The organism is Pseudomonas sp. 008 (assembly GCF_016861935.1).
GTDB lineage: Bacteria > Pseudomonadota > Gammaproteobacteria > Pseudomonadales > Pseudomonadaceae > Aquipseudomonas.
The window spans coordinates 402,263-515,295 of the sequence record NZ_BOMA01000002.1; the positions used below are offsets into that span (position 1 = coordinate 402,263).

Annotated in this window: 113 protein-coding genes, 2 tRNA genes and 1 pseudogene (2 of these 116 running past the window's edge); 62 read left to right on the plus strand and 54 right to left on the minus strand. The window is 59.2% G+C overall.

What is annotated here, in order from left to right; all coding sequences use genetic code 11:
* Together JUI81_RS06360 and JUI81_RS06365 are read right to left on the minus strand one after the other, a co-directional pair.
* Positions 1-508 carry the 5' end (the start) of a DUF2339 domain-containing protein gene (locus tag JUI81_RS06360; protein WP_204123946.1) on the minus strand. 3,080 nt of this gene lie to the left of the window's left edge, so the window shows 508 of its 3,588 coding nt (coding positions 1-508); its start codon is at positions 506-508; its stop codon lies off the left edge, out of view.
* A 143-nt stretch (positions 509-651) separates the two neighbouring features.
* Positions 652-3,102, minus strand: a complete 2,451-nt coding sequence (locus tag JUI81_RS06365; protein ID WP_019581812.1) for a glycogen/starch/alpha-glucan phosphorylase — start codon at positions 3,100-3,102, stop codon at positions 652-654.
* Between the two features lie 258 nt (positions 3,103-3,360).
* On the opposite strand from JUI81_RS06365, the gene JUI81_RS06370 reads away from it, so the two are divergent.
* Positions 3,361-3,801: a YkgJ family cysteine cluster protein gene (locus tag JUI81_RS06370; protein ID WP_026286653.1), complete on the plus strand. Its 441-nt coding sequence runs from the start codon at positions 3,361-3,363 to the stop codon at positions 3,799-3,801.
* A 227-nt stretch (positions 3,802-4,028) separates the two neighbouring features.
* Here JUI81_RS06370 and typA read toward each other — a convergent pair whose 3' ends face one another.
* Both typA and thiI read right to left on the minus strand, forming a co-directional pair.
* The gene (gene typA, locus JUI81_RS06375; protein ID WP_008028025.1) at positions 4,029-5,849 is read right to left on the minus strand and encodes a translational GTPase TypA; all 1,821 of its coding nucleotides are present in this window, start codon (positions 5,847-5,849) and stop codon (positions 4,029-4,031) included.
* A gap of 139 nt (positions 5,850-5,988) precedes the next feature.
* Positions 5,989-7,443 carry a tRNA uracil 4-sulfurtransferase ThiI gene (gene thiI / locus JUI81_RS06380; protein WP_204123947.1) on the minus strand — a complete coding sequence of 485 codons (1,455 nt, stop codon included), beginning with the start codon at positions 7,441-7,443 and terminating at the stop codon, positions 5,989-5,991.
* A 328-nt stretch (positions 7,444-7,771) separates the two neighbouring features.
* Between thiI and glnA the strand changes: the two genes are divergently transcribed.
* The 6 genes from glnA (at position 7,772) to ntrC (ending at position 14,109) form a co-directional block, all read left to right on the plus strand.
* A complete protein-coding gene (gene glnA, locus JUI81_RS06385; RefSeq protein ID WP_019581810.1) occupies positions 7,772-9,178 on the plus strand; it encodes a glutamate--ammonia ligase in 1,407 nt (468 codons plus the stop codon).
* 134 nt (positions 9,179-9,312) lie between these two features.
* Complete coding sequence (locus JUI81_RS06390; protein ID WP_019581809.1) at positions 9,313-9,861, plus strand: chorismate mutase; 549 nt, start codon at positions 9,313-9,315, stop codon at positions 9,859-9,861.
* A gap of 101 nt (positions 9,862-9,962) precedes the next feature.
* Positions 9,963-10,478, plus strand: coding sequence for a DUF4124 domain-containing protein (locus JUI81_RS06395; protein WP_096481390.1), 516 nt, complete (start codon positions 9,963-9,965; stop codon positions 10,476-10,478).
* Positions 10,475-11,095 carry a DUF4124 domain-containing protein gene (locus tag JUI81_RS06400; RefSeq protein ID WP_032830985.1) on the plus strand — a complete coding sequence of 207 codons (621 nt, stop codon included), beginning with the start codon at positions 10,475-10,477 and terminating at the stop codon, positions 11,093-11,095. The genes JUI81_RS06395 and JUI81_RS06400 overlap by 4 nt, the downstream gene beginning before the upstream one ends.
* A gap of 495 nt (positions 11,096-11,590) precedes the next feature.
* On the plus strand, positions 11,591-12,676 hold the full coding sequence (gene glnL, locus JUI81_RS06405) for a nitrogen regulation protein NR(II) (RefSeq protein ID WP_018929201.1): 1,086 nt from the start codon (positions 11,591-11,593) through the stop codon (positions 12,674-12,676).
* The gene (gene ntrC / locus JUI81_RS06410) at positions 12,673-14,109 is read left to right on the plus strand and encodes a nitrogen regulation protein NR(I) (RefSeq protein WP_018929202.1); all 1,437 of its coding nucleotides are present in this window, start codon (positions 12,673-12,675) and stop codon (positions 14,107-14,109) included. Before glnL ends, ntrC begins: the two co-directional genes overlap by 4 nt.
* Before the next feature lie 626 nt (positions 14,110-14,735).
* On the opposite strand, the gene JUI81_RS06415 is transcribed toward ntrC, so the two are convergent.
* A complete protein-coding gene (locus JUI81_RS06415) occupies positions 14,736-15,176 on the minus strand; it encodes a hypothetical protein (RefSeq protein ID WP_018929203.1) in 441 nt (146 codons plus the stop codon).
* Between JUI81_RS06415 and trmL the strand changes: the two genes are divergently transcribed.
* Positions 15,175-15,630 carry a tRNA (uridine(34)/cytosine(34)/5-carboxymethylaminomethyluridine(34)-2'-O)-methyltransferase TrmL gene (gene trmL, locus JUI81_RS06420; protein WP_007939438.1) on the plus strand — a complete coding sequence of 152 codons (456 nt, stop codon included), beginning with the start codon at positions 15,175-15,177 and terminating at the stop codon, positions 15,628-15,630. The genes JUI81_RS06415 and trmL overlap by 2 nt on opposite strands.
* A gap of 86 nt (positions 15,631-15,716) precedes the next feature.
* On the opposite strand, the gene secB is transcribed toward trmL, so the two are convergent.
* From secB to JUI81_RS06435, 3 genes are read right to left on the minus strand one after another with little or no spacing between them, the layout of a single operon-like run.
* On the minus strand, positions 15,717-16,202 hold the full coding sequence (gene secB / locus JUI81_RS06425) for a protein-export chaperone SecB (RefSeq protein WP_007939439.1): 486 nt from the start codon (positions 16,200-16,202) through the stop codon (positions 15,717-15,719).
* Positions 16,203-16,258: 56 nt separating this feature from the next.
* Positions 16,259-16,513 carry a glutaredoxin 3 gene (gene grxC, locus JUI81_RS06430; RefSeq protein ID WP_018929204.1) on the minus strand — a complete coding sequence of 85 codons (255 nt, stop codon included), beginning with the start codon at positions 16,511-16,513 and terminating at the stop codon, positions 16,259-16,261.
* Position 16,514: 1 nt separating this feature from the next.
* Positions 16,515-16,928, minus strand: coding sequence for a rhodanese-like domain-containing protein (locus tag JUI81_RS06435; protein ID WP_018929205.1), 414 nt, complete (start codon positions 16,926-16,928; stop codon positions 16,515-16,517).
* 153 nt (positions 16,929-17,081) lie between these two features.
* Between JUI81_RS06435 and gpmI the strand changes: the two genes are divergently transcribed.
* The 4 genes from gpmI (at position 17,082) to JUI81_RS06455 (ending at position 22,211) form a co-directional block, all read left to right on the plus strand.
* On the plus strand, positions 17,082-18,611 hold the full coding sequence (gene gpmI, locus JUI81_RS06440; protein ID WP_204123948.1) for a 2,3-bisphosphoglycerate-independent phosphoglycerate mutase: 1,530 nt from the start codon (positions 17,082-17,084) through the stop codon (positions 18,609-18,611).
* A gap of 169 nt (positions 18,612-18,780) precedes the next feature.
* Positions 18,781-20,073, plus strand: a complete 1,293-nt coding sequence (locus JUI81_RS06445) for a murein hydrolase activator EnvC (RefSeq protein WP_019581805.1) — start codon at positions 18,781-18,783, stop codon at positions 20,071-20,073.
* A gap of 34 nt (positions 20,074-20,107) precedes the next feature.
* Positions 20,108-21,427: a S41 family peptidase gene (locus tag JUI81_RS06450; RefSeq protein WP_028939599.1), complete on the plus strand. Its 1,320-nt coding sequence runs from the start codon at positions 20,108-20,110 to the stop codon at positions 21,425-21,427.
* Between the two features lies 1 nt (position 21,428).
* A complete protein-coding gene (locus JUI81_RS06455) occupies positions 21,429-22,211 on the plus strand; it encodes a divergent polysaccharide deacetylase family protein (RefSeq protein WP_019581803.1) in 783 nt (260 codons plus the stop codon).
* A gap of 54 nt (positions 22,212-22,265) precedes the next feature.
* Here JUI81_RS06455 and JUI81_RS06460 read toward each other — a convergent pair whose 3' ends face one another.
* Positions 22,266-23,021, minus strand: coding sequence for an ABC transporter substrate-binding protein (locus JUI81_RS06460; protein WP_019581802.1), 756 nt, complete (start codon positions 23,019-23,021; stop codon positions 22,266-22,268).
* 213 nt (positions 23,022-23,234) lie between these two features.
* Between JUI81_RS06460 and JUI81_RS06465 the strand changes: the two genes are divergently transcribed.
* Positions 23,235-24,764: a serine protease gene (locus JUI81_RS06465; protein ID WP_204123949.1), complete on the plus strand. Its 1,530-nt coding sequence runs from the start codon at positions 23,235-23,237 to the stop codon at positions 24,762-24,764.
* Between the two features lie 36 nt (positions 24,765-24,800).
* Here JUI81_RS06465 and hisF read toward each other — a convergent pair whose 3' ends face one another.
* The 6 genes from hisF to JUI81_RS06495 form a co-directional block, all read right to left on the minus strand.
* A complete protein-coding gene (gene hisF, locus JUI81_RS06470; protein ID WP_018929212.1) occupies positions 24,801-25,571 on the minus strand; it encodes an imidazole glycerol phosphate synthase subunit HisF in 771 nt (256 codons plus the stop codon).
* Between the two features lie 9 nt (positions 25,572-25,580).
* Positions 25,581-26,318, minus strand: a complete 738-nt coding sequence (hisA, locus tag JUI81_RS06475; protein WP_204123950.1) for a 1-(5-phosphoribosyl)-5-[(5-phosphoribosylamino)methylideneamino]imidazole-4-carboxamide isomerase — start codon at positions 26,316-26,318, stop codon at positions 25,581-25,583.
* A gap of 42 nt (positions 26,319-26,360) precedes the next feature.
* Positions 26,361-26,618, minus strand: a complete 258-nt coding sequence (locus tag JUI81_RS06480) for a DUF2164 domain-containing protein (RefSeq protein ID WP_018929213.1) — start codon at positions 26,616-26,618, stop codon at positions 26,361-26,363.
* Positions 26,619-27,257 (minus strand): imidazole glycerol phosphate synthase subunit HisH, encoded by a 639-nt coding sequence (gene hisH, locus JUI81_RS06485; RefSeq protein WP_018929214.1) that lies wholly within the window; start codon positions 27,255-27,257, stop codon positions 26,619-26,621.
* Entirely contained in the window at positions 27,257-27,850 is a 594-nt protein-coding gene (gene hisB, locus JUI81_RS06490) for an imidazoleglycerol-phosphate dehydratase HisB (RefSeq protein ID WP_007939452.1), read from the minus strand. The genes hisH and hisB overlap by 1 nt, the downstream gene beginning before the upstream one ends.
* A 204-nt stretch (positions 27,851-28,054) precedes the next feature.
* The gene (locus JUI81_RS06495) at positions 28,055-29,716 is read right to left on the minus strand and encodes an OFA family MFS transporter (RefSeq protein WP_018929215.1); all 1,662 of its coding nucleotides are present in this window, start codon (positions 29,714-29,716) and stop codon (positions 28,055-28,057) included.
* Positions 29,717-29,980: 264 nt separating this feature from the next.
* Between JUI81_RS06495 and JUI81_RS06500 the strand changes: the two genes are divergently transcribed.
* From JUI81_RS06500 to JUI81_RS06520, 5 genes are all read left to right on the plus strand, one after another.
* Positions 29,981-30,385 carry an acetyl-CoA sensor PanZ family protein gene (locus JUI81_RS06500; RefSeq protein WP_019581799.1) on the plus strand — a complete coding sequence of 135 codons (405 nt, stop codon included), beginning with the start codon at positions 29,981-29,983 and terminating at the stop codon, positions 30,383-30,385.
* A 77-nt stretch (positions 30,386-30,462) separates the two neighbouring features.
* Positions 30,463-32,697, plus strand: a complete 2,235-nt coding sequence (locus JUI81_RS06505) for an AsmA family protein (protein WP_028939596.1) — start codon at positions 30,463-30,465, stop codon at positions 32,695-32,697.
* Positions 32,694-33,761, plus strand: a complete 1,068-nt coding sequence (gene mutY / locus JUI81_RS06510) for an A/G-specific adenine glycosylase (RefSeq protein WP_204123951.1) — start codon at positions 32,694-32,696, stop codon at positions 33,759-33,761. The genes JUI81_RS06505 and mutY overlap by 4 nt, the downstream gene beginning before the upstream one ends.
* Entirely contained in the window at positions 33,758-34,030 is a 273-nt protein-coding gene (locus JUI81_RS06515; protein WP_018929219.1) for an oxidative damage protection protein, read from the plus strand. The genes mutY and JUI81_RS06515 overlap by 4 nt, the downstream gene beginning before the upstream one ends.
* Positions 34,031-34,133: 103 nt before the next feature.
* Positions 34,134-34,209: transfer RNA gene (locus tag JUI81_RS06520), tRNA-Phe, on the plus strand.
* Positions 34,210-34,293: 84 nt separating this feature from the next.
* On the opposite strand, the gene JUI81_RS06525 is transcribed toward JUI81_RS06520, so the two are convergent.
* Complete coding sequence (locus JUI81_RS06525; RefSeq protein WP_019581795.1) at positions 34,294-34,743, minus strand: hypothetical protein; 450 nt, start codon at positions 34,741-34,743, stop codon at positions 34,294-34,296.
* Positions 34,744-35,006: 263 nt separating this feature from the next.
* Here JUI81_RS06525 and JUI81_RS06530 point away from each other — a divergent pair, with 263 nt between their 5' ends.
* From JUI81_RS06530 to JUI81_RS06545, 4 genes are all read left to right on the plus strand, one after another.
* Positions 35,007-36,062, plus strand: a complete 1,056-nt coding sequence (locus JUI81_RS06530) for a YhcG family protein (RefSeq protein WP_028939595.1) — start codon at positions 35,007-35,009, stop codon at positions 36,060-36,062.
* A 69-nt stretch (positions 36,063-36,131) separates the two neighbouring features.
* The gene (locus tag JUI81_RS06535; protein ID WP_204123952.1) at positions 36,132-37,106 is read left to right on the plus strand and encodes an alpha/beta fold hydrolase; all 975 of its coding nucleotides are present in this window, start codon (positions 36,132-36,134) and stop codon (positions 37,104-37,106) included.
* Positions 37,107-37,144: 38 nt separating this feature from the next.
* The gene (locus tag JUI81_RS06540; protein ID WP_019581792.1) at positions 37,145-37,561 is read left to right on the plus strand and encodes a hypothetical protein; all 417 of its coding nucleotides are present in this window, start codon (positions 37,145-37,147) and stop codon (positions 37,559-37,561) included.
* Between the two features lie 6 nt (positions 37,562-37,567).
* Positions 37,568-38,020 carry a hypothetical protein gene (locus JUI81_RS06545; protein ID WP_064615876.1) on the plus strand — a complete coding sequence of 151 codons (453 nt, stop codon included), beginning with the start codon at positions 37,568-37,570 and terminating at the stop codon, positions 38,018-38,020.
* Between the two features lie 76 nt (positions 38,021-38,096).
* Here JUI81_RS06545 and gabP read toward each other — a convergent pair whose 3' ends face one another.
* Both gabP and JUI81_RS06555 read right to left on the minus strand, forming a co-directional pair.
* Positions 38,097-39,488 (minus strand): GABA permease, encoded by a 1,392-nt coding sequence (gene gabP / locus JUI81_RS06550; RefSeq protein ID WP_096481426.1) that lies wholly within the window; start codon positions 39,486-39,488, stop codon positions 38,097-38,099.
* Positions 39,489-39,703: 215 nt separating this feature from the next.
* Entirely contained in the window at positions 39,704-39,925 is a 222-nt protein-coding gene (locus tag JUI81_RS06555) for a hypothetical protein (protein WP_155954631.1), read from the minus strand.
* Between the two features lie 116 nt (positions 39,926-40,041).
* Between JUI81_RS06555 and JUI81_RS06560 the strand changes: the two genes are divergently transcribed.
* From JUI81_RS06560 to JUI81_RS06590, 7 genes and pseudogenes are all read left to right on the plus strand, one after another.
* Positions 40,042-40,815, plus strand: a complete 774-nt coding sequence (locus JUI81_RS06560) for an ABC transporter ATP-binding protein (protein WP_204123953.1) — start codon at positions 40,042-40,044, stop codon at positions 40,813-40,815.
* Between the two features lie 13 nt (positions 40,816-40,828).
* On the plus strand, positions 40,829-41,575 hold the full coding sequence (locus JUI81_RS06565; protein ID WP_019581788.1) for an ABC transporter substrate-binding protein: 747 nt from the start codon (positions 40,829-40,831) through the stop codon (positions 41,573-41,575).
* Positions 41,576-41,653: 78 nt separating this feature from the next.
* On the plus strand, positions 41,654-42,349 hold the full coding sequence (locus tag JUI81_RS06570) for an ABC transporter permease (protein WP_204123954.1): 696 nt from the start codon (positions 41,654-41,656) through the stop codon (positions 42,347-42,349).
* Positions 42,346-43,035, plus strand: coding sequence for an ABC transporter permease (locus JUI81_RS06575; protein ID WP_007897471.1), 690 nt, complete (start codon positions 42,346-42,348; stop codon positions 43,033-43,035). The genes JUI81_RS06570 and JUI81_RS06575 overlap by 4 nt, the downstream gene beginning before the upstream one ends.
* The gene (locus JUI81_RS06580) at positions 43,016-44,245 is read left to right on the plus strand and encodes a methyltransferase (RefSeq protein ID WP_204123955.1); all 1,230 of its coding nucleotides are present in this window, start codon (positions 43,016-43,018) and stop codon (positions 44,243-44,245) included. The genes JUI81_RS06575 and JUI81_RS06580 overlap by 20 nt, the downstream gene beginning before the upstream one ends.
* Before the next feature lie 337 nt (positions 44,246-44,582).
* Positions 44,583-44,747, plus strand: a pseudogene (locus JUI81_RS06585) (FkbM family methyltransferase); the annotation flags it as partial.
* 78 nt (positions 44,748-44,825) lie between these two features.
* Positions 44,826-44,901 (plus strand) — tRNA-Thr (locus tag JUI81_RS06590).
* Between the two features lie 139 nt (positions 44,902-45,040).
* Here JUI81_RS06590 and JUI81_RS06595 read toward each other — a convergent pair.
* From JUI81_RS06595 to JUI81_RS06635, 8 genes are all read right to left on the minus strand, one after another.
* Positions 45,041-45,790, minus strand: coding sequence for a hydroxypyruvate isomerase family protein (locus tag JUI81_RS06595; protein WP_204123956.1), 750 nt, complete (start codon positions 45,788-45,790; stop codon positions 45,041-45,043).
* Positions 45,791-45,965: 175 nt separating this feature from the next.
* Positions 45,966-46,322 carry a hypothetical protein gene (locus JUI81_RS06605; RefSeq protein WP_239077663.1) on the minus strand — a complete coding sequence of 119 codons (357 nt, stop codon included), beginning with the start codon at positions 46,320-46,322 and terminating at the stop codon, positions 45,966-45,968.
* The gene (locus JUI81_RS06610) at positions 46,288-46,686 is read right to left on the minus strand and encodes a carboxymuconolactone decarboxylase family protein (protein WP_007939479.1); all 399 of its coding nucleotides are present in this window, start codon (positions 46,684-46,686) and stop codon (positions 46,288-46,290) included. Before JUI81_RS06610 ends, JUI81_RS06605 begins: the two co-directional genes overlap by 35 nt.
* A gap of 315 nt (positions 46,687-47,001) precedes the next feature.
* Positions 47,002-47,712 (minus strand): SDR family NAD(P)-dependent oxidoreductase, encoded by a 711-nt coding sequence (locus JUI81_RS06615; RefSeq protein WP_204123957.1) that lies wholly within the window; start codon positions 47,710-47,712, stop codon positions 47,002-47,004.
* A gap of 43 nt (positions 47,713-47,755) precedes the next feature.
* Entirely contained in the window at positions 47,756-48,412 is a 657-nt protein-coding gene (locus JUI81_RS06620; protein WP_007939482.1) for a DsbA family oxidoreductase, read from the minus strand.
* Complete coding sequence (locus tag JUI81_RS06625) at positions 48,409-48,630, minus strand: 4-oxalocrotonate tautomerase family protein (RefSeq protein WP_007939483.1); 222 nt, start codon at positions 48,628-48,630, stop codon at positions 48,409-48,411. The genes JUI81_RS06620 and JUI81_RS06625 overlap by 4 nt, the downstream gene beginning before the upstream one ends.
* A gap of 362 nt (positions 48,631-48,992) precedes the next feature.
* The gene (locus JUI81_RS06630) at positions 48,993-49,670 is read right to left on the minus strand and encodes an RES family NAD+ phosphorylase (RefSeq protein WP_111453953.1); all 678 of its coding nucleotides are present in this window, start codon (positions 49,668-49,670) and stop codon (positions 48,993-48,995) included.
* On the minus strand, positions 49,670-50,080 hold the full coding sequence (locus JUI81_RS06635; RefSeq protein ID WP_007939490.1) for an MbcA/ParS/Xre antitoxin family protein: 411 nt from the start codon (positions 50,078-50,080) through the stop codon (positions 49,670-49,672). Before JUI81_RS06635 ends, JUI81_RS06630 begins: the two co-directional genes overlap by 1 nt.
* Before the next feature lie 633 nt (positions 50,081-50,713).
* Here JUI81_RS06635 and JUI81_RS06640 point away from each other — a divergent pair.
* On the plus strand, positions 50,714-51,640 hold the full coding sequence (locus JUI81_RS06640; RefSeq protein ID WP_026331893.1) for a LysR family transcriptional regulator: 927 nt from the start codon (positions 50,714-50,716) through the stop codon (positions 51,638-51,640).
* On the opposite strand, the gene JUI81_RS06645 is transcribed toward JUI81_RS06640, so the two are convergent.
* The 11 genes from JUI81_RS06645 to JUI81_RS06695 form a co-directional block, all read right to left on the minus strand.
* Positions 51,557-51,874, minus strand: a complete 318-nt coding sequence (locus JUI81_RS06645) for an AzlD domain-containing protein (protein WP_007939492.1) — start codon at positions 51,872-51,874, stop codon at positions 51,557-51,559. The genes JUI81_RS06640 and JUI81_RS06645 overlap by 84 nt on opposite strands.
* Positions 51,853-52,569, minus strand: a complete 717-nt coding sequence (locus tag JUI81_RS06650) for an AzlC family ABC transporter permease (RefSeq protein WP_018929283.1) — start codon at positions 52,567-52,569, stop codon at positions 51,853-51,855. Before JUI81_RS06650 ends, JUI81_RS06645 begins: the two co-directional genes overlap by 22 nt.
* Positions 52,566-52,979: a GNAT family N-acetyltransferase gene (locus tag JUI81_RS06655; protein ID WP_172901253.1), complete on the minus strand. Its 414-nt coding sequence runs from the start codon at positions 52,977-52,979 to the stop codon at positions 52,566-52,568. The genes JUI81_RS06650 and JUI81_RS06655 overlap by 4 nt, the downstream gene beginning before the upstream one ends.
* A gap of 46 nt (positions 52,980-53,025) precedes the next feature.
* Positions 53,026-53,772 carry a 2OG-Fe dioxygenase family protein gene (locus tag JUI81_RS06660; RefSeq protein ID WP_019581770.1) on the minus strand — a complete coding sequence of 249 codons (747 nt, stop codon included), beginning with the start codon at positions 53,770-53,772 and terminating at the stop codon, positions 53,026-53,028.
* Between the two features lie 231 nt (positions 53,773-54,003).
* A complete protein-coding gene (locus JUI81_RS06665) occupies positions 54,004-55,308 on the minus strand; it encodes an OprD family porin (protein ID WP_204123958.1) in 1,305 nt (434 codons plus the stop codon).
* Between the two features lie 237 nt (positions 55,309-55,545).
* Positions 55,546-55,941, minus strand: a complete 396-nt coding sequence (locus JUI81_RS06670) for a nuclear transport factor 2 family protein (protein ID WP_019581768.1) — start codon at positions 55,939-55,941, stop codon at positions 55,546-55,548.
* A 17-nt stretch (positions 55,942-55,958) separates the two neighbouring features.
* The gene (locus tag JUI81_RS06675) at positions 55,959-56,630 is read right to left on the minus strand and encodes a DsbA family protein (protein WP_204123959.1); all 672 of its coding nucleotides are present in this window, start codon (positions 56,628-56,630) and stop codon (positions 55,959-55,961) included.
* Positions 56,631-56,832: 202 nt separating this feature from the next.
* Positions 56,833-57,045 (minus strand): hypothetical protein, encoded by a 213-nt coding sequence (locus JUI81_RS06680; protein ID WP_018929289.1) that lies wholly within the window; start codon positions 57,043-57,045, stop codon positions 56,833-56,835.
* A 245-nt stretch (positions 57,046-57,290) separates the two neighbouring features.
* Positions 57,291-58,397 (minus strand): agmatine deiminase, encoded by a 1,107-nt coding sequence (gene aguA / locus JUI81_RS06685; RefSeq protein ID WP_096481440.1) that lies wholly within the window; start codon positions 58,395-58,397, stop codon positions 57,291-57,293.
* A 4-nt stretch (positions 58,398-58,401) separates the two neighbouring features.
* Positions 58,402-59,280, minus strand: coding sequence for an N-carbamoylputrescine amidase (gene aguB / locus JUI81_RS06690; RefSeq protein ID WP_019581765.1), 879 nt, complete (start codon positions 59,278-59,280; stop codon positions 58,402-58,404).
* A gap of 208 nt (positions 59,281-59,488) precedes the next feature.
* The gene (locus JUI81_RS06695) at positions 59,489-62,401 is read right to left on the minus strand and encodes an aminotransferase (RefSeq protein WP_204123960.1); all 2,913 of its coding nucleotides are present in this window, start codon (positions 62,399-62,401) and stop codon (positions 59,489-59,491) included.
* Between the two features lie 181 nt (positions 62,402-62,582).
* On the opposite strand from JUI81_RS06695, the gene rfbC reads away from it, so the two are divergent.
* The 4 genes from rfbC (at position 62,583) to JUI81_RS06715 (ending at position 66,930) form a co-directional block, all read left to right on the plus strand.
* Positions 62,583-63,128, plus strand: coding sequence for a dTDP-4-dehydrorhamnose 3,5-epimerase (rfbC, locus tag JUI81_RS06700; RefSeq protein ID WP_204123961.1), 546 nt, complete (start codon positions 62,583-62,585; stop codon positions 63,126-63,128).
* Between the two features lie 106 nt (positions 63,129-63,234).
* Positions 63,235-65,043 carry an ATP-binding protein gene (locus JUI81_RS06705; protein WP_204123962.1) on the plus strand — a complete coding sequence of 603 codons (1,809 nt, stop codon included), beginning with the start codon at positions 63,235-63,237 and terminating at the stop codon, positions 65,041-65,043.
* The gene (locus tag JUI81_RS06710) at positions 65,040-66,434 is read left to right on the plus strand and encodes a sigma-54 dependent transcriptional regulator (protein ID WP_019581761.1); all 1,395 of its coding nucleotides are present in this window, start codon (positions 65,040-65,042) and stop codon (positions 66,432-66,434) included. The genes JUI81_RS06705 and JUI81_RS06710 overlap by 4 nt, the downstream gene beginning before the upstream one ends.
* Positions 66,435-66,474: 40 nt before the next feature.
* Positions 66,475-66,930 (plus strand): thioesterase domain-containing protein, encoded by a 456-nt coding sequence (locus JUI81_RS06715; RefSeq protein ID WP_019581760.1) that lies wholly within the window; start codon positions 66,475-66,477, stop codon positions 66,928-66,930.
* A gap of 109 nt (positions 66,931-67,039) precedes the next feature.
* Here the strand turns inward: JUI81_RS06715 and cysQ are convergent, their stop codons facing one another.
* Positions 67,040-67,873, minus strand: coding sequence for a 3'(2'),5'-bisphosphate nucleotidase CysQ (gene cysQ / locus JUI81_RS06720; RefSeq protein WP_019651490.1), 834 nt, complete (start codon positions 67,871-67,873; stop codon positions 67,040-67,042).
* Positions 67,870-68,436, minus strand: coding sequence for an ADP compounds hydrolase NudE (gene nudE / locus JUI81_RS06725; RefSeq protein ID WP_018929298.1), 567 nt, complete (start codon positions 68,434-68,436; stop codon positions 67,870-67,872). Before nudE ends, cysQ begins: the two co-directional genes overlap by 4 nt.
* 90 nt (positions 68,437-68,526) lie before the next feature.
* Between nudE and yrfG the strand changes: the two genes are divergently transcribed.
* Positions 68,527-69,189 (plus strand): GMP/IMP nucleotidase, encoded by a 663-nt coding sequence (gene yrfG / locus JUI81_RS06730; RefSeq protein WP_007939517.1) that lies wholly within the window; start codon positions 68,527-68,529, stop codon positions 69,187-69,189.
* Positions 69,190-69,244: 55 nt separating this feature from the next.
* Here the strand turns inward: yrfG and lysM are convergent, their stop codons facing one another.
* The gene (gene lysM, locus JUI81_RS06735; RefSeq protein ID WP_018929300.1) at positions 69,245-69,685 is read right to left on the minus strand and encodes a peptidoglycan-binding protein LysM; all 441 of its coding nucleotides are present in this window, start codon (positions 69,683-69,685) and stop codon (positions 69,245-69,247) included.
* A 137-nt stretch (positions 69,686-69,822) separates the two neighbouring features.
* Between lysM and JUI81_RS06740 the strand changes: the two genes are divergently transcribed.
* The 4 genes from JUI81_RS06740 (at position 69,823) to JUI81_RS06755 (ending at position 74,716) form a co-directional block, all read left to right on the plus strand.
* Positions 69,823-70,710 (plus strand): LysR family transcriptional regulator, encoded by an 888-nt coding sequence (locus tag JUI81_RS06740; protein ID WP_019581758.1) that lies wholly within the window; start codon positions 69,823-69,825, stop codon positions 70,708-70,710.
* A gap of 94 nt (positions 70,711-70,804) precedes the next feature.
* On the plus strand, positions 70,805-71,644 hold the full coding sequence (gene fdhD, locus JUI81_RS06745; protein WP_028939581.1) for a formate dehydrogenase accessory sulfurtransferase FdhD: 840 nt from the start codon (positions 70,805-70,807) through the stop codon (positions 71,642-71,644).
* On the plus strand, positions 71,641-73,989 hold the full coding sequence (locus tag JUI81_RS06750; RefSeq protein WP_204123963.1) for an FdhF/YdeP family oxidoreductase: 2,349 nt from the start codon (positions 71,641-71,643) through the stop codon (positions 73,987-73,989). The genes fdhD and JUI81_RS06750 overlap by 4 nt, the downstream gene beginning before the upstream one ends.
* A gap of 235 nt (positions 73,990-74,224) precedes the next feature.
* On the plus strand, positions 74,225-74,716 hold the full coding sequence (locus tag JUI81_RS06755; RefSeq protein WP_019581756.1) for a glycine zipper domain-containing protein: 492 nt from the start codon (positions 74,225-74,227) through the stop codon (positions 74,714-74,716).
* Between the two features lie 67 nt (positions 74,717-74,783).
* Here JUI81_RS06755 and JUI81_RS06760 read toward each other — a convergent pair whose 3' ends face one another.
* The 4 genes from JUI81_RS06760 to JUI81_RS06775 all read right to left on the minus strand — a co-directional run bounded on the left by JUI81_RS06760 (position 74,784) and on the right by JUI81_RS06775 (position 79,524).
* Complete coding sequence (locus JUI81_RS06760; protein WP_204123964.1) at positions 74,784-75,215, minus strand: thioesterase family protein; 432 nt, start codon at positions 75,213-75,215, stop codon at positions 74,784-74,786.
* A gap of 103 nt (positions 75,216-75,318) precedes the next feature.
* Positions 75,319-76,545 (minus strand): 3-hydroxyacyl-CoA dehydrogenase, encoded by a 1,227-nt coding sequence (locus tag JUI81_RS06765; protein ID WP_204123965.1) that lies wholly within the window; start codon positions 76,543-76,545, stop codon positions 75,319-75,321.
* Between the two features lie 123 nt (positions 76,546-76,668).
* Complete coding sequence (locus JUI81_RS06770) at positions 76,669-78,597, minus strand: ATP-dependent DNA helicase RecQ (protein ID WP_204123966.1); 1,929 nt, start codon at positions 78,595-78,597, stop codon at positions 76,669-76,671.
* 423 nt (positions 78,598-79,020) lie between these two features.
* Entirely contained in the window at positions 79,021-79,524 is a 504-nt protein-coding gene (locus JUI81_RS06775) for a polysaccharide deacetylase (protein ID WP_204123967.1), read from the minus strand.
* A 305-nt stretch (positions 79,525-79,829) separates the two neighbouring features.
* Here JUI81_RS06775 and JUI81_RS06780 point away from each other — a divergent pair, with 305 nt between their 5' ends.
* The 5 genes from JUI81_RS06780 (at position 79,830) to JUI81_RS06800 (ending at position 82,678) form a co-directional block, all read left to right on the plus strand.
* Entirely contained in the window at positions 79,830-80,114 is a 285-nt protein-coding gene (locus JUI81_RS06780; RefSeq protein WP_019581750.1) for a hypothetical protein, read from the plus strand.
* A 96-nt stretch (positions 80,115-80,210) separates the two neighbouring features.
* The gene (locus JUI81_RS06785; RefSeq protein ID WP_019581749.1) at positions 80,211-81,338 is read left to right on the plus strand and encodes a hypothetical protein; all 1,128 of its coding nucleotides are present in this window, start codon (positions 80,211-80,213) and stop codon (positions 81,336-81,338) included.
* A 346-nt stretch (positions 81,339-81,684) separates the two neighbouring features.
* Positions 81,685-81,981: a hypothetical protein gene (locus JUI81_RS06790; RefSeq protein ID WP_019581748.1), complete on the plus strand. Its 297-nt coding sequence runs from the start codon at positions 81,685-81,687 to the stop codon at positions 81,979-81,981.
* Positions 81,982-82,094: 113 nt separating this feature from the next.
* The gene (locus JUI81_RS06795; RefSeq protein WP_019581747.1) at positions 82,095-82,328 is read left to right on the plus strand and encodes a hypothetical protein; all 234 of its coding nucleotides are present in this window, start codon (positions 82,095-82,097) and stop codon (positions 82,326-82,328) included.
* Positions 82,325-82,678, plus strand: a complete 354-nt coding sequence (locus JUI81_RS06800) for a DUF1493 family protein (protein WP_204123968.1) — start codon at positions 82,325-82,327, stop codon at positions 82,676-82,678. Before JUI81_RS06795 ends, JUI81_RS06800 begins: the two co-directional genes overlap by 4 nt.
* Positions 82,679-82,825: 147 nt before the next feature.
* Here JUI81_RS06800 and JUI81_RS06805 read toward each other — a convergent pair whose 3' ends face one another.
* The 3 genes from JUI81_RS06805 to JUI81_RS06815 form a co-directional block, all read right to left on the minus strand.
* A complete protein-coding gene (locus JUI81_RS06805) occupies positions 82,826-84,367 on the minus strand; it encodes a phosphoenolpyruvate carboxykinase (RefSeq protein ID WP_019581745.1) in 1,542 nt (513 codons plus the stop codon).
* 179 nt (positions 84,368-84,546) lie between these two features.
* A complete protein-coding gene (gene hslO, locus JUI81_RS06810) occupies positions 84,547-85,449 on the minus strand; it encodes an Hsp33 family molecular chaperone HslO (protein WP_018929315.1) in 903 nt (300 codons plus the stop codon).
* A gap of 241 nt (positions 85,450-85,690) precedes the next feature.
* A complete protein-coding gene (locus JUI81_RS06815) occupies positions 85,691-86,098 on the minus strand; it encodes an RNA-binding S4 domain-containing protein (protein ID WP_204123969.1) in 408 nt (135 codons plus the stop codon).
* 231 nt (positions 86,099-86,329) lie between these two features.
* On the opposite strand from JUI81_RS06815, the gene JUI81_RS06820 reads away from it, so the two are divergent.
* Together JUI81_RS06820 and rimK are read left to right on the plus strand one after the other, a co-directional pair.
* Positions 86,330-86,791 carry an ATP-dependent zinc protease gene (locus JUI81_RS06820; protein WP_172901254.1) on the plus strand — a complete coding sequence of 154 codons (462 nt, stop codon included), beginning with the start codon at positions 86,330-86,332 and terminating at the stop codon, positions 86,789-86,791.
* Positions 86,788-87,693, plus strand: a complete 906-nt coding sequence (gene rimK, locus JUI81_RS06825; RefSeq protein ID WP_018929318.1) for a 30S ribosomal protein S6--L-glutamate ligase — start codon at positions 86,788-86,790, stop codon at positions 87,691-87,693. The genes JUI81_RS06820 and rimK overlap by 4 nt, the downstream gene beginning before the upstream one ends.
* A 180-nt stretch (positions 87,694-87,873) precedes the next feature.
* Here rimK and JUI81_RS06830 read toward each other — a convergent pair whose 3' ends face one another.
* Together JUI81_RS06830 and ompR are read right to left on the minus strand one after the other, a co-directional pair.
* Positions 87,874-89,187, minus strand: a complete 1,314-nt coding sequence (locus JUI81_RS06830) for an ATP-binding protein (RefSeq protein WP_028939574.1) — start codon at positions 89,185-89,187, stop codon at positions 87,874-87,876.
* A gap of 115 nt (positions 89,188-89,302) precedes the next feature.
* Entirely contained in the window at positions 89,303-90,043 is a 741-nt protein-coding gene (gene ompR, locus JUI81_RS06835; RefSeq protein WP_007939544.1) for a two-component system response regulator OmpR, read from the minus strand.
* Between the two features lie 361 nt (positions 90,044-90,404).
* Between ompR and JUI81_RS06840 the strand changes: the two genes are divergently transcribed.
* From JUI81_RS06840 to tauD, 7 genes are all read left to right on the plus strand, one after another.
* Positions 90,405-92,729 (plus strand): Tex family protein, encoded by a 2,325-nt coding sequence (locus JUI81_RS06840; RefSeq protein WP_204123970.1) that lies wholly within the window; start codon positions 90,405-90,407, stop codon positions 92,727-92,729.
* A complete protein-coding gene (locus JUI81_RS06845) occupies positions 92,729-93,112 on the plus strand; it encodes a PaaI family thioesterase (RefSeq protein WP_018929320.1) in 384 nt (127 codons plus the stop codon). The genes JUI81_RS06840 and JUI81_RS06845 overlap by 1 nt, the downstream gene beginning before the upstream one ends.
* A 214-nt stretch (positions 93,113-93,326) precedes the next feature.
* Positions 93,327-94,910 carry a glutamate--cysteine ligase gene (gene gshA / locus JUI81_RS06850; protein WP_019581741.1) on the plus strand — a complete coding sequence of 528 codons (1,584 nt, stop codon included), beginning with the start codon at positions 93,327-93,329 and terminating at the stop codon, positions 94,908-94,910.
* A gap of 181 nt (positions 94,911-95,091) precedes the next feature.
* Positions 95,092-96,069, plus strand: coding sequence for a taurine ABC transporter substrate-binding protein (gene tauA, locus JUI81_RS06855; RefSeq protein ID WP_019581740.1), 978 nt, complete (start codon positions 95,092-95,094; stop codon positions 96,067-96,069).
* A 16-nt stretch (positions 96,070-96,085) separates the two neighbouring features.
* Complete coding sequence (gene tauB / locus JUI81_RS06860; protein WP_019581739.1) at positions 96,086-96,880, plus strand: taurine ABC transporter ATP-binding subunit; 795 nt, start codon at positions 96,086-96,088, stop codon at positions 96,878-96,880.
* A complete protein-coding gene (tauC, locus tag JUI81_RS06865; RefSeq protein WP_019581738.1) occupies positions 96,877-97,725 on the plus strand; it encodes a taurine ABC transporter permease TauC in 849 nt (282 codons plus the stop codon). Before tauB ends, tauC begins: the two co-directional genes overlap by 4 nt.
* Before the next feature lie 39 nt (positions 97,726-97,764).
* Positions 97,765-98,607, plus strand: coding sequence for a taurine dioxygenase (gene tauD, locus JUI81_RS06870; RefSeq protein WP_019581737.1), 843 nt, complete (start codon positions 97,765-97,767; stop codon positions 98,605-98,607).
* A 51-nt stretch (positions 98,608-98,658) separates the two neighbouring features.
* Here the strand turns inward: tauD and mgrA are convergent, their stop codons facing one another.
* The 3 genes from mgrA to JUI81_RS06885 form a co-directional block, all read right to left on the minus strand.
* Positions 98,659-99,696, minus strand: a complete 1,038-nt coding sequence (mgrA, locus tag JUI81_RS06875; RefSeq protein ID WP_019581736.1) for an L-glyceraldehyde 3-phosphate reductase — start codon at positions 99,694-99,696, stop codon at positions 98,659-98,661.
* Between the two features lie 167 nt (positions 99,697-99,863).
* Entirely contained in the window at positions 99,864-100,265 is a 402-nt protein-coding gene (locus JUI81_RS06880; RefSeq protein ID WP_007903104.1) for a type II toxin-antitoxin system HicB family antitoxin, read from the minus strand.
* A gap of 87 nt (positions 100,266-100,352) precedes the next feature.
* On the minus strand, positions 100,353-101,243 hold the full coding sequence (locus JUI81_RS06885) for a LysR family transcriptional regulator (protein WP_204123971.1): 891 nt from the start codon (positions 101,241-101,243) through the stop codon (positions 100,353-100,355).
* Positions 101,244-101,367: 124 nt separating this feature from the next.
* Here JUI81_RS06885 and JUI81_RS06890 point away from each other — a divergent pair, with 124 nt between their 5' ends.
* Together JUI81_RS06890 and JUI81_RS06895 are read left to right on the plus strand one after the other, a co-directional pair.
* Positions 101,368-102,108: an SDR family oxidoreductase gene (locus JUI81_RS06890; RefSeq protein WP_086944166.1), complete on the plus strand. Its 741-nt coding sequence runs from the start codon at positions 101,368-101,370 to the stop codon at positions 102,106-102,108.
* Between the two features lie 62 nt (positions 102,109-102,170).
* The gene (locus JUI81_RS06895) at positions 102,171-102,431 is read left to right on the plus strand and encodes a hypothetical protein (protein ID WP_019581733.1); all 261 of its coding nucleotides are present in this window, start codon (positions 102,171-102,173) and stop codon (positions 102,429-102,431) included.
* A 14-nt stretch (positions 102,432-102,445) separates the two neighbouring features.
* Here JUI81_RS06895 and betT read toward each other — a convergent pair whose 3' ends face one another.
* Both betT and epsC read right to left on the minus strand, forming a co-directional pair.
* A complete protein-coding gene (betT, locus tag JUI81_RS06900; RefSeq protein ID WP_204124005.1) occupies positions 102,446-104,401 on the minus strand; it encodes a choline transporter BetT in 1,956 nt (651 codons plus the stop codon).
* Between the two features lie 424 nt (positions 104,402-104,825).
* Positions 104,826-105,752 (minus strand): serine O-acetyltransferase EpsC, encoded by a 927-nt coding sequence (gene epsC / locus JUI81_RS06905; RefSeq protein ID WP_007939563.1) that lies wholly within the window; start codon positions 105,750-105,752, stop codon positions 104,826-104,828.
* A gap of 190 nt (positions 105,753-105,942) precedes the next feature.
* Between epsC and JUI81_RS06910 the strand changes: the two genes are divergently transcribed.
* From JUI81_RS06910 to JUI81_RS06940, 7 genes are all read left to right on the plus strand, one after another.
* Positions 105,943-106,935 (plus strand): D-cysteine desulfhydrase, encoded by a 993-nt coding sequence (locus tag JUI81_RS06910; protein WP_019581731.1) that lies wholly within the window; start codon positions 105,943-105,945, stop codon positions 106,933-106,935.
* A gap of 339 nt (positions 106,936-107,274) precedes the next feature.
* Positions 107,275-108,069 carry a cystine ABC transporter substrate-binding protein gene (gene tcyJ / locus JUI81_RS06915; RefSeq protein WP_019581730.1) on the plus strand — a complete coding sequence of 265 codons (795 nt, stop codon included), beginning with the start codon at positions 107,275-107,277 and terminating at the stop codon, positions 108,067-108,069.
* Complete coding sequence (gene tcyL / locus JUI81_RS06920) at positions 108,069-108,734, plus strand: cystine ABC transporter permease (RefSeq protein WP_007939566.1); 666 nt, start codon at positions 108,069-108,071, stop codon at positions 108,732-108,734. Before tcyJ ends, tcyL begins: the two co-directional genes overlap by 1 nt.
* 4 nt (positions 108,735-108,738) lie before the next feature.
* Positions 108,739-109,488, plus strand: coding sequence for an L-cystine ABC transporter ATP-binding protein TcyN (tcyN, locus tag JUI81_RS06925; RefSeq protein WP_007939567.1), 750 nt, complete (start codon positions 108,739-108,741; stop codon positions 109,486-109,488).
* A gap of 506 nt (positions 109,489-109,994) precedes the next feature.
* Positions 109,995-110,759 carry a hypothetical protein gene (locus tag JUI81_RS06930; RefSeq protein ID WP_019581728.1) on the plus strand — a complete coding sequence of 255 codons (765 nt, stop codon included), beginning with the start codon at positions 109,995-109,997 and terminating at the stop codon, positions 110,757-110,759.
* A gap of 254 nt (positions 110,760-111,013) precedes the next feature.
* Entirely contained in the window at positions 111,014-112,255 is a 1,242-nt protein-coding gene (locus JUI81_RS06935) for an SfnB family sulfur acquisition oxidoreductase (protein ID WP_204123972.1), read from the plus strand.
* Between the two features lie 23 nt (positions 112,256-112,278).
* A protein-coding gene (locus tag JUI81_RS06940; RefSeq protein WP_204123973.1) for an SfnB family sulfur acquisition oxidoreductase crosses the window boundary here: on the plus strand, positions 112,279-113,033 show its 5' portion. Its footprint extends 439 nt past the window's final position; 755 of the gene's 1,194 nt are visible here — the first part of the coding sequence; its start codon is at positions 112,279-112,281; its stop codon lies beyond the right edge, outside the window.

Below are 113,033 nucleotides of genomic sequence, written 5' to 3' on the forward strand. Positions count from 1 at the left end.
TATTGCCGCCGAACAGCCAGTTGCGTGCGCCGCTGATGGCGCGCTCGATGAAGTTCGGGCCGCGCGGCTCAGCCGGTTGCTGCGGTTTGCGGGCAACCGGCTCGGCTTGCCAGACATCGGCGGGCAACGGACGACTGGTTTCGGCAGCGGCCACAGTGATGGGTTCGAATTCGGGGGGTAGCTCCCAGACCAGCTCAGTAGGTGCGAGAGGGGCTTGCTCAAGAATGATTTCAGGCGACTCAGCGGGTTCGCTGACAACCGGTTCGCCTGGTTCAGGTGCCTTGGCACCCGACACCTCCAGCAACGCCAGTCGCTGCTCGACCGCATTCAGCGCAACCTGAGCCTGATCAAGCAAGCGTCGCTGCTCGGTCGATTGAGTACTCAAGCGGCCAATGCGAATGGCCTGGCCGAGACCCAGCCCGAGCAAAGCGCCCAACAGCGCCTCGCTGAACGACTCGTCAAGCATCCAGCCCAGCAGCAGCCCAATCAGCATGAACATCCATTGCATGGTCGATATCCCTAAGCGGCCCATTGCCTTGTGGCGTTTGCACTGACCGCGCAGCGGTCACTGAAACATCCGGTAAAACTGGCGCTTAGTATATCGGGCCGGCCCAACAACAGTTGGGCCTTGCGCACATTTGTCGCTAAAAGTTACTCCAAAGCCTTCCAGATATCCGTGGCGTACTCGCGAATAGTCCGGTCGGACGAGAACCAGCCCATCCGCGCGGTGTTCAATACCGCCGAACGCCACCACTCTTTCGAGTCGTGCCAGTGAGCTTCGACCCGCATCTGCGCGTTCCAGTAAGAGTCGAAATCGGCGCAGACCAGGAAGCGGTCGTAGTCCACCAGTGAATCGATCAGCGCGGTGTAACGGGACGGATCGTCTGGTGAGAACACCCCGCTGCGAATCGCTTGCAACACGTCGTTGAGCCTATGGGAGGCAGCGATGTCCGGCGCTGCGTTGAATTCATGGTTACGCTTGCGCGCTTCCACTTGCTGGGCGCTGAGACCAAAAATAAACATGTGCTCGGCACCGATGCGCTCGCACATTTCTACGTTGGCCCCGTCCAGTGTGCCGATGGTCAGCGCGCCGTTGAGGCCGAATTTCATGTTGCTGGTGCCCGAAGCCTCGAAGCCGGCAGTGGAAATCTGCTCCGACAAGTCCGCCGCCGGAATGATGCTTTCGGCCAGGCTGACGTTGTAGTTGGGCAGGAACACCACTTTGAGCAAGCCGCGCACCGTCGGGTCGTTGTTGACCACCCGCGCGATGTCGTTGGTCAGTTTGATGATCAGCTTGGCCTGGTGATAACTGGCCGCCGCCTTGCCGGCGAAGATTTTCACCCGCGGCACCCAATCGATTTCCGGCTCGGCACGAATCGCCTGGTACAGCGCAACGGTATGCATCAGGTTAAGCAACTGACGCTTGTATTCGTGGATCCGCTTGACCTGCACATCGAACATCGCCGCCGGATTGACCGCGATCCCCAGCCGCTCATGAATCAGATACGCCAGGGCTTTCTTGCTGTGCAGCCGCTGTTCTGCGAACTGCTTGCGAAATGCAGTCTTCTCGGCAAACGGCTCCAGCGCGAGCAAGTGCTCCTCGGGGTTGTCCAGCAGGCTCGGGCCGAGGGCGTCGACCAGCATGGAGGTGAGTTCGGGGTTGGCCTGATAGAGCCAGCGGCGGAAGGTAATGCCATTGGTCTTGTTGTTGATCCGGTCCGGGTAAAGCTTGTGCAGCTCGGAGAACACCGTGCTGCGCATCAGCTGCGTGTGCAGGCCGGACACGCCATTGACGCTGTGGGAACCCAGGAATGCCAGGTTACCCATGCGCACGCGGCGACCGTTGTCTTCCTCGATCAGCGAAATCGCACGCAGCACGTCGAAATCGTGAACACCTTTGGCCCGCAACGAGTCGATGTGCTGGGCATTGATCAAGTAAATGATCTGCATGTGCCGGGGCAGCATCCGTTCCATCAGACTGACCGGCCAGGTTTCCAGCGCTTCCGGCAACAGCGTGTGGTTGGTGTACGACAGCGTGTCGACCGTGATCTGCCACGCCGCATCCCACGCCACGTCATAGACGTCGACCAACTGACGCATCAGTTCGGCCACGGCGATCGAGGGGTGAGTGTCGTTGAGTTGAATGGCCGCGTGATCGCCCAGGGTCAGCACCGAGGTGTGCATGTTGCGATGGCGACGCAACAAGTCCTGCAAGGACGCGGAGACGAAGAAATATTCCTGGCGCAGGCGCAACTCCTGGCCGGCCTCGTTGCTGTCCGCCGGGTAAAGCACGCGGGAGATACTTTCTGCCCAGGCCACTTCCGCGACCGCGCCCAAGTGGTCGCCCGCGTTGAAGCGCTCCAGATGCAATTCTTCCATAGCCCGGGCGCGCCACAGCCGCAGGGTGTTGACGCTTGCACCACGCCAACCGACCACCGGGGTGTCGTAGGCGATGGCCCGCACGGTTTCCGACGGGGACCAGACTTGCCTGGACTTGCCGGCTTCATCGGTCACGGTTTCGACACTGCCGCCGAAACCGATCGGGTAGGCCACCTCTGGCCGTTCGAACTCCCACGGGTTGCCGAAGTCCAGCCAGTGCTCGGTCTGCTCCTGCTGCCAGCCGTCGACGATGGCCTGGCGGAACAAACCGTGTTCATAACGAATACCATAACCATGGCCGGCGATGCCGAGGGTCGACATGCTTTCCATAAAGCATGCCGCCAGACGCCCGAGGCCACCGTTGCCCAGTGCCGCATCGGGCTCCAGTAGACGGATGCGTTCGATGTCGACGCCCAGTTCAGTCATGGCCTCGCGGGCCACATCGAGCAAGCCGAGGTTGCTCAGGCTGTCGTAGAGCAAGCGACCGATAAGAAATTCAAGAGAAAGGTAATAAACCCGTTTCTGGCCTTTGCGGTAGATCTGCCGGGTGTGGTCCATCCAGTGCTCGACCATGTGATCACGCGCCGCCAGGGCAATGGCTTCGAACCAGTCATGGTCGAAGGCGTGATCCGGGTCTTTACCCACCGCGTAAGTGAGCTTGGTCAAGACGGCGTCGCGGAATGCGGCCACCTCTGCTTCGCGAACAAGTGGTTCTTGAGTCATCGATAAGACCTCGAGCGAGCGTGAAGTTGTCTGAGCCTAGTCGGTCTGACAGACCGTAGAGACTCTGGTTCGGCAGTTTTTCCTGTTAGTACGAGATAGATCGACATTACGTTGTCGTGTGCCAGAAACAATGCAGGGGCCGTGCCGGACACAGGACTATTTTGCGACAAGCAAAAAAATCTGGCGAAAGGTTGTTCAAAAATCCACCAGTCCCGGTATGATCGCGCGCCCTGATGCACACGCTGGTAACAACCGATGATGAAGCCCAACCTGATCGCCGCCGCGGAAATCGATCGCCTCGATACCTGGGCCAAGTACTCTGCCCCAATGTGCGGCTCGTGCATGTCCAGCTGCTGCACGCTGCCGGTCGAAGTCAAGATCAAGGATCTGATCCGTATCGGCATCGTCGACGAATTCGAACTGGGCGATCCACCCAAGAACATCGCCAAGCGCTTGCAGAAGGAAGGGATTGTCGAGCGCTACAACCAGAAGTCCGAGATCTTCACCCTCCAGCGCATGAGCAACAACGATTGCCTGTACCTGGATCGTAAAAGCCGTTTGTGCACTATTTATGATAAGCGCCCGGACACCTGCCGCAACCACCCGAAGATCGGACCGCGGCCGGGGTATTGCGCGTACAAGCCTAAAGAAGTGGTGCGCGAGACCAGCAGCTCCAGCCGCACCCTCGAAAAGTTTTAAAGCCGCCTCGATCCCCGTAGCAGCTGTCGAGCCCCAGCGAGGCTGCGTTCGGCAGCGCAGCAGTCGCAGGCCTGAAAACACGATTTATATGATGCACCGCAGCGTTTGATTTCACGACTGCTGCGCAGTCGAACGCAGCCTCGCAAGCTCGGCAGCTGCTACAGCCAGACAAACAAAAACGCCCCCGGCCTTTCGACCGGGGGCGTTTTCATTCAGCCTGAGTTAACTCAGTTCTTGGCTTTCTTGGCAGCGCGGGTACGCTCGCCTTCGTCCAGGATCTTCTTACGCAGGCGGATCGACTTAGGTGTCACTTCGCACAGCTCGTCATCCTGGATGAATTCCAGGGCCTGTTCAAGAGTGAAGCGAACAGGTGGAACCAGAGCGATGGTTTCGTCTTTACCCGAAGCACGCATGTTGTCGAGCTTCTTGCCTTTGGTTGGGTTGACGCCCATGTCGTTGTCACGGCTGTTCAGACCAACGATCTGACCGTTGTAGATCTCTTGACCGTGTTCAACGAACAGCTTGCCACGCGCCTGCAGGGTTTCCAGGGAGTAGGTCAGCGCCTTGCCGGTTTCTACCGATACCAGAACACCGTTCTGACGACCGGACATGTCGCCGGACTTCATGGTGTCGTAGCGATCGAAGATCGAGGTCAGGATGCCAGCACCGTTGGTCAGGGTCAGGAACTGGTTACGGAAACCGATCAGACCGCGAGCAGGGATGTTGTACTCCAGACGAACACGGCCTTTGCCATCCGGCACCATGTTGGTCAGGTCGCCTTTACGCAGGCCCATCTCTTCCATGACCTTGCCCTGGGATTCTTCAGGGGTGTCGATGGTTACGTTTTCGAACGGTTCCTGCTTCACGCCGTCAACTTGACGGATGATCACTTCCGGACGACCAACGCCCATTTCGAAGCCTTCGCGACGCATGGTTTCGATCAGTACCGAGAGGTGCAGCTCACCACGGCCGGAAACCTTGAACTTGTCAGCCGAGTCGCCTTCTTCAACGCGCAGTGCAACGTTGTACAGCAGCTCTTTATCCAGACGTTCCTTGATGTTACGGGAAGTCACGAACTTGCCTTCTTTACCGCAGAAAGGCGAGTCGTTTACCTGGAAGGTCATGGAAACGGTTGGCTCGTCAACGGTCAGAGGCTTCATCGCCTCGACGTTGTCCGGCTGGCACAGGGTGTCGGAGATGAACAGCGAGTCCATACCGCTCACGCACACGATGTCACCGGCAAACGCTTCTTCAACGTCGATACGGTGCAGGCCGTGGTGACCCATCAGCTTCAGGATACGACCGTTACGCTTCTTGCCGTCGGCGCCAATGGCCACGACTGGAGTGTTCGGCTTGACGCTACCACGAGCGATACGGCCAACACCGATAACACCCAGGAAGCTGTTGTAGTCCAGTGCCGAGATTTGCATCTGGAACGGGCCTTCACGGTCAACTTTAGGAGCCGGTACGTTGTCGACGATCGACTGGTACAACGGGGTCATGTCTTCAGCCATGTCGGTGTGGTCCAGACCGGCGATGCCGTTCAGGGCCGAGGCGTAGACGACTTTGAAGTCCAGCTGTTCTTCGGTAGCACCCAGGTTGTCGAACAGGTCGAAGATCTGGTCCAGAACCCAGTCCGGACGCGCGCCTGGACGGTCAACCTTGTTGATGCACACGATTGGACGCAGGCCGGCTTCGAACGCCTTCTTGGTCACGAAACGGGTTTGCGGCATAGGGCCGTCTTGAGCGTCAACCAGCAGCAGAACGGAGTCGACCATCGACATTACGCGTTCAACTTCACCGCCGAAGTCGGCGTGGCCCGGGGTGTCCACGATGTTGATGTGGTAGCCGTTCCAGTTGATGGCGGTGTTTTTCGCCAGAATGGTAATACCGCGCTCTTTCTCCTGGTCGTTGGAGTCCATCACGCGCTCGTCGTTGAGCTCGTTGCGTTCCAGGGTGCCGGATTGACGCAAGAGTTTGTCTACCAGGGTGGTTTTACCATGGTCAACGTGGGCAATGATGGCGATGTTGCGTAGATTTTCGATCACTTGTGTATCTCGATCAGAGGATTCGGTGTGCTGACAAGTCTTGGCAGCGATTAACAGTAGCGTCCGGACAAGCCGTTACAGCTTGACGGTGGCATCGGGGGGCCGGTGACGCAGGCCACAGGCAAACAGCCCCGGGCACTTAGCTCGGTCGATAAACGCGCACATTGGCATGCCCCTCACTGAGCAAATGGTGGGCATGCAGGCGACTCATCACGCCTTTGTCGCAATACAGCAGGTACTGGCGAGTAGGGTCCAGTTCCTTGAAACGAGCGTTCAGTGCATAAAACGGCATCGTCTGTACCTCGATACCAGGAAGCTCCAGCGGGTCGTCTTCGGCGGCATCCGGGTGACGGATATCGATGATGATCTGGCCCGCCAGCGCTTCGCTGACTTCTTCAATCTGCAAATCCTGGCCCAATTCGTCGATCACGCGATCGATCGGCACCAGTTTGGCATTCTCGAGCGCGCGCTCAAGGACTGCCATGTCGAATTCTTTCTCTTCGTGCTCCACGCGGTAGCGCTTGGCCGCCGTCTTCGGATTGACCGAGATGACCCCGCAGTACTCCGGCATGTGCCGGGCGAAATCGGCGGTGCCGATCTCGTTGGCCGTGTCGATGATGTCCTGCTTGTGACTGGCGATCAGTGGACGCAAGACCAGCTTGTCGGTCACGCAGTCGATCACGGACAGGTTCGGCAACGTCTGGCTCGACACCTGGGAGATCGCCTCGCCAGTGACCAGCGCTTCGATGTGCAGTCGATCAGCAATTCGGGAAGCAGCGCGCAACATCATACGCTTCAAAACTACACCCATATGACTGTTATCGACTTTCCCGAGAATTTCTCCCAGAACTTCCTCGAACGGCACACTGACAAATAACACGCGTTGGGAGCTGCCGTACTTCTTCCAGATGAAGTGCGCGACTTCCATCACGCCCAGCTCATGGGCTCGTCCGCCCAGATTGAAGAAGCAGAAATGGCTCATCAGCCCGCGGCGCATGATCTGGTAGGCCGCAACGGTGGAATCGAAGCCGCCGGACATCAGTACAAGCGTCTGTTCCAGGGCCCCGAGCGGATAACCGCCGATGCCGTTGTGCTGGCTGTGGATCACGAACAACCGTTGGTCGCGAACTTCGATACGGACTTCGATTTCGGGCTTTTTCAGGTCGATCCCGGCGGCACCACACTGACGGCGCAACTGGCTGCCGACATATTTCTCGATGTCTATCGAACTGAATGGGTGCTTGCCGGCTCGCTTGCAGCGCACCGAGAAAATCTTTCCGGCCAGCTCATCGCCGTAGTGCTGCTTGCACTTCTCGACGATGTCGTCGAAATCGCCCAGCGGGTACTCGTCGATCTGCAGAAAGTGCGCGATGCCCGGCGTGCAAGTCAGGCGCTCGCCCATCTCTTTCAGGACCTTGGGGTCGCTGACGCGGGTTTCCAGCTCGAGATTGTCCCACACACCGTTCACCACCACGGCCGGGTCCAGATCGCGGAGCACGGTACGGATGTTTTTGGCCAACTGGCGGATGAAACGCATCCGTACCGGGCGGCTCTTGATGGTGATCTCGGGGAAGACTTTTACGATTAGTTTCATGAAAACAGCGCGCGCAGGGCCAGCCGAAAAAGGGGGGCGCGGATTATAGCGGAAATTGCTCAAGGTTTAACCAGTTAATGTGCAGAAGGTTTTGAACGCACCAAAACGGGTCATTTATGGAATTCGACGCTACATTACAGGGCGATATTTTGCGCTTTATGGTGCGCCGCCCCCTTGCAAGCGTGATATTGGGGCAAAAAACCCATGATGAGGCACTGGCATGCAATTTGCTCCCTTGTGAGGCAGGTTGCCATGGCAGAGTATTCGCGCCGGCATCACCCACATTTAAGGGCATCCATTACAAGCCCTAAGCCACCCGGAGGACACTATGTCGAAGTCGGTTCAACTCATCAAAGATCATGACGTCAAGTGGATTGATCTGCGCTTCACGGACACCAAAGGCACTCAGCACCACGTGACCATGCCGGCTCGCGATGCGCTGGATGAAGCTTTCTTCGAAGAAGGCAAAATGTTCGACGGTTCCTCCATCGCTGGCTGGAAAGGCATCGAAGCTTCCGACATGATCCTGATGCCGGACGACACCACTGCCGTTCTCGACCCGTTCACCGAAGAGCCGACCCTGATCCTGGTTTGCGACGTGATCGAGCCTTCGACCATGCAAGGCTACGACCGTGACCCACGGGCGATCGCCAAGCGTGCCGAGGAATACCTGAAGTCGACCGGTATCGGCGACACCGTATTTGTGGGTCCAGAGCCTGAGTTCTTCATCTTCGACGAAGTGAAGTTCAAGTCCGACATCTCCGGCTCGATGTTCAAAATCTTCTCCGAACAAGGTTCGTGGATGTCCGACCAGGACGTGGAAGGCGGCAACAAAGGCCACCGTCCAGGCGTCAAAGGCGGCTACTTCCCGGTTCCGCCGTTCGACCACGACCACGAAATCCGTACCTCCATGTGCAACGCCATGGAAGAAATGGGCCTGGTCATCGAAGTTCACCACCACGAAGTGGCGACTGCCGGTCAGAACGAAATCGGCGTGAAGTTCAACACCCTGGTTGCCAAGGCTGACGAAGTTCAGACCCTGAAATACTGCGTACACAACGTAGCTGACGCATACGGCCGCACCGCGACCTTCATGCCTAAGCCGCTGTACGGCGACAACGGTTCGGGTATGCACGTTCACCTGTCCATCGCCAAAGATGGCAAGAACACCTTCGCTGGCGAAGGCTATGCCGGCCTGTCCGACACCGCCCTGTACTTCATCGGCGGCATCATCAAGCACGGTAAGGCTCTGAACGGCTTCACCAACCCGTCGACCAACTCCTACAAGCGTCTGGTCCCAGGTTTCGAAGCTCCAGTGATGCTGGCCTACTCGGCTCGCAACCGTTCCGCTTCGATCCGTATTCCTTACGTGTCCAGCCCTCGCGCTCGCCGTATCGAAGCCCGCTTCCCGGATCCAGCAGCCAACCCATACCTGGGCTTCGCTGCACTGTTGATGGCTGGCCTGGACGGCATCCAGAACAAGATCCACCCTGGCGACGCAGCTGACAAAAACCTGTACGACCTGCCGCCTGAAGAGGCGAAAGAGATCCCACAAGTTTGCGGCAGCCTGAAAGAAGCCCTGGAAGAGCTGGACAAAGGTCGTGCGTTCCTGACCAAAGGCGGCGTTTTCAGCGACGACTTCATCGACGCTTACATCGCTCTGAAAAGCGAAGAAGAAATCAAGGTTCGTACCTTCGTACACCCACTGGAATATGAGCTGTACTACAGCTGCTGATCCGGTAGCGCTGCACTACGCAGCGTGACAAAAGAGAGGCCTCCTTCGGGAGGCCTTTTTTGTGGGCGAACGTCTGTCATCGGATGCCCGGTTGCGTGCATCATGGCCTTCACCCGATAAAGTCGAGATCCTCCATGCGCCTACGCTCATCCCTTGCCTTGCTCACTGCCCTGCTGGCCAACAGCGCTTTTGCCAGCCCGGCACCTGCCGCCCTCGCCCCGCTACTAGGCACCATCGAGGAGCGCCTGGCGATTGCCGATCAAGTCGCGTTGAGCAAATGGGACAGCGGTAAACCCGTCGAGGACCGTCAGCGCGAGCGTGAGGTAATTGCTGGTGCCGTGGCCCTGGCACCTGCTTATAAATTGAGCAACGAAGCCGTCGAACAGTTCTTCTCGGCGCAGATCGAGGCCAACAAACTGGTGCAATACGCGCATTTGTCTGACTGGCATGCGCAAGGCAAGGCTCCCGACACCCCTCGCCCCGACCTCGTCGGGCAGATCCGCCCGCAACTTGATCAGTTACAAAAACGCCTGCTGCAACAACTGGCCGATTTCAGCCCTTATCGCAACGACCCGCAGTGCCCATCCTGGCTGGCCAAAGCCAATAAAACCGGCGCCCAAGTGTCTCTGCGCGAGCTCGCCAAGGTACGCGCCAGCGCTGAGTTGTGCAGCACCAGCCGCTGAGCCGGCCTGCCGACATGCGCTGATGTGCTCTATGCTCAGCGCTTAGTCGCCACGAACGGAACAGGGCCGGACACTTGCCCAACGGCCAATGGAAGCCTGCAATGCGCTCATTGTTGTTATGCCTGCTCGTACTGATCGCCCTGCCCGTCGCCGCGCAGATCTATAAGTACACCGACGCCAATGGCAACACCGCCTACAGCAATCAGCCGCCCGACGGCGTCAAAGCCCGGCCGGTCGAATTGCCACCGCTCAACAGCGTCGAGCGTCAGTCGCCCAGCGAACCCGTAGCACCTGCGCAAGCCAGTAGCCGTGACCAAGCGCACAGCGCCTATCAGGTGCTGGAGCTGAGCGGCCTGCCCACCGAAGAAGCCTTGCGCGCCAACAACGGCACGTTCACCGTCAGCGTATTGATCAATCCACGCCTGCAAGGCACTCATCGATTGAGGCTGTTACTGGACGGTCAACCCTACGGCCAGCCGAGCAACGTGCCGACCCTGCAACTGGTGAACATCGACCGTGGCGAACATAACCTTGCGGTTCAGGTGATCGACGGGCAAAACGTCGTGCAACAGAGCCCCACCGTGACGCTCACCGTGCAACGGGTGCATAAACCTTGAGGGCCTGGCTGTTGATCGCGTGCCTGGTCAGCCTGCCGGCGATGGCCGAGGTCTTCACCTATATCGACGCTCAGGGTAATCGGGTCTTCACCGATCAGCCGGGCGCCCGCAACGCCAAACGTGTGCCGTTGGCGACAAGCAATCGAATGTCAGCCAACCCGAGTGGCGCAGCGCCCATGACCGCTGCGAAAACAAACCCGACCAAGCCACTGTTTCATTACGACATGCTTCGGGTGCTGGTGCCGGAACCGGATGCCACGATCCGTAGCAGTGCCGGTGAATTGATCGTCAGCATTACCAGCGAACCCGGCCTGCAACGGGGCCATCGTTACCGTTTGCTGCTGGACGGCCAGCCCACTGCCGAGCCCGGCCCCAGCCCGGTGTTCGCCCTGAGCAATATCGACCGCGGCAGTCACAACCTGTCGGTGGAAATCCTCGACGAACAGGGCCACACCGTCGAACGCACCGCCAATCAACCGTTCCATATGCTGCGCATTTCCCTGGCGCAGAAACGCCAGGTCAAACCCTGCACCCTCACCGACTACGGCCAACGGCCGGAATGCCCCCTTAAAGACAAGCCTGAAGAAGAAAAAAGCGCCTTCTTGCCCTTCTTCTAACCTCGTTCAGGTTTGCGCACTATATTGGTGCAAACATCTGCACCATACCCACATCTCAACCCATTTTGGTTCGAAAGTACCCGAAAAAACTGGCAGAACGCCATGCAAACGAGCGTAAAACGCCCGTTTCAGGCTCTAAACGCTTCTTTTCGGAGCCTTGGTTTGGTTTTTGCATTTTCCTCATACCGGCGCGTTATTCATGCGCATGCCCTGCTCCAAAAGAGGGAGTAGGGCGTGCTCACCGTAAATGGCGATCGCGCAAAGCCCCACGAGACGCAAGACTAGGCATGAGGAGAGAAGTTTGGTTGCTCCAAATGAACGACGAATAACGACGGATTGCGTCTCGTGGGGCTTTGCCCTTCGGGTTGGCGCTGTGATCGCGCCATGCTGCGTTGTAGGACTTGAAAAGGGAACGCCATTCTCTGCGTCCTACGCCTTGCCTGGCGCGATCACAGCGCCAACGCGATTCGCCATTTACGGTGAGCACGCCCTACTATGACCATTAGCGACGCACTACACCGCTTGCTACTCGACAACCTGACCACCGCCACCATCCTGCTCGACGCCGAACTGCGCCTCGAGTACATGAACCCGGCGGCGGAAATGCTGCTGGCCATCAGCGGCCAGCGTAGCCATGGGCAGTTCATCAGTGAGTTGTTCACCGAATCCACCGAAGCGCTGAACTCCCTGCGCCAGGCAGTCGAGCAGGCACACCCGTTCACCAAGCGCGAAGCGATGCTCACCGCCCTCACCGGCCAGACCTTGACCGTCGACTACGCCGTGACGCCAATCCTGAGCAATGGCGACACGATGCTGCTGCTGGAGGTTCATCCTCGCGACCGCCTCCTGCGGATCACCAAGGAAGAGGCACAACTGTCGAAGCAGGAAACCAGCAAAATGCTGGTGCGTGGCCTCGCCCACGAGATCAAGAACCCTCTCGGCGGCATTCGTGGCGCGGCTCAGTTGCTCGCCCGTGAGTTGCCGGAAGAAAGCCTGCGCGATTACACCAACGTGATCATTGAAGAAGCCGATCGCCTGCGCAATCTGGTGGATCGCATGCTCGGCTCTAACAAGCTGCCGTCGCTGGCCATGTGCAACGTCCACGAAGTGCTGGAGCGTGTGTGTCAGTTGGTGGAAGCCGAAAGTCAGGGCTGCATCACTTTGGTGCGCGACTACGACCCAAGCATTCCGGATGTCTTGATTGATCGCGAACAGATGATTCAAGCCGTGCTGAACATCGTGCGCAACGCGATGCAGGCCATCAGCAGCCAGAACGAGCTACGCCTTGGCCGCATCAGCTTGCGTACCCGCGCCATGCGCCAGTTCACCATCGGCCACGTGCGCCATCGCCTGGTGACCAAGATCGAAATCATCGACAACGGCCCGGGGATCCCCGCCGAGTTGCAGGAAACCATCTTCTTCCCCATGGTCAGCGGCCGCCCGGACGGTACCGGGCTGGGCCTGGCCATTACCCAGAACATCATCAGCCAGCACCAGGGCTTGATCGAATGTGACAGCCATCCAGGCCACACCACGTTCTCGATCTTTCTGCCACTGGAACAAGGAGCCACATCGACATGAGCCGTAGTGAAACCGTGTGGATCGTCGATGACGACCGTTCTATCCGTTGGGTCCTGGAAAAAGCCTTGCAACAGGAAGGCATGACCACCCAAAGCTTCGACAGCGCCGATGGCGTGATGAGCCGCCTGGCGCGCCAGCAGCCGGACGTGATCATCTCCGACATTCGCATGCCGGGTGCCAGCGGCCTGGACCTTCTAGCGCGGATTCGCGAACAACACCCACGGCTGCCAGTTATCATCATGACTGCCCACTCCGACCTGGACAGCGCTGTCGCGTCCTATCAGGGTGGCGCGTTCGAATACCTGCCCAAGCCGTTCGACGTCGACGAAGCCGTTTCCCTGGTCAAGCGCGCCAATCAACACGCTCAGGAACAGCAAGGCCTGGAAGTCGTCCCGACGCTGACCCGCACCCCGGAAATCATCGGCGAAGCGCCGGCGATGCAAGAAGTGTTTCGCGCCATCGGGCGCTTGAGCCACTCCAACATCACCGTGCTGATCAACGGCGAATCCGGCACCGGTAAAGAGCTGGTGGCCCACGCCCTGCACCGTCACAGCCCACGGGCGGCCTCGCCGTTCATTGCGCTGAACATGGCGGCGATCCCCAAGGATCTGATGGAGTCCGAACTGTTCGGCCACGAAAAAGGCGCGTTCACCGGCGCAGCCAACCTGCGTCGCGGGCGCTTCGAACAGGCCGACGGCGGCACGCTGTTCCTCGATGAAATCGGCGACATGCCGGCGGACACCCAGACTCGTTTGCTGCGGGTACTGGCGGACGGCGAGTTTTACCGCGTCGGCGGTCATGTGCCGGTGAAGGTCGATGTACGCATCATCGCCGCGACTCACCAGAATCTGGAAACCCTGGTGCACGCCGGAAAATTCCGTGAGGACTTGTTCCACCGCCTCAACGTGATCCGCATCCACATTCCACGGCTGTCGGACCGTCGCGAAGACATCCCGACCCTGGCCAAGCACTTCCTCAGCCGCGCCGCGCAAGAACTGGCGGTGGAACCGAAACTGCTGAAAAGCGAAACCGAGGAATACCTGAAAAACCTGCCATGGCCAGGCAACGTGCGTCAGCTGGAGAACACCTGCCGCTGGATCACCGTGATGGCTTCAGGTCGCGAAGTGCACATCAGCGACCTGCCGCCGGAGCTGCTGAGCCTGCCGCAGGATTCGGCACCAGTGACCAATTGGGAGCAGGCGCTGCGCCAGTGGGCCGACCAGGCTTTGGCACGTGGCCAATCGAGCCTGCTCGACAGCGCCGTACCGGCCTTCGAGCGGATCATGATCGAAACCGCCCTCAAACACACCGCCGGCCGCCGCCGCGACGCCGCCGTGCTGCTGGGCTGGGGACGTAATACCTTGACGCGCAAGATCAAGGAATTGGGGATGAAGGTAGATGGTGGGGATGATGATGAAGGGGATGAGGGTTAACTAGCCGCCAGCTCCTCACTGAGTACCGGATCCAATCGCGGGCAAGTCCGCTCCCACAGGAATTTCGATGGTTTCACCGGCGCGTGAACACCATTGAACCTTGTGGGAGCGGGCTTGCCCGCGATGCTTTTGGGGCCACCGTGCACCGCAGCAATGCACCGTGAACCGCAATCGCGCACAACAACCCGTCCCAAATCCCGTGCTCACCTGCAGAAAAAACCATACCGAAAAAACACAAAAGCCCCGGAATACGGGGCTTTCAGCACTACTCAGCGACTTTTCGTTTCAACATATTAAAAACTGGCACGCCCCCTGCAATAGTCCAATCAGTGATTCGATTCACTACCCAGTTTCGGGGACCTTGGTACAGGCAGGCCGGGGATTCCCCTCTTTATACCGGGCTCATACCGCAACAGCGACGAGCCCACCCGTTTTGGGGTCCTTGGTACAGGCAGGCCGGGGATTCCCTCTTTACACCGGGCTCACGACGCATGCGCGAGCCCTCCCGTTTTGGGGTCCTTGGTACAGGCAGGCCGGGGATTCCCTCTTTACACCGGGCTCACGACGCATGCGCGAGCCCTCCCGTTTTGGGAACCTTGGTACAGGCAGGCCGGGGATTCCCTCTTTTATTGCTCTCGGAGATGGATCTCCAGCCGCCAGCGGTCATCGACCTTGCTACCGGCCCAGTCGCCTTGCAGGGGCCGGGCCGCCACCACCGTCAGCAACAATCCCCCATCACTCAATCGCGTTCGCCAGTTCACGTCTTTACCGTTGAGCTTGAGCTGACCTTTCTGTGCACGGCCTTCAGCCTCGAACAATAGCGCGACACTGCCGTCGACCAATTCGCCGTGGGTTTTGGGTTCGTTGTTGAACCACACCACCAGCCCATCATTGGTCACCTCGACCTGCTGCAAAACGCTGGGGTCAGGCGCAGTCAGACGACCGATCATCAGGCCCACCATCACTCCGACAATCGCCAGTGAACCCATCACCCGCAGGAATAGTTTCGAACGGGGATCGGCTTGCGGCGTAGAATGCTGCTCATCTTTACCTTCGGAGCCGTGCATGTTTCACGTCATCCTTTTCCAACCAGAAATTCCGCCGAATACCGGCAACGTTATCAGGCTGTGCGCCAACAGTGGCTGCCACCTGCATTTGATCGAACCGCTGGGCTTCGAGATGGACGACAAGCGCCTGCGCCGGGCGGGCCTCGATTACCATGAGTATGCCACCCTGCAACGCCACGCAGACCTCGCCAGCTGTCTGGAAAGCCTCGGCCACCCTCGGCTGTTCGCCTTTACCACCAAAGGTTCGCGACCGTTCCATGATGCCAGCTTCGCCGAGGGCGATGCCTTCCTGTTCGGCCCGGAAAGCCGTGGCTTGCCAGCCGAAGTGCTCGACGCCCTGCCCGGCGAACAACGCCTGCGCCTGCCCATGCGCGAAGGCTGTCGCAGCCTGAACCTGTCCAACACCGTGGCCATCGCGGTGTACGAAGCCTGGCGTCAGCTCGGGTTCAAGTAACCGCACGATCCGACGACAGGTTTCGTTTGCTCCATGAAAAAAGCGCCTTTGAAGGCGCTTTTTTCATGGAGCAAACGAAGCTTCTTTTACTGGACGGTCGGAGTTTCGCCAGCCGCCTGCATGCGTTGCAGCTCTTGTGCGTACAGCGCATCGAAGTTCACCGGGGCCAGCATCAGGGCCGGGAACGAACCGCGGGTCACCAGGCTGTCCAGGGTTTCGCGAGCGTACGGGAACAGGATGTTCGGGCAGAACGCGCCCAGGGTGTGGCTCATCGAAGCCGCGTCCAGGTTCTTGATCAGGAAGATCCCGGCCTGTTGCACTTCAGCGATGAACGCTACTTCTTCACCGTTTTTCACGGTGACCGACAGGGTCAGTACGACTTCGTGGAAGTCGCCTTCCAGCGCCTTCTGACGGGTGTTCAGATCCAGACCGACGCTCGGTTCCCACTGCTGGCGAAAGATTGCCGGGCTTTTCGGGGCTTCGAAGGACAAGTCACGTACGTAGATGCGCTGCAAGGAGAATTGCGGTGCGTTTTCTTCTTCGCTAGCTGCAGTGTTCTGTTGGTCAGTCATCTCAGATCCTTTCTGATCTCGGGTCTTATAGGGTTAGCTATTTCTAAGTAACGCAGTCAGGCCTTGAGCATGGCGTCGAGCTTGCCGGCGCGCTCCAGGGCAAACAAATCATCACAGCCGCCAACGTGGGTGTTGCCGATCCAGATCTGCGGCACGGACGTACGCCCGGCCTTCTGAGCCATCGCGGCACGCACCTGCGGCTTGCCATCGACCTTGATCTCTTCGAAGGCCACGCCTTTGTTCTCGAGCAGGTACTTGGCTCGCGAGCAATAAGGGCAGTAATCGCTGGAATAGACGACGACGTTGTTCATATCACTTCACCAGTGGCAGATTGTCGGCTTTCCAGCTGGAAATACCGCCAGACAGCTTGGCAGCGGTGAAACCGGCTTTCACCAGTTCACGGGCATGAGTACCGGCGGTCTGGCCCATGGCGTCGACCAGGATAATGGTCTTGGCCTTGTGCTTTTCCAGTTCGCCGACGCGAGCGGTCAGTTTGTCCTGAGGAATGTTCAACGCGCCAACGATGTGACCGGCGGCGAAATCCTTGGTCGGACGAATGTCGACCACTACGCCTGCGTCCTTGTTGACCAGCCCGGTCAGTTCACCGGTGCTCAGGCTGCGGCCGCCGCCTTGCATCTGATAGGCCAATAGCAGGGCCGCCAGTACAACGAAGATACCCACGAGAATGTAGTGGTTGGTGGCGAATTGAATCAGGTGATCAACCATCGAAGGAGGTTCCAGGGCGTTAAAATGTCGGCCAGTATACACAGCCACTATGGTGGGCCAAACCCCGTCCGGCGGTGACGCGGTCGGAACTTCGCTTTAAACTCCTACTCCCTTTTCCATCGCCCTCTATTAACTCAGCCACGAGTGGAATCCATGACTACCACGCCTAAACCTTTGGTCCTGATCATTCTCGACGGCTTCGGTCACAGTGAGAGCCCTGAATCCAACGCCATCTATGCGGCGAAGAAGCCCGTACTGGACCGTCTGTGGGCCACCGTGCCGAACGGCCTGATCTCGGGCAGCGGCATGGACGTCGGCTTGCCGGACGGCCAGATGGGCAACTCTGAAGTTGGCCACATGAACCTCGGCGCCGGCCGGGTGGTGTATCAGGACTTCACTCGCGTGACCAAAGCGATCCGCGACGGCGAGTTCTTCGAGAACCCGACCATCTGCGCCGCGGTGGATAAAGCCGTTGCTGCCGGCAAAGCCGTGCACTTCATGGGGCTGCTGTCCGATGGCGGCGTTCACAGCCACCAGGACCACCTGATCGCCATGGCTGAGCTGGCCTTCAAGCGCGGCGCCGAAAAAATCTACCTGCACGCCTTCCTCGACGGCCGCGACACGCCGCCGAAAAGCGCCCAGTCGTCGATCGAGTTGCTGGACGCAACCTTCCAGGCCCTCGGCAAAGGCCGGATCGCCAGCATCATTGGCCGTTATTACGCCATGGACCGCGACAACCGTTGGGATCGCGTGTCCCAGGCCTACAACCTGATTGTCGATGGCGCCAGCGAATTCAACGCCGCCACCGCTCAGGAAGGCCTGCAAGCTGCGTACGAACGTGGCGAGAGCGACGAATTCGTCAAAGCCACCAGCATCGGTGAGCCGGTGAAGGTCGAAGACGGCGACGCCGTGGTCTTCATGAACTTCCGTGCCGACCGTGCCCGCGAACTGACCCGCGTGTTCGTCGAAGACGATTTCAAGGAATTCGAACGTGCTCGCCAGCCAAAACTGGCCGGTTTCGTCATGCTGACCCAATACGCCGCCAGCATCCCCGCGCCGTCGGCTTTCGCTGCGGGCAGCCTGGAAAACGTACTGGGCGATTACCTGGCGAAAAACGGCAAGACACAGCTGCGCATTGCCGAAACCGAGAAGTATGCCCACGTGACCTTCTTCTTCTCCGGCGGTCGCGAAGAACCGTTCCCGGGCGAAGAACGCATCCTGATCCCGTCGCCGAAAGTCGCCACCTATGACTTGCAGCCCGAGATGAGTGCCCCGGAAGTCACCGACCGCATCGTCGATGCCATTGAAAACCAGCGTTTCGACGTGATCGTGGTCAACTACGCCAACGGCGACATGGTCGGTCACAGTGGTGTATTCGAGGCGGCGGTGAAAGCTGTGGAATGCCTGGACACCTGCGTCGGCCGTATCGTCACGGCACTGGAAAAAGTCGGCGGCGAAGCCCTGATTACCGCCGACCATGGCAATGTCGAGCAAATGTCCGACGCATCCACCGGCCAGGCCCACACCGCCCACACCACCGAGCCGGTGCCGTTCATCTATGTCGGCAAGCGTGACTTGAAGGTTCGCGAAGGCGGCGTGCTGGCCGACGTGGCACCGACCATGCTGAAGTTGCTGGGGCTTGAGAAGCCTGTGGAAATGACCGGAACTTCGATTCTGGTGTAATCGCGCCGCTCAAACGCCGCCAAACCCTGTGGGAGCAGGCTTACTCGCTCCCACATTGGTTTTGCGGTGTTTTTCTGTCCAGTTATCACACAGCCCCAATTGGGCATTTTTTTTGCTGCGCTTGGCGGGCATACTAGGCCCGTCCCTTTCCCTGGTGTCGCCCGCCTCTATGCTTCGCGTCCTGATAGCCCTCGCTCTGACATGCCTGCTCCAACCGGCCTTTGCCGACGAGCGCACGCAAACCCAACAACAGTTGGACGCCACGCGTCAGGACATTGCCGAGCTGAAAAAACTGCTGGGCAAGCTCCAGGAAGAAAAGTCCGGGGTGCAGAAAGACCTCAAAGGCACCGAAACCGAGATGGGCAAGCTCGAGAAGCAGGTCGAGGCGCTGCAAAAAGAGCTGAAGAAAAGCGAATCCGAGCTGCAGCGACTCGATGCCGAGAAAAAAAAACTCCAGAGCGCGCGCGTTGAACAGCAACGACTGATCGCCATCCAGGCCCGCGCGGCCTATCAGAATGGCCGCCAGGAGTACCTGAAACTGCTGCTCAACCAGCAGAACCCGGAAAAATTCGCCCGCACCCTCACCTATTACGACTACCTGAGCCAGGCCCGCCTGGAGCAGCTGAAGAATTTCAACGAAACCCTGCGCCAACTGGCCAATGTCGAAAAAGACATCTCCATGCAGCAAGCGCAATTGCTGGTGCAGAAAAGCAGCCTCGACAGCCAGCGCGACGAACTCGACAAAGTCCGCAAAGAGCGCCAGCAAGTTCTGGCCAAGCTCAATGACGACGTGAAGGCTCGAGACCAGAAACTGGCCGCCCGCGAGCAGGATCAGGCAGACCTGTCTAAAGTCCTTAAAACCATTGAAGAAACCCTGGCTCGTCAGGCCCGAGAGGCAGAAGAAGCGCGGCAAAAAGCGCTGATCGCCCAGCAGGAAGCCGAAAAAAAGCGGTTACGTGAGGCTCAGGCTGAAGCAGACGCCAGCGACGCCCCACGCAAACCCGCCAAATCGACGCCCGGTGCCCTGGTTTCAAGTTCAGGCGAGACCTTCGGCGGTCCTTTTGCTTCGACTCGCGGCAAACTTCCATGGCCGGTTGATGGTCGACTGCTGGCACGCTTCGGTGAAACCCGTGGCGACGACGCCCGCACCAAGTGGGACGGTGTGATGATCAGCGCCTCCGCCGGCAGCCAGGTGCATGCCGTTCACGGCGGTCGCGTGGTGTTTGCCGACTGGCTGCGTGGGGCCGGGCTGCTGGTGATTCTCGACCACGGCAACGGCTTTTTGAGTCTTTACGGTCACAACCAGACGCTGCTCAAGTCTGCGGGTGACGTGGTAAAAGCCGGTGAGTCCATCTCCACTGTCGGTAACAGTGGCGGGCAGGACACACCAGCACTGTATTTCGCTATTCGTCAGCAGGGTCACCCGAGTGACCCGGCGCAATGGTGCCGCGCGCAAGGATAGGCGTTGAGTCACCTACATTAGGAGTTCGTTCGACATGCTGCATTTGTCCCGCCTTACCTCGCTGGCTCTGACGATCGCCCTGGTGATCGGCGCGCCTCTGGCGTTTGCCGCTCAACCGGCCCCGGCGGTCGCGCCTGCCGGCACTGCTGCGACCACCAAGGCGCCATTGCCGCTGGACGAGTTGCGCACCTTTGCCGAAGTCATGGACCGGATCAAGGCAGCCTATGTAGAACCGGTTGACGACAAGACCCTGCTGGAAAACGCTATCAAAGGCATGCTCAGCAACCTCGACCCGCACTCCGCCTACCTGGGCCCGGAAGACTTCACTGAATTGCAGGAAAGCACCAGCGGCGAATTTGGCGGCCTGGGCATCGAAGTCGGCGCGGAAGACGGTTTCATCAAAGTGGTTTCGCCTATCGATGACACCCCGGCCTCCAAGGCTGGCATCCAGGCCGGCGACTTCATCGTCAAGATCAACGGCCAGCCGACTCGCGGCCAGAGCATGACCGAAGCCGTGGACAAGATGCGCGGCAAGATCGGCCAGAAGATCACCCTGACCCTGGTCCGCGACGGCGGCACTCCGTTCGACGTGACCCTGGTCCGCGCCACCATCCAGGTGAAAAGCGTCAAGAGCCAGCTGCTGGAATCCGGCTACGGCTACATCCGCATCACCCAGTTCCAGGTCAAGACCGGCGAAGAGGTCTCCAAGGCCTTGGCCAAGCTGCGCAAGGACAACGGCAAGAAGCTCAGCGGCATCGTCCTCGACCTGCGTAACAACCCGGGCGGCGTGCTGCAATCGGCGGTGGAAGTGGTCGACCACTTCATCACCAAAGGCCTGATCGTCTACACCAAGGGCCGCATCGCCAACTCTGAACTGCGCTTCTCCGCTACCGGCAAGGACGAAAGCGAAGCTGTGCCAATGGTCGTGCTGATCAACGGCGGCAGCGCCTCGGCCTCGGAAATTGTCGCCGGCGCCCTGCAGGATCAGAAACGTGCGGTGGTCATGGGCACCACCAGTTTCGGCAAAGGCTCGGTACAAACCGTGTTGCCGCTGAACAACGACCGCGCACTGAAAATCACCACGGCGCTGTACTACACGCCGAACGGCCGCTCGATTCAGGCTCAGGGCATCGTCCCGGACATCGAAGTGCGCAAGGCCAAGATCACCAACGAGCAGGACGGCGATTACTTCAAGGAAGCCGATCTGCAAGGTCACTTGGGCAATGGCAACGGCGGCGCCGACAAACCGACAGGTTCCGGCGGCAAAGCCAAGGCCATGCCGCAGGATGACGATTACCAGCTGGCCCAGGCCCTGAGCCTGCTCAAAGGACTGAGCATCACCCGCGGCCACTGAGATGCGCCTGCGGTTACTACTCGGTCTGCTGTGCAGTCTGGCGGGAGTTGCTCACGCAGCACCTGCCACGACAGCGACCACACCTCACAAGGCTTATCTGAGCCTGATCATCGATGACCTGGGGCAGAACCTGCCCCGGGATCGTCGCGTGCTGGCCCTGCCCGGCCCGGTCACCACGGCGATCATGCCCGACACACCCCACGCCACCGAGTTCGCCCGCGAAGCCCATCGCGCCGGCAAGACCGTCATTCTGCACATGCCCATGGACCCGGCCACCGGACCATTCGCCTGGCATCCCGAGTTGCCCATCGAAGAACTTGAAAAGCGCCTGAACGCCGCGTTCAACATGGTGCCCTATACCGCCGGCATCAATAACCACATGGGTAGCCGCATGACCGCTCAGCAACCGGCCATGGCCTGGCTGATGGCGGACTTGCAGCGTCGGCACAAATTCTTCGTCGACAGCCGCACCAGTGCGCAAACAGTGGCCGCCGCCGAGGCGCAGAAGATTGGCTTGGCAAGTGTTTCGCGGGATGTTTTTCTGGATGACGAGCCCACCGAAGCGGCGATCTTCACGCAGCTACAGACAGCGATCAGCCTGGCGCGCAAGCAGGGTTCGGCGGTGATGATCGGGCATCCGTATCCGCAAACTCTGGCGGTGCTGGAGCGTGAGTTGCCCAAGCTCAAGGCACTGGGAATTGAGTGGATCGACATCAAATTGATGATCAGCGTGCGCGGCAATCGTGCGACGGCTGCTCATGGCAAGGATGGCGTCTACCGCTAACTTGCCGCACCACCCACAGTGATTTGCGTAAGGTACAAGGTTCGGTGTTGGGATTTAGAGATACCGCGCCATGATGTCGTCCACCACGCCTTCCTTGCGCAACTGATCCAGCGCAGCCTGCAGCTTGGCCACGGTCTCATCCGGTACGTCCTTGTTCAGCGCCAGGTACAGCTCGGCGCTGTTGAAGCGCAGTACGGTCTTGAGCCCGGTTACCCCGTCCAGCCGCGCCAGGTAACGTCCCGCCGGATCACCCGTAGCCCACAGATCGATCTGACCGTTAGCCAGCTTCTTCGCATTGTCCTGGTCGCGCAGCACCACAATCGGCTTCAGACCTTGCTTGGCCAATGTCTCGGCAATCGCATCGCCCTTGTAGGCACCAATCTTGTATTTACGCGCCTGATCCAGCGATTCCAGGGTGATCTTGCTATCAGCCTTGGCCAGCATGATCCAGTCGTCCGGGCCGATAGGGCCGACCCACTTGAAGAGTTTCTCGCGGTCCGGCAGCCGCGCCATTACGAACACGCCATAACCGGGCTTTTCCAGGGCGAGCTTGTAGATTCGCTCCCAAGGGAAACGCAGCGTCAGGCTGTAGGGGATGTCGGCACGCTTGAACATCTCGCGGACGATGTCCACGGCGATGCCATTGATATTCTCGTCCTGGGCGAAGTTCTTGCCGTTCTTCGCCATGTTGTACGGGGGAAAGTTTTCCGTCAGCAATACCAGGCCGGTGCCGGGACCTTCTTCGGCGCGAGCCCCGTTGATGAGCAACAGAGAAGCGCTGGCGAGGACAAGAAGAAGACGTTTAAGCATGTCGGGCTACCGGAATCCATGGCGTGCCCAAGAGTGCCTTGAGCCCGCCACGCTGTCTACTGGCCTTTTGATAACGGCCTTATATGCAACATTAAAATAATGGGTATCTCAGTCACTGTGGTAGATAGTTACCACCCTCCACCCAGCCTCACCTGATTAATTGCAAATACCCGGCCACAGGCCATTTCTTCAATTAATCAGAGGCACCCTTCAATGAATTCGATCCCCATACTTCTTGCCAGTGCATTGTGCTCACTGTGCACACCCAGTTTTGCGAACAACAGCGATTATGGCGAAGGCCTGCAGAACCTGACCCCTTCCAAAATCCTTGAAAATACCGACGGTTCCCGCGACCACTGGCAAGGTATCGGGCGTCTGGCGATCAATCGCGGTAGCTGTACCGCGGCCCTTCTCGATACACGCGATGAAATCGAGTTGCCGGAAACCCCCGCTTACGTACTTACTGCGGGACACTGCATTGAATTGACCAATGGCAACATCGTGACCGACAGCCCGGTCAGCGGCACCATCACATTCAATTATTTCACCGACACCTCCAAGCTCAAGGCCTATCCGCTGAAGACGACGATATGGCGGAGCATGCAAGGCATTGATATGGCTATAGTTGAATTGGATGTCAGCCTTCAAAAGCTCATTGCGGATGGCATACAACCGTTGAAACTGGCGAGTGAGACACCCGCGAATGGCACCGATGTCTTGATCGTGGGGGCACCAAAAGGTTTCGACCAAATTACATTGCGCATGGCGGCTTGTACTTTGCAGCCCACCCAGGACCTTGTTGAAGGACCATGGGTGTGGCGGAACACCTTTATGACTCGCTGCAAGGACATTCGAGGCGGCAGCTCCGGAAGCCCCGTGCTGGATCGCTATTCAAACGAGATCGTAGGGGTAGTGGGAACAGGAAATTTCGAGGCGGATATTGTCCCATGCCGCGATCATGCGCCCTGCACGCGCGTTGGAAATGACTATGTGGCGGTACACGAAAATGTGTATGGCAACCCCACGGCGCTTCTCAACGGGTGTTTCTCACAAGGCCGTATCGCTCCAAATCCGCCATCGTCCTGCCAACTCTACCCGGCTTTTACCGTTGACGGTGGCGCAGCCGAGTTGGACAGATACAAGAGAGTTAAACAGCTCAATAATGGTTCCATAGTCATCCCGACCTGGAACTATCGATTTTCGATCAGCACTCCCTTCTACCGTCATAAAACCGTTTCCTCCGCAATGAAATGCGAGGAAGCCGAAAATTACAGCGATCCAATAAGTTCAACAGATGCACAAATCAATTCTGAGATAGGTACGAAACCTGGATTCTATTTTCTATGCATTTTAGGTCTGGAATCAGCTGAACAGCACGCCTCAAGAGGCCTCTTGAAAAACGCGTTGTCTTTACCCGTAGAGATATTGGATAACACACCAACCGCGCAGGCCAACTTGTCCATTGAAAGCGACGTGTTTGTAACACTGGCGAAAGCAGAAGAGCCGTATCGGACCTACTCCATCAAGTTTGGTCCTGTAGAAACAACGGACTGTCATCAACCCGAAAAATACATTGAAAACATGACAATGGACTTCTTTATTCCGAGCGAGAAACTTCCGGGAAAGCTTTGCGTCATTGCCTACGACAAATCGGGACAGGCGTCCGAACCGAGGATCGACTTACTGAGCCCGGTGACTGGAACTCATAAGGCTGCGTCATCCAACGCTCAAGCTGCCCCATAACATCGGCCCGGAGCGTTTTCTCCGGGCCGCGGGCCTTCATCGCATCACGATTCCGCGATGGGCCATATAGGCCTTGGCTTCCTGAACGGTGTATTCGCCGAAGTGGAAAATACTCGCCGCCAATACCGCACTGGCGTGGCCTTCAAGAATACCGTCGGCCAAATGCTGCAAGTTGCCGACACCACCGGAGGCGATCACCGGAATCCCCAGCGCATCACTGATAGCGCGGGTGACACCCAGATCGAAGCCGTTTTTCATGCCGTCCTGGTCCATGCTGGTCAGCAGGATTTCGCCGGCACCGAGACCTTCCATTTTCTTCGCCCACTCAACGGCGTCGAGGCCGGTTGGCTTGCGACCACCGTGGGTGAAGATTTCCCAGCGCGGGGGTTCGCCCGGGCCGGAAACTTTCTTGGCGTCGATCGCGACGACAATGCACTGCGAACCGAAATGCTGCGCCGCTTCGCCGACGAATTCCGGGTTGAACACTGCAGCGGTGTTGATCGAGACCTTGTCCGCACCGGCGTTCAGCAGATTGCGAATGTCCTGCACGGTACGCACGCCACCGCCCACAGTCAGCGGGATAAACACCTGGCTGGCCATGCGCTCGACGGTGTGCAGCGTGGTGTCGCGGCCGTCGACGCTGGCAGTGATGTCGAGAAAGGTAATCTCGTCGGCACCCTGCTCGTCGTAGCGACGGGCGATTTCCACCGGGTCGCCGGCATCGCGAATGTTCTCGAACTTGACGCCCTTGACCACCCGGCCGTTATCCACGTCCAGGCAAGGGATGATGCGTTTGGCCAGCGCCATGGTGAGTCCTCAGCCTTTGTACGAATCGCAGAAAGCTTGCGCTTCAGCGACATCGAGGGTGCCTTCGTAGATCGCCCGGCCGGTGATGGCGCCGATGATGCCTGGTGCCTTGGCGTCGAGCAGCGACTTGATGTCACCCAGATTGTGGACACCGCCGGATGCAATGACCGGGATCTTCGTCGCAGCAGCCAGAGCAGCGGTGTAAGAGACGTTGCAGCCCTGCATCATGCCGTCTTTGGCGATGTCGGTATAAACGATCGCGGACACGCCGTCGGCCTCGAATTGCTTGGCCAGGTCGATGACCTGCACGGTGCTGATTTCAGCCCAGCCGTCGGTGGCGACAAAACCGTCTTTGGCATCCAGGCCGACAATCACTTTGCCCGGGAACGCGCGGCACGCTTCGGCGACGAAGGCCGGATCTTTCACGGCCTTGGTGCCGATGATCACGTAGCTCACACCCGCTTTCACGTAGTGTTCGATGGTTTCCAGGGAACGGATACCGCCGCCGATCTGAATCGGCAGGTTCGGGTAGCGCTTGGCGATGGCGGTGACCACTTCGCCGTTGACCGGCTGGCCTTCGAAGGCACCGTTCAGGTCGACCAGATGCAGACGACGGCAACCGCCCTCCACCCACTTGGCAGCCATGCTCACCGGGTCATCGGAGAACACTGTGGAATCTTCCATGCGGCCCTGGCGCAGACGAACACAGGCACCGTCTTTGAGATCGATAGCGGGAATAATCAGCATCTGGCAAACCTTCAAATTCGAGTGTTCAGCTTCGCTCGGAAATCAGTTTTTCTCGAGCGCCCACAGGTCGCTTTCGATGCTTTCGAACCTCTCTTTGAGGTGCGTCTGCACATCGAAAATCGCCCTGTTGTAATAGTGCGGAGCAATTTCGCGGGTAAACAGCTCAAGGATTTCAGCCGCTTCGAACGAACCCAGGTCCAGTTCGAAGCGGTCCTCCATGAAGCGCTTGATCTTGTGATTGGCCTCGCTCTCCTGCTCGGGAGTGAGGGTCAGGATCGGCGGCTTCTTCTTGGCAGCCATTTACCAGCGGCCATCCCACGCGGCGAAATTCTGCAGCAATTGCAGGCCATGGGTGTGGCTCTTCTCCGGGTGGAACTGCACGGCGAAACGCGAGCCATCGGCCAGCGCGGCGGCGAAATCGACCCCGTAATGACCGCTACCGACCACCTGCCGCGCATTGCCGGCAGCGATGTAGTAGCTGTGCACGAAGTAGAAGCGCGCCAGGTCCGGAATGTTGTGCCACAGCGGGTGAATCACCGTCTGCTTCACTTCGTTCCAGCCCATGTGCGGCACTTTCAAATGTTCGCCGTCTTCGTGCAGATCCTTGCCGAAGAACTTCACCTGGCCTGGAAACAGGCCGATGCAGTCGACGCCATCGTTCTCTTCGCTGCTGTCGAGCAAGGCTTGCATGCCCACGCAAATGCCAAGGAACGGACGGTCCTGGCTGACTTCACGTACCAGCGAATCGAAGCCCAGGCGACGGATCTCCGCCATGCAATCACGAATCGCACCAACGCCGGGGAATACCACCCGGTCGGCTTCGCGAATCACGTCGGCATCGCTGGTGATCAAGACCTTGCCGGCACCGACGTGCTCGAGGGCCTTGGCCACCGAGTGCAGGTTGCCCATGCCGTAATCGATAACCGCGACCGTCTGCATTACAGAACGCCTTTGGTCGAAGGCATTTGCCCGGCCATGCGGTCATCCAGCTCCACGGCCATGCGCAGCGCGCGGCCGAAAGCCTTGAACACGGTCTCGATCTGGTGGTGGGTGTTGTGCCCACGCAGATTGTCGATGTGCAGGGTGACGTTGGCGTGGTTGACGAAGCCCTGGAAAAACTCCTGGAACAGGTCAACGTCGAAGCCGCCGACGGTAGCGCGGGTATACGGAACATGCATCTGCAGGCCAGGACGGCCGGAGAAATCGATCACCACACGCGACAGCGCTTCATCGAGCGGTACGTAGGCGTGGCCGTAGCGACGGATGCCTTTCTTGTCGCCGATGGCTTTGGTGAAGGCCTGACCCAGGGTGATACCGACGTCTTCCACCGTGTGGTGGTCGTCGATATGCAGGTCGCCCTTGCTGACAATATCCAGGTCGATCAGCCCGTGACGGGCGATCTGGTCCAGCATGTGCTCAAGAAAAGGCACACCGATATCAAATCGGGCCTTTCCGGTGCCATCCAGGTTGATCGAGGCTTTGATCTGGGTTTCCAGAGTGTCGCGCTCGACAGACGCCATACGTTCGGCCATCACCAGCTCCGCAAAAAATCATTGGGGCGAAAAAGGCAGCCATTATAGGGTCGCGGGCGCTAAACAGAAACACGGGAGGTGATATCACTGACGGAGTGAACCCCGTGTTGTCGGGGATAGACATGTCCGTACAAGCATCTCAGGACCACTGATCGCTCACACGCAGAGCGTGTGAGCGATCAGTTACAGGGGCGATGTGTTTACTTAGTGGAAGAGGACAGCCGTTTTCTGCAGGGTCACCCAAACACCCCACGCCAACGGAATCCCTACCACCAGCCACGCAGCCACCGCCAATGGTTTGGTGCCCGCATCCGCTTTCCACTCCAGCACGGTGCTGGCGTCAGCACCCTTGTCGTGGCCCAGCGCCTGTTCGGCGGCCAGTTCGGCGTCGGTCATGAAGTACTTGTCCGCCACCGGGCGCACCAGCAGGTTGCAGATGAAACCCAGCACCAGCAGGCCCGCAAGGATGTACAAGGTGATGTCGTACGCTGCGGCACGTTCAACACCGATGCTCAGCTGATATTCACGCAGGTAGTTCACCAACACCGGCCCCAACACACCCGCCGCCGCCCAGGCTGTCAGCAGACGACCGTGGATCGCGCCGACCATTTGCGTACCGAACAAGTCCGCGAGATAGGCAGGAACAGTCGCAAAACCACCGCCGTACATCGACAGGATGATGCAGAACGCCGCCACGAACAGCGCAACGCTGCCCAAGTGACCGAGGTTCGGGATCAGCGCGTACAGGGCGAAACCCAGGGCGAAGAACACAAAATAGGTGTTTTTGCGACCCAGGTAGTCCGAGAACGAAGCCCAGAAAAACCGGCCACCGATGTTGAACAGGCTCAGCAGACCGGTGAAACCGGCAGCAATGGCGGCGATCGAGGCCAGTTGCGAAGCGTCCAGTTGACCGAACGTCAGGTCGTTGCCAAGCAATTTGCCGGCGAACACTTCCTGCAACAGCGGCGAAGCCATGCCGAGGATGCCGATACCCGCCGAAACGTTCAGGCACAGCACCAGCCATACCAGACGGAATTGCGGGGTTTTCCACGCCACATTCACGTGGACGTGCCGATGAGTGATCATCGCGTTCGAAGCTTTTTTCGCCGGAGCCGTCCAGCCTTCAGGCTTCCAGCCGGTTGGCGGAACGCGGTAGGACAGTGCGCCACCGATCATGAACACGAAGTAGATAGCGGCCATCACCAGGAAGCTCTGCCATACGCCCACACTGGTTGGCGAAGCAAAGTGGCCCATCAGGGCCGCAGCCAGTGGAGCACCGACCATCGCGCCACCACCGAAACCCATGATCGCCATGCCGGTCGCCATGCCGCGCTTGTCCGGGAACCACTTGATCAGGGTCGAGACCGGCGAGATGTAGCCCAGCCCCAGGCCGATACCGCCAATGACCCCGGAGCCGATCCACATCAGCCAGATCTGGTGGGTATAGACCCCCAGCGCCGAAATCAGCAGACCGCCACACCAGCACAGTGCCGATACAACACCTGCCTTGCGTGGGCCTGCGTGTTCGAGCCAACCGCCCCAGATCGCTGCCGAGCAACCCAGGAAGATGAAGAACAGGGTGTAGATCCAGCCGAGCATCGAGATCGGCCAGTCGCATTGCGACGAAAAGACCTGAGCGATGAAGCTCATGTCCGGCGCACAAGCCACGGCTTTGGTGACGCCCAGGGCTTTGGACAGCGGCAGCCAGAACACCGAAAAGCCATAGGCCATGCCGATGCAGAGGTGGATGGCCAGAGCGGCCGGTGGTACAAGCCAACGGTTAAAACCGGGCTTGGCGATGATGCGTTCCTTGGACAGGAACGCGGGCCGGTCGGCAAAGCCGTCCGCCGTAATGCTCGTAGTCATGGTGTTTCCCCCAATTATTAGTAGGGTTCGCCAGCCGCTCCTCACCCCCAGCCTTTATGCACGCAGACATGACTGTTTTTAGGTGAAGCTTCATTTTAGTGCGACATCACGTCGCAGAAGGACGGACGAACGGGCAGAGGTTACCATTTGCACGTGACAGAAAAACCAAACTGATATCACGTTTTGTATGTCATCCGATCTCGTACCACTGGATGAACATTGTTTTCACGGGGAATGGCTCCGTTTAACTTCACAGGAATTTCCATGCCGATCATTGTCGAGCTGCTGAACCAGGTCACTTATCAGGATCAGCAAGATCTGCAGAAGATCTACCGCGATGCCCCGAGCTGGCTGTTTGCGCCGTTTACAGGGGATGCTGAGCTGATCGAAAGCTGCTTGCGGGACGGCTCGCTGGTCGCCGGACGCTTCAACGATCGGTTGCTGGGCGCAGCACGTCTGCAACGGCACCATGACACCTGGCATTTGTCCCATTTATGTGTACGAAAAATCACCCGCCGCCGTGGTGTTGCCGAGCGCCTGGTAAGCGAAGCGCAGAAAATGGCGGTGCAATCGGGCGCGACATTGCGCCTGCTCGCGCCCGCCGGGCACCTAGAAGCCCAGGCGCTGGCGGCTAAGCTGAAAGTGCCGCTGGATGCGCTCCCGACATGATCGCTGACCGGGCGGCCACTTCGGGGCGCTATACTCCCCGGCTAAATTTCGAATTCGACTAATACAAGGACTCGCCCATGAAAGCGTTCGGCAAAATCCTGGGTCTGGTACTTCTCGGGCTGTTGCTGATCATTGTGGCGCTGGGCTTTGCCCTGACCCACTTCTTCGATCCCAACGACTACAAAGACGAGATTCGCCAGATAGCCCGCGACAAGGCCCACATCGAGCTGACGCTCAATGGCGATATCGGCTGGAGCCTGTTCCCCTGGCTGGGCCTGGAATTGCACGAAGCCAGTGTGGCGACCCTGGCCAAGCCCACCGAGCCGTTTGCTGACCTGCAGATGCTCGGTCTGTCGGTCCGTGTGATTCCGCTGCTGCGCCGCGAAGTGCAGATGAGCGATGTGCGCGTCGAAGGCCTGAACCTGCGCCTGAACCGTGACAAGGACGGCCACGGCAACTGGGAAGACATCGGCAAGGTGCCGGCGCCTGCGGCTGCGACGACCTCGACCACAACGCCCGCCACTACCGGCGAACCCGCGCCAACGACCACCGCCCAGGCCGAAAAACCGGCTCAACCGGTCCGTCTGGACATCGACAGCCTGACCGTCAACAACGCCCGCGTTGAGTACAGCGATGAGAAAACCGGCAAGCAGTTCAGCGCCGAAAGCATCCAGCTGAGTACCGGCCCGGTTCATGACTCGACCAACATCCCGGTCAAACTCACGGCGTTCCTGGGTACCAACCAACCGGTTCTGCGGGTGCGGACCGAGCTGGCCGGCGAGCTGCGCTTCGAGCGAGCGCTGCAACGCTACAAGTTCGAAGACATGAAACTCTCCGGCGAAGTCGCTGGCGATCCGCTGCAAGGCAAGACCATGACCTTCGCCGCTCAAGGTCAGTTGCTACTGGACAAGGCCGCCAACGTCGCCGAATGGACTGGCATCAAGATCTCCGCCAACCAGTTGCGCGCCTTGGGTGAACTGAAAGCCAACGACCTCGACAAGACCCCGCAAATCAGCGGTGGCCTGTCGATTGCCCAATTCGATCTGGCGAAATTCGTCGACAGCATCGGCCAGAAACTCCCGGCGATGGCCGAAGGTAGCCTGAGCAAAGTTGAACTGGTCAGCCAGGTTGCCGGCACGCCGACCAGCCTGTCGCTCGATAACATCAACCTGAAACTCGACGACAGCAACTTCAGCGGCCGCATCGCCATTGAAGACTTCGCCAAGCAATCGCTGCGGGCAACCCTCAAGGCTGACACCTTCAACGTCGACCGTTACCTGCCGCCGAAATCCGCCGAAGCCAACAGCGCAACTCAGGTGCGCAAGGCCGAAGTGGCCAGCACCGAGGCCGATGCCCTGGCCGGCCCTGGCAGCACACCGCTGCCGCCATCACCAACCAAAGGCCCGTGGAGCAGCGACCGCCTGTTCCCGGTGGAGCGCCTGAGCAAACTCGACGTGGACGCCGACCTGACCTTCGGCCAACTGACCCTCGACAAACTGCCGATTCAGAACGCGGCGCTCAAGGCCAACGGCCAGGGCGGCTTGCTGACCCTGGAGAACCTGCGCGGCGATCTGTACGACGGTAACTTCGAAGCCAAGGGCACCCTGGATGTGCGCCAGCAAGTGCCGACACTGAACATGCAGACGCGCATCAACAACGTGCCGGTGGAGAAAATCCTCGAGGGCCAGGGGAAAAATCCACCGGTCAAAGGCCAGGTCACGCTCAACAGCACCCTGACCGGCAGTGGCAATAGCGAGAGCGCGCTGATCGACAGCCTCAACGGCAACGCCAGCTTCGTCATCAACAACGGCATGCTGCTCAATGCCAACCTTGAGCAACAACTGTGCAAAGGCATCGCCACCCTGAATCGCAAAACCCTCAGTGGCGAACCACGGGGCAAGGACACTCCCTTCGAGGAGCTCAAGGGCAACCTGACTTTGCGCAACGGCGTGGCCAATAACCCGGACCTGAAAGTGCGCGTCCCAGGCATGACTGTGAACGGTAACGGCGACATCGACCTGCGGGTGCTGGGCATGGATTACCGCCTGGGCATCATCGTCGAAGGCGACAAGAGCGACATGCCAGACCCGGCTTGTCAGGTCGGCGAGAAATTCGTCGGCATCGAATGGCCGCTGCGCTGCCGTGGCCCGCTGGAGTTGGGCGCCAAGGCTTGCCGCCTCGACAGCGAACGCATGAGCCAGGTCGCCAGCAAACTGGCCGGCGAGCGCATCAGCGAAAAAATCGACGAGAAACTTGGCGATAAAGTCAGCCCGGAACTGAAAAACGCGCTCAAGGGGCTGTTCAAGCGATGAGAGCCGAGCAGTTTTCAACGGCCGTGCTGGATTGGTACGACCGCCATGGCCGCCACGATTTGCCTTGGCAGCAGGGCATCACCCCTTACCGGGTGTGGGTCTCGGAAATCATGTTGCAGCAGACCCAGGTCAGCACGGTGCTGAACTACTTCGACCGGTTCATGGCCTCGCTGCCAACCGTCGAAGCCTTGGCCGCAGCACCGGAAGACGAAGTACTGCACCTGTGGACCGGCCTCGGTTACTACACCCGCGCGCGCAACCTGCAAAAGACCGCGAAGATTGTGGTCGCCGAATATGGCGGCGAGTTTCCCCGTGATGTGGAAAAACTCACCGAGCTGCCGGGTATCGGCCTGTCCACCGCCGGGGCGATTGCCAGCCTGAGCATGGGTATCCGCGCGCCGATCCTCGACGGCAACGTCAAACGGGTGCTGGCGCGTTTTACTGCGCAAGAGGGTTATCCGGGCGAGCCGAAGGTCGCCAAACAGCTGTGGGCGAACGCTGAGCGCTTCACGCCACATGATCGGGTCAACGCCTACACCCAGGCGATGATGGATCTGGGCGCCACGCTCTGCACCCGCAGCAAACCGAGCTGCCTGCTCTGCCCGCTGGAAAAGGGCTGCGAAGCACACATGCTCGGCCTGGAAACCCGCTACCCGATCCCCAAGCCACGCAAAGCCGTGCCACAGAAGCGCACGCTGATGCCGATGCTCGCCAACGGCGATGGCGCGATTCTGCTTTACCGACGCCCTTCCACGGGCCTGTGGGGCGGTCTCTGGAGCCTGCCGGAACTCGATGACCTCGACGACCTGCAACATCTGGCTTCGCAGCACTCGCTGGAACTGGGCAGCCAGCAGGCACTGCCGAGCCTGGTGCACACCTTCAGCCACTTTCAGTTATCCATCGAACCCTGGCTGGTGCAGGTCCAGGAGGCCGGTCATCACGTGGCCGAGGCCGACTGGCTCTGGTATAACCTCGCCACCCCGCCGCGCCTGGGCCTTGCCGCCCCGGTCAAAACCTTGCTCGAGCGCGCGGCCGCCGTATTGAACGCAGGAGAGTCGTCATGACCCGCACCATCATGTGCCGCAAGTACAAAGAAGAACTGCCCGCCCTGGAGCGCGCTCCATTCCCGGGTGCAAAAGGTCAGGACATTTTTGACCACGTCTCGGCCAAGGCCTGGGCCGACTGGCAGAAACACCAGACCCTGCTGATCAACGAAAAACGCCTGAACATGATGAACGCCGAAGACCGCAAATACCTTCAGGGTGAGATGGACAAATACTTTTCCGGCGAGGAATACGCCAAGGCTGAAGGCTACGTTCCACCTGCTCAATAATTGATCAAAAACCGGGGTCGGCACGTAAGCGACGGTAATAATTAAATATTTTTTGAAAACTTGCTTGACGACCCCCTGAAAAACCCGTTTAATGCGCCCCGTTGCCCAGATAGCTCAGTCGGTAGAGCAGGGGATTGAAAATCCCCGTGTCGGCGGTTCGATTCCGTCTCTGGGCACCAAATACCGAAAACCCTGAATCGCAAGATTCAGGGTTTTTTTATGCCTGCGATTTAATCGGACATCACGCAAGCCACCTCTCCTGACTAGTTTTGACCGCCCCAGTGGAAAACCAGATTGCGAGCGGCACCACTGCCCACATCCGCCGTATCACGCCGCACCTCACCTTTATGCGTGGCGATAACGGTGTACTTGCCGGCAGGCAGCTGAACGTAAACCAACGGTCCAGCCTCACTCAGTGTCAGCACGGTCTGCCCTGCGGCTTTCTGAATAACCAGATCCACATCGGGAACGTATTCGTCCTGAGGCCCGGTGGAGAATGTCATGTGCAGGTTGTAGCCCTTGGTTTGCTGAATGGCTTTAGCCTCGTCCTCTCCAATCCCCCCGGACAGGTAGGTAATCCCGTTTTGTTGTTGCTGCTGGACTTGCACGGCCGAGCTGTCAATTGGCTCAAGGCTGGCGGCGTTAAGCGCGACTGGCAACAGCAGTAGGCCGACAGCGGCGATGGGCAGCATGAATGAATGGACGTACTTCATGATGGCGACTCCCGGGTTACGTAGAACCCACTCGTTACTCCTTTTAGATTTATCGCCGAATACTCAAGTTTTAGAACGATTCGGAATTGAGCTCACTGCGAATCGGACTACACGATTTACTCCTCAAGTACGAGCTGTAGTCGGTGGTGTCCTGCAAGACGAATCCGGTATTTCCTTCCGATTTACCAGCAGCGCCCGGCATCCCCGACTATCACTCTCTTGCCATCCTCTTGCGCCTGTTCCCTCCAGCTGCGGAAGATGTCATGAGCCACCTCAAACCCGATAACACTCAAGATCCACAAATGGCTTCACTGCTCGGCAGTCTTGGCGAACTGATCCGTGAAGCGCGTCAAAAGGTGCTGAGAGCGGTCGATACCGTTCAGGTGCAAACCTGTTGGCAGATCGGCCGGCATATTGTGGAATTCGAACAGGAAGGCGCTCGGCGGGCGGCTTATGGCAAGCAGCTGCTGTCGACGCTGGCCAAAGTCCTGACTTCCGAGTTTGGAAAAGGTTTTGACGAACGCAATCTGCGATACATGCGGGACTTTTATCAGACCTTTCCAATTTGGAACGCAGTGCGTTCCGAATTGAGCTGGACCCACTACCGCAGGCTGCTGCGAGTCGACAACGACAACGCTCGCCACTGGTACATGAACGAATCAGCGCTCCAGAACTGGTCAAGTCGCGCCCTCGAGCGTCAGATCAACACCCTCTACTACGAGCGCCTGCTGGCGAGTCGCGACCGGTCTGCCGTCAAACAGGAAGCCGCCATCAACATCCAGCAAATGAACGCCAGCCCTCGGGATTTCATCCGGGACCCCGTGCTACTGGAGTTTCTCGGCCTGCCCAATGCGGGCCTGGTTCAGGAAAGCGAACTTGAACAAGCACTGATCGATCAACTTCAGGGTTTTCTGCTCGAACTGGGCAAAGGCTTCGCCTTCATCGCTCGCCAGCAACGCATCAGTACCGAGAGCAAAGACTTCTACATCGATCTGGTGTTCTACAACTACCTGCTCAAGTGCTTCGTCATCTTCGACCTCAAGCGTGGCGTACTGACCCACCAGGATGTCGGCCAGATGGACATGTACGTGCGCATGTACGACGACCTCAAGCGCGGACCGGAGGACCGCCCCACCGTCGGCCTCATTCTCTGCGCGCAAAAAGATGAATCGGTGGTGCGCTATTCAGTGCTGCAAGGCAATGAACAACTGTTCGCAAGTACCTACAGACTGGTGCTGCCGAGTGAGGAGGAACTTCGCACAGAACTGGATCGGGAATGGGCGGTGCTTGAGGAACGGTTACTCAAACGCCCCCGATAAGCGCGGGCAGATTGTTCATAAACGGCATGACGACTATGGTGAGTAGCTCGCCGCCAAGGTTCAAATCCGATGAACTTACAGGACATGCCCTCACTGGCCCCGACTCAATTCGAGTTGCCGTTGCCCACCCGCACACCCGGCGAATCCTTCAAGGAGCCCGCCGCCGACGGCTTCCTCCTTGGCGGCTTCACCTGGCGGCACGCCCTTCAAGACCCGTCCCGCCCGGTGGTGATCATCAACGCCGCCACCTCAGTCCGTTGCCGACACTATTCGCGCTTCGCCGATTACCTGTTCGCCAACGGCTTTGACGTGATCACTTATGACTACCGTGGCATTGGCGAGTCGCGTCCCGCATCGCTGAAAGGGCTTGAGGCCTCATGGTCCGACTGGGGCGCGCTGGATTTCGAGGCGATGCTGCAAAAAGCGCAGCGCGAATTTGCGGGACAACCCATCAATGTCGTCGGCCACAGCTTCGGCGGCTGTGCTGCGGGACTGGGGGCCTCCGGGCATTTGATCCGACGCCTGGTGACAGTGGGCGCGCAGTTCGCTTACTGGCGTGATTACGCCCCCGCTCATCGCTGGCGAATGTTCGCCAAGTGGCACGTGGTGATGCCGTTGATGACGATGCTTTGCGGCTACTTCCCTGGCAAACGCCTGGGCTGGCTCGAAGACACCCCCGCCGGCGTGGTTCGCGACTGGAGCACACCCAGCAACCGATATGAGAAACGCCCCAGCGGTCGTCTCATCCACGCCAGAACCGGTCGGCTCCCCTTCGCCAACGTCAGCGCACAAACCCTGGCCATTAGCCTCAGCGACGATCCCTACGGCACGATTCCAGCCATAGAACGCCTGCTTGGCTACCTCACCGGCAGTACAAATACCCACCTGAGAATCACACCTGAGGACATCGGCGAAGAAGAAGTCGGACATTTCGCCTTTTTTCGCAGCGCATACCAAGCCACACTATGGCCCATTGCATTGTCCTGGCTGCAGACCGGCGAGTTGGCCCCCGATACACCCGGGCGGCGAATGCCACGCAACTGATTTGATGCACCCTCTCAACGAATTACGGAACGACGCCCATGGCCTCCGCCAACAAGCAGAACAAACGCGCCTCCCGCGCCAAAGCCAAGGCCAAGCAGAACCGCACCCAGCGGGCCGCCGCGCCGGTCGAGCTGGACCCGAACGACGATCGCATCGACTTCGAATCGGTGGACCTGACCGAACTGTTCAAAAAAATGATCGACGCCGAAAAGTCCAGCCAGCAGGCCATGTGCACAGCCTTCCTTGAAGACCCACTGCTGGAGCTGGTGTACGAACAGGAAGGCGAAGAAGGCGCGATGGACTTCATCCTCGCAGCGCTGATCGAGTACCGCCAATGGTCCACCGAGACCGACGAAGCCGGCGCCCTGGCGTGGATCGAATCACCGGCCTTCCAGGCTGATTACGTGGCGGCGTCCGACGCCATCGCGGCCCAAACCCAACAGAAAACCCACTGAGTTCCCATGGCATCCCTGAATAAGCAACAGAAACGCGCCAAACGTGCAAAGGCCAAAGCCAAACAGATCCGCATGGTCGGCAGAAAGCCTGCCGATCTGAACGATGACCTGGGTGAGATCGGCGAGCCGATCCCGGAATACACCCTGGCGATGTTCAGCAAAATGCGTGACGCCGAAGCCACCAGCCGCAACGACATGCTGCTGACCCTGCTGTCGAACCTTGCCGGGATCATCAGCGACCATCCAGAACTGCTGGACATGGAAAACGCCGACAACGAAGCCATGGCCGCCACGCACCTGGCCGCCGACATGCTGATCGATTACCGCATGTGGGCCGATGGCATGGACCGCGATACCGCCCAGGCCTGGCTGACCGATCCGCAATTCATCACTGACTTTGGCGATGCGCTGGACAGTTATCGTCAGTCGCTGGATGCGCAGGAAGAAAAGGGCGAGTAGACACGCCTCCTCTTCAGAACTAAAAACGGCCGCGTGTCATCACTGACAGCGGCCGTTTTGCGTTACGCGGTACGGATCAGCTCAGCACCACCGCGCCCAGTTTCTGCAGCTTGCGACGACGCGCCACAATCAAACCGGCAGCCACCACCAACACGCTCAACAGACCCGTCGCGAGGATCTCCACGCGATGCGCTTCCTGGAACAGCATGATGGTCAGGGCGGCGATGATGAATACGATCACCGCGTAGGTCAGACCCGGGAACAGCCACATGCTGAAGGCGATTTTTTCACCGCGAGCCATGCGCTGTTTGCGCATACGCAGTTGCGAAAACGCGATCACCAGGTACACCAGCAACGCGATGGCGCCAGAGCTGGCCAGCAGGAATTCGAACACGGCAGCCGGGGCCACGTAGTTGGCGAAGACTGCAAGGAATGCCGCAGCGGTCGACAGCATCACAGCCCAATAAGGCGTGCCGCTGCTATTGGTGCGCTGGGAAACGGCCGGCGCGTCGCCGCGTTTACCCAACGAGAACATCATCCGCGAAGCGGTGTAGAGCGCGGAGTTCAGGCAGCTGGTGACCGCAACCAGAACCACGATATCAACGATCAGCTTGGCATTCGGGATACCCATGCGCTCAAGCACGGTCTGGTAAGAACCAACACTGGCCAGAATCGGGTCGTTCCATGGCACCAAGGCCACAACGATGAAGATGGAGACGAGGTAGAACAAGCCAATCCGCCAGATGACCGAGTTGGTGGCCTTGGAAATCTGCTGGCCAGGGTTCTTCGATTCCGCGGCCGCGATGGTCACGATCTCAGTACCCATGAAGGAAAACATGGTGGTCAGAATCGCGCCGAGCACCGCGCCCATGCCGTTTGGCAGGAAGCCTTGAGTGTCAAACAGGTGCGACACGCCGCTGACCTGGCTGGTGGGCAGGAGGCCGAAGATCGCCAGAATGCCCAGACCGATAAAGCCTATGATCGCCACGACTTTGACCAGGGCGAACCAGAACTCGAACTCGCCATAGTTCTTCACGCTGAACAGGTTGGTCACCGTCAGCAGTAACGTGATGACCAAGGTGAAGGCCCAGATCGCCACGTTCGGGAACCAGGCATGCAGAATGGTCGCCGCAGCGTTAGCTTCCAGCGGGATGACCAAAACCCAGAACCACCAGTAGAGCCAGCCGATGGTGAAACCGGCCCAGTGACCGATCGCACGATCGGCATACGTCGAGAAGGAGCCTGTATCTGGCGATGCAACGGCCATCTCGCCGAGCATGCGCATGACCAGAACCACCAGCGCACCGGCGGCAGCGTAGGCCAACAGCACGGCCGGGCCTGCAGCGGCGATGGCGTGGCCGGAGCCGACGAACAGCCCGGCGCCGATAACACCGGCGATCGACAGCATGGTCACATGACGCGGTTTAAGCCCCTGTTCGAGGCCATTGGAGCTTTGCGTACTGCTCATTGAAACTACCTTTGCCTGGAAATCGATTCAGTCCACCCTGCCTGAAAATCCCTTCTCGTAAAAAGAATCCAACAGAGTGTTCCTTATTCTGCACGCAATAATTGCGCCAAAATGTTTCACGCCCCCGGTATACGCGGCCTGTGCGCCGATGGAGCGCTTATCGCAAGTCATTGAGATTAATGGCAATTAGCCAGAGCGTTACCTTGCCACCCACTTCAGGAACGAATCCATGCACCGGAAACACACCCAAAAAGGCAGGCGCGCACAATAAAAGTGCAGATCAGGAACGTTTGGCCGGTTAGCGCTTCCAACACCCCGCCAAAGCTGGCAACATCGCGCCTTTTTTTACGGGACAGCCGCACCCCATCGGGTTCAAACGGCTGTTCGGTTGATAGCAGCGCGACAGTCTGCTGTACCGATGCGACAACCTGCCACATGCCATCCGTTTACCGTCCCGAGCGCTGTTGGCTGCCATTCGAACGCTATGCTAGCTTGGCCGCCTCGCCAGGAAGGCGACCAACAGCAGGAGCGCAACACACTATGAGGAACGCACATGGCTGAGGCCACGCCCGCGCTTGAAATCCGCAACTTGCACAAACGCTACGGACAGCTTGAGGTGCTCAAAGGCATCTCGCTGACCGCCCGCGACGGCGACGTGATCTCGATCCTGGGCTCCTCCGGTTCCGGCAAGTCCACGTTCCTGCGTTGCATCAACCTGCTGGAAAACCCGCACCAGGGCCAGATCCTGGTGGCCGGCGAAGAACTCAAGCTCAAGTCCGCCAAGAACGGCGAACTGGTCGCTGCCGACGGCAAACAGATCAATCGCCTGCGCAGCGAGATCGGTTTTGTATTTCAAAACTTTAATCTCTGGCCGCACATGACCGTGCTCGACAACATCATCGAGGCCCCGCGCCGCGTACTCGGTCAGAGCAAGGCCGAGGCCATCGAAGTCGCCGAAGCCCTGCTGGCCAAGGTCGGCATCGCTGACAAGCGCCACGCCTACCCCGCTCAACTCTCCGGCGGCCAGCAGCAACGCGCAGCCATCGCCCGCACTTTGGCAATGCAACCCAAGGTGATCCTGTTCGACGAACCCACCTCCGCCCTTGACCCGGAAATGGTCCAGGAAGTACTTAATGTCATCCGCGCGCTGGCCGAAGAAGGCCGCACCATGCTGCTCGTGACCCATGAAATGGGCTTCGCCCGTCAGGTTTCCAGCGAAGTGGTGTTCCTCCACCAGGGCTTGGTAGAAGAACAAGGATCGCCGCAGCAGGTGTTCGATAGCCCGCTTTCGGCGCGCTGCAAACAATTCATGTCCAGCAACCGCTAACGGAGCTACCCGCATGCAGAACTACAAAAAAATCTTCCTGGCTGCGGCCGTCACCCTGGCCTTCAGCGCCGGTGCCGCCGCCGAGACCTTGAAGATGGGCATCGAAGCGGCCTACCCGCCGTTCAACAATAAAGATGCCAGTGGCAATGTCGTCGGCTTCGACAAAGACATCGGCGACGCCTTGTGCGCCAAGATGAAAGTCGAGTGCACCGTGGTCACCTCCGATTGGGACGGCATCATCCCGGCCCTGAACGCCAAGAAGTTCGACTTCCTGATCTCCTCGATGTCGATCACCGATGAGCGCAAGCAAGCGGTGGACTTCACCGCACCGTACTACTCCAACAAACTGCAGTTCATTGCCAAAAAAGACGTCGACTTCAAGACCGACAAGGCTTCGCTGCAAGGCAAGGTGATCGGCGCCCAACGCGCGACCCTGGCCGGCACCTGGCTGGAAGACAACATGGAAGGCGTCGAAGTCAAACTCTACGACACTCAGGAAAACGCTTACCTGGACCTGACTTCCGGTCGTCTGGACGGCATCCTGGCCGACAAATACGTCAACTATGAGTGGCTGAAAAGCGACGCAGGCCGCGCTTACGAATTCAAGGGCGACCCGGTAGAAGAAAGCGACAAGATCGGTATCGCCGTTCGCAAGAACGACCCGATCCGCGAAAAGCTGAACGCTGCGCTGAAAGAAATCGTCGCTGACGGCACCTACAAAAAGATCAACGACAAGTACTTCCCGTTCAGCATCTATTGATTCTGACCTGTCTGACCGGCGCCGTTCGCTGACGGCGCCAGTCCTTGGCATTGCCTGCCGCGATTTGAAAAGAAATCCATGATTATCGACCTCTACGGATTCGGCCCGGCGCTCGCCGCTGGCGCGCTGATGACTGTGAAACTGGCACTCTCGGCCTTGTGCCTGGGGCTGGTGCTCGGTCTGCTCGGCGCCTTGGCCAAGACTTCCCCGTACAAGCCGCTGCAATGGCTTGGCGGCACTTATTCAACGCTGGTTCGCGGCATCCCGGAATTGCTCTGGGTGCTGTTGATCTACTTTGGCACAGTCAACCTGATGCGTGCGCTGGGTGAGTTCTTCGGCAATCCCGACCTCGAACTCAACGCCTTCGCCGCCGGCGTGATTGCGCTGGGGCTGTGTTTCGGCGCCTATGCCACGGAAGTGTTTCGCGGGGCGATTCTGGCGATTCCCAAAGGTCACCGTGAAGCCGGTGTGGCCCTGGGCCTGTCGAAATTCCGCATCTTCACCAAGTTGATCATGCCGCAGATGTGGCGCATCGCCCTGCCGGGCCTGGGCAATCTGTTCATGATTCTGATGAAAGACACTGCGCTGGTATCGGTCATCGGCCTGGAAGAAATCATGCGTCACGCGCAAATCGGCGTGACCGTGTCCAAGCAACCGTTCACCTTCTATATGGTGGCCGCCTTCATGTACCTGGGCCTGACCATTCTGGCCATGACCGGCATGCACTTAATGGAACGACGCGCCGCTCGCGGCTTTGCGAGGAGCACCCAATGAATTGGGAAGTCATCATCAAGTGGCTGCCAAAACTGGCCCAGGGCGCGACGCTGACCCTGGAACTGGTGGCCATCGCCGTGATTGCCGGGTTGCTGCTGGCAATTCCGCTGGGCATCGCTCGCTCATCGCGACTCTGGTATGTGCGGGCATTCCCCTACGGCTACATCTTCTTTTTCCGTGGCACGCCGTTGCTGGTTCAGCTGTTCCTGGTCTACTACGGCCTGGCGCAATTCGATGCGGTGCGTAACAGCTCGATGTGGCCGTACCTGCGCGATCCGTTCTGGTGCGCCACCGCGACCATGACCTTGCACACCGCGGCCTACATCGCCGAGATCCTGCGTGGCGCGATCCAGGCGATTCCACCGGGCGAGATCGAAGCGGCGCGGGCGCTGGGCATGTCCCGGGCCAAGGCGTTGTTCTACATCATGCTGCCACGTGCTGCGCGTATCGGCCTGCCGGCGTACAGCAACGAAGTGATCCTGATGCTCAAGGCCAGTGCCCTGGCCAGTACCGTGACCCTGCTGGAGCTGACCGGCATGGCCCGCACCATCATTGCTCGCACCTACCTGCCGGTTGAGATCTTCTTCGCTGCGGGCATGTTCTATCTGCTGATGGCTTACGTGCTGGTGCGCGGCTTCAAGCTGCTGGAGCGCTGGTTGCGCGTCGATGCCTGCCAAGGGCGTTGATGCCTGCGTGCTGACGGGCGAGCCCCTACTCGCCCGCTTCGCTGCGCTGGATGCTTTTCTGATCGAGCATCAGGCGCTGTGGAAGCCCCGACCGTTTACCCATCTGCAACTACCCTGGGAAGCGTCCTACCCGGAACTGGCGTTGTGGCTACGCGGGCGGTCGCTGGAAGATGCGGAAAACAGTCATAACCAGCCTGGCTGGCTCGATGCGCCGGAGCCGTTTGCTTCATTGGCAGCGATGTCTCTTGAGCTGAGTGCGGTAGGTGAATTGCCGGCTCGTGCACTCGAAGCGGCGGGCCATCGGTTGAATGTGGATGTGCCGGGGCGCAAGTGGCAGCAGATTGAAGCGTTCGCCGGCTGCTTGCAGTTTGCCCGTGCACCGACGCATTGGCTGGACTGGTGTTCGGGCAAGGGCCATTTGGGGCGACGCCTGCTGCAAACCGGTCAACAACTGACCTGCCTGGAATACGACCCGGCGTTGGTCGCCAGCGGCGAGGCACTCAGCCAGCGCCATCAAATGCATGCGCTGCATGTCGAACAGGATGTACTCGCGCCTGGCGCAGCCTCTTTATTGAATGCCGATCACACACCCGTAGCGCTGCACGCCTGCGGGGATCTGCATGTGCGACTGATCCAGCTCGCCAGCGCCGCCGGTTGCAAACAACTGGCCATCGCACCGTGCTGTTACAACCGGATCAGTCTGAACACCTATCGGCCACTTTCCTGTGCGGCCGAGCGCTCCAACCTACACCTTTCCCTCGATGATCTTGCGCTGCCGATGAGCGAAACCGTCACCGCCGGCGCACGCGTCCGACGCCAGCGCGACACCTCCATGGCCCGGCGCCTGGGGTTCGACCTGCTGCAACGGCAACTTCGCGGTGTCGACGACTACCTGCCCACCCCTTCCCTGCCCAGCGCCTGGCTGGACAAACCTTTCGCCGATTACTGCCGCGATCTGGCCGCACTCAAAGACTTATCCACAGTCGGCACGCCAGATTGGGTCGCACTGGAAGCCGCCGGTTGGCAGCGATTGGCCGAAGTGCGCAACCTGGAGCTACTGCGAGGCCTTTTCCGACGGCCGCTGGAGCTGTGGCTGGTACTCGATCGGGCACTTTTCCTCATTGAGCAGGGTTATATCGTTCGCCTCGGCACCTTCTGCGAATCCCCACTCACACCGCGCAATTTCCTGCTTCTGGCAGAGCGCCCTTAAACAGTCTCAACCTGTGGATAACTCTGTTGATGGAATTATCGTGGATCCAATATCCACGCTGTTTTACGCCTAAAACACTACTGGTCATTTTTTGTTCACAAAAATAAAAAACCCGTAAAACAGGCATTTGCGGACAAATGAGAACGAGTCCACAAAAGCGCAATGATCAAGCAGATTCCGCCAGCCCGTTGTGCATAAGCATTCAATCAAAACGACATAACCGCCGAATTCCGGACATCACGGGCGGAAAATTGCGCCTTGTAATCCCCCTTGCTATACACGCATACGAAGGCGCCGACAGTGCGGCCAAGAACAAGAAAAATCTTCGACCGTGACGTTCTGCAGAGGCCATCAATTCAGCCACCCCGTCACCAACACCAAAAACCACCTCCCCGCCGCCCTGCAACGCGCTGAACACGCCGAAGCGCAACTGCGGGCGATGCAAAACAGCCGAGCCTGGCGCACCCTGCAGAAACTCAAGAAAGTACTGCATCGCGCCTGACCGAAAGCCTGCGCAAAAATAGTCTGAATTCAGGGGTTTACAGAACCAACCCAATCGCTATAATCGTCGCCCTGACACGCCGGTATAGCTCAGATGGTAGAGCAACTGACTTGTAATCAGTAGGTCCCGGGTTCGATTCCTGGTGCCGGCACCATACAAAACAAAGCCCTCGCGGAAATACGAGGGCTTTGTTGTTTCTGGCATCTATAAAAACTGCCCTTGTAGATACCGTCTTAACCCTCCCCTGCGCCAAATCTACCTGCACACCGCCCCATCACAATTTCACTTCAGCGCTAAGCACTTAACTGCCTAATCCAGTCAAGGCTCGCCACGGTAGAACCGGAAGGCCGGTATTCACACCCGATCCATCCTGTGTAGCCACGCTGCTCCAGCGCTGCGAACAAGGCTGCAAAGTCGATGCTACCCGTTCCCGGTTCGTGACGCCCCGGGCAGTCGGCAATTTGCACATGAACTGTTCTGTCGTAAAACCGAGCCAGAACATCTGCTGCGTCTCCAGTCAGAAGCTGGGCATGGTAAAGATCGAGGATCAGCCCGACACTCGGGAAGGTTTCCAGCACTTGTTGCGCCTTGCTGAAGTCAGACATGTAATAGCCCGGCATCTCCTGCGCACAAATTACTTCGATAAGCGGCCGCAAGCCCTGATCCTCGAAGTACTTGACGGCATACTCCAGGTTGCTCCCGAAGACACGCCCTGCATCATCCTGCGTCGTAACACCAGACATAATGTGGACATCCGAACATGCCAGCGCCTTTGCATAGCTGGCGGCCCGGAGCAGACCGTTGCGAAACTCTTCCTCCTTGCCCTGCAAGGCAGCGATGCCTTTGGTAACGCCAGCCGGTGCAGCGAATTGAATCAACGGCAGACTGTATTGAGCCAGATGGTCGGCCAAGAGACTCGCGTCGAACTCATAGGGCGATGGGAACTCCACCGCCCGAAAACCAGCTGCGGCGGCGGCGTCGATGCGTTGCAGAAAAGGCAATTCATTGAATTGGAAGCCGAGATGAGCATTGAACTTGAGCATTGGGTAAATATCCATCCTGGGAAGAAAATCATCAGCCTGGAGCATCCTTCGCAACTCCAGCACCGCACTATAGGTTTACGTTGTCAGCAAGCTCAAATCATGCGGGTCTTTTTTGCTCAAACCAGGGATACGACGATTTCCATTTGGGAAAATAACGTTGCCCCTTTTCCACTTCTCAGGGGCCATCGTTCCCGGATGCCGCTCCTGGCTGGGGCTCTTTGCCAATAAAAGGGGCGGTTTCCACTTCCAGCATCAGCAACACCATTTCCGTTAACTCGGCGTCGGACTTCTGTCCCGCATAGAGGTCGTGGAGTGCTTTGGCAAAGGGGATGCGCAGGTCCTGGTTTTCTTGGCGGGCGGTATCGCTGGATTGCATGAGTTCGCTGATGGCTCGCAGCACAGCCGCTTGCCACCGAGCGGTGGTCCTGGGACCACCGCTGGTGATTGCAATCAACTTATCCTTCGTCAGCTGGCGAAGGGCAGGTTCTCGCAACGGCTTATGCGGCTTTGGGTTGCGAGTGATCTTTGACATACCGGACGATACTCAGCGTTTCCTGCCGGAACTGCTCGTAGTCGATCTGCTGGGCGTTAATAAAGGTGCTGCCCATCATGGTCAGCGAGCCCATAAAGCTGGCTTCGGAAATTTCCTCGTCGCTCGCGCCAAACAAGCGCGCGGCTTCGGTATGGAACAGAGCGCAATACTTGCAACGGGTCGCCCCGGATACCGCCAGACCTATCAACTCCTTGTACTTATTAGGAATCTTGGTATCTGCCAGCCAAAAATCCCGGGCTACGCCCCAGAATCCGATCGCGCCGCCTTCCGGCATCTGCTTGATCCACTCCGGAACCAGACCCAGGGTCTGTTCAATTTCCTGATAGGTATCACGAATGGCCATTTGACACCTCCTTACCTCTGTAGAGACATCTTCTATAGAGATATAACTAGTTTAGTTCCCTGGCGGCCATGCCAGAGCCGGCTGCAGCACGACTTCAGCAAATGAACTCTTAACCATCGTAGAAACAACAGGATGGATTTAGACTTTTCGGGCGCAATGACGTACCGCTCAGTACCTGGAGTTATCAGACTTGGCGGGCTGGCTAAGAGACGATCTTCGGATGATGCACGTGCTGGTAAAGCGTGCACCATACAAAACAAAGCCCTCGCAAAAACGCGAGGGCTTTGTTGTTTCTGAAGTTTGAAAAAACAGGTCTTAGTGACCCGCACTCTGCCCGCCATCAACGTGCAAAATTTCCCCGGTGACAAAGTTGGCGCTGTCCAGATACACCACAGCCTGAGCGATATCGCCGATTTCGCCCATGTGCCCAACCGGGTGCAAACTCCCCAGCGCTTCATGGGTTTCCTCACCATGCATCGGCGTTTTGATGATGCCGGGGCTAACCGCATTCACTCGAATCCCGCGCTTGGCGTACTCGATGGCCAGGGATTTGGTCGCCGCGTTCAAGCCACCTTTGGTCAACGAAGCCAGTACCGATGGCACACCGTCAATGGCGTGGTCCACCAGGCTGGTGGTGATGTTGACGACGTGGCCTTTGCCCTGCTTTTCCATCTCGGTGATCGCGAGTTGGGTGATGTAGAAGAAACCATTCAGGTTCACCGACAGCACCGCGGCATAGTCTTCAGGGGTGTAGGCGGTGAACGGCTTGGCAACGAAGATCCCGGCGTTGTTGACCAGTGTGTCGATGCGGCCAAAACGTGCGATCGCTTCACGAATGACTTGCTGAGCGACCGCCGGGTCGCCGATGTCGCCCGCCACGGTGAGGATGTCCGGGTCGGTGGACGGTTTGATCGAACGCGAGGTGGCGACAACCTTGTAATCGAGATCACGGAAAGCCTTGACCATGCCTGCACCGAGACCTTGGGATGCGCCAGTAATAACGATGACTTTTTTCGAATTGCTCATGATGAACCTCTACTCATAAATGATGGTTTGAAAAAGTGATTAATCAGGCTTCAACAGGCGCCTGCGCCATTTGTCTCAACATCTGTTCGTAGTACTCGACCGATTGCGAACCGGACACCAGGTGACGACCGTTCAGCACCATGGCCGGTACCGAATTAATCCCGCGCTCGCGGTAAAACACTTCAAGCTCACGCACTTCCTGGGCAAACGCTCCGGATACCAACACTTCGCGCGCACTCGCCGCATCCAATCCCACTTGCGTCGCTAGTCGAACCAGCGTTTCGCGATCGTTCGGGTTCTGGCCGTCGGTGAAATAAGCACGCAGCAGGGCTTTCTTGAGTGCGACCTGACGCCCTTCCTGCAACGCCCACAACAGCAACCGGTGAGCATCGAAGGTGTTATGGAAGTGGGTGCGCTTCTCCAGATCGAACTTGAACCCGATGGCCTCACCCCGAGCGATCTGCATCGCTTTACCGGCGGCGACGTCCTCGGCACTGCGCCCGTACTTGCGCATCAAGTGCGCAACCGCGTTCTCGCCTTCGGCCGGCATGTCGGGGTTCAGTTCGAAAGGCTTGAAAGTCAGCTCGACCGAGACCTCACCCGCCACGTTCTCGATCGCTTGCTCCAGCGCCGTCGCACCCAAGGCACACCACGGGCACACCACATCGGAAACGAAATCAATGGTGACGGAGGCGGTCATGACTGCCCCTCCGCCTCAGCCAGTTGCTTGCGGTACTGGGTGGTGGTGATACCGGCATAGCCCCAGTTATCGGTGTCGACTTCCTCGATCACGATGTGGGTCAGGTCCGGGCGTTTGTTGAGGACGCGTTCCAGGGTTTCAGTGATTTCGGCGATCACCTGAGCTTTCTGCTCCGAGGTAACACCATCGCGGGTAATGCGTACGCTGACAAAAGGCATGATGAGTCTCCAGTGACCTGCCCTTCGGGATGATGGGTAGGTGGGTGGAGCTCAATGTAAGAGGTTGGTTTGGGGGGATAAAGGTGGGGGTAGGAACATCATTAGTTACGCGGTGTAATGAACTGTAGTGGTCTAATGAAACCGGATACCCATTTAGGTGAGAATGCTCGCCAGATCGTGCCGTCAGTGTAGACATGAGGCATTAACGTGTCGCAGTTTTTCACTTTTTGCGACACGTTTTTGGAACATGTCGCCGCGGACGACATATTGGCCACACGTGTTACCCAAATCGAGTTTTGGCGACACGAGCTCATCCAAGGCGTGGGCCTCCCGAATTCAATCTGGGCTTTTAGTTTCCGGTGTCACACCTCACTGACTTCAAACACAAACGAGATCCTGCGACTGCTCGCACTCCACACATACCGAATGTGCTTCCCCTGCTTCGGAATGGACACGGCCGGCGGCCGAAACGCGGCAACACATTCATGCCCAGGCAATCGAACGCTGTTGTAGAGCAATCCCCAAGACAACGTTTCGCGCAGTTGCCGGGCAAAGGTCTGGGCTGGACCGTAGGCGTTGGGATCCGGGTCGTGCAGGTGTGGGTAGTCGGCGCGGATGTCGTGCAGAGGTTTGACCACCCGGTTGACGTAGGTACGCATGGTCAACTCAAGATCCGGTTCGTTGGTCGCGGCGAGGAAGCGTTCCTGGTGATAACTCGTCTCGGCAATGGCCGCTGCCTGGCTGCTGGCGGCGTAGTAGACACCAAAGGTGCCGTCGGTGAAGCGACTGGTTTTGCCGATGTGGGTGAACGCGGCCATCACCGGTGTGGAGCCGGGGCCGGAGATGCGGTCTTCGGGGCGCACGCGGGTGAGCACGCCGGCTTCTTCCATCAGCCGATCGTTGGTCAAGGCTTCCAACGCGTAGGCAGTGGGCAGGTCTTCAGGGTCGAGAACGTCTTCGAACAACGAGATCGGCGGGAAGCAGCTATTGACGATCCGATAGGCCCGCGGCCACTGCGGGTCGGCCAGTTCCGGCGCCATCAACCGCGCACCCCGTCGAGATAACGGCGTACGTCAGCGATGTCGACCACGCGACCGGCCAGCATGTAGCTCAATGCCGATTGGCCATTGAACGGTGCGGCGGTGTTGGGGCTGCTGACCCATGTGTAGGCACGTTCGCGACTGTTGCTGAAGATGATGCTCAGCGCTTTGTGGATGCCCATCAAATACGAGATGCGCTCCAGGGTGTCGTGGGGCAGGCGCACGTTGGGTGGCAGGTGTTTGTATTTGTAGAAAGTCGTATTACCGACTTTGCCCAGGAGTGTGCGTTGTTGCTCGGCGGTACAGCCCCAGCGTTCCATGAGGTTGAAGAAAAACTTCAGCGCGACTCGACCGGCTTCGGGGGAGTCGAGTTGTTGCTGTGGGCTGAGGACAGTGGATGAGGCAGGCATGGTAATAGCCTCCTTGGGTATGATGTCTTGATTTCAGACTAGTACAGATGCGAACAAAAATGAATTTTTAATTCACAAGCGTATTAATCTGTTCCCCCTTCGAAAAGAGCATTCACACCCGCTTTTCCGCAGCCTGAAAAGACGCCGACATACGGTCAGACACACACGTTGACACCCCCACTATAGGGGCAGAGAATTAAATCGAGAGCGCGAAACCGACTGCCTCCAAGTGGCAATAGTCGGCGGAGGGACCTCGTTGATGACTTGGAAATCAACGCCTGGTGAGACCTCTTCTCCCCTGCTTGAGGGAGCACAATATCAAGCACCTTTTCATGAAAGCAGCCTGATCAGGCTGCTTTTTTTTTGCCTTGGGAAAAGGTTTCGTTGATAAAACAAGTAGCCAAAAAACGCCCACACCTCCCCATCCGGGCCACTTTCTTGACCCCGATCACTTCCCCTTCAACAAAAATCTCGATCCTGTGTAAGCCTCCAGCCATCGGACGCAGAATCATTTCGCTACTAAACTCGGGACAAGCATGCTCTGGTGCAGGATCATAGCCAGCACGCGACCCACGCCCACCGGGCGGCAAGGTACACAACAATAGTCAGCCCACTTTAGAGGGCATTACCCAAATGGATAGCAGAACCTTACGCAACCTCATGCGCATCGTGCAGACCGGCTCGTTGTCGGCGGCGGCAGAGCATTCCTTTTTGACCGTGCAGGCATTGGCCGCGCAGTTGAACAAGGTCGAAGAGCAGTTCGGTTTTCGGTTGTTTCGTCGCTCCAACAAGGGGCTGACCCTGACCACACAGGGCACGGAGCTCACGCCCTACATGGACAAAGTGTTGGTCGCCACGCGGCAGCTGGAAGAGAAAGTCGCCGCGCTCAAGGTGCCCGGGCAGCGCACGCTCAAGGTTGCGCTTAACACCACGCTCTCGGCCGACTTCAACCGGCGAATGATCGGACGCCTCATCGAGGTGTTTCCTGATTATCAGTTGGAATTCAGCTACGCCGAGTCGATGGAAAACCTCAGCAAGTTGAAGAATGAGGACTTCGACCTGGCCGTGCTGATCGGGCCGCAACAGCCGGGGTTGCCCAGCATGGCCCTGCCCGATGTGCAGGTGCAGGTGGTCGGTGCTCATTGCGGTCAGGAAAACGACCCGCTGGTGCTGCTTGGCAATAAATTTCAGGTTCGGCCGGCCGACGACTGTCCGTATTCCCACAGCTTCTTGCGCTTTCTCGACGCCGGTCTCGGCAACTACGAGTCAGGCAAGCGGATGATCTATTCCTGCAGTGAAACCCTGACCCTATCGTTGATCACACAAATGGACGGCCTGGGCATGGTTTCCCGTGAGGCGGCCCTGCGTAACGGCCTGACCATTTTCCCGGGGTTCGAGGATTCCCTCGAAGTGCGGCTGGCGATCAATAATCCCGAGTTGTCGGGCCAGGCCTTGAATGACGTGGTCCATCTGCCGTTACATGAACGAGCCGAGCGCAATGTACGCAGCCGTTCCCACCGCAACGGAGAGAAAGAGGTTTTTGCTGAAATACGCACATAACAACGTCGGAATGGCTGCATAAAATTCCGGGCGATCGAGCTGCACATGCTGATCCTTGATCAACAGGGGCGTGAGGCTGATGGCAGCCACGATCGCCACCGGCAGGTATTCCAGCGCCCGGGCGACCAGAGGGGGCCAATGATCGGTGTTCACCTGCAGCGGCAACGCGCGTGGCAGGAATGTCACGGCCATCATCAGCGCGACCACCAGGATCAGGAACGTTTGGTCAGGCATACACCCACTCCGCAGCCCACGAATGTGGCAATGAATACGTTGAAGGGTGAGTTGCCAATCAGGCTCAGTGCACCCATGCAAGCGACCGCGGCCAGTGCGGCGATCAGTTTGTTGCGGGTGTTGCAGAGCGATACCAGCACGTAGAGCATCATCGCGGTCAGTGCATAGTCGAGCTGATATTTGATCAGGTGCGCCGCGTACTGCGCGCAGATCGCCCCCAGCAAACCGCCGAGTACCCACGAGGTGTGGCAATACAGATTGAAGCCGATCAGGTAACGCACATTGACCGGCGAGCCCTTGCCCAGTTTGACGCTGTGGAAGGCGAACGATTCATCGGTCAGCCCACCGGCATAACACCAGCGTTCCAGACGACTGAGCCCCAGCGCTTGCAGGGCCTTGGCCATGTAGACCGACATCAGCATGTGCCGCGCATTGATCAGAAACGTGGTGAGGATAATGGTGGTCAGCGACGCACCGCTGGAGATCAACGCCAGGGCGGCGAACTGCGAGGCACCGGCGTAGACGAACAGGCACATCGCGACCGGCAACCACACGGGCATCCCGGCATTGACGGCCATCAGACCGAACACAAACGACACCGTGAAGTAGCCCGCAACCACCGGGCTGGCTTCAGCAAACGTGCGCGAGGGCTGGGGCTCGACCATCAGCGGCTGGCTGCTGGACGTCTCATTCATAAGTCCCTCTCAAAGGTAGTTTCGCCGCGCGGCTCACAAAAGCCCTGGGCACTCCAAAAACGTTTGCCGGCAAGGTTAGCATCGTCGACGAACAGGAACATCCGCAGCACACCCACCCGTTTCATGTCCGCCGAGGCCGCTTCCACCAGACGTTGACCGACGCCCTGGCTGCGATAAAACGGGCTCACCGCCAGGTGATTGATGGTGCCACGGCTGCCAAGCATGCCGCCCAACACCGCGCCGACCACTTCGCCACTGACATCGAGTGCGAGGAACGCGGTGGTGGTTTTCTGCTCCAGCACGCCGCGCAGGCATTTGGCGTCCTGCCATTCACAGAACGACACTTCTTCGAATTGCCGAAAGAAGCGCTCCAGGCGTTGGGCATCCTTGGCCGTCGCGCGTCGCAGCATCACCGGTGCAGAGCACTCGGTGATGTTCATCATGGGGTCGAACTGTTCAGCGAACAATGTCGAAAGCGGTCCCGGGCCGCGAGAAGGAAATGGCCAGAATCTGCCGATAGGCCATTTCGTGAGCATGGGTGTTGCGTGCCGGTGTCACGTAGTGACGCATCTCGCGATCGAGAAAGTAGGTGGTGTCGAGGATTTCCATATAAGTCGTCGTCGCCAGCTGTTCCTCTTGGGCCGAATACAAACGGCTCTCCGCCCCGTCCACATTGTTGCGACCCCAGAAATGCACACCACTGAACGGATAACCGTCGCAGTGAATACCTTCCGGGGTAATTTCCAGTTGCTTGCCCGGCTTGATCTCGATGCGGATCTGATGAATCTGGCATTGCCAGATTGCGTCGTGCAGTTCCGGCGGCAATACGTGTTTGTACACCTCGAAATCCGTATCGATGAGGCTGCGCATCACCGGCGAATTAATGACCTCATTAGAGAAGTCCTGGAAGTGTCGCTCCAGTCCACCGACGTAGCTGTTGTTGGCCTTCGATTGCACGTAGGCGCGGTGTTCCAATTGCTTCAAGTCACGGGTGACAGGGTTGTATTCAAAATCGCTGTAGCGACGAAAACGCATGCCCGCATCGGCCTGGCCGTAATAACTGTCCGGCTCCATGTTTTCCCAACTTTTGGTCAATCTGACGAAGTCGGAAAAATGACCGAAGAGATTGAAGTCGGCTCCCTGGACGTTGACATACTTGTCGCGCCGTAGCGATTCGCCAACTTCTCTGTTCAACACGATCATTACTAGGTCTCCGCTGCATTAAGCGGCCTAATCTAGTAGCTGCCGGATTGACGGCCCATGAGAAAGAATTTCAGGCATATCAAGCGTTGCTTGAAACGCAGGATGAAGTAGCTTCAATTCGACTTTTTACGATCGAAAACAGCCGTTTTCGGTGTTTTTATATGGTTATGAGGCAAAAAAAACCCCGAGCCAGTCAGGGTTTTTATCGAGTCTGAACAACTCAGCCGATCATCAGAAGATGTTGATCGGGTAATCCACGAATACGCGCAGTTCGTTGCCGCTGACGTTGTACTCGCTGGATTTCTGCGACACACGCAGGATCGAGCTGCGTACCTTCACGCTCAGGTCTTTGGCCGGGCCACTTTGCACGACGTACTTGAACTGGTTGAAGATCTCGCGCTCGGTGCCGCCTTCGCTGGTGGAAGTGGTGATGTTGTCGCCGCGCACGTAGGCCACGTTGTAGCTCAGGCCCGGAACGCCGAAGGCACCGAAGTCCAGACCGTAACCCAACTGCCAGCTGCGTTCGTCTTCGGCGTTGAAGTCGGACCAGTAGGAGTTCGCCAGGTAGATGGTATTGCCGCCATCGCCGACGCGGTTCTGGCCGCGCTGATAGCCACCGTAGGCATAACCCAGGTTGCTGTCGCCGGTGCTGCGCTGGTGGGCGAGGGTGAACGAGTGCGGGCCGGTGGCGAAGGTCGCTGCCAGGCTCCAGATTTTGTTGTCATCGCCGGTTACGATGCTTTTTCCGGGTACGGTGTTTTCGCGGATGTAGGAGTTCTCCAGCTTGGTGCGGTAGCCATTGAAGTCCAGGGTCAGGGACTGATCCTTGGCAATCGGGAACACGTAGTTGGCGTTCACGTATTGCTTCTTCAGTACGTCTTCGACGTCGGAAGCGTACAACGCTGCCTTGAACTGTTCAGTGAACTGGTAGCTACCGCCCAATACGTTGATCGACTTCAAGCCACCACTGTCACGGCCTTCAGCACTTTTGCGCGATTCGGCGGTGAAGCGACCGGCGTTCAGCTCCAGGCCTTTGATCTCTTTGGAGGTGATCAAGGTGCCGGTATAGCTTTCCGGCAGCAGGCGGGAGTTGTCGTAGTTCAGCACCGGCAGGGCCGGCATCTGGTCACCGTAGGTCAGGACAGTACTGGAGATACGGAATTTGACCGCGCCACCGAACTTGGACAAGTCATCCGCCGCGTTGCCGCTGTCGCCCTGCTTGAAGAAGTCGATACCACCGGCGCCGCTGCGGCCTTTGCCGCCGTCCAGACGCAGTGCGTACAGACCGAAGGCATCCACACCCACACCGACGGTGCCTTGGGTGAAACCGGACGAGTAAGTACCGATGGCCGCTTGGCCCCATTCGGCTTTGTCCGGGTTGCCGTCTTTATAGTCACGATTGATGTAGGCGTTACGCAGCAGCACTTTGAGGCTGCTGTCTTCAACAAAACCCTTGGATTCGGCCTGGTCGTTAGCCATGGCCTGTGTGGCGCTCAACATCCCCAGTGCGATCAGGCTGATTCGCTTGTTCAACATGTTATTTTCCTTATTACGGGTTGATACGCTCTGTGCCGAACAGCTGAAACGGCGCTATCGCGCTCTTTTTTCACCGCAAAAACAAAAAGGCCCGCCCACGAAAATTCGCGGCGGGCCTTTTATTGTTTTGTCAGTCGTGGCGGTTAGCCACAGGCGTTGGGGCGCATCCTATCTGCGCCCTTAATGATGTGTCAATTTCGTGAATCTTCTGTAAATAGGCGAAAATCGTCTAAGAAATCACTTGTCAGCGATAGCCAATTGCACGACATGGCTATCGACGAATTGTTCGAAATGGGTGACTTTTCCGTCGGCCAGAGTCCACAAGTGCGCGACTCGGGCATTCATCGCACGGCCGGTGGCTTTATAGACGCCGCTGTAATTGCCGTAGGCAAATACCTTGTCGCCCTGAGCGACGTAGTTCTCGACCTTGAACTGAAAATCTTCCCATTCTGCGGCCAGGCGCTTGAAGACATTTTCGACGATCGCGTCGAAACCGACGTAGGTCCCGGCATACGGAAAACCTGCGGCTTCGGTCCAGCGGGCGTCATCGGCCAGCGCCGCGGCGGTGTTGCGCGCGTTCTCCTGGGAGTTGACGCCTTCGTAGGTGCTTTTGATCAGGCTCAGGTTATCCATGGTGACTCCAAGTGAGTTCAATGGGCGCAGCCGTCGAGGCCACAGGTTTGAAACGCGGATGAAGACTCTGTTGCCGCAAGCGACTGGCTCAACCATTGGGCGAAGGCTTGCGGCTTGCCGAGCCAGGGGCCGATATCGACCAGGGTGAACTGGCCATCCTGTTCCAGCGCGAAGGTCGGGAAGCCCTGACCGCCGACACGGGCCAAGAGTGCGCGGCTGTCCTTGATATGGCGATCGGTATCGGCTGCACTAAATGCCTGCTGGAAAGCCTCGGGTTCAAGACCTGTTTGTGCGGCAAGTTCAAGCAAAACAACCTCGTCAGCGATGCGTCGACCTTCCGCGTAATGAGCCGTCTGCAAACGCCCCAGCAACTCCAGTCCGCGCCCGGCGATCTGCTCGGCTGCCAGCACGGCGGCAATCGGCGGTGTGGAGTCGAACACCGCCGTCTCATCACGCAGCAATCCCTCAAAATACGCCTCGCCAAACGGCTGGCCGGTGTACTCGGCGATGCGCCGGTCGTGGGGCATGACGTAATTGCGCAGTTGTGGCGAAACGGTTTGGCGATTGGCACCGCTCATCATGCCGCCCCCGTGGCCGATCACCGGTAACACGGTTTGGGCAGCTTGCACCAAGGGTTTGGCACCGTAGCACCAACCGCACAATGGGTCGTAAATATAGTGAAGGATCATGGGAAGACTCCGGCAACAAAGTAGGAAAACTCAATGCCGGCAGACTAATACTCAGATCGTTTTGGAAAAACGCCGGAATCGATTTCAGTCTGTTTCAAGAATCGGTCGAATGACCCTCATCTTGCAGGCGCCCACTTTTGCGACGGGCATAAAAAAGCGCCGCCTTCCCGGCAGCGCTTTTATCAATCCGTTGTTTTTCTTCTTATCCTTCCATCACATCCCACAATGCTTCCAGTTCCGCCTCGCTGAATAAACCAGCGGGATAGCGCTCGATCATCATCCGGCGCGGATCAGGTTCTCTGATCTGACGCGTTCCATTGGACTTCAACCACTGTGCCAGGACTTGAAGCGATTCGCTGTTAACTGCCAGGGGATGCAGTGCCCGCTCGCCCACTACGTTCATTTCGGCGTTCATCTCAGCGCTCTCTCCTGGTTTGTGAGCGGCTAACTTATCCAAGGTTTATGACAGAACATCGAAGTTCTCTCCCTCCCCGTGTTGCGCCATCGAAGATACAAGAGCTATGCCAATGTTTTCGAAGTGTCGATAAGTGGATACAAAAAAGCCCGCAGTCCTGATGGGCTGCGGGCTTTCTGCGAAACGAAGAGGCTAAACCGTTGCTCAATCGATTTTTCAATCAACTCAAGCTGTTACGTCCTCACTCACTCCTTGTGCGGAGCGGGCTGTTGTTGGGTAAGGCAATGGATGTTACCGCCCCCAAGTAACAGTTCGCGACCCGGCACCATCACGACTTCGTGCTGCGGGAACAGGTTCTGCAAAATCTCTTTGGCCGGCCCGTCCAGCGGGTCGTCGAAGCTCGGCGCGATGATGCCGCCGTTGACGATCAGGAAGTTCACGTAAGAGCCGGCCAGACGCACGGTCGGATTGCGCTCCTGAGTGCCGTCCACCGGGTCCACACCTGCGCACTCTTCTTCGGTCGCATACAGCGGCCCCGGAATCGGCATTTTGTGCACCGTGAACGAGCGCCCCTTGGCATCGGTGCTGTTTTGCAGCACGTTCATGGCCGCCTGGCAGCGCGGGTAGTTCGGGTCCTGCGGGTCGTCGGTCCAGGCCAGCAGCACTTCACCCGGACGCACATAGCAGCAGAAGTTATCCACATGGCCGTCGGTTTCGTCGTTGAACAAGCCGTCCGGCAGCCAGATAATCTTATCCACAGCCAGGTTTGCGCTGAGCACCGCTTCGATTTGCTCACGGCTCATGTGCGGATTGCGATTGCGGTTGAGCAGGCATTCTTCGGTGGTGATCAGGGTGCCTTCGCCATCGACATGAATCGAGCCGCCTTCGAGCACAAAACCCTCGGTGCGGTAGCGCGGGCTGCGCTCGATTTCGAGGATCTTGCCCGCCACCTGCGAATCACGGTTCCACGGCGAATACAAACCGCCGTCGAAACCGCCCCAGGCATTGAAGTCCCAGTCCACGCCACGGACTTCGCCGCTGTTATTGATGACGAACGTCGGGCCGGTATCCCGGACCCAGGCGTCATCGCTGGACATCTCCACCACACGAATATTCGGCACGTCGAGACGAGCGCGCGCGTTTTCGTACTGGCCCGCGGAGACCGCCACGGTCACCGGTTCGAAACGCGCGATGGCCTTGGCCACTGCAACATGCGCGGCTTGCGCAGGTTTGCCACCCAGGCGCCAGTTGTCCGGGCGCTCGGGCCAGACCATCCAGGTCTGGGTTTGGGGTGCCCACTCGGCGGGCATGTAAAAGCCGTCGGCGCGAGGGGTGCTGTTCAAAGTGGTCATGGCTTCAGGACTCCAGGGAACCGTCGAGGGTTTTGATCGCGCCGTACAGGTTCGGACGACGGTCGCGGAACGAACCCCAGGCGCTGCGAATGTGCTCCAGCTCATCGAGGTCGAAGCTGTGAACCAGAATGCCTTCTTCGGTTTTGTTCAGCTCTTGGACTTTCTCGCCAAACTGGTTGGCGATGAACGACGAGCCGTAGAAGGTAATGTCGTAACCGTCCTGCTCTTCATTGCCGATGCGGTTGCTGGCGATCAGCGGCATCAGGTTGGCACCGGCATGGCCCTGTTGCACGCGCTGCCAGTGGTCGCGGGACGAAATGGTCTTGTCGTGCGGCTCACTGCCAATGGCAGTCGGGTAGAACAGAATTTCCGCGCCTTGCAGCGCCATGCTGCGGGCGCACTCAGGGAACCACTGATCCCAGCAGATGCCCACGCCGATTTTCGCGTAACGGGTGTTCCACACTTTGAAACCGGTATCTCCCGGGTTGAAGTAGTACTTTTCGTGATAGCCAGGGCCATCCGGGATGTGGCTTTTACGATAAATCCCGAGGTTGCTGCCGTCGGCATCGATGATCGCGATGCTGTTGAAACGCGCGCGACCGGCCAATTCGTAGAAGCTGATCGGTAGCACCACTTGCAGTTCCTTGGCGACTTTCTGGAAGTGCTTGATGGCAACGTTGTCTTCTACCGTCGTGGCCAGTTGCAGGTAGTCCGGGTTTGGCTTCTGGCAGAAGTACGGAGCCTCGAACAGTTCCTGGATCAGGATGATTTGCGCGCCTTTCGCCGCGGCCTCACGGACCAGCTTTTCAGCGGTCTCGATGTTGGCTTCAAGGTCCCAGGAACAAGCCATCTGGGTGGCGGCGACGGTAACGATACGACTCATGAATCATCTCCTGGGCAAGTGCTTGAGGGTCAGTGTGGCATCGACCGATGACAGAACGGGAATCACCGGGCGTGGTTCGTCCACACTGTGGGCAGTGGCGACTTTATAGCCGATAAAAATCGGCTTTAAAAGCGATAAATATCCACTACGTCTAAATATCCTCAAAAATTCCCGATAACAATCGACATTTTCAACCTCTAGGAGCTGTCTACAAACCTTCGCCCAGCACCTTCGACAGCATGTCCACAAAGAAGTCCACACTCTGCCGCGACGTGACCATCGGTGGTTTGATCTTGAGGATGTTCAGGTAATCACCCGTCGGCTGCATGAAAATCCCCAACTCACGAAGGCGATCGCACAACGCCGTGGTTTCTTCGGTCGCCGGTTCAAGGGTTTCGCGATTGCGGACCAACTCCACGCCCAGATAGAAACCGGAACCATGCACCGCCCCCACCAACGGATGCAGGTCGATCAAGGCTTCAAGACGCTCCTTGAAGTACCCGCCCACGACCTGGGCGTTTTCCCAGAGTTTTTCTTCTTCCATCACATCCAGCACCGCCATGCCGATCCGGCAACTGACCGGGCTGCCACCCGCCGACGAGAAGAAATAACCCTCGGCCTCCAGCGCTTCGGCAATCTCCCGACGGGTAATGACGGCGCCCAACGGCTGGCCGTTACCCATGCCTTTGGCCATGGTGATGATATCGGGCACCACGCCCTGCTCTTCGAAGCCCCAGAAGAATTTGCCCATGCGGCCGTAACCGACCTGCACCTCATCGGCGATGCACACCCCGCCCTGAGCACGGACCAGCGCATAGACCTGCTTCAAATAGCCCGGTGGTAGAGAGATGCCGCCGGCATTGCCATACACCGGCTCGCAGATGAAACCGGCAAGTTGGCGTTTCTGCCCGGCGATTTTCGCCAGGTTGTGTTCGACGCTGCGCACGTAGTCCGGTGCGCTGTCCGGGCCACGGAATTCACCGCGATAGGTGTTCGGCGCGGTCACCGGGTGCACCCAATCGGGACGGCTGCTCAAGGCCTTGGGGTTGTCGGCAATCGAGGTCGAGACCGCATCCGCCGCCACCGACCAGCCGTGATACGCCTCCAGCACACTGAGCATGTCGCGGCCGCCGCTGTAGGCCCAGGCCAGACGAATCGCCAGGTCATTGGCCTCGGTGCCGCTGTTGACCAGGAATACCCGGTCCATGTTGTCCGGTGCCAACTTCAACAAGCGCTCGGAAAACTCGGCAATCGCTGCGTAGTGAAAACGCGAGTTGGTGTTGAGCAACGACCATTGACGGCCGGCGACGGCGGCCATGCGCGGATGACCATGACCCAACACCGCAACGTTATTAAGCATGTCGAGGTAGGAGCGGCCCTGCATGTCGATCAGATGATTGCGCCAGCCCCGCTCGATGCGCGGCGGGTCGACGTAATAATGCTTCTGGGATCGGGCGAAACTGGCGTCGCGACGGGCCAGCAAGGTTTGCGGGTCGAGTTCTTCTTCGGCATCGCAGGCCAGACCCAGCAACGCGGCCGGTGACGGACACAACGCCTGCCAGGCGGCGGCGCGCGAAGGTGTGCAAAACAACGGCGCGTCGAGCTGAGCGCCTCGACACAATTGCACGATCAACGGCCCGCTGACCGAACCCAGCACCTGACCTTTGACCAATGCTGCGCCCACGTGCAACGACGGTGTCACACCCCACAGCCGTAAACTCAGTTGCGGACCATCCAGTTGCAGCACACCCACTGCCGGCTGGTGAACCGTTCCGGCAAACGGCGATTCGACCGCCGTGCCATGGGGCACTCGCAACTCGACGTGCAGAGGGCAAGTGGCCGGTTCAGTGGCGCTGTCCGGTTGGGTGCGAGACAGACGATATTGCCCATAACGACTGGCCGCCAGACCGTGGGCCGCGGCGGCCTCGGTCAGCAGGTGCTGGTCGATCCCCTCCTGTTCCCAGTTACCCGCTTCGAAGTGCGGGCTGAGGACACCCAGATCGATCAAAGCAAACTCACGCCCCACCAGACTCGGCAACAAGGGCGCAAAGCCTTCGCTGCCAATGCTCGGCAGGCCTTGACCAACCGCGGCAAGAATCGCCGCCTCCATCAACCCCAGCGGCACCGATGTGGCCACGCGGAAAATTTCCCACTCATGGGTCAGGTTGTCGCGACTGTACTCGTTGCCCGGATCAATGCTGACCTGCTGTTCGCCACTCAGCACCAACACCGCCGAGCGCGCAACGATCAGCGGCCAGAGCGCCAGCAGTTCTTCATGTTGCAGCGGATTGATCGCGTGATAGGCCCGAACCGCCGGCAAGATGTAGAACGGATCGCCATCGGCATGGTGCAGCAGCGCGGCACAGGTCACCGACAGATCGGTGATCCGCCAGGTTCGGACCAGGTCGCCGAAATCGATGACACCCTGCAACTGCCATTGGCGCTGCGCATCTCGCTGCCAGACCACGTTGTCGTCGGTGATGTCCATGTGAATCGCCTGCACCGGCAGCTTATCCACCAAGGGCTGCAAATGGCGCTCGGCCTGCTCGGCCGCTTCAGCAATCAGCTTGCGTTGCTGATCATCCTTGATCACCGGCAGCAAATGCGCGATCAACGCGTTAGCGTGGCGGGCGTCCCATTGAAGGGTGCGCTCAAGGCCAGGATGGTCGAAGCTGGCCAGTGCCAGGTCCATCTCGCCGCAGAGCCGACCGAAACCGGCGACCACTGCCTGGCTCAGATGGTCGAGGTGCGTCAGGGACTGGCCGTCGATGTAATCGAGCAGACGTACATGCACCGCTTGACCGCCGGCCTCCAGGGAGAGCAGGTCAGTACCATTTTTGGCCGGGATCACTCGCGGCACCTGCACGCCGGGATGTTCGGCCAAGTGCTTGAGCCCTGCGTGCTGGGCTTGCAGTTCCAGCACCGAGTAATCGCCACGGCAGATCTTCAGGACGAAACGCCCCTGCTCGCTGTCGACGCGGTAGTTGAGATCCTGCTGGCTTCCAAGAGCTTGCAACCGTCCGCTCAGCCCGTAATGTTCTTCCAGCAACTCAAGCGCTTGCACCGCGGACACTTGCGGGCTGGGCAGACTGGCGCGGTGAATCAACGTGGCGAGCGGCATACAACGACCCCTGAAATTTTATTAGGCGCTTATATCGCCACTGCCGGGGGCGATAAGCAACCCCCCTTCCCTGGTTGGCCTGAATCAAATGCGTGAGCAACTCTCTTCACAGCCCCACTCGCGCCTGCCGGCACTTTGCGTAAGAATGTCGGCCATCAACGCCTATTGCTGGAGAAACACCATGAACGTAGTCATCACCGACCTGCCCGGTGTTCTGATCATCGAGCCCAAGGTATTTGGTGATGAGCGCGGCTTCTTCTATGAAAGCTTCAACGCCAAGGCTTTCGAAGAAGCAACCGGCCTGAGCACCCGATTCGTGCAGGACAACCATTCCCGCTCGCAAAAAGGCGTACTGCGCGGCTTGCACTACCAGCTGGAAAACACTCAGGGCAAACTGGTCCGCGTCACCGCCGGTGAAGTGCTGGACGTGGCCGTGGACATTCGCCGCAGCTCGCCGCATTTCGGCAAATGGGTCGCGGTGCGCCTGTCCGCCGACAACCATCGCCAGCTCTGGGTACCGGAAGGTTTTGCCCATGGTTTCGTGGTGCTGAGCGATTTCGCCGAGTTCCTCTACAAAACCACCGACTACTACACCCCGTCGGCTGAACGCAGCATTCGCTGGGACGACCCGGACTTGGGCATCGACTGGCAGCTGGACGAAGCACCGCAGCTGTCCGCCAAGGATCAGGCCGCCGCGTTCTTCAAGGACGCTGAAGTCTTTTCCTGAATTGCTGTCTGAATTTTCAACGCCAGCACGCACTTGATCCTGGGTGCGCAGACTGCGCCCGCAAGCCTAGGCATAATGCGTCTATACCCACAGGCGCTTGATGCTCATGACACCGACCCTCCCCCGCAGACCCCGCTGGCGCAGCCTGGCACTGCTTGCGTTGTGCCTGGCACCCTTGCTGTGGCCACTGGAGCATCTGGCCGAGCGTTATTACCGCAGCGAGCTGGCCGGGCAGAACCGTCAGACCCTCGACCTCTACGTCGCCAACCTGCTGGGTACCCTGCACCGCTATGAAGTGCTGCCGCAGATTCTCGGCGACCTGCCCGCCCTGCGTGCGACGTTGGGCGCACCCGACGAGGGCGTGATTCAAGGCAATGCCAATCGCCTGTTGAAACACATCAGTGCCCAGACCGGCGCCGAAGTCATGTACCTGATGGACACCACCGGCAAGACGCTGGCGGCCTCCAACTGGGATAAAAACGACAGCTTCGTCGGTCGCAATTTCTCTTTCCGTCCTTATTTCAGTGAAGCCATGGCCGGGCGCCTGGGGCGCTTCTTTGGCCTGGGCACTACCTCGGCCAAGCGCGGTTACTTCTTCGCGGCGGCGGTACACGATCGTGAAAAAATCATCGGCGTGTTGGTGGTCAAGGTTGACCTCGATCACACCGAAAGCCTCTGGGGCAAAACCCCGGAACAACTGCTGGTCACCGACCACAACGGTGTGGTCATCCTCACGTCGCGGCCAGAATGGCGTTTCCGTTCGACCCGTCCATTGAGCGATGAGGAGAACAAGGCCGTCGCCGCGATTCAACCCTATCCGACCCGCGATCCAAAGCCGTTGAGTCTCGACCCCAATGCCTGGCTGACCCAAACCCGGCAGATCGAAGAAACCGGCTGGAGTGTCAGTATCCTTGCTCCACGCACCCTGATCGACCGCCCCGTGCGCACAGTCGTGGCCATCGGCGGCGCAACGCTGCTGGTATTAATGCTGCTGCTCGGCCTGATGATGCAACGCCGACGCCATTACCTGGAGCGGATCGCCTTCGAAGCCAAGGCCCGCCAGGAACTGGAAGGCCGGGTCGCCGAACGGACCAGCGACCTCGAGGGCCTCAACCGTCGACTGAAACAGGAAGTGCTGGAGCGCGAACATGCCCAGCAAGAACTGGTACGCGCTCAGGATGATCTGGTACAGGCCGGCAAGCTCTCGGCGTTGGGGACAATGTCGGCGAGTATCAGCCATGAACTCAACCAACCGCTGGCGGCAATCCGCAGCTACGCGGAAAACACCGAAGTGCTGCTCGATCATCAGCGCACCGAAGATGCTCGCGGCAACCTCAAGCTGATCAGCGAACTGACCGGGCGCATGGCGTCGATCATCGCCCACCTGCGCGCCTTCGCCCGACGTGATCGCCACGCCCCGGAGAGCGTGGCCCTGCAACCGGCGCTGGACGACGCCCTGGCGTTACTGGCCAAGCGTCGGCGCAGCATGGAAGTCGAGCTGATCCGCGACCTGCCGGCCGCCACCCTGTGGGTCGAGGCCGGAGAAACCCGTCTGCGCCAGGTACTCGGCAATCTGCTGGCCAATGCGCTCGATGCGCTGACGGAAAAAGGCCCGCCGCGTAAACTCTGGTTGAGTGCCCAATCCACCACCGACGGCGTCACTCTGTACATTCGCGACAACGGCCCCGGGTTCTGCCTGGAAGCGCTGGGTCGTGCCGGCGAGCCCTTCTACACCACCAAGACCCGCACTCAGGGACTTGGGCTGGGGCTGGCGATCTGCGACACCCTGATGCGCGCCTTCGGTGGTGAACTGTCGTTCTCCAACCATAAGGAAGGCGGCGCCCTGATTACCCTGAAGCTGCGCGCAGGCGCGCCGGGTGTGAGCCTGCAACCGTCCGAGGACCGAAGTGCATGACCATCGACAACCGCATCCAGGTCGTGTTGATCGACGATGATCCCCACCTGCGCCAAGCCCTGAGCCAGACCCTGGACCTGGCCGGCCTGAAGATCCTGCCGCTCGCTGAAGCCAAGGGCCTGGCCGGGCAACTGGAACGCGACTGGCCAGGCGTGGTGGTCAGTGACATCCGCATGCCGGGCATGGACGGCCTCGAACTGCTGACCGAACTCCACGCCCAGGATCCGGAGCTGCCCGTGCTGCTGATCACCGGCCACGGCGATGTACCCCTGGCGGTGCAAGCCATGCGCGCCGGGGCTTATGACTTTCTGGAAAAACCTTTCGCCAGCGACGCCCTGCTCGACAGCGTACGTCGCGCGCTGGCCCTGCGCCGTCTGGTACTGGACAACCGCAGCCTGCGGCTGGCCCTGAGCGATCGCAACGAACTGAGCGCCCGACTGGTCGGGCAATCGACGCCAATGCTGCGCCTGCGCGAGCAGATCGGGGCGCTGGCAGCGACCAAGGCTGACGTGCTGATCCTCGGTGAAACCGGTGCTGGCAAAGAAGTGGTGGCCCGCGCGCTGCACGACTTGTCGAGTCGGCGTAACGGCCCGTTCGTGGCAATCAACGCCGGGGCCCTGGCCGAGTCGGTGGTGGAAAGCGAGCTGTTCGGTCACGAACCCGGCGCGTTTACCGGCGCGCAGAAGCGCCGCATCGGCAAGTTCGAATTCGCCAACGGCGGCACGTTGTTCCTCGATGAAATCGAAAGCATGAGCCTGGATGTGCAGGTGAAATTGCTGCGCTTGCTGCAAGAGCGGGTCGTCGAGCGCCTGGGTGGCAATCAGTTGATCCCGCTGGACATCCGCATCATCGCCGCAACCAAGGAAGACTTGCGGCAATCCGCCGATCAGGGGCGCTTCCGTGCCGACTTGTATTACCGCCTGAACGTTGCGCCGTTGCGCATTCCGCCACTGCGCGAACGGGGCGAAGATGCGCTGGTGCTGTTCCAGCATTTCGCTGACGAAGCCAGCGCCCGCCACGGCTTGCCGCCCCACGAACTGCAACCGGGGCAACGGGCGCTGCTGCTGCGTCACCGCTGGCCAGGTAACGTGCGGGAACTGCAGAACGCCGCCGAGCGCTTTGCCCTGGGCCTGGAGCTGGCACTGGACAACAGTGCGCCGGATGGCGGTGTCGGCACCACGGTTGAAGTGGTCAGCGGCGGCTTGAGCGAGCAAGTCGAGAACTTCGAGAAGAGCCTGATTGCCGCCGAACTGGCGCGCTCGCACAGCTCCGTGCGCAGCCTCGCCGAAGCGCTCGGCATTCCGCGCAAAACCCTGCACGACAAACTGCGCAAGCATGGCCTGAACTTCGCCGATGGCGGCACCAGCAGCCATACCGACGACCTCGATTGAGCTACCGTAAAATCATCCTCATCAAACAAAAGGCCCGCGAATGAACCGCGACAGTCGTCACCTGGAATCGATCCTCTATCGCGACATCCCCCTCACGCGGGATATGGGCCTCAAAGTGCTCGACTGGCATGACCAACAACTGCGCCTGCATCTGCCGCTTGCGCCCAACGTCAATCACAAGAGCACCATGTTCGGTGGCAGCCTGTATTGCGGCGCGGTGCTCGCCGGCTGGGGCTGGCTGCATTTGCGTTTGCGTGAAGAAGGCATCGAAGACGGGCACATCGTGATTCAGGAAGGGCAGATCAACTACCCGCTGCCGGTCACCATGGACGCGACAGCGATTTGCCAGGCGCCGAATGCAGCAGTGTGGAGGAAGTTCCTGGCGATGTATCGACGCTATGGGCGAGCGCGGTTGACGCTGCATTCGCGGATCGTGAATGCAGGGAGTGATGAGGATGCGGTGAGGTTTACCGGGCAATACGTCCTTCACCGGTAAAGCAAACGATCTTAAAAGATCGCAGCCTCGTTGCACTCGACAGCTCCTACAGAGAAGCGCGCCCCCTGTAGGAGCTGTCGAGTGAAACGAGGCTGCGATCTCTTGATCTTTACGCCCGAGCGAGCGCCAATAGTTTCTCCCGCCAAGCTGCTTTAGCCGGCAGCGCCAGGAAGAACTCATTCAGCAACGATTCCCGCGCCGGATAACAGAACGGCGCGCCGCTCAAATCCAGCACCTCACCGCCGGCGCCTTCCAGCACACCTTGAGCCGCGGCCGTGTCCCACTGCGAAGTTGGCGCCAATCGCGGATAACAATCCGCAGCCCCTTCCGCCAGCAGGCAAAACTTCAGTGAGCTACCGATATTCGCCAGTTGCAGCTCGCCCAGACTGTCACTCAACCCCGCCAGTAAGCGCTCCTGCTCAGGGCTTGAATGCCGACGACTGGCGACCACCGTGAAGGCTTCACCCGCAGCCGGCACCTCGCGAACCTGAATTGGCAACGGCTCGGCGCCTTTATCGCCACGCCAGGCACCCAGCCCGGCACCGCCGACATAAAATCGCCCGCTGGTCGGCATCGACACCACGCCAAACACCACACGCCCCTGCTCGATCAGCGCGATATTGACAGTGAACTCTTCGCTGCCGGAGATGAACTCCTTAGTGCCGTCCAGAGGGTCGACCAACCACCAACGCTGCCAGCCGGCACGCACGCTCTGGGGGATGTTGGCATCCTCTTCGGACAGCACCGGAATAGTCGGGTCCAGCGCCGTCAACCCGGCAAGAATCACATGGTGAGCGGCCATGTCGGCAGCTGTGACCGGGGAATCATCGGACTTTGCGGTCACAGCAACGTTGACGCGCCAGAACGGCAGGATCGCCTCGCCAGCCTTCAATGCCAGCTCGACCACCGGCGCCATCAACGGATGGGGAAAATTCAACTTCATGGCAGGAACACCCCACGCTGAGTCAACAGATCACGGGCCAGATACAGCGCCGCCAAGGCACGGCCCTCGGTGAATCGCGGGTTCTGCGCCAACGCCGACAATTCCCGCAGGTTGATCTTGTCCATCCCCATCGGCTCGGGCTCGTCACCCTCCAGGCGTTCTTCGTACAAATCGGTGGCCAGCACCACCTGGATCTTCTGGCTCATGTAGCCAGGTGACAACGACAACTCGGTCAGATGCTCCAGTTGCCGCGCGCCATACCCGGCCTCTTCCTTGAGCTCCCGCTCGGCCGCCGCCAGCACGTCTTCGCCCGGCTCGATCAAGCCTTTGGGCAGGGACAATTCGTAGGCATCGGTGCCACCGCAGTATTCCTCCACCAACACGGCGTGGTCCGCGTCGAGCATCGCCACGATCATCACCGCACCATAACCAGCGCCTTTGCCGACCAATCGCTCGTAAGTGCGTTCCACGCCATTGGAAAAGCGCAATTTCAGCTCTTCGACACAGAATAATCGGCTGGTGGCGACGATCTCGCGGGCGAGTATGGTGGGTTTCTGGCGCATGAGAAGCTCCTTGGCGTGAACGCGTTACTATACCCGGCCTATCCTGATTGTTTACCTCGGATATCTTTTTTACCGCTGGAGAAGTTTTTTATGTCCCTGCTGCCCTGGCGCGACATCGATACCGTTCTGCTGGATATGGACGGCACGCTGCTGGACCTGCACTACGACAACCATTTCTGGCTGGAACACCTGCCAAAGCGTTATGCCGAGTTGCACGGGGTGAGCCTGGCCATGGCGGAGCTGGAATTGCAGCCACTGTTCGAGCGCCATGCCGGTCAGTTGCAGTGGTATTGCCTGGACTTCTGGAGCGCCGAACTGAAGTTGTCGGTGCGCGAACTGAAACTGGAAACCGCGCACCTGATCGCCCTGCGTCCGGATGCGGACACTTTTCTGGCAGCAATCAAACAGGCCGGCAAGCGCGTGGTACTGATCACCAACGCCCACCGCGACTCGTTGTCATTGAAACTGGAAAGAATTGAACTGGCGCCGTATTTCGAGCGCTTGATCAGCTCTCACGATTACGGTTTCGCCAAAGAAGACCCGCAGTTCTGGGATGCCTTGCAGGCCGATATCGGCTTCGACCCGGCACGCTGTCTGTTCATCGACGACACCCTGCCGATCCTGCGCAGCGCACGCAACTTTGGGGTGGCGCACCTGCTGGCCGTCAGCGAGCCGGACAGCCGCAAAGGGCCGAAGGACACGGCAGAGTTTGCGGCGGTGGGGGATTATCGGGAGCTCATCGCAGGGCTTTAGAGTCTGACGCGGTCGTTGTGGCGAGGGAGCAAGCTCCCTCGCCACAGGTTCTGTGTTATTCAGGAATCCGCAACACCTGCCCCGGATAGATCTTGTCCGGGTGCGAAAGCATTGGTTTGTTGGCTTCAAAGATTTTGTTGTACTTGTTCGCGTCGCCGTATGCCGCCTTGGAAATCGCGCTGAGGGTGTCGCCCTTTTTAACGGTGACGAACTGCGCTGCCTTGGCAACCGGCCCCGTTACGGTGATCTGGTCATCGACACTACCGACACCGGCAATATTGCCCACGGCCAACAGAATTTTTTCCTTCTCTTCCTGGCTTGCCACTTCACCGGTGACGGTGACTTTGTCGCCATCGATGGTCGCCTGAACATTCGGGTTACCCAAGCCGACCTTGCTGATGTGTGCCTTCAGCTGCTCGCTGGCGTTGGCATTGCCGGGTGTCAGCAGATCAATAAGTTTTTCACCTGCTTCTTTCACAAAGCTAAAAATACTCATGGTGCACGCTCCTTGGGGTTTGGGTTCCAGACGCCCAAGACTAGACCAGTCGTTTGAAGACCGGTTCCCAGCCGACCAATGACCCAACCCCGCGCAGGCGGTAGAATCGCAAACCTTGCCGGCGCCCTGGAGCGAAGATGGACATCAAGCAGCTGAAATTCCTCATCGCTCTCGACGAAACCCGACACTTCGGCCAGGCCGCCGCGCGTTGCCACATCACCCAGCCGACGTTGTCCATGCGTCTGCGCAGCCTTGAGGAAGAACTCGAACTGCCGCTGGTCAATCGCGGCCAACGCTTCGAAGGTTTCACTGCGCCGGGTGAGCGCGTGCTGGCATGGGCGCGTACGGTGTTGGCGGCCTACGACGGTTTGCAGGCCGAAGCGGCGGCCTGTCGCGGCAACCTCGTGGGTACGTTGCGTCTGGGGGTGGTGCCGCTGTCGAGTTTCGACCCGGTGCCGCTGATGCAACGCCTGCACGCCGCACACCCGAACCTGCGGTTCGAACTCTCGGCCCTGAGTTCCGAACAGATCCTTGAACAACTGGCGAATAACCGTCTCGACCTCGGCGTATCGTACCTGGAGCATCTGGACGGCGAGCGCTTCGACTCCCTGGCGTTCAGCGAAACCCACATGGGCCTGCTCTACGATCAACGCTTCTTCAGTTTCGGCGAGACGCCACTGAGCTGGGAGTCGCTGATCGAACTACCCATGGGCATGCTCACCAGCGGCATGCATTTTCGTCAGTCCATCGACCATAACTTCCACAGCCGTGGCCTGACCCCACAGCCGTTGCTGCAAACCGATGCAGTCCACCAATTGTTACAAGCGGTACACGGTGGCCTGTGCTGCGCGGTGATGCCGCTGAACAGCGGCCTCGAAAACCTCACTGATCACTTGCGCCTGCAACCCATCGAAAGCGCCCAGACCCTCGCCCGGCTGGGGCTGATCATGCGTCGTAGTGCTCCGCGTTCGGCCTTGGCAGAAGCCTGTTTTGCGATCTATCAGAAATCACTGACAGACTCTTGATCGACGCCATCTATCGGTAGATCAGTAATAGCGATTAGACGTGACATGTTGACACGCCTAGGCTTAAAGCTGACCAAACCGTCGGTGATGCCTAATGAACGCCAAGCGCCCCGGCTGCGCGGCGCCCGCTCTCGAAACGCCCGCGCCCGCCGCAAGCCAGACATACAGTTACTGCAACCTTGAATACTCCGAATCGTCCAGCACCGCGCTGGCCGAAGAAGTCGCGCTGGCGATCGCCTACAACGGCATCAGCCAGGCCGTCATGTTGGTGACGCCGACGGACCTTGAAGACTTCATCGTCGGCTTCAGCCTCGGCAGCGGCATCATCGAAGACGCTTCAGACATCTATGACCTGCAACTCAGCGGCTCGGGTTCGGCGCAATACGCGCAAGTGACCATCGCCAACCGCGCCTTCTGGAACCTCAAGCAGCAGCGCCGGCAACTGGCCGGCACCAGCGGTTGCGGGCTCTGTGGCGTGGAAGCGGTGGAGCAAGCGCTGCCCGATCTCAAGGTGCTGCCCGGCGCCCCGCTGCCCCCGGCCGAATGGCTGGACGGCCTGCGCCATCGCATCGGCGAATTCCAGCCTTTGGGCCAGCATTGCGGCGCGGTGCATGCGGCGGTGTTCATGAACGGCAAAGGCGAATTGCTGCTGGGCCGTGAAGACATCGGTCGGCACAACGCCCTCGATAAGCTGATCGGTGGGTTGATCCGCCAGAAGATTCCGACCACCGATGGTCTGGCGATTGTCACCAGCCGTTGCAGCCTCGAATTGATCCAGAAAGTTTTACGCGCCGGCATCCAGACCCTGGTCAGCCTGTCGTCGCCCACGGGCCTGGCCGTGCAATGGGCCCGTCGACACAACCTCAATCTCATCCACCTGCCGCAAAAAAGTGCGCCGCGGGTCTACAGCCCCGCGACGGAGAAACAAGCGTGAGCCAACACCAACAAGCCGACCAGAAACCCGTTCCACGTTACAAGCCTTATAAAGGACCGGCCGGTGGCTGGGGCGCGCTGGCCAGCGTTGCCCGTGCCTGGTTGACCAGCGACAACGCGTTGAAAAATCTGCGCATGATGCTCAAGACCAACAAGAACGGCGGGTTCGACTGCCCCGGTTGCGCCTGGGGCGATTCTAAGGAAGCCGGCATGGTGGCGTTCTGCGAGAACGGCGCCAAAGCAGTGAACTGGGAAGCGACCAAACGGCGTGTCGATGGCGCGTTTTTCGCCAAGCACAGCGTTAGCTCGTTGCTGGAACAAAGTGATTATTGGCTCGAGTACCAGGGCCGTCTGACCGAGCCGCTGAGCTATGACGCCGAAACCGATCGTTACAAACCGATCAGTTGGGAAGCCGCCTTCGCCCTGATCGGCAAACACCTGCAAGGGCTGTCGAGCCCGAATCAGGCCGAGTTTTACACCTCGGGCCGTGCCAGCAACGAAGCGGCGTTCCTCTATCAATTGTTCGTGCGCGCCTATGGCACCAACAATTTCCCCGACTGCTCGAACATGTGCCACGAAGCCAGCGGTGTGGCATTGGCCCAAAGCGTCGGAGTCGGCAAAGGCACCGTGACCTTCGACGATTTCGAACATGCAGATGCAATTTTTGTCTGGGGCCAAAACCCTGGCACCAACCACCCGCGGATGCTCGAGCCACTGCGCGAAGCGGTGAAACGCGGTGCGCAGGTGGTGTGCATCAACCCACTGAAAGAGCGCGGCCTGGAACGCTTCCAGCACCCGCAACACCCGATCGAAATGCTCACCAACGGCGACAAGCCGACCAACACCGCGTACTTCCGTCCGGCATTGGGCGGCGACATGGCGATCATGCGCGGCATGGCCAAGTTCCTGCTGCAATGGGAGCGCGATGCGCAGAAGGCGGGGGAGCCTGCGGTGTTCGACCACGACTTCCTCAATGAACACAGCGTCAATGTTCTGGAATACCTCGGCATCGTCGACGACACCCCGTGGGAGCAGATCGTCGAGCAATCCGGCCTGCCCCTGGTGGAAATCGAGCAAGCGGCGCGCATGTACGCCAAAGGCAAGAACGTGATCATGTGCTGGGCGATGGGCATCACCCAGCATCGCCATTCGGTGGCGACTATCCAGGAAATCGCCAACCTGATGCTGCTGCGCGGCAACATCGGCCGGCCGGGGGCCGGTCTGTGCCCGGTGCGCGGCCACAGTAACGTGCAGGGCGACCGGACAATGGGCATCAACGAACGTCCGCCGGCGGCGTTCCTCGACTCTCTGGAGCGGCGCTTCCAGTTCAAGGTCCCGCGCGAAAACGGCCACAACGTGGTCGAGGCGATTCACGCCATGGCCGAAGGCCGTTCGAAAGTCTTCATCGGCCTGGGCGGCAACTTCGCCCAAGCCACCCCGGACAGCTCACGGACCTTCCAGGCCCTGAGCAACTGCGACCTGACCGTGCAGATCAGCACCAAGCTCAACCGCAGCCATTTGATCCATGGTAAAGACGCGCTGATCCTGCCGTGCCTGGGCCGCACCGATATTGATATCCAGACCGAAGGCGCCCAAGCGGTGACCGTGGAAGACTCCTTCAGCATGGTCCACGCCTCCAACGGTCAGTTGCAACCGTTGTCGAACCTGATGCGCTCGGAGCCTGCAATCATCGCTGGTATCGCCGCCGCGACCCTGGGCAGCAAACCGGTGGACTGGAACTGGCTGGTGGCTGATTACAGCCGCATCCGCGACCTGATCGCCGACACCATCCCGGGCTTTCGGGACTTCAACGAGAAAGTCCAGAACCCCGGCGGTTTCTACCTGGGCAGCAGTGCCGGCGCACGTCGCTGGAATACCCCATCGGGTCGGGCCAATTTCCGTCCGAACACCCTGCCCAAAGACCTGGTACACGAACGCACCCGCGCCACCGGCGTACTGCCGGACCTGATCATGCAGTCGATGCGCTCCCATGATCAGTACAACACCACCATTTATGGTCTTGATGATCGTTATCGCGGGGTGAAAGGTCAGCGGGATGTGTTGTTCGTCAATGAAGCCGACATCATTCGCCTGGGCTTCAAACCGGGGCAGAAGGCTGACATCGTATCGATCTGGGATGATGGCCGTGAGCGGCGGGTCAAGGGCTTCACCCTGCTGGCGTTTGATATTCCTGCCGGGCAAGCGGCTGCGTACTACCCGGAAGTGAACCCGCTGGTGCCGTTGGAAAGCACTGGGGATGGCAGCCATACGCCGACGTCGAAGTTTGTGGCGATCCGGCTGGAGGCGGCGAGTGAAACCGGGTTGATCATGGCCAAGTCAGCTTGACGGCCCACTCAACAAATTTTTCCGATCCGTACTTTCCAATCGCCCACAAAAAAGGCCGTTTTCATATGAAAACGGCCTTTGAGAAGTAGCTAAAGACCGGCGAAAAACACTTAAGTTCCGCCCAAAAAACAGCAACTTATAGAAATGTGCTCAAGTCGTGTTACTCGTCGGATTTATGTTGTCACAACCACGACACAGCCTCAGGATCGCGCCGTCATCCCCTTGAGGTTCCTCTATGAAGTTCTCCTCGATTCTCTTGTTGTCCCTTGGCCTGGTCAGTGGCTTCGCGTCTGCTGGCGGCACCACCGAAGCAGGTGTGGGCGGCGCATTGGGCGGGGTTCTTGGCTCGGTCGTCGGTCAATCGCTAGGCGGCAGTACAGGTTCAACCATTGGCGCGGCCCTGGGCGGCGCGGGTGGTAGCGCAGTTGGCGCAGACAGACACAGCCGTGGCGAAGCCGCCATTGGCGGTGCGTTGGGCGCAGCTGGCGGTAACGTGGTTGGCCGCAGCATGGGCGGCACCACCGGTAGCCTGATCGGCTCCGCAGCAGGCGGCGGCCTCGGTGGCGCGCTGGGTAATCACATGGGCAACAGTAGCAATGACGACGATGATCGTCGTTCCTATCGTCGTGGTTATGACGATGATGATCGTCGCTACTACCGTGACGGCCATCCGGGTCGTGGCCATGCCTACGGGCATCGCAAGCATCACCATCGCTATCGCGACTGAGGCTTGAATCGCCTCGTTTGCCGGTAGATCCAAAAATCGCAGCCTCGGGCTGCGATTTTTTTTGCCCTCAGATCGCCAGTCGCTCCAATGCCCCACGCAATCCGGCAGGAATCGCCACCGGCTGGTTCGACAGCCGATCGACGAATACATGCACGAAGCGCCCTGCCGCGCAGGCCTCATCTTCTCCAGCCTTGAACACCGCCAGCTCGTACTGCACCGAACTGTTGCCCAACTTGCCGACCCGCAGGCCAATCTCGATCCGATCCGGGAAGGCGATAGACGCGAAGTAATCGCAGGCCGAACTCACCACAAAACCCACCACCTCACCGTCATGGATATCCAGACCGCCGACTTCGATCAGGTAGGTGTTCACCGCCGTATCGAAAAAACTGTAGTAGGTGACGTTGTTGACGTGACCGTAGGCGTCATTGTCGTGCCAGCGGGTGGTGATGGGCTGGAAATAGGGGTAGTCGGTGCGTTGGGGCATCGGGTTGGACATCAGCGTTTGTTCCTGGAGTTGGATCGTCAGTCTAAGGCGAAAATCGCGTCGTGCTCATTCGCGGGCTTGCTTGCGAAGGAGCCCTCACAGATGCCACATAAAATCACATCTCGGCAAACCCTCTGCCTTGCGCCGCCAACTCTCCAATCAACCGCGCCGGCGCCCAGTGATCACCCTGCTTGGTCTCAAGTTGCAACAACCGCAGATGAATATCCGCCAGCCCTTGCTGATCCGCCCAGGCCATCGGCCCGCCCTTGTCCGCCGGGAAACCATAACCGTTGAGGTACACCAGATCGATGTCATGCGCCGACGCCGCAATGCCTTCCTGAAGGATCTTCGCCCCTTCATTGACCAGTGCCAGCAAGCTGCGCTCAAGAATCTCCTCTGGCCCTATCTCACGCCGCTGAAACCCCAGCCCTTCACTGACTTCCAGTACCAGCGCATCGACTTCCACATCGTGCTCAGCCTGACGACTGCCCGGTTCGTAATGGTAATACCCATCGCCGCTCTTTTGACCGAAACGCCCGAGCTCGCACAAACGATTGTCCACTTGAACTTCCGGCGCATCCTGGCCCTTGCCAGCCAGCTCCCGCGCGCGCCACTCCAGGTCAATGCCGACCACGTCATACATGCGGAACGGCCCCATGGCGAAACCAAAACCTTGCAGCGCCGCATCCACCTGATAAGGCAACGCACCCTCCAGCAGCATCTTGCGCGCTTCGAGCACGTACGGATGCAGCATGCGGTTGCCGATGAAACCGTGACAGTTGCCCGAGACCACGCTGACCTTGCCCATACGCTGGCCCAGCGTCAGGGCTGCATCAAGCACCGCCGACGCGGTCTGGGCACCGCGCACAATCTCCAGCAACTTCATGATGTGCGCCGGACTGAAGAAGTGCAGGCCCAGGACCTGCTGCGGGCGGCGAGTGGCGGCGGCGATGGCGTCGATATCCAACGCCGAGGTATTGCTGGCCAGAATCGCTTCAGGTTTGAGCAGGCCGTCGAGTTCGCGGAAGATTTTCTGCTTCAGCTCGAGGTTTTCGTAGACCGCTTCGATCACCAGATCAACATCGCGGATCGCAGCGTAATCGGCAGCCGCCGTTACCCGTGCAATGCGCGCATCCGCCTCGGTCTGATCGACCCGCCCCTGACGCACGTTGTGGGCGTAAGTGTCAGCCACGCTGGTCAGCGCCTGCTCAAGCATCTGCGGATTGTTATCGACCCACTGCACCGGCACCCCGGCATTGGCCAGGCACATGACGATGCCACGGCCCATGGTGCCCGCGCCAATCACGGCGGCGCGCTGAATATCGAACGATGTCTGGCTCATGGTTGTTGTTCTCTTATTGGCGATCCAAAGACAGTCCTCACCATAGTCAGCCTATGGGTGTTTTTGAAGTTTATTCCCGTGATGGGTGACATTCAGCGGATGGATGCGTCCCGATCCCGCAGGTCAGAGGTTCGCCTCAGCCCACGTCCGGACCTCGGCGTACGGATAATCTTCCAGCGCCGCAAACCCAGGAATCGACCGAGCCTTGAGCTTGGTAAACAACGGAACGCTGATCCCGCACAAAAACCGCGTCACGCGCTCCGCCGATGGAGCACTTCCCGTGTGCTGCTGGTGCCTGTGGATAAAATCACCGCACAGCACCTCGAAATTTTTATCCACAAGCGCCGGCAATTCCGGTGGTTCGGGTAACCGCGCTACGTGGCCGTGACACACCGAACAATGCCCGCATCGCCGTGGCGCGTTTTCGTCGCCGAAGTACTCGGCCAGGCGATATCCCAGGCAGTGGTCGGTGGCGAACAGATCCAGCATGGCGTGAATCCGCGAAATCTCGGTGCGTTCGTGCTGGGTGAAGTAGGTGTGCAATTCGGCGCTCAAGGCCTGGGAATCGAAGTCGGCTTGCAGCAGGCTATAGACCTCCGTCATCTGCTTGCTTTCAAGCTCCACCCAGCCCTTTTCCTGGAAGTAATCCAGCGCCTTGACCACTCGACTGCGCTCGGCGGAATGCTGCTGATACAGTGCGTCGAAATTCACCGTGGCCCAGGTCCGTGCGCGACTGGAAGTCTGGATGATCGCCGAGACGAAGTCCCTGCGCTCACCCTCGAAACGGGCCAGCAACGCTTCCGGCTCCTGCAAATACTTGAAGCGGTATTCCGCGTAATAGGCATAGCGCGGAGCGATCAGCCCACGCAACTCCAGCTGTACCAGCAAGGTCTTGAGCGGTAACTGGCGAATGTTGCTCTGATCGGCCAAAGGCCCCAGCAGAAACTCCCACTGCCCCTCGGGCGCTGCGGCTTGCAACTCGTCGAGCACACAACGAATGCCGTCCCGCTCCGGTGTGTCGCCGTAGACGAAATTCTCCAGCACGTTGAGGCTGTCGCGGTTGGCCAGCACCAGGCAATCGGACGGCTGCCCGTCACGCCCGGCGCGGCCGATTTCCTGGCTGTAGTTTTCGATGGATTTGGGCAGGTCGAAATGCACCACGTTGCGGATATCGCTTTTGTCGATGCCCATGCCGAAGGCAATGGTGGCGACGATGCAATTGGACTGCCCACCCATGAACCGGCGCTGAATCGCTTCCCGTTGCTCGTGGGGTAAACCGGCGTGATAGGCCTCTGCCTGTATACCGTTGCGCCCCAGGTGTTCGGCGATGTGCTCAGCGGTTTTCTGCAGAGTGACGTAGACAATGCTGGGCTGGCCGGGACGCTGGCTCATCCACTCGACCAGGCGGCGGCGTTTGTCCTGGCCACGCACCGGTTCCACCAACAGATTGAGATTGGGCCGGTAGAAACCGGTGGTCACCACATCCTCAGGCGCAATGGCGAACCGGGCCTCCATGTCGGCGATCACCTTGGGTGTCGCGGTGGCCGTCAGCAGCAGCGCCTGAGGGATGTTGAACTGGCGCTGATAGTCCGGCAGCTTGAGGTAGTCGGGGCGGAAGTTGTGACCCCACTCGGAGATGCAGTGGGCCTCGTCCACCACCAACAGCGAGATCGGTACCTGCTGCAAAAAATGGCGAAAGCGCTCGTTCTTCAGGCGCTCCACGGAAATCATCAGAATCTTCAATTCACCAGACTTGGCCCGGGCCATCACATCGCTGGCGTCATCGCGACTCTGGGCCGAATCAATACTGCCCGCCGCAATCCCATGGCGCTGCAAGAACGCTAACTGATCCTGCATCAACGCCAGCAGAGGCGAGACCACCAGCGTCAGGTGCGGCAGCAGGATGGCCGGTAACTGATAGCACAGGGATTTGCCCGATCCGGTAGGGAAAATCGCCGCCGCCGAACGCCCGGCCAGTACCGCGCTGACCGCCGCCTCCTGGCCGGGCCGAAACTGTGGATAACCGAAAACCTGTTCCAGGGTGTTGTGCATAAGCTGTCACTCCGTTGACCGCTGCGAAGCCCAAAGCCTAGCCGGCGAACGCAGCAAGTCGAGAAAAGGTCGGGGGCAAAAACGATACGGGATGATACAGCGTCAACCCATCGATTCCTTCGCCACAGATTGAAACAAACGAGGCACTTTGCCCCCTGACATCAGCCCCCTGTCAGCCGATAAGGTTCGCCCCGAGAAAAACCATTATCCGCGAAGTTTTCATCAAGGCAGGACGCCTGCACGCGGATCCTCACAAAGGAACAATCATGCCTGACACTCTGTTTTTTCCAATCGCCTTTGTCTTTGCATCCCTGCTGCTGAACGGCTGCATGAAGCTCCCTGACGAACCCCCTCTCCTCGCAACGCCTACGACTCTGGGCGGCACCTCACAGACTTAGTCATCAATTGACTGACGCCGGGTGGCTATGGCACCAACACCGCCACCCGCAACTGCTCATCCAGCGCCTGTTCATGAAACACCCGGCTCTTGCTCGCCCAAACCGTATAAGCCGGGCTGATTTCGCCCGTAAACGCCGCCGCCAGCTGACGCAGATCGTCGACGCTACGTACACGAGGACAGAAGAGTTGGTCCTCGCAGTCCTGACTGGCACTGCGATAGGTGATCAGCAACCGATCCCACAACCCGTCACGCACTTGCCTGACCGACTTGAGCTTCACAGCCCGCACGCCCAGTCGCTGTTTCAGCCCCTGCTCATCCAGCGCTTCGCTGGCCAGCAACGCCTTGCCCACCATCAACACCTCGGCGCGAGATGCGGTGTCGATGTCCGCTTGGGTGGTCAGCGCATCCGGCCAACCGGTTCGCTCCATGTTGGCGCGGACCAGCGAATGACCGACGTCGGCAGCACCCGCTATCCGACAAACACCGGCCCACAACAATAAAATCGAGGCCACACGTAGCCATTGCATGCCTAATTCCCTTTAAGAGTCGACCCAGACGCTTCGAAACGTCCTACACATTCTGGCGCGCACCCTCCAGAGGCTGGATGCGTTAAGCCTGACAATCCCGTAGGAATATCGACCTCCAGGGCAAAAGCTTAAAAAATTGTCGAGGGGCGCGTAGGCAAAGGGCGATAACACCGGTAAACCCCCTACAAAACCTGTCCACTTGCACCACCTTGCGACGCCTCGCTGTGGCCCTCTATAGTTTTCGACACGGCTGGAAACACTGTATCGGCCCGTCGGAGCGACTTCGTACAGGACACGCCTCAACCATGAAAACGTTCAACCCGTTGACCAACCGCTATCGCCCACTCAAGACCAGTTGCAGCGACACCTCGGTGCTGGTCATCGACACCGATGCCAGCCATGGCGACCTGCTCGATGCCGCCCAACAACGCCTGCGTGCGGCCAGCGATCTACTGGAAACACTTTACTGTTTATGTTTCAAACAGGCCGATGTGAAAGACATCCCCAACATCGTTAATGCGCTTTATTTATTAACACAAGACGGCTGCGAATTACTTGAAGTCGCAAAACAACAAATACATCCAATCTGAAAAAATAAAACTACAAACCCCGCAACAACCAATCGCTTTATTATTATAATAATCAACACTAGCCTGCTTGCTCTTACATCAACTAAGGGCAACACAATGACAGCATTAACCATTTTCTTTTGCGGTACCGGCTCGACAAAGTTCGACAGTCAGAACCCAACTTACTGGAACGGTGAATTGGTCTCGACACTGGCATCCCATCACGGTGGTCGCGAATTTGCCGAATGGGTCGTGATCGATGGTCCCGGCACCAGCAACCTGCAAGCTGACGAACTGTTCACCCAATCCAAGGATTATGGACTGAGCGGTACGCTGTTCGGCAAAGGCTGGGGAGAGAATGTCCAGCACGCCATCAACATCATCAAAGGCAAGTGCGACTGGGAGCGTGAGAAGCTGACTGAGACTGAATACAACCGACTCAAGGCTGCTGGCATTCCCATTGAAGACGTCATCGTCGAAGGTTCCTGGATGTGGCGCAAGTACAACTACGGCGACCGCAGCGTGACCCAACAGAAGTTACAGGAACAAATCATCAAGACCTTTCGTAAAGATGGGATTATCCCCACCAAAGTTAACTTGGTAGGTTGGAGTCGTGGCGGTATCAGTTGCCACATGCTGGCCAACGCCATGTTCAAGGACAGCGCCCTGAAGAACATCCCGGTGAATATTTTTGCGATTGATCCGGTGCCGGGCATCGGCAACTTTCAGGAAGACAAAGTAAAACTCAATACCAACGTAAAGGAATACGTCGGTTTCTACGCCCGAGACGAGCGCTCCAAAGGCTTCAGCTGCGTTATCCCACAAACGGCAACCGGCACCCGGACCCACATTTACCCCATGCCCGGCCGCCATGGCACGCTGGTCGGTAACGCCGCAGCAGACGGTGTCAGCGGCCCCAAAGCATTGGCCGAACCAGGGCGCATCGTCCGCCACTTCGCCGAAGTCTGCCTCCAGCGCTGGGGTGTGCGACTCAACAAGCCGCTGAACCTGACCCAGGCCGATCTGGATAACCTGCGCAAGACCATGGTCAACGACGAAGCCAAGTACCGGCTGATGCACAAGTATTCCTACACCTACTTCACCGAACTGGATCAAGGCGAACGCTACGTTTCGCTGGGCAGTAAAGGGGTCAACTTCTCAGCAGTTAAAGGCACGATCTACACGCCGGCGACCGGGCTGACTACCAGCGTGCTGGATGGTGCAGCGTATCGGTCTATTTGTTGAAAACGATGGCGGATCGGTAGGAACGGCCTATGAAATCTTCATACCGTTCCTACAACAGAAGGCACCTTGTCGCCTATCGCCGCACTGTAGCTCAAATCTATAGTCGTGACCGTCGCTGCCAAATCAGCGGCTCGGGCTTGGTCACCCGAATGGTTCATATATGCGCGTCCGTTGTATGCTGCCGGCACTTCAAGTGCCTGCACGCTATATGGTGGCTGTGTTTGGGACGCTCTCGGGCGTGCCAGGAATGTGAGCCTCACTGGTTGACCAACCCGAACACAGTCCGCCTCCCATCGCTTGGTCACGATGGCGGCGGTTACTCCTGATGCATTTGAGGCTACAAACAATGAATTCATGGAAACCGTTCACCGATCGTTACCGCCCACTCCAATCCAATCTCACCGATACCCCGCCCCTGATCATCGACACAGAGGCCAATCCCCAAGACATCCTCGAAGCCGCCCTCCAGCGCATCCGAGCCTCCAGTGATCTACTCCAAACCCTGCACTGCCATTGCTTCAAGCAAGGCGATGTCGAAGACATTCCCCACATCACCCACGCGCTCTACTTGCTGACCCAAGACGGCTGCGACCTGCTGAAAGTCGCCCAGCAACGCATGATGGGTTGGAAAGCACCGGCCTAACGCCGAGTGAAGATCGTTCCCATGCTCCGCGTGGGAATGCCTCTACGGACGCTCCGCGCTCGACCCTTGGGACGCAGAGCATCGAAAGCCGTCATCGAACACTGGAGATAACCATGAGCATGTTTTTTGATGAGCTAATGGAAAGCGTGCAACAGATGAACGAAATCATCCGCGGCGGGCGTGAGCCTCCCCGCGAACTTCATGTTGATGCGTTGCAAGTCCAAGAAATTCGTATGGCTACCGATCTGACTCAGACCAAGTTCGCAGCGTTTATTGACGACCGACTCGCTGCAAAGTCAGGCTTAATCAGCCTCATCGATATACACCCAACGGACGATGCACCATGAATCTCGCCCCCAACGTCCCCGACGATCACGCCATGCACCTGCTCATGCAGCTACTGCACGAAGAACTCGGCCTGCCCGAACGCAAAACCATCAGCCTCACCACCTCGATCAACTTCGACCTGGGCTGTGACGGCGCAGATGCGCGGCATCTGATGGAAGCGCTGGAAGAACAATTCGCCATCGACTTCGTCGACTACGACGCGTATCGGTACTTTCAGCCTGAAGGGTTTGATGTGTTTCTCAAGCGCCGGGCGAAGGGTCGTGGCGACAAAGTGCCGCTGACCATTGGCATGCTCTATAAAGCAATCAAGAAACAACGGTGGGACACGCAGGAAGTGGAAGGGGTCTAGGGGATCTGATCAACAGAAGTGGAATTATTCTGGCTGTTTAGCGTGTTTACTGCGGGAATATTGCCAGTTATGCCTCAAGGGAACTGAATCAGCGCCCATAAAAAAGCCGCCCCAAAGGGCGGCTTTCTCATTACATCAAACCAACTCTTACAACTTCGGCCCAGCAGCCTTGATCGCGTCGCTCACGTCGAACTTCTTGAAGTTCTCAACAAACAACCCGGCCAGTGCTTTAGCAGCTTCATCGTAAGCAGCCTTGTCAGCCCAGGTGTTACGTGGGTTCAACAGGCCAGTCTCAACGCCCGGCACAGCCAATGGCACGTCAAGGTTGATGGTGTCCAGGTGCTCAGTCTCGGCACCGATCAACGCGCCGCTCTGGATCGCTGCGATCACGCCGCGGGTGGTCGGGATGTTGAAGCGTTTGCCGACGCCGTAGCCGCCGCCGGTCCAGCCGGTGTTGACCAGGTAGACCTTGGAGCCGAAGCCGCGGATGCGTTTGATCAGCAGTTCTGCGTATTCGCCAGCCGGACGCGGGAAGAACGGTGCGCCGAAGCAGGTGGAGAAGGTCGACTTGATGCCGCTGCCGGAACCCATTTCGGTCGAGCCCACCAGAGCGGTGTAGCCGGACAGGAAGTGGTAAGCCGCTTGTTCTTCATTGAGGATCGACACTGGCGGCAGCACGCCGGTCAGGTCGCAGGTCAGGAAGATCACTGCGTTTGGCTCGCCGCCCAAGTTCTTCTCGGAACGCTTGGCTACGTGCTCCAGCGGGTAGGCGGCGCGGCTGTTCTGGGTCAGGCTGACATCGGTGTAATCGGCGTGCTTGGCGTCGTCGATAACAACGTTTTCCAGGACTGCGCCGTGTTTGATGGCTTTCCAGATGACCGGCTCGTTCTTCTCGGACAGGTCGATGCACTTGGCATAGCAACCGCCTTCGATGTTGAACACCACGCCCTCGCCCCAGCCGTGTTCGTCGTCACCGATCAGGTAACGGCTTTCGTCGGCGGACAGGGTGGTCTTGCCGGTGCCGGACAGACCGAAGAACAGGGTCACGTCGCCCGCTTCGCCGATGTTGGCGGCGCAGTGCATTGGCAGCACGTCGGCGGCCGGCAGCAGGAAGTTCTGCACCGAGAACATGGCTTTCTTCATTTCACCGGCGTAGCGCATGCCAGCGAGCAGCACTTTTTTCTGCGCGAAGTTGATGATCACGCAACCGTCGGAGTTGGTGCCGTCACGCTCTGGCACGCACTCGAAGTTGGCGACGTTCAGAACTTGCCACTCTTCACGACCGGCCGGGTTGTACTGGGCCGGGTTGATGAACAGGCAACGACCGAACAGGTTCTGCCAGGCAGTCTGGGTAGTCATTTTCACGGCCAGGTAGTGCTCTTCAGCCGAACCTACGTGCACGTGGGAAACGAAATGCTCTTGCGCGTTGTTGAACGCCTCGACGCGAGCCCACAGGGCATCGAACTTGTCGGCCGGGAACTTGCGGTTGATCGGACCCCAGGCAATAGCGTCCTGGGTGGTCGGCTCTTCAACGATGAAACGATCGACTGGCGAACGGCCGGTACGGTGACCGGTGCGAACAACCAGCGCGCCGGTATCGGCAAGCTCGCCTTCACCGCGACTCAGGGCTTGTTTAACCAGATCATCAACACTCAGATCGGTGTACACGGCGTTATTGGCTTGCGTCATGAGGTTCCCCGTCGGCCAGTGGCCGAGTGCTCCAAACGTTTTGTAGTAGAAAGTCGTGCACTACTACCGCGAAAAAAGTGGGCCGGATTATGCCAGAAAAGCCCAAAAAGTGTAGGGCCCTCCCGTCAGAACGGCGTTATTCCGGCGCTAAGCAGTGAATTTACCTGCGCTGAAGCGTTTTAGTGACGGGTATCTGACGGCGTATCAACCCCTGCTCCGGCGAATAATTGAGTGATATCGGCCGCGTCGAACAGGTAGCGCTCGTTGCAAAATTGGCAATCGACCTCAATGCTGCCGCCATGTTCGACGACCAGTTGCTGCGCATCTTCCAGACCCAGACTGACCAGCGCATTGCCCGAGCGTTCCCGGGAGCAACTGCAGTGGAAGCGTAGTTTCTGCACATCGAACAGACGCACTTGTTCTTCGTGGTACAGGCGATGGAGCACGGTTTCGTTGTCCAGGCTCAGCAATTCGTCGGCGGTCAGGGTGCTGGCCAGGGCGGTGATGTGCTGCCAACTGGCGGCGCGATCTTCTTCATCTTTCAGACGGTCGGCAGGCAATTGCTGCAATAGCAGGCCACGGGCACGACGGCCGTCGGCGTACAGCTTGAAGCGGGTGCCAACCTGCTGCGACATGACGAAATAGTTGGTGAAGCAATCGGACAGGGTTTCGCCGTCGAGATCGACAATGCCCTGATAACGCTGGCCTTGAGTCGGGTCGACCGTCAGCGCCAACACGCCATTGGGCATCAGGTCGGCGAGCGTCGCATCGGGCGCGATCTGCTCGGCGTCGTAGCGGGCCAGGCCGCGAATTTCGCGCTCGCTGGAGCACTCGATCATCAGCATCGGTACCGGGCCTTCGGAACGGGCCTGAAGAATCAGCAAGCCATCGAACTTCAAGGTGCCTACCAGCAACGCTGCAGCCGCCATCAGCTCGCCCAGCAGTTGCGCGACCGGCTCCGGATAGGTGTGTTTGGCGAGGACTTCGGCATAGCTACGCTCCAATGCCACCAGTTCGCCGCGGGTGTCGCTGTCATCGAAGATGAAGCGTTGGGTGTAGTCGGTATCCGGTAGATCGGTCATAGGTCTGGGTATCTGAAGTGGTGACAAAAAAGGTTACAAAAAATGAAACACGCTGTAGCAGCACTTTTGGGGGTGAGCTTAGCCATAGCGGCATTTTATGAACAATTCGGGGTTGTTCCAAGCAAGGTCAAACCTCGGTTTTCGACGAGCGGTGCTTTCACCTGCGAAATGCGCCGTTGGCGAATATCCCCCATATGGCTGCACAGGCAGGCGATTACAAGTCTGCGCCCGACGGCCGTCACTACTCGTCGTTGCTGCTGCCGCGAAACTTGAACAAATTCCGGCGCTGTTTCTTGCTCGGTTTGCCGTCGGTGCTCACGCCCAACGCCCCGGCCTTGCGCATGGCCGCCGCCGCTTCGCGCTTGGCAACGCTGGCTTCGGTTTCGGCATACAGAGCCTGGGCTTCCGGCGCGCCACGACGCACGATCGACAACGCCTGGACCACCACCGTGCGTTCCTCGAAGCCGGTGCGAATCTGAAACTCGTCGCCGATCCTCGGCTCCTTGCCTGGCTTGCAACGCTCGCCCCGGCAATGCACCTTGCCGCTTTCAATCGCGGCCTTGGCCAAGGCACGTGTTTTATAAAAACGCGCGGCCCACAACCATTTATCGAGACGGACCTTGTCGTCCTCTTCGCTTTTTTGTGCCATTGGATGACCTCATTCTGAAATATCGATGAACTGTACTACCGTTTCTGTCGTGCCATGAATCACAACGCTGTGGATTAGAATGCAGGCATTCCCCCCTGTTTGAGGGATGAAAATCCGGGCCGTAGATATCTGTCGCCTTTTACCCATTATTCTGCGTGAATACCGCGAATTCGGCCGCACACGGCCTGAGCGGTTTTTGCCGGTTGAGCACTTTTGAAGACATTTGACCATTTGACCGTTGTCGGTCTGCGCGAGTGGGTGGCGCTCCCGGATTTGGGAGTCGCGGGCCTTCGGGCAAAAATCGACACTGGCGCGAGTACCTCCAGCCTGCATGCCACCGACATCGAGCCGTTCGAGCGCGACGGCGAACAGTGGGTGCGCTTCACCGCGCACCTGGGCACGGTGGTGCAATTGCGTCACCGGCGCTGCGAAGCACCGCTGGTGACGATGAAAACCATTAAAAGCTCCAACGGCCACGCGCAGATGCGCTATGTGGTCAGTACCACCCTGGCCCTCGGTGATCGGGTCTGGCGGGTCGAGTTCACCCTCGCCTGCCGCAAGTCCATGCGTTATCGCCTGTTACTCGGTTCCAAAGCCCTGATCGACGGCCAGTTGGTGGTCAATCCGGGCATCAAATATGTACAAGACAAGCCGGTGTTCCCGGTATCTACCCTCTCCACAGGTGTTGCATGAAGATCGCTGTGCTGTCGCGGAATCCGCGTCTGTATTCCACCCGTCGCCTGGTCGAAGCCGGTGTAGAGCGTGGCCATGAAATGGTGGTGATCGACACCCTGCGCGCCTACATGAACATTGCCAGCCACAAGCCGCAAATCCACTACCGTGGCAAACCGCTGGAGGGTTTCGATGCGGTGATCCCGCGGATCGGCGCGTCGGTCACGTTTTATGGCTGTGCTGTGCTGCGCCAGTTCGAAATGATGGGGGTGTTTCCGCTCAACGAATCGGTGGCCATCGCCCGTTCCCGAGACAAACTGCGTTCCCTGCAATTGCTGTCGCGCCGGGGGATCGGTTTGCCGGTCACCGGTTTTGCGCACTCCCCGGATGACATTCCCGACTTGATCGAGATGGTCAACGGCGCACCGCTGGTGATCAAAGTGCTGGAAGGCACCCAGGGCATCGGCGTGGTGCTGTGTGAAACGGCGACGGCAGCGGAGTCGGTGATCGAGGCCTTCATGGGCCTGAAACAGAACATCATGGTCCAGGAGTACATCAAGGAAGCCGGCGGCGCGGACATTCGCTGTTTCGTGGTCGGTGACAAGGTGATCGCGGCGATGAAGCGCCAGGCCAAGCCGGGGGAGTTTCGCTCCAATCTGCATCGCGGGGGCAGTGCGAGCCTGATCAAGATCACCCCGGAAGAACGCATGACCGCGTTGCGTGCGGCGAAAGTCATGGGTTTGGCAGTGGCGGGGGTGGATATCCTGCGTTCCAATCACGGCCCGTTGGTGATGGAAGTGAACTCGTCGCCGGGTCTGGAAGGGATTGAAACCACCACCGGGAAGAACGTGGCGGGGATCATCATCGAGCATCTGGAGAAGAATGGCGGGCCAAATATGACGCGGACCAAAGGTAAAGGGTGAAGCTTACTCAGTCCCTGTTGCGAGGGAGCTTGCTCCCGCTGGACCGGGCTGGCGCTCCAGGCCGAAGGACTCCCGAATCCGGCAACCGTGTTTTGCATTGAAATACGGTTGCCGGATCTCACGGTCGCTGCGCAACCGAGCGGGAGCAAGCTCCCTCGCCACAGAGGTTGTGTACGACGCTTAAACCGCATCCCGCGGCAACATCAACCCAAGCGGCAACCGAACCCGTGCTTCCAGCCCACCACCGGAGCGGTTGCGCAGCTCGACATTGCCGCCATGCATCGAGGCGATCCGTTTCACGATCGCCAGCCCCAACCCCGTCCCCTTTCCGCCCCGGGCCCGATCGCCACGGGTGAACGGGTTGAAAATCGCTTCCAGCTCCGACGGATCAATCCCCGCGCCGCGGTCCATGACACTCAGCACCACATATGGCGCACTGGTATCCCCGGACACATAAGCCGCCACTTCCACTCCGCTGCCAGCGTGATGCAGGGCATTACCGATCAGATTGTTCAGCAACCGCTTCATCGATACCCGACGCAACGGGAACGGCTGGATCGGCTCCAGGCGCAAGTGCACTTTTTCTTCGTTCTGGTTGTACGGCGCGGCGACTTCGCGAACCAGATCGCTCAGGTCCACTTCTTCCACCAACTCGTCACGACCGTCGCGAATGAAGGCCAGGAACTGGTCAAGAATCGCGTCCATGTCTTCGATGTCGCGGATCATGTCGTCCGTCAGGTCGCTGTGATCACCCATCAGTTCCAGGGACAGCCGCAAACGGGTCAGCGGCGTGCGCAGGTCGTGGGATACCCCGGCCAGCATCAGTTCGCGCTCGCGCCCCGCCTGTTCGACGTCTTCGGCCATCTGATTGAAGGCTCGATAGACCTCGGTCATTTCACTCGGCGTGTCGCTGATCGGCAGACGTACGCTGCGGCCCTGACCGAGTTGCCGCGCGGCATAGACCAGACGTTTCAATGGCTGATTGAGCTGGCTGACGAAAATCCACGCCGAGGCGGTGGATAGCAGGCCGATGGCGAGGAACCAGCCGAGTACGTTCCAGATTTTCTGCCCGCGCAATGGATGCGGGTACAGCGGCACTTTCAGCCAGCCATCGCCCAGGCTGGGCGCCCGGACCCATAAGGCAGGTGGCGAGTGCATGCGTAAACGCACCTCCGTATCTGCACCCAATTCGTCGCGCATCTGCCGCTGATAAATCGCGCTGTACGGCCAGTGCTGCTCACCTTCCGGCACGCCGGCGCCTACCACCCGGATCAGGGTCGCAGCATCGGCAATCTTCGCGCGGTTCTCTTCATCGGCGGCCCAATAGGCGCGCAGCGTCAGGGCGACGCCGTGGCTGTATTGACGATCCACCAGCACGTCTTCGTTCATCAACAGATAAACCAGGGTCAGCGCCTTGGAGAACAGGACGACGATCAGCACCAGCCACAGGGTGCGGGAGAAGAAGCTCTGGGGGAACCAAACAGGGGTTTTCATGGGTAACCGCTACACACTTGCAGGAGCGAGCGATGCTCGCATATTGCGGATCGCGAGTCTGCGGGAAAGGTCATCCGACCCGTTGCCCGCAGGACCCGCTCCTACAAATCACCGATCACTTCGTGGCGGCGCCATCCGGAACGAACACGTAGCCCACGCCCCAGACGGTCTGGATGTAGCGCGGCTTGGACGGATCGGGCTCGATCATCCGGCGCAGACGGGAGATCTGCACGTCGATGGAACGCTCCAGGGCATCCCACTCGCGGCCACGGGCCAGGTTCATCAGTTTGTCGCGGGTCAGCGGTTGACGGGCGTTCATGACCAGGGCCTTGAGCACCGCGAACTCACCGGTGGTGAGCATGTGCACTTTGTCGCCACGCTTGAGTTCGCGGGTGGCCAGGGACAGCTCGTAATCACCGAAGGTCACGCTTTCGTCTTCGCTGCCCGGCGCACCCGGCACCGGTGCGGCCTGGCGCCGCAGCACCGCTTTGACCCGGGCCATCAGCTCGTCCGGGTTGAACGGCTTGGCCAGGTAGTCGTCGGCGCCCAGTTCCAGGCCCTTGATGCGGCTCAGCTCGTCGCCCTTGGCGGTGAGCATGATGATTGGAATCTGATTGTTCGCCGTGCGCAGGCGGCGGCAGGCGGTCAGGCCGTCTTCGCCGGGCAGCATCAGGTCGAGGACGACCAGGTTGAACACTTCACGTGCCAGCAGGCGGTCCATTTGTTCAGTGTTCGGGACGGCGCGGGCGCGGTAGCCCTTGCTGACGAAAAAGCGTTCCAGCAGGCTGCTCAGCCCTGGATCGTCGTCAACGATAAGAATTTTTTCGCCTTCAGCAGTTTGTGCAGTGCTGCTCATTGGATGCTCCTTTGATCTCGGCGCGCATTATGGCGTAGCTGCCGTTATACGCACCGTGTGCATTGTTAGCAGATTTTTCCTTCACCGCCAGAAAACCAGTCTTTTCGCCTACAGCCTGCAATGCCCCCGAATGACACAACGCTGGTTATAATGCGCGGCCTTTTGTGTCAGGCAACGTCTGATCGTTATTGCCGGTAACCACTTTTTATTTTCATGGTGCTGGCAGTAATTGTTCGATTTCACGGGTCAACGGCAAGCCTGTTGATCCAGGTAGCGGCGCTCGCCAGGCCGCTCAACCAGACTCGCGAAGGCCCTATTTCCTCGCCTGCGAGCCTGCTTTCACAATTTGTCAGGTGGTTTTATGGACAGCATCAACAGCCGCATCGCCGAGGAACTCGGCGTCCGCCCACAACAGGTCGAAGCGGCCGTCGCGCTACTCGATGAAGGCTCCACGGTGCCCTTCATCGCCCGCTACCGGAAAGAAGTGACCGGCAGCCTCGATGACACGCAACTGCGTCATCTGGAAGAGCGTCTGCGCTACCTGCGAGAACTCGACGAACGGCGTATCAGCATCCTCGCCAGCATCGAGGAGCAAGGCAAGCTGACCCCTGCACTTGAGCGCGACATCAAGCTCGCCGACACCAAGACCCGCCTCGAAGACTTGTACCTGCCGTACAAGCAGAAGCGCCGCACCAAGGGCCAGATCGCCCTGGAAGCCGGCCTCGGCGAACTGGCCGACGGCCTGTTCAACGATCCAACCCTGAACCCGGAAACCGAAGCGGCGCGCTTCATCGACGCCGAAAAAGGCGTGGCCGATGTGAAGGCCGCCCTCGAAGGCGCCAAGTACATCCTCATGGAGCGCTTCGCCGAAGACGCCGGTCTGCTGGACAAGCTGCGCAATTACCTCAAGCAGGAAGCCACCCTCAGCGCCCGCGTGATCGCCGGCAAGGAAGAGGAAGGCGCCAAGTTCCGCGACTACTTCGAACACGACGAACCGCTGAAAAGCATGCCGTCCCACCGCGCACTGGCGATTTTCCGTGGCCGCAACGAAGGCATTCTCAGCTCCGCGCTGAAAGTCGGTGACGAGCTGCCGGGCACCATGCACCCGTGCGAAGGCATGATCGGCCAGCAATTCGGCATCCAGAACCAGAACCGCGCCGCCGACAAATGGCTGGGCGAAGTGGTGCGCTGGACCTGGAAGGTCAAGCTCTACACCCACCTGGAAACCGACCTGCTGGGCGAGCTGCGCGATGGCGCGGAAACCGAAGCGATCAACGTGTTCGCCCACAACCTGCACGACCTGCTGCTGGCCGCGCCGGCCGGCCCGCGTGCCACCCTGGGCCTCGACCCGGGCCTGCGTACCGGCTGCAAGGTCGCCGTGGTCGACGCCACCGGCAAGCTGCTGGACCACGCCACGGTTTACCCGCACGTGCCGCACAACAAGTGGGACCAGACCCTCGCCGTGCTCGCCGCCCTGTGCGCCAAGCATTCGGTGGACCTGATCGCCATCGGCAACGGTACCGCCAGCCGCGAAACCGACAAACTGGCCGCTGAACTGATCAAAAAATACCCAGCCATGAAGATGACCAAAGTCATGGTCTCCGAGGCTGGTGCATCGGTTTACTCGGCCTCGGAACTGGCTTCCAAGGAATTCCCGGATCTGGACGTGTCGATCCGTGGCGCGGTGTCCATCGCTCGTCGCTTGCAGGACCCGCTGGCCGAGCTGGTGAAAATCGATCCGAAATCCATCGGCGTTGGCCAATACCAGCACGACGTGTCGCAGCTGAAACTGGCGCGCGGCCTGGACGCAGTGGTCGAAGACTGCGTGAACGCCGTGGGCGTGGACGTGAATACTGCATCCGTGGCGCTGCTGGCGCGCATCTCCGGCCTCAACGCGACCCTGGCGCAGAACATCGTTACCCACCGCGACGAGCACGGTGCGTTCAAAACCCGTGCGGCATTGAAGAAAGTCGCCCGCCTGGGTGAAAAAACCTTCGAACAGGCCGCCGGCTTCCTGCGCGTAATGAATGGCGACAACCCGCTGGATTCGTCGGCGGTTCACCCGGAAGCCTATCCGCTGGTGCAGCGCATTGCCGCTGAAACCGACCGCGACATTCGCTCGCTGATCGGCGACGCCGCGTTCCTCAAGCGCCTGGATCCGAAGAAGTACACCGACGAAACGTTCGGCCTGCCGACGGTCACCGACATTCTGCAAGAGCTGGAAAAACCTGGCCGCGACCCGCGTCCCGAGTTCAAGACCGCCGAGTTCCAGGACGGCGTCGAAGACCTCAAGGACCTGCAACTGGGCATGATCCTCGAAGGCGTGGTTACCAACGTGACCAACTTCGGTGCCTTCGTCGACATCGGCGTGCATCAGGACGGTCTGGTGCACATTTCCGCGCTGTCGGAGAAGTTCATCAAGGATCCACGCGAAGCGGTGAAGGCCGGTGATGTGGTCAAGGTGAAGGTCATGGAAGTCGATATCCCACGCAAACGCGTCGGCCTGTCGATGCGCATGAGCGATACCCCGGGCGAGAAGATCGACGGTGCCCGTGGTGCACGTCCGGGGTCGGCTCCGCGCCAGTCCCAGAACACCGCGCCGCGCAAGGAAACCCCGGCAGCGGCTCCGACCAACAACGCCATGGCGTCGCTGTTTGCCAACGCCAAGCAGTTGAAGAAACGTTGATGGAGATCCCGGCCGGCTTGACCGAAAGCGCATTTTTCAAGCTGCTGGGGTGTCGCTTGCACAGCCTGGACACCGGGGTGGCGCAAGTCGCCCTGGCGCTGGAGCCACAGTTGCGCAATCGCGGCGGCAAGCTGCACGGCGGGGCCTTGTTCAGTCTGGTGGACATTGCCATGGGGCTGGCCTGCTCCAGCACCCACGGTTTTGACCAGCAAAGCGCGACCATCGAGTGCAAGATCAACTACATCCGCGCCGTCGCCGACGGTGAAGTGATGTGCACGGCCAGGGTGATCCACCCGGGCCGTCGCACGCTTGTCGTCGAGGCCGACGTGATGCAAGGCGACAAACTGGTCGCAAAAGCACAAGGCACGTTCGCTGTCCTGTAGCCCCCAATCATCAATTTGAGTTAATTTCGGCGCTGTGACTGCAGCGTCGGAGTTTTCTCTGCGCGCGATAGCCAGATTCAGGGAATGAAGTTGGCCTTTCAGTACGAGCCTGTATGGCCCAAGAACCAGGCGAAAACGCCAGTTTCAACTTCACCCTTGTAGACCGTCTTGCCCACCCCCATATTGGGGCGACTGACGCGTGAAGGAATCCAACTTGAGCGAACTTCTCAACCGCCGCCTGGCTCTGCTCGGCGAGCGCGCTAACCTCTCTCTGCTCGAACAGTGCCTTCACGGCATCGAACGTGAATGCCTGCGCGTGACAGGCGAAGGGCGCCTGGCGCAAACGCCGCACCCCGAAGCATTGGGTTCCGCGTTGACCAACGAACAAATCACCACTGACTACTCCGAGTCGCTGCTGGAGTTCATCACGCCGGCCCTGCCAGACCCGGCGGATACGCTGGCGAGCCTGGACAAGATTCACCGGTTTGCCTATAGCAAACTCGGCGACGAGTACCTGTGGAGTCCGTCGATGCCGTGCCCGTTGCCGGCCGAGGAAGACATCCCGATCGCCTATTACGGCACCTCCAACATCGGTCAGCTCAAGTACGTCTATCGCAAGGGCCTGGCCCTGCGTTACGGCAAGACCATGCAGTGCATCGCCGGGATCCACTACAACTTTTCCCTACCGGAAAAGCTCTGGCCGCTGCTCAAAGAGGCCGAAGGCTTTGTCGGCACCGATCGCGATTATCAGTCGTCGGCCTACATCGCACTGATCCGCAACTTCCGTCGCTACAGCTGGCTGCTGATGTACCTGTTCGGCGCCTCGCCGGCGCTGGACGCCGGTTTCCTGCGCGGTCGCTCGCACCAACTGGAACAGCTGGACCCGGACACTTTGTACCTGCCGTACGCCACCAGCCTGCGCATGAGCGATCTGGGTTACCAGAGCAACGCCCAGGCCGGTCTGACGCCGTGCTACAACGACCTGACCAGCTACACCGACAGCCTGCGCAAAGCGGTGGCTACGCCGTATCCAGCGTACGTCGAGGTGGGGACGCACAAGGACGGTGAGTGGGTTCAGCTCAACACCAACATCCTGCAGATCGAAAACGAGTACTACTCCAACATCCGCCCCAAGCGCGTGACCTACACCGGCGAACGGCCGATTCAGGCGCTGGTGGCCCGCGGTATTCAATACGTCGAAGTCCGCTGCCTGGACATCAACCCATTCCTGCCGATGGGCATCGACCTCACCGAATCACGGTTCCTCGACGCATTCCTGCTGTACTGCGCGCTGAACGACAGCCCACTGCTGACCAGTACCAGCTGCGGTAACGCAACGTCGAACTTCCTCAGCGTGGTCAAGGAAGGTCGTCGTCCAGGCCTGCAACTGCAACGCGACGGGCAAGCGGTGGACATGAAGGAATGGGCCGGCGAATTGCTGGAGAAGATTGCACCATTGGCGGCGCTGCTGGATCAGAGCCATGGCGGCGATGCCCACAGCAAGGCGCTGGACGCCCAAATGGCCAAGGTCCAGGACTCGTCCCTGACGCCATCGGCCCAGGTGCTGGCAGCGATGGCCGAGCACAAGGAAAGCTTCGCCCAGTTCTCCTTGCGCCAAAGCCAGGTGCATGCGGAGTTTTTCCGCAGCGAGCCGCTTTCAGGCGAAGAACAGGCCAGGTTTGAAGAGTTGGCGCGTTCGTCGTTGGCTCAACAGGCTGAGCTTGAACAGAACGAAGTCGGCGATTTCGATGTGTTTGTCGGAGCGTATCAGGCGAGCATTCTGGCGATCAGCAACTAAACTGCCAGAGCAGGTCCCCCTGTGGCGAGGCGGCGTTCCGACAAGCCCCCTCGCCACAACCGCCTTCCCTTAGAATTTTCCGCTCATATGCTAATTCTAAAAAGTTATTTATTTTAAGTTTCTTATATCATTTAGTCTCTTTTTCACGCCGACTCCCGGTCGTCTGAAAAGGAGCTTCCCCATGAAACTGACTTCCCCCCTTCGCCTCCTGGTGGCCGCGTCGCTGGCTGCGGCAAGTTTCCTGGCTCAGGCGGCAGATGTGACCGTCGCCTACCAGACCACCGTTGACCCGGCCAAAGTCGCCCAAGCCGACGGCGCCTACGAAAAAGCCACCAAAGCCAGTATCGACTGGCGAAAATTCGATAGCGGCGCCGACATCATCGCCGCCATCGCTTCCGGCGATGTGCAGATCGGCTATCTCGGTTCCAGCCCCCTGACGGCAGCAATCACCCGTAAAGTCCCGGTGGAAACCTTCCTCATCGCCACCCAGATCGGCGCCGCCGAAGCCTTGGTCGCGCGCGACGGGTCCGGGATCAAGACCCCACAAGACCTGATCGGCAAAAAAGTCGCCGTACCGTTCGTCTCCACCGGCCACTACAGCCTGCTGGCCGCGCTGAAGCACTGGAACATCGACCCGTCGAAAGTCACCGTGCTCAACCTCGCGCCGCCGGCCATCATCGCGGCATGGAAGCGCGGTGACATCGACGCCACCTACGTGTGGGACCCAGCGCTCGGTGTGGCCAAGGAAAACGGCAAAGTGCTGATCACTTCCGGCGAGTTGGCCAAGTTCGGCGCGCCGACCTTCGATGCCTGGATCGTGCGTAAGGACTTCGCCGAGAAGCATCCGGAAATCGTCACTGCGTTCGCCAAAGTGACCCTTGATGCCTACGCCGACTACCGCAAGGATCCGCAAGCCTGGCTGGCCAACCAAAGCAACGTCGACAAACTGGTGAAACTCTCCGGTGCCAAGGCCAGCGATATTCCGCTGCTGCTGCAAGGCAACGTGTATCCGCTGGCGGCTGATCAGGTGATCACCCTCGGCGCGCCGACCACCAAGGCCATTACCGACACCGCAGCGTTCCTCAAGGAACAGGGTAAGGTCGAGGCCGTGCTGCCGGACTACGCGCCGTACGTCAGCGCCAAGTACATCACCAACTGATCGGGAGTTAACCGCGATGGCTTTGCTACAGCTGGAGCGCATCAGTGCACAGTACCCCGGTGCAGCAGAACCTGTGCTGGCGGATATTTCCCTGAGCCTTGGGCCCCGGCAGTTGCTGGTCGCCCTCGGCCCTTCCGGCAGTGGCAAGACTTCGCTGTTGAACCTGATTGCCGGTTTCGTCGAGCCCAGCGCCGGGCGCATCACCCTTGACGGCGTGCCGGTCAAAGGCCCGAGCGCCGAGCGCGGCGTGGTGTTTCAGGACGACGCCCTACTGCCTTGGCAGGACGTGCTGGCCAACGTCGGCTTCGGCCTGGAACTGGCCGGCGCCGCGCGGGAAAAACGCGAACAGCGCGCCCGGGAAATGCTCGCGCTGGTAGACCTTTCCGGTTTCGAAAACCGCCGCATCTGGCAACTCTCGGGCGGGCAGAAACAACGTGTCGGCCTGGCCCGCGCTCTCGCCGCCGACCCTCGGGTGTTGCTGATGGACGAACCCTTCGGCGCCCTGGATGCCTTCACCCGCGAACAGATGCAGGAGCTGCTGTTGCAAATCTGGCAACGCACCGCCAAACCGGTGTTCCTGATTACCCACGATATTGAAGAAGCGGTGTTCCTCGCCACCGACCTGATTCTGCTGGCGCCGAATCCCGGGCAAGTCGTCGAGCGCCTGAGCCTGGATTTTGGCCAACGTTACGCCGCAGGGGAATCGGCGCGCTCGATCAAGTCCGACCCACGCTTTATCGAAACCCGCGAACACGTACTCGCCAAAGTGTTCTCCCAACGCAGTGCCGTCCAGCGGCAGGAGCGCGCATGAGCAGCTATGGAATTCCCGCCGCAACGGTGAAACCCGATTCAAAGGTGAAGGGCTCGGCGGTGATTGCGCTGCGCCGCCGTATCAGCACCCGCGGGGTCAGCGTGTTGACCCTGATCGCACTGTTGGCGATCTGGTGGGCCGTCACCGCCACCGGTTTGATCGAACCGCTGTTCCTGCCGCCACCCTCCGCCGTGCTGCAAAAAGGCTGGTTGCTGGTGACCAGCGGCTACATGGATTCGACCTTGTGGCAGCACTTGGGCGCAAGCCTCAGCCGCATCGGTTTGGGCCTGGGCTTCGCGGTGCTGACCGCCGTGCCAGTCGGCATTGCCATTGGCCACAACCGCATTGCTCGCGGCATTCTCGATCCGCTGATCGAGTTTTACCGCCCGATTCCGCCCTTGGCCTATTTGCCGCTGATCGTGATCTGGTGCGGCATCGGTGAGCTGTCGAAAGTCTTGCTGATCTACCTGGCGATCTTCGCCCCGATTGCCATCGCCACCGCCACCGGCGTACGCACCGTCGACCCGGCGAAATTGCGCGCCGCGCAGTCGTTGGGCGCAACTCGGGCGCAGTTGATTCGCCATGTGATTCTGCCCAGTGCCTTGCCGGACATTTTGACCGGTGTGCGCATTGGTTTGGGAGTGGGCTGGTCGACACTGGTCGCCGCCGAGTTGATCGCCGCCACCAGCGGTTTGGGGTTCATGGTGCAGTCGGCGGCGCAGTTCCTGGTCACCGATGTGGTGGTGCTGGGGATTCTGGTGATCGCGCTGATCGCCTTCGCCATGGAGATGGGTCTGCGCGCCCTGCAACGCAAACTGGTGCCGTGGCATGGCCAGGCTCACTGAATATTCATGTGTCGACACCCTGGATTGAAGAGAACCGCCATGAGTAACTTGACCATCGTCCCCCTCAGCTGCGCCCTCGGCGCGCAAATCAGCGGCGTCGACATCAGCCAGCCGCTGAACGTGGAACAACGCGACGCCATCGAACAGGCGCTGCTCAAGTATCAGGTGCTGTTCTTCCGTAACCAGCCGATCGAACCACAGCAACAGGCGCGATTCGCCGCTTATTTCGGCGACCTGCATATCCATCCGATCTACCCGAACGTGCCGGAACAACCGGAAGTGCTGATCCTCGACACCGCCATCACCGACGTGCGGGACAACGCGATCTGGCACACCGATGTGACGTTCCTGCCGACCCCGGCGATGGGCGCGGTGCTCAGCGCCAAGTTGCTGCCGGAGTTTGGCGGCGACACCCTGTGGGCCAGCGGCATTGCGGCGTATGAAGCGTTGTCCGCGCCGATGAAAACCTTGCTCGAAGGGCTGACCGCCACTCACGATTTCACCCGTTCGTTTCCACTGGAGCGCTATGGCAACACGCCGGAGGCGCTGGCCCAGTGGGAAGAAGCCAGGCGCAAGAACCCGCCGCTGTCACACCCGGTAATTCGCACGCACCCGGTGAGCGGGCGCCGGTCGTTATTCGTCAATGAGGGCTTCACATCGAAGATCAACGAACTGTCGGAAACCGAGAGCGAAGCGCTCCTGAAGTTTTTGTTCGCCCACGCCACACGGCCGGATTTCACCATCCGCTGGCGCTGGCAGAAAGACGACATCGCGTTCTGGGACAACCGCGTGACCCAGCATTACGCGGTGGATGATTACCGCCCGGCACGGCGGGTGATGCAGCGAGCGACGGTGTTGGGGGATGTGCCGTTTTTTCGCTGATCCGCCAGTTCCTGCTCGTTCCCACGCTGCGTGGGAACGAGCAGTACTCAGTTACTCAGCCATCGAAGGCTTCTCCCACAAATTGATCCCGCCCTCCTGGGCAAATCGATCAATCTCCGCCAGTTCTTCCACGCTAAAACTCAGGTTCTTCAGCGCACCGACGTTCTCGATGATCTGCTCCGGCCGGCTCGCGCCGATCAGCGCCGAGGTCACCCGTGGATCGCGCAGGGTCCAGGCCAACGCCAGTTGCGCCAGGCTCTGACCACGACGCTTGGCGATTTCATTGAGCGCCCGCACTTGGGCGATGTTGGCTTCGGACAGGTGAGAGGACTGCAATGAATCACCGCCCGGGCGATTGACCCGTGCATCCTTCGGAATGCCATTGAGGTATTTGTCGGTCAGCAGGCCCTGAGCCAACGGCGTGAAGGCGATCACGCCGGTACCGAGTTCGTCGGTGACATCCAGCAGGTCCTTTTCCACCCAGCGATTGAGCAGGTTGTAGGCCGGCTGGTGGATCAACAGCGGGACTTTCCACTCCTTGAGCAACGCGGCCATTTCCCGGGTTTTCACCCCGGAGTAAGACGAGATGCCAATGTACAACGCCTTGCCCTGTTGCACGGCCGTGGCCAGTGCGCTGGCAGTTTCTTCCAGCGGGGTGTCCGGGTCAAAACGGTGGGAATAGAAGATGTCCACGTAATCGAGGCCCAGGCGTTGCAGGCTCTGGTCGAGGCTGGCCAGCACATATTTGCGCGACCCGCCGCCCTGGCCGTAAGGGCCGGGCCACATGTCCCAACCGGCCTTGCTGGAGATGATCAGCTCATCGCGGTACTGCTTGAAGTCTTCGCGCAGCAAACGACCGAAGTTGATCTCGGCGCTGCCGTACGGCGGGCCATAGTTGTTGGCCAGGTCGAAGTGGTTGATGCCCAGATCGAACGCCGTGCGCAGCAACGAGCGCTGTATGTCGATCGGCGTGCTGTCGCCGAAGTTGTGCCACAGGCCCAGCGACAGTGCCGGCAGCACCAGTCCGCTGCGACCTACGCGGCGGTAAGGGATAGAGTCGTAGCGGTTTTCGGCAGCGGTGTAGGTCATCGAATCCTCTCTTGTGGGTCTTGAATGGGGTATCGACTGCTTTGCAAGCGGCCCAGCATACGCCCAGACAAACGCCAGGAAACCCCGGATTCGACTAATTGCTGAAACGTTTCATAGATTATTAAAAACTGAGCTCCCCCCATAGAGTCGATATCCACACCCAACGCTTACGCCGACAACTCACGTAGCGCGGCAGCCGCCAAAAAGCCAGACCTTGAGCTATATCGCTGATCTCGTCTGACCGTCTGATCGATACGCTCAAGCAACTGCTCAGGAAGCGTGGCATTGAAGCGCACCGACTTGCCGAAATAGGGTGTGATATCGAATTCGACCACACCCCACACACCGCCAGCGTAATCAGGGTTATCAAGATGAGCGTCAATTTCACGCACCTGCGGAAGTGGATCACCATCGGCGACCAGACCTTCGTAGTGCAAAGCCAACGCTTCTTTCACGTTTTCAAATGCCTGCGCCACTGTAGCGCCTGCGGAGAAGCATCCCGGCACGTCCGGGATAATCACTCCGTATTCTGAGTCGGCATCCTTGTGCAGAACGACCGGGAATTTCATTTCGATGACTTCTCTGTTGACAGAGATTGGACTGTAAAACAGAAACCAACACGCATACACACCATACACATCTTGCAAAGATCGCCATCAAACGGCACCCGCAAACACCTCCCCCAACCAATTCACAAACACTCGAACCCGTGGCGACATGTGTCGGTTATGCGGATACAACACCGAAACCGGCATCGATGGCGGCGGTGTGTCGGTGAGGATTTCCTGCACCAACCCTTGGCCAATCTGCGCTTCCATTCGGTAATGCGGGCACTGAATCAGCCCCAATCCGGCAATTGCCGAGGCCGCATAAATCTCCGCGCCGAACACCGACAACGCTCCCTCGATGGCCACTTCTTTCAGCTCGCCATCCACCATGAACTCGAATGGAAACAGCTTGGCCGTGGTGCGCGAAACGTAGTTCACCGCGCGGTGGTTTTTCAGGTCTTCGAGGTTTTTCGGTTCGCCGTATTTGCGCAGGTAAGCCGGGCTGGCGCAGGTGATCTGGCGCAGGTTGGCGACACGTTTACCGATTAGCGCCGAATCGCCCAAGGTGCCGGCGCGCAACACGCAATCAACGCCTTCGGCGATCAGGTCGACGAAGCGGTCGGCTTCGCTGATGGACAATTCGATGTCCGGGTAGCGCGACATGAATTGCGGCAACGCCGGGATTACAAAGTGCTTGGCCAACGTGCCATGCAGATCCACCCGTAATCGGCCTTTCGGCGCAACGCCGCGAAATGCCAGTTCGGCTTCTTCCAGTTCTGCCAACAACTGCACGCAACGCAAGTAGTACGCCTCGCCATCCAGCGTAGGACGGACCTTGCGCGTGCTGCGCTCCAGTAAACGGGTACCGAGCCAGGCTTCGAACTGATTCAGCGTATGGGTCAGGGTGGCACGCGGCAGGTTCAGGTCATCGGCCGCCAGCGTGAAGCTGCTGCGCTCGTAGATCCGCACGAAAACCTTCATCGCCTTGACTTGATCCATACGGCGCTCCTGACGATCGATTGTTGGCGATTATTGAACAGTCAAGGCAACTCTCGTGCATTTATCGCCCTGAGTAAACATGTGAATCTGGCTCCACACCCCCCCACTCCAAGGAATCAACGCCATGACTACTCAAACTTCGAAAGTTGCCATCGTGACCGGCGCCTCCCGCGGCATTGGTGCCGTGATCGCCCAGCAACTGGCCGCCCAAGGTTTCGCCGTCGCCATCAACTACGCTAACAGCGCCACCGAGGCGTCGGCACTGGTGGTAAAACTACGTCAGGCCGGTCACCGGGCCATAGCGATCAAGGCTGATGTGGCCAACGCCGACGATGTACGCCGGCTGTTCGACGAAGCCGAAACCCAACTGGGCAAGGTCGACGTGCTGGTCAATAACGCCGGCATCCTCAAAGTGCTGCCGCTGGCGCAACACAGCGACGAACTGTTCGACCAGAACTTCAACATCCACGCTCGCGGCACTTTCAACACTCTGCGTGAAGCGGCAACGCGCCTGAACAGCGGTGGCCGGATCATCAACTTCTCCAGCAGCACCGTCGGCATGAACCTGCCGGGCTATGCGGTGTACATTGCCAGCAAGGCGGCAGTGGAATCCCTGACCCAGGTGTTCGCCAAGGAAATGCGCGGTCGCAACATCACCGTCAACGCCGTGGCCCCGGGCCCGGTCGCCACCGACCTGTTCCTGCACGGCAAGAGCGAAGAACAGATCCAGACCTTCGCCAAGATGCCACCGCTGGAACGCCTGGCTCAGCCAGAAGACATCTCCCGCGTCGTGTCCTTCCTGGTCGGCCCGGATTCGGCCTGGGTCAACGGGCAAATCCTGCGCGTTAACGGCGGGTTGGTTTAACTATGCTCGATGTATTGGGCTGAATCCGTAAGGCAGCACACATCTGAAGGGCGGAACGCATCATGCACACCACGATCATCATCTTCTTCGGCCTGGTCCTGCTGGCACTGATGCTGTTCATCGGCGAGAAAATCGGTTTCTCCCGTCAGACCCTGGCCTACAGTTTTGTCGTGCTGTGGCTGGCGTTGACCTTGATCAACAGCGCAGTCGGCATGGTCATCGCCGGCCAACCGTTGAGTGCGGAACTGGTGGTGGGCAGCGCGGTGTTCGGCGTACCGGTGGCGGCACTGGTGCTGTTCATGGTGTTGAGCAGCGAGACCTGAGCGCCACCGGTCGATCAACGCACCAAATGCAAAAACTGCATGTGCCGTTCGTACTGGTCGAGGATGTCGTTGATCACCTGATCCTTGGTGTAACCCACCAGATCGTAGTCCTGACTGCCCTCGCGCAAATGCACTTCGGCACGGTGGTAGCGACGGTTGTTGAGTTGCTTGGAACCCATGCCACCCCGGGCGAAAGACGGGGTGAAGTAACCGCGCATCTGCACCTGATAAATGAACGGATGCAACTCGCCGTGACCGATTTCCAGGCTGACGTTGTCGTTGGCTGGGTCGGGCTGAGTGACCACGTGCAACCCCTTCTCGACAAACACCGCCGTCACTTCCTCGATCGCCGGGCGCACCGTGGTATCTAGGAAGCGATAGACCTCATCCCGAGACGGAAAATGCACCGCCTGACTCAAGCGCTGACGCCATCCACCGCGTCGCGAACCGGACACCGGCGCCAGGGAATGCAGTTGCGCGATCTGCTTCTGCGACTCCAGATAAAACGCCTTGTGCAGGCCCCACATCATCAGCAGCAAAATCATCGAGAACGGTAACGACGTCAGCACCACCGCCGACTTCAAGGCGTCGATGCTGCCGGAGAACAGCAGTGCGCTGGTCACCAGTGCCGTCATCGCGCCCCAGAACACTCGCAGCCATTTCGGCCCGTCCTCATCGGGATTGCCACCCTTGGCGGACAAGGTCGACAACACCACGGTGCCGGAGTCGGCGGAGGTGACGAAGAACACGAAGCTGATGAACACCGTGACCGCGATCACGGTTTTGCTCCACGGGTAGGTCTCCAGCAACAGGTAAAGCGTCATCGACGGGTTGTCGATGGCCGACATGCCGAGCGCGCTCATGCCGTGGTTGAGCACCTGATCGATGGCGCTGTTGCCGAAGATCGACATCCACGCCAGGGTGAAACCGAGCGGGATCAGCAGCACGCCGAAGACGAATTCGCGGATGGTCCGGCCACGGGAAATCCGCGCAATGAACAGGCCCACGAACGGCGACCATGCAATCCACCAGGCCCAGTAGAACACCGTCCAGCCGCCCAGCCAGTCGCTGGGTTTGTCATAGGCGTAGAGGTCGAAGCTCTTCATCGGCAAGGCGCCGAGGTAATCGCCGAGGTTCTGGATCAGGGTATTGAGCAAGTGCTGGGTGGGGCCGGCGAACAACACGAACAGCAGCAGCGCACAGGCCAACAGCATGTTGATGTCGGACATCACCCGCACGCCTTTATCGACGCCAGACACCGCGACGATGATCGCCGCGCCCATCATCAGCGTGATCAGGCCCACCTGAATCCACTGGGTGTGGGCGATGCCGAACAGGTAGTCCAGGCCGGAGTTGAGGTGCAATACGCCAAAGCCCATGTCGGCACCGAGGCCGAACACCGTGGCGATGATGCCGAAGCCGTCCACTGCGTAACCGATGGGCCCGTTGATGCGCTTGCCGATCAGCGGGTACAGCGCCGAACGCAGGGCCAGCGGCAGGTTATGTCGATAGGCGAAATAGGCCAGCGCCATGCCGACGAAGGCGAACACGCCCCAGCCGTGCAGGCCCCAGTGCAGAAACAGAATCTGCATCGCCTGACGCGCCGCCTCCGCCGTACCGGCCTCGCCTTGCGGTGGTTGCACCAAATGCGTAAGTGGTTCGGACACGCAAAAGAAAAACAGCGTGATGCTGATCCCGGCGGCGAACAGCATGCCGGCCCAGGACAAGTAACTGAATTCGGGCTCGTCGTGGTCGGCACCGAGCTTGATCTTGCCGTAGCCGGACAAGGCGGTGACCACCACGAAGACCAGATACAGCGTCATCGCGAGCATGTAGTACCAGCCGACCGTATTGGCCGCCCAGTTTTGCGCTTGCAACAGCCAGGCACCGGCCTGTTCGGGGATCGCCATGACCACGACGGCGAACAACAAAATGAAGGTCGCCGCGAAATAAAACACCGGCGGATTCATGCGGACCTGGCCGCTTGCGGGGATGGACGATGCACTCACGAAAGGTGCACCTCGAGGGGGGAAAACGTGGCTGTAAAAATCGGACTCAGCAAAGGCAAGCCTCCTGTTGTGAGCGGGCGGCGAACCACCGGTTTAACTTGAATGAACGTTCAAGTTAAACATGAATAGGGTGCTAAGGACTAATCGCAGGGCTCGGCGGTCGCTTTTCTGCGCGAGTGCAAGGAAGGGTATGACGCGGGGTTTACGGGATTTGTTCTGTGGAAAATTAGCTGGATGCCATTATCTCGGTTTGGCTTGAAACCATTCGCGGGCAAGCCTCGCTCCTACAGATTTTGTGTCGGTCGCCAAGTCCCCGATCGACACTGATGTAGGAGCGAGGCTTGCCCGCGAAGACTGCATGTCAGTCAGCAAATATCAGGGAGCCTTACTTCTGCGTCCCGTCATCATGCTGCAGATTCGCCTGGGTCAGGTTGCACCCCGCTGGCACGCTGCGGGTCAGCCAGACGTTGCCACCAATCGTCGAGCCCTTGCCGATGGTGATCCGTCCCAGAATCGTCGCGCCGGCATAGATCACCACGTCGTCCTCGACGATCGGATGCCGCGGATGGCCTTTCTGCAACTGACCGTCTTCGTCCGCCGGGAAGCGCTTGGCACCCAAGGTCACCGCCTGATAAATCCGCACACGCTCGCCAATGATTGCAGTCTCGCCGATCACCACACCCGTGCCGTGGTCGATGAAGAAACTGCGACCGATCTGCGCGCCAGGGTGGATGTCGATACCGGTGGCCGAGTGGGCGATTTCCGCGCTGATCCGCGCCAGCAACGGCAACCCGGCGCGGTACAAATGGTGGGCCAGGCGATGGTGAATCACCGCCAGGATTCCCGGGTAGCACAGCAACACTTCATCGACACTGCGAGCCGCCGGATCGCCGTGATAGGCCGCCAGCACATCGGTGTCCAACAGGCTGCGCAATTCCGGCAGAGCGAGGGCGAAGTCCTGAATGATCCGGATGGCCTTGGCTTCGACTTCAGAATCGCCCCCGGCACTGTGACGAGCGACGTAGCGCAATTCGAGCCGCGCCTGAGCCAGCAATGCATTCAACGCCACGTCGAGTGTGTGGCCGACGTAGAAGTCCTCACTCTCCTCGCGCAAATCCACCGGCCCCAGACGCATCGGAAACAACGCACCGCACAAGGCTTCGAGAATGTCCGCCATGGCCGCTCGGGACGGCAACTCGCGACCGCCCTGCTCGGTGCTGGCGCGGCCGTTTTGTGCGCGCCACTGGTCGCGCGCCGTACGCAGTTGGCTGACGATGGTCTGCAATTGCCAATGGCTGGAACGCTCGCTCACGGTAAAAACTCCTCACGGGCGGCCGGACTGTCTGGCCGCACTGACGGCGATTACTTTACGGCAACGACTTGCAGCCGAATTAAGAACCAATAGTGCTGTTAACAATACTTTTGGCTATAAGCGATTGGCAGTTGCCCCACTAAATACCCGTGCCTATAGTCCTGACATCTTCCTCCGCCAGTACGGACCCATGATCAAACAACAGCTTGCCCGTTTTAACCGCCTCGACCTGCTCGGTCACCCTACCCCGTTGGAAAAACTCGAACGTCTGTCGACCTGGCTGGGCCGCGATGTGTACGTCAAACGCGATGACCTGACGCCATTGGCACTGGGCGGCAACAAGCTGCGCAAACTCGAATACCTCGCCGCCGATGCCCTGGCTCAGGGCGCCGATACACTGATCACCGCTGGCGCGATCCAATCCAACCACGTGCGCCAAACCGCCGCCATTGCGGCCAAGCTTGGCCTGGGCTGCGTGGCGCTGCTGGAGAACCCGCTCGGGACTGACGATAGCAACTACCTCGGCAATGGCAATCGGCTGTTGCTGGACCTGTTCGATGCCAAGGTCGAACTGGTGGAAAACCTCGACAACGCTGACGAGCAATTGCAAGCGCTGGCCGCACGTCTGCGCAGCAATGGCAAGAAACCCTATCTGGTGCCGATTGGTGGCTCCAATGCGGTGGGCGCGTTGGGTTATGTCCGTGCGGGTCTGGAACTGGCCGAGCAGATCAAGGACACCGGGCTGCAATTCGCCGCCGTAGTCCTGGCTTCCGGCAGTGCCGGCACCCATAGCGGGCTGGCGCTGGCATTGAGCGAAGTACTGCCGGATTTGCCAGTCATCGGCGTGACCGTTTCCCGTAGCGATGAAGCTCAACGACCGAAAGTCCAGGGCCTCGCCGAACGCACTGCCGAGCTGTTGGGCGTGGGTCTGCCGGCGAGTTTCAAAGTAGAACTGTGGGACGAATATTTCGGCCCGCGTTATGGCGAGCCGAATGCCGGGACGCTGGCGGCGGTGAAGCTGTTGGCGAGCCAGGAAGGGTTGTTGCTGGACCCGGTGTATACCGGCAAGGCCATGGCCGGTTTGCTCGACGGCATCGGGCGCCAGCGCTTCGATGACGGCCCGATCATCTTCCTGCACACCGGCGGGGCGCCGGCGTTGTTTGCCTACAAAGACTTTTTATAGCCGATAGTCCTGTGGCGAGGGGGCTTGCCCCCGTTGGGTCGCGCAGCGGCCCCTTGTGTCCGGCAGTCATATCGAGTCAGCAGACATTACGACTGCTTCGCAGCCGAACGGGGGCAAGCCCCCTCGCCACAGGAATGCAATCCTCAAATATTCATTTAAAGAATAACAAACTTAATATTTATTATTTTCCTATCTAAAGACGACATCATATAGTCGCGCCGCAGGCGAATTTGCAGCGAGACGCATAAGCTGCTTTAGGGCAGGATATCGCAGTCGTTCAAATCCCGAATTTGCCAACTTTCCTTAAGCGTCTTCCATAAGAAAACACAGGGGCTTGTCATGAATTTTTCCGCACTACGTAGAAATCTGCTGGTGGGCTCGTTGGGCCTGGCGCTGAGCGCCGGCCTGCTCGGGCAAGCGGTTGCCGGAGAGCAACTGCAAAAGATCAAGGACGCGGGCGTGATCAACGTCGGCCTGGAAGGCACTTATCCACCGTTCAGCTTCGTCGACGAGGCCGGCAAACTGAGCGGCTTCGAAGTCGAGTTCTCCGAAGCCTTGGCCAAAGAGCTGGGCGTGAAGGTCAAACTGCAGCCGACCAAATGGGAAGGCATCCTCGCGGCCCTGGAATCCAAACGTCTGGACGCGGTGATCAACCAGGTGACCATCACCGAAGAGCGCAAGAAGAAGTACGACTTCTCCGAGCCGTACACTGTTTCCGGGATTCAGGCCCTGACCCTGACCAAAAACAAAGACACCATCAAGACCGCCGCCGATCTGGCCGGCAAGAAAGTCGGCGTAGGCCTGGGCACCAACTACGAGCAGTGGGTGAAAGAGAATGTGCCTAAGGCTGACGTCCGCACCTACGAAGATGACCCGAGCAAGTTCCAGGATCTGCGCGTCGGCCGCATCGACGCCATTCTGATCGACCGCCTGGCCGCGCTGGAATACGCCAGGAAGGCCAAGGACACTGCCGCCGCCGGCGAAGCGTTCTCCCGCCAAGAGGCCGGTATTGCCCTGCGCAAAGGCGAGCCTGAACTGCTGGCCGCGGTGAACAAAGCCATCGACAAGCTGCGTGCCGACGGTACGCTGAAAAAGCTTTCGGAAAAATACTTCAGCGCTGACGTCACTCAATAATGGGAGAAGCTTTCCAACTCGCGCTGGACTCCGCGCCCTTCCTGCTCAAGGGCGCGTACTACACGGTCATCCTGAGCCTGGGCGGGATGTTTTTCGGCCTGCTGATGGGCTTCGGCCTGGCATTGATGCGCCTGTCGCGCTTCAAACTGGTGAGCTGGATTTCCCGCATCTACGTGTCGTTCTTTCGCGGCACGCCGTTGCTGGTGCAACTGTTCGTGATCTATTACGGCTTGCCGCAATTGGGCATCGAACTTGATCCGCTGCCGGCCGCCCTGATCGGCTTCTCGCTGAACATGGCAGCCTACGCCTGCGAAATCCTGCGTGCCGCGATCAGCTCCATCGAGCGCGGCCAATGGGAAGCTGCGGCCAGTATCGGCATGACCCGCGCGCAAACCCTGCGCCGGGCCATTCTGCCGCAAGCGATGCGCACGGCCCTGCCACCGTTGGGCAACAGCTTCATCTCGCTGGTCAAGGACACCGCGCTGGCGGCCACCATTCAGGTGCCGGAGCTGTTCCGCCAGGCGCAGCTGATCACCGCCCGTACCTTCGAAATTTTCACCATGTATCTTGCCGCCGCGCTGATCTACTGGGTTCTGGCCACGGTGCTTTCGCACCTGCAGAACAAGTTGGAAGAGCGGGTCAATCGGCACGACCAGGAGTCCTGACCCAATGATTGTCGTGGAAAAACTGACAAAGCAGTTCAAGGGTCAGGTGGTGCTCAACGGCATCGATCTGCAGGTGAAGGAAGGCGAGGTGGTGGCAATCATCGGCCCCAGCGGCTCGGGCAAGACCACGTTCCTGCGTTGCCTGAATTTTCTGGAAGAACCCACCAGCGGCCGGATCAAGGTCGGCGACATCGAGATCGATGGCAGCCGTCCCCTGAACCAGCAGCAGAGCCTGGTACGACGCCTTCGCCAGCACGTGGGTTTTGTGTTCCAGAACTTCAATCTGTTCCCCCATCGCACAGCCTTGGAAAACGTCATCGAAGGCCCGATCGTGGTGAAAAAAATCCCACGAGCCGACGCCGTTGCCTTGGGTAAAAAGCTGTTGGCCAAGGTCGGCCTGGCGGGCAAGGAAGACGCTTACCCGCGACGCCTCTCCGGCGGTCAGCAACAGCGTGTGGCGATTGCCCGGGCGCTGGCGATGGAACCGGAAGTGATCCTGTTCGATGAACCGACCTCGGCGCTGGACCCGGAATTGGTGGGCGAAGTATTGGCGACCATCCGCGGCCTGGCTGAAGAGAAACGCACCATGGTGATCGTCACCCACGAGATGGGGTTTGCTCGGGACGTGGCCAACCGTGTGGTGTTTTTCGACAAGGGTGTGATTGTCGAACAGGGCGAAGCCAAGGCGCTCTTTGCCAACCCGAAAGAAGAACGGACGAAGCAGTTTCTCAGCAAGTTCCTTAACAACGCTTAATTCAATTCCCACTCAAAACTGTCAACTTCCATGGATGGAAGTGACACTTTCTCCGACTTATAAAATCCTGCATTCGTCTTCAACAACTGCCTTGATTAATTCCAAATCGTAGATAACTTCCCACCCTCCCATGCGGTACATATATATGTCCTGCAACAGATTCATCTCGCTTAAAATCCATAAAAACCCTCGCCACCCACAGTCAATGGGTTGCTACCTCCAAGGCGTGCAGCCCATCAAATATTGGACTAAATTCGACAGAGCATTGGGGTTTATTAACTGCACTGCGTAGGAGATTTCTGAATAACCCAAGAACCAACCTTTAACCAATAAACACTATTGACACCTATTCGAACCCACTCTTATCTAGTCTCCAACAAGCGACTTTCATCAAACTCGATCACTCTTCAAATACACAAAAAGTGAATCGTTTTGTTGCCTGGTAATTCACGCCTTTCGATCTTTCAGAAACGGACTTCGCGGTAAGGCTTCAAGGAGAGAACCCCATGACAAGCACTTCGAACAAACCCGACCTTGCAGCCCCGACCCTGGCGCAAACTCACAAGGCCGGCATCAGCATCACCTCGGCCGCTCATCTAATGATCGACGTGCCGCCTTATCCAGGCATGGACGAAGGCGACCTGATCGAGCTGTTCTGGAACAACTGCTACGTGGCCTCCAGCCTGGTGGGGACTGACCATGGCGGCAAAGCGGTGAGCCTGCGGGTGCCGGAAAGCTTCATTGCCAACGGTTCTGCTCGCGTCCATTACAAGGTCATGCAGATCGGGCAAGGGCCAGCGATATCACCGGCGGCGCGCGTCCAGATCAAACTCGATTGCCCCGGCGGCCTACCCTCGCCCCTTTGCGATGAGGAAAACCAGAGCCTGGCGCCGGTGTTCATTCCCGAGACCATTCGCCGTCAGGGGGTCAATCCGAACCAGGTCAAGCGCGGTGTGCCATTGACCATCGAACCCTACCTGAACATGGCCGCCGACGACGAAATCACCCTGCGCTGGGGCGATGTGCGCATGGACCTGCCCAAACTCAAGGCCGACGATGTGGGTCAGCCGATCCACGTCTGGGTGCCACCGGCAATCATTCTCGAAGCCGGCGAAGACCTTCGACTGGAAGTGACCTACTGCATCCTTGACCGGGTGGGTAACAACTCGCGCTGGGCACCGGCACGCACACTGAAAATCGGCTGTGCCAATCCTTACCTGAAAGTGCCGCCCAAAGAAGTGCTCAAAGCCGCAGAACCCAGAAAGCGGTGAGGCCCTGTAGCAGCTGGCGAAGCCAGCTGCTACAGGGAAGAGACTGATACCTCTTCTATCTATATTCCTAAAAGTTAGTTCATAAATTATTTATACGCGTTTAGGGTATATGCACCGGACCACCGGACATTCGTGTTTTTCGTTCGCCGCAACACCTGCGGCGTTTTCATGAGATGTGAGGTAGGTATGGTCCGGAACACAATCACCCCAGTGCAAATCGCCAGGGCATTGCGTGCAGCCAAGGAGCGGCACTGATGTCCAGTCTGGCAGATGCAATCGTTCAGAGTGATCTGGACATCGCCCCATTGTTGTTGCCCGCGCAGATCTTGCGCAACGACGCACAAGCCATCAAGGCTGCCCAAGAGCTGGCGCAAGTCGCGCGCCTGCAAGCCGCCAAACGTGACCAGCAGCGCAAGTTGCCCTGGTCGGAAATCGAACAGTTCACCCGCAGCGGCTTGGGCAGCATTGCCATCCCGCGTGAGTACGGCGGCCCACAGGTTTCATTCGTCACCGTTGCCGAAGTCTTCGCGATCATTTCCGCAGCCGACCCGGCCTTGGGGCAGATCCCGCAGAACCAGTTCGGGATTCTCAACCTGATACTGGGCAGTGCCACCGAGTCGCAGAAAAAACAGCTGTTCAAAAGCGTGCTCGAAGGCTGGCGGATCGGTAACGCAGGCCCTGAGCGCGGTACCAAAAATACCCTGGAGCTCAAGGCGCGAATCACTGCCGACGGCGACGGCTTCGTCATCAACGGGCAGAAGTTCTACTCCACCGGCGCCTTGTTCGCCCACTGGGTGGCCGTCAAGGCGCTGAACGATGACGGCAAGCAAGTGTTGGCCTTCGTTCGTCGTGGCACCCCGGGCCTGCGCATCGTCGATGACTGGTCGGGTTTCGGCCAGCGCACCACCGCCAGCGGCACCATATTGCTCAACAACGTGCGGGTCGACGCCGAGCTGGTGGTGGATAACTGGAGGATCAACGACAGCCCGAACACTCAGGGCGCCGTGTCGCAACTGATTCAAGCGGCCATCGACGCCGGCATCGCCCGGGGCGCTATCGATGACGCCATCGAATTCGTGAAAACCCGTGCCCGGCCCTGGATCGACGCCAAGGTCGACCGGGCCAGCGACGACCTCTACGTGATCGCCGATATCGGCAAGCTGAAAATCGAACTGCACGCCGCCGAAGCGCTGCTGCGCAAGGCCGGGCAAGTGCTCGATCAGGTCAACGCCGCGCCGCTCACCGCCGAGTCTGCGGCACGCGCCTCAATTGCCGTTGCCGAGGCCAAAGTGCTGACCACCGAGATCTCGCTGCTGGCCAGCGAAAAACTCTTCGAACTGGCCGGCAGCCGCGCCACCCTCGCCGAGTTCAACCTCGACCGCCACTGGCGCAATGCCCGGGTGCACACGCTGCACGACCCGGTGCGCTGGAAGTATCACGCGGTTGGCGCTTATCACTTGAACGGCACGTTGCCGGCTCGCCACTCCTGGATTTAACGACCAGATCGCTGGAGAAACACATGTCTCTTTCTCGAAACGTCGCGGTCATTACCAGCGATGAGCAAGCCCTGATCGTCGCCGGAGACCTGGCCGACGACTTCAAACGCGACAGCGCCCTGCGCGACCGCGAACGTCGTTTGCCGCACCCGGAACTGGAAGTGTTTTCCCGTTCGGGTCTTTGGGGCATCAGCGTGCCAAAGGAATACGGCGGCGCCGGGGTTTCCAACGTCACCCTGGCCAAAGTGATCGCTTTGATCGCCCAGGCTGACGGCTCCCTGGGGCAGATCCCGCAGAACCATTTCTACGCCCTCGAAGTGCTCCGTGTGAACGGCAGCCATGAGCAGAAAAAACGCCTGTATGCCGAAGTGCTGGCCGGCCAGCGTTTCGGCAATGCACTGGCGGAACTGGGCACCAAAACCGCCCATGACCGCGTCACCCGCCTGACCCGCGACGGTGACGGCTATCGCATCAACGGCCGCAAGTTCTACGCCACCGGCGCCATTTACGCCCAGCGCATCCCCACCTCAGTAGTGGATGAAAACGGCGTGCAACAGCTGGCCTTCGTCCCGCACAACAGCAAAGGCCTGACGGTCATCGACGACTGGAGCGGCTTCGGCCAGCGCACCACCGGCAGCGGTTCGGTGGTGTTCGAGGATGTCTACGTTGCCGCCGAGGACGTGATTCCATTTCAAAGCGCATTCGAACGCCCGACCACTGTCGGCCCATTGGCGCAGATTCTCCACGCCGCGATCGACACCGGCATTGCCCGCGCAGC

Bases quoted from the DNA above. Each gene is read 5' to 3' on its own strand.
- JUI81_RS06365 (WP_019581812.1), bottom strand. From the start codon at position 3,102: ATGACTCAAGAACCACTTGTTCGCGAAGCAGAGGTGGCCGCATTCCGC.
- JUI81_RS06370 (WP_026286653.1), top strand. From the start codon at position 3,361: ATGAAGCCCAACCTGATCGCCGCCGCGGAAATCGATCGCCTCGATACC.
- thiI (WP_204123947.1), bottom strand. From the start codon at position 7,443: ATGAAACTAATCGTAAAAGTCTTCCCCGAGATCACCATCAAGAGCCGC.
- glnA (WP_019581810.1), top strand. From the start codon at position 7,772: ATGTCGAAGTCGGTTCAACTCATCAAAGATCATGACGTCAAGTGGATT.
- JUI81_RS06390 (WP_019581809.1), top strand. From the start codon at position 9,313: ATGCGCCTACGCTCATCCCTTGCCTTGCTCACTGCCCTGCTGGCCAAC.
- JUI81_RS06395 (WP_096481390.1), top strand. From the start codon at position 9,963: ATGCGCTCATTGTTGTTATGCCTGCTCGTACTGATCGCCCTGCCCGTC.
- glnL (WP_018929201.1), top strand. From the start codon at position 11,591: ATGACCATTAGCGACGCACTACACCGCTTGCTACTCGACAACCTGACC.
- ntrC (WP_018929202.1), top strand. From the start codon at position 12,673: ATGAGCCGTAGTGAAACCGTGTGGATCGTCGATGACGACCGTTCTATC.
- trmL (WP_007939438.1), top strand. From the start codon at position 15,175: ATGTTTCACGTCATCCTTTTCCAACCAGAAATTCCGCCGAATACCGGC.
- JUI81_RS06415 (WP_018929203.1), bottom strand. From the start codon at position 15,176: ATGCACGGCTCCGAAGGTAAAGATGAGCAGCATTCTACGCCGCAAGCC.
- secB (WP_007939439.1), bottom strand. From the start codon at position 16,202: ATGACTGACCAACAGAACACTGCAGCTAGCGAAGAAGAAAACGCACCG.
- grxC (WP_018929204.1), bottom strand. From the start codon at position 16,513: ATGAACAACGTCGTCGTCTATTCCAGCGATTACTGCCCTTATTGCTCG.
- JUI81_RS06435 (WP_018929205.1), bottom strand. From the start codon at position 16,928: ATGGTTGATCACCTGATTCAATTCGCCACCAACCACTACATTCTCGTG.
- gpmI (WP_204123948.1), top strand. From the start codon at position 17,082: ATGACTACCACGCCTAAACCTTTGGTCCTGATCATTCTCGACGGCTTC.
- JUI81_RS06445 (WP_019581805.1), top strand. From the start codon at position 18,781: ATGCTTCGCGTCCTGATAGCCCTCGCTCTGACATGCCTGCTCCAACCG.
- JUI81_RS06450 (WP_028939599.1), top strand. From the start codon at position 20,108: ATGCTGCATTTGTCCCGCCTTACCTCGCTGGCTCTGACGATCGCCCTG.
- JUI81_RS06455 (WP_019581803.1), top strand. From the start codon at position 21,429: ATGCGCCTGCGGTTACTACTCGGTCTGCTGTGCAGTCTGGCGGGAGTT.
- JUI81_RS06460 (WP_019581802.1), bottom strand. From the start codon at position 23,021: ATGCTTAAACGTCTTCTTCTTGTCCTCGCCAGCGCTTCTCTGTTGCTC.
- JUI81_RS06465 (WP_204123949.1), top strand. From the start codon at position 23,235: ATGAATTCGATCCCCATACTTCTTGCCAGTGCATTGTGCTCACTGTGC.
- hisF (WP_018929212.1), bottom strand. From the start codon at position 25,571: ATGGCGCTGGCCAAACGCATCATCCCTTGCCTGGACGTGGATAACGGC.
- hisA (WP_204123950.1), bottom strand. From the start codon at position 26,318: ATGCTGATTATTCCCGCTATCGATCTCAAAGACGGTGCCTGTGTTCGT.
- JUI81_RS06480 (WP_018929213.1), bottom strand. From the start codon at position 26,618: ATGGCTGCCAAGAAGAAGCCGCCGATCCTGACCCTCACTCCCGAGCAG.
- hisH (WP_018929214.1), bottom strand. From the start codon at position 27,257: ATGCAGACGGTCGCGGTTATCGATTACGGCATGGGCAACCTGCACTCG.
- hisB (WP_007939452.1), bottom strand. From the start codon at position 27,850: ATGGCCGAACGTATGGCGTCTGTCGAGCGCGACACTCTGGAAACCCAG.
- JUI81_RS06495 (WP_018929215.1), bottom strand. From the start codon at position 29,716: ATGACTACGAGCATTACGGCGGACGGCTTTGCCGACCGGCCCGCGTTC.
- JUI81_RS06500 (WP_019581799.1), top strand. From the start codon at position 29,981: ATGCCGATCATTGTCGAGCTGCTGAACCAGGTCACTTATCAGGATCAG.
- JUI81_RS06505 (WP_028939596.1), top strand. From the start codon at position 30,463: ATGAAAGCGTTCGGCAAAATCCTGGGTCTGGTACTTCTCGGGCTGTTG.
- mutY (WP_204123951.1), top strand. From the start codon at position 32,694: ATGAGAGCCGAGCAGTTTTCAACGGCCGTGCTGGATTGGTACGACCGC.
- JUI81_RS06515 (WP_018929219.1), top strand. From the start codon at position 33,758: ATGACCCGCACCATCATGTGCCGCAAGTACAAAGAAGAACTGCCCGCC.
- JUI81_RS06525 (WP_019581795.1), bottom strand. From the start codon at position 34,743: ATGAAGTACGTCCATTCATTCATGCTGCCCATCGCCGCTGTCGGCCTA.
- JUI81_RS06530 (WP_028939595.1), top strand. From the start codon at position 35,007: ATGAGCCACCTCAAACCCGATAACACTCAAGATCCACAAATGGCTTCA.
- JUI81_RS06535 (WP_204123952.1), top strand. From the start codon at position 36,132: ATGAACTTACAGGACATGCCCTCACTGGCCCCGACTCAATTCGAGTTG.
- JUI81_RS06540 (WP_019581792.1), top strand. From the start codon at position 37,145: ATGGCCTCCGCCAACAAGCAGAACAAACGCGCCTCCCGCGCCAAAGCC.
- JUI81_RS06545 (WP_064615876.1), top strand. From the start codon at position 37,568: ATGGCATCCCTGAATAAGCAACAGAAACGCGCCAAACGTGCAAAGGCC.
- gabP (WP_096481426.1), bottom strand. From the start codon at position 39,488: ATGAGCAGTACGCAAAGCTCCAATGGCCTCGAACAGGGGCTTAAACCG.
- JUI81_RS06555 (WP_155954631.1), bottom strand. From the start codon at position 39,925: ATGTGGCAGGTTGTCGCATCGGTACAGCAGACTGTCGCGCTGCTATCA.
- JUI81_RS06560 (WP_204123953.1), top strand. From the start codon at position 40,042: ATGGCTGAGGCCACGCCCGCGCTTGAAATCCGCAACTTGCACAAACGC.
- JUI81_RS06565 (WP_019581788.1), top strand. From the start codon at position 40,829: ATGCAGAACTACAAAAAAATCTTCCTGGCTGCGGCCGTCACCCTGGCC.
- JUI81_RS06570 (WP_204123954.1), top strand. From the start codon at position 41,654: ATGATTATCGACCTCTACGGATTCGGCCCGGCGCTCGCCGCTGGCGCG.
- JUI81_RS06575 (WP_007897471.1), top strand. From the start codon at position 42,346: ATGAATTGGGAAGTCATCATCAAGTGGCTGCCAAAACTGGCCCAGGGC.
- JUI81_RS06580 (WP_204123955.1), top strand. From the start codon at position 43,016: ATGCCTGCCAAGGGCGTTGATGCCTGCGTGCTGACGGGCGAGCCCCTA.
- JUI81_RS06595 (WP_204123956.1), bottom strand. From the start codon at position 45,790: ATGCTCAAGTTCAATGCTCATCTCGGCTTCCAATTCAATGAATTGCCT.
- JUI81_RS06605 (WP_239077663.1), bottom strand. From the start codon at position 46,322: ATGTCAAAGATCACTCGCAACCCAAAGCCGCATAAGCCGTTGCGAGAA.
- JUI81_RS06610 (WP_007939479.1), bottom strand. From the start codon at position 46,686: ATGGCCATTCGTGATACCTATCAGGAAATTGAACAGACCCTGGGTCTG.
- JUI81_RS06615 (WP_204123957.1), bottom strand. From the start codon at position 47,712: ATGAGCAATTCGAAAAAAGTCATCGTTATTACTGGCGCATCCCAAGGT.
- JUI81_RS06620 (WP_007939482.1), bottom strand. From the start codon at position 48,412: ATGACCGCCTCCGTCACCATTGATTTCGTTTCCGATGTGGTGTGCCCG.
- JUI81_RS06625 (WP_007939483.1), bottom strand. From the start codon at position 48,630: ATGCCTTTTGTCAGCGTACGCATTACCCGCGATGGTGTTACCTCGGAG.
- JUI81_RS06630 (WP_111453953.1), bottom strand. From the start codon at position 49,670: ATGGCGCCGGAACTGGCCGACCCGCAGTGGCCGCGGGCCTATCGGATC.
- JUI81_RS06635 (WP_007939490.1), bottom strand. From the start codon at position 50,080: ATGCCTGCCTCATCCACTGTCCTCAGCCCACAGCAACAACTCGACTCC.
- JUI81_RS06640 (WP_026331893.1), top strand. From the start codon at position 50,714: ATGGATAGCAGAACCTTACGCAACCTCATGCGCATCGTGCAGACCGGC.
- JUI81_RS06645 (WP_007939492.1), bottom strand. From the start codon at position 51,874: ATGCCTGACCAAACGTTCCTGATCCTGGTGGTCGCGCTGATGATGGCC.
- JUI81_RS06650 (WP_018929283.1), bottom strand. From the start codon at position 52,569: ATGAATGAGACGTCCAGCAGCCAGCCGCTGATGGTCGAGCCCCAGCCC.
- JUI81_RS06655 (WP_172901253.1), bottom strand. From the start codon at position 52,979: ATGCTGCGACGCGCGACGGCCAAGGATGCCCAACGCCTGGAGCGCTTC.
- JUI81_RS06660 (WP_019581770.1), bottom strand. From the start codon at position 53,772: ATGATCGTGTTGAACAGAGAAGTTGGCGAATCGCTACGGCGCGACAAG.
- JUI81_RS06665 (WP_204123958.1), bottom strand. From the start codon at position 55,308: ATGTTGAACAAGCGAATCAGCCTGATCGCACTGGGGATGTTGAGCGCC.
- JUI81_RS06670 (WP_019581768.1), bottom strand. From the start codon at position 55,941: ATGGATAACCTGAGCCTGATCAAAAGCACCTACGAAGGCGTCAACTCC.
- JUI81_RS06675 (WP_204123959.1), bottom strand. From the start codon at position 56,630: ATGATCCTTCACTATATTTACGACCCATTGTGCGGTTGGTGCTACGGT.
- JUI81_RS06680 (WP_018929289.1), bottom strand. From the start codon at position 57,045: ATGAACGCCGAAATGAACGTAGTGGGCGAGCGGGCACTGCATCCCCTG.
- aguA (WP_096481440.1), bottom strand. From the start codon at position 58,397: ATGACCACTTTGAACAGCACCCCTCGCGCCGACGGCTTTTACATGCCC.
- aguB (WP_019581765.1), bottom strand. From the start codon at position 59,280: ATGAGTCGTATCGTTACCGTCGCCGCCACCCAGATGGCTTGTTCCTGG.
- JUI81_RS06695 (WP_204123960.1), bottom strand. From the start codon at position 62,401: ATGCCGCTCGCCACGTTGATTCACCGCGCCAGTCTGCCCAGCCCGCAA.
- rfbC (WP_204123961.1), top strand. From the start codon at position 62,583: ATGAACGTAGTCATCACCGACCTGCCCGGTGTTCTGATCATCGAGCCC.
- JUI81_RS06705 (WP_204123962.1), top strand. From the start codon at position 63,235: ATGACACCGACCCTCCCCCGCAGACCCCGCTGGCGCAGCCTGGCACTG.
- JUI81_RS06710 (WP_019581761.1), top strand. From the start codon at position 65,040: ATGACCATCGACAACCGCATCCAGGTCGTGTTGATCGACGATGATCCC.
- JUI81_RS06715 (WP_019581760.1), top strand. From the start codon at position 66,475: ATGAACCGCGACAGTCGTCACCTGGAATCGATCCTCTATCGCGACATC.
- cysQ (WP_019651490.1), bottom strand. From the start codon at position 67,873: ATGAAGTTGAATTTTCCCCATCCGTTGATGGCGCCGGTGGTCGAGCTG.
- nudE (WP_018929298.1), bottom strand. From the start codon at position 68,436: ATGCGCCAGAAACCCACCATACTCGCCCGCGAGATCGTCGCCACCAGC.
- yrfG (WP_007939517.1), top strand. From the start codon at position 68,527: ATGTCCCTGCTGCCCTGGCGCGACATCGATACCGTTCTGCTGGATATG.
- lysM (WP_018929300.1), bottom strand. From the start codon at position 69,685: ATGAGTATTTTTAGCTTTGTGAAAGAAGCAGGTGAAAAACTTATTGAT.
- JUI81_RS06740 (WP_019581758.1), top strand. From the start codon at position 69,823: ATGGACATCAAGCAGCTGAAATTCCTCATCGCTCTCGACGAAACCCGA.
- fdhD (WP_028939581.1), top strand. From the start codon at position 70,805: ATGAACGCCAAGCGCCCCGGCTGCGCGGCGCCCGCTCTCGAAACGCCC.
- JUI81_RS06755 (WP_019581756.1), top strand. From the start codon at position 74,225: ATGAAGTTCTCCTCGATTCTCTTGTTGTCCCTTGGCCTGGTCAGTGGC.
- JUI81_RS06760 (WP_204123964.1), bottom strand. From the start codon at position 75,215: ATGTCCAACCCGATGCCCCAACGCACCGACTACCCCTATTTCCAGCCC.
- JUI81_RS06765 (WP_204123965.1), bottom strand. From the start codon at position 76,545: ATGAGCCAGACATCGTTCGATATTCAGCGCGCCGCCGTGATTGGCGCG.
- JUI81_RS06770 (WP_204123966.1), bottom strand. From the start codon at position 78,597: ATGCACAACACCCTGGAACAGGTTTTCGGTTATCCACAGTTTCGGCCC.
- JUI81_RS06775 (WP_204123967.1), bottom strand. From the start codon at position 79,524: ATGCAATGGCTACGTGTGGCCTCGATTTTATTGTTGTGGGCCGGTGTT.
- JUI81_RS06780 (WP_019581750.1), top strand. From the start codon at position 79,830: ATGAAAACGTTCAACCCGTTGACCAACCGCTATCGCCCACTCAAGACC.
- JUI81_RS06785 (WP_019581749.1), top strand. From the start codon at position 80,211: ATGACAGCATTAACCATTTTCTTTTGCGGTACCGGCTCGACAAAGTTC.
- JUI81_RS06790 (WP_019581748.1), top strand. From the start codon at position 81,685: ATGAATTCATGGAAACCGTTCACCGATCGTTACCGCCCACTCCAATCC.
- JUI81_RS06795 (WP_019581747.1), top strand. From the start codon at position 82,095: ATGAGCATGTTTTTTGATGAGCTAATGGAAAGCGTGCAACAGATGAAC.
- JUI81_RS06800 (WP_204123968.1), top strand. From the start codon at position 82,325: ATGAATCTCGCCCCCAACGTCCCCGACGATCACGCCATGCACCTGCTC.
- JUI81_RS06805 (WP_019581745.1), bottom strand. From the start codon at position 84,367: ATGACGCAAGCCAATAACGCCGTGTACACCGATCTGAGTGTTGATGAT.
- hslO (WP_018929315.1), bottom strand. From the start codon at position 85,449: ATGACCGATCTACCGGATACCGACTACACCCAACGCTTCATCTTCGAT.
- JUI81_RS06815 (WP_204123969.1), bottom strand. From the start codon at position 86,098: ATGGCACAAAAAAGCGAAGAGGACGACAAGGTCCGTCTCGATAAATGG.
- rimK (WP_018929318.1), top strand. From the start codon at position 86,788: ATGAAGATCGCTGTGCTGTCGCGGAATCCGCGTCTGTATTCCACCCGT.
- JUI81_RS06830 (WP_028939574.1), bottom strand. From the start codon at position 89,187: ATGAAAACCCCTGTTTGGTTCCCCCAGAGCTTCTTCTCCCGCACCCTG.
- ompR (WP_007939544.1), bottom strand. From the start codon at position 90,043: ATGAGCAGCACTGCACAAACTGCTGAAGGCGAAAAAATTCTTATCGTT.
- JUI81_RS06840 (WP_204123970.1), top strand. From the start codon at position 90,405: ATGGACAGCATCAACAGCCGCATCGCCGAGGAACTCGGCGTCCGCCCA.
- JUI81_RS06845 (WP_018929320.1), top strand. From the start codon at position 92,729: ATGGAGATCCCGGCCGGCTTGACCGAAAGCGCATTTTTCAAGCTGCTG.
- tauA (WP_019581740.1), top strand. From the start codon at position 95,092: ATGAAACTGACTTCCCCCCTTCGCCTCCTGGTGGCCGCGTCGCTGGCT.
- tauB (WP_019581739.1), top strand. From the start codon at position 96,086: ATGGCTTTGCTACAGCTGGAGCGCATCAGTGCACAGTACCCCGGTGCA.
- tauC (WP_019581738.1), top strand. From the start codon at position 96,877: ATGAGCAGCTATGGAATTCCCGCCGCAACGGTGAAACCCGATTCAAAG.
- tauD (WP_019581737.1), top strand. From the start codon at position 97,765: ATGAGTAACTTGACCATCGTCCCCCTCAGCTGCGCCCTCGGCGCGCAA.
- mgrA (WP_019581736.1), bottom strand. From the start codon at position 99,696: ATGACCTACACCGCTGCCGAAAACCGCTACGACTCTATCCCTTACCGC.
- JUI81_RS06880 (WP_007903104.1), bottom strand. From the start codon at position 100,265: ATGAAATTCCCGGTCGTTCTGCACAAGGATGCCGACTCAGAATACGGA.
- JUI81_RS06885 (WP_204123971.1), bottom strand. From the start codon at position 101,243: ATGGATCAAGTCAAGGCGATGAAGGTTTTCGTGCGGATCTACGAGCGC.
- JUI81_RS06890 (WP_086944166.1), top strand. From the start codon at position 101,368: ATGACTACTCAAACTTCGAAAGTTGCCATCGTGACCGGCGCCTCCCGC.
- JUI81_RS06895 (WP_019581733.1), top strand. From the start codon at position 102,171: ATGCACACCACGATCATCATCTTCTTCGGCCTGGTCCTGCTGGCACTG.
- betT (WP_204124005.1), bottom strand. From the start codon at position 104,401: ATGAATCCGCCGGTGTTTTATTTCGCGGCGACCTTCATTTTGTTGTTC.
- JUI81_RS06910 (WP_019581731.1), top strand. From the start codon at position 105,943: ATGATCAAACAACAGCTTGCCCGTTTTAACCGCCTCGACCTGCTCGGT.
- tcyJ (WP_019581730.1), top strand. From the start codon at position 107,275: ATGAATTTTTCCGCACTACGTAGAAATCTGCTGGTGGGCTCGTTGGGC.
- tcyL (WP_007939566.1), top strand. From the start codon at position 108,069: ATGGGAGAAGCTTTCCAACTCGCGCTGGACTCCGCGCCCTTCCTGCTC.
- tcyN (WP_007939567.1), top strand. From the start codon at position 108,739: ATGATTGTCGTGGAAAAACTGACAAAGCAGTTCAAGGGTCAGGTGGTG.
- JUI81_RS06930 (WP_019581728.1), top strand. From the start codon at position 109,995: ATGACAAGCACTTCGAACAAACCCGACCTTGCAGCCCCGACCCTGGCG.
- JUI81_RS06935 (WP_204123972.1), top strand. From the start codon at position 111,014: ATGTCCAGTCTGGCAGATGCAATCGTTCAGAGTGATCTGGACATCGCC.